At 37.0% G+C, this 82,081-nt stretch carries 70 protein-coding genes, 1 other RNA gene and 1 riboswitch (1 of these 72 running past the window's edge); of the genes, 44 read left to right on the top strand and 27 right to left on the bottom strand.

Annotated features, from left to right (window positions below):
- Positions 1-621 precede the first annotated feature (621 nt).
- The 3 genes from QF004_RS01915 to QF004_RS01905 all read left to right on the top strand — a co-directional run bounded on the left by QF004_RS01915 (position 622) and on the right by QF004_RS01905 (position 3,196).
- Complete coding sequence (locus QF004_RS01915; RefSeq protein ID WP_133440658.1) at positions 622-1,458, top strand: 1,4-dihydroxy-2-naphthoyl-CoA synthase; 837 nt, start codon at positions 622-624, stop codon at positions 1,456-1,458.
- A 94-nt stretch (positions 1,459-1,552) separates the two neighbouring features.
- Entirely contained in the window at positions 1,553-2,485 is a 933-nt protein-coding gene (menA, locus tag QF004_RS01910; protein ID WP_133440657.1) for a 1,4-dihydroxy-2-naphthoate octaprenyltransferase, read from the top strand.
- A gap of 30 nt (positions 2,486-2,515) precedes the next feature.
- Complete coding sequence (locus tag QF004_RS01905) at positions 2,516-3,196, top strand: metal-dependent hydrolase (protein ID WP_133441124.1); 681 nt, start codon at positions 2,516-2,518, stop codon at positions 3,194-3,196.
- A 150-nt stretch (positions 3,197-3,346) separates the two neighbouring features.
- On the opposite strand, the gene ffs is transcribed toward QF004_RS01905, so the two are convergent.
- Positions 3,347-3,444, bottom strand: an RNA gene (ffs, locus tag QF004_RS01900) — signal recognition particle sRNA small type.
- 72 nt (positions 3,445-3,516) lie between these two features.
- Between ffs and QF004_RS01895 the strand changes: the two genes are divergently transcribed.
- From QF004_RS01895 to QF004_RS01850, 10 genes are all read left to right on the top strand, one after another.
- Complete coding sequence (locus QF004_RS01895) at positions 3,517-4,095, top strand: DUF4199 domain-containing protein (protein WP_307422159.1); 579 nt, start codon at positions 3,517-3,519, stop codon at positions 4,093-4,095.
- Positions 4,096-4,168: 73 nt separating this feature from the next.
- Positions 4,169-5,119 carry a glycosyltransferase family 2 protein gene (locus QF004_RS01890; RefSeq protein WP_307422157.1) on the top strand — a complete coding sequence of 317 codons (951 nt, stop codon included), beginning with the start codon at positions 4,169-4,171 and terminating at the stop codon, positions 5,117-5,119.
- Between the two features lie 60 nt (positions 5,120-5,179).
- Positions 5,180-5,881: a GIN domain-containing protein gene (locus QF004_RS01885; protein ID WP_307422155.1), complete on the top strand. Its 702-nt coding sequence runs from the start codon at positions 5,180-5,182 to the stop codon at positions 5,879-5,881.
- Positions 5,882-5,919: 38 nt separating this feature from the next.
- On the top strand, positions 5,920-7,632 hold the full coding sequence (locus QF004_RS01880) for a phospho-sugar mutase (protein ID WP_307422153.1): 1,713 nt from the start codon (positions 5,920-5,922) through the stop codon (positions 7,630-7,632).
- Between the two features lie 154 nt (positions 7,633-7,786).
- Positions 7,787-9,040, top strand: coding sequence for a pyridoxal phosphate-dependent aminotransferase (locus tag QF004_RS01875; RefSeq protein WP_307422151.1), 1,254 nt, complete (start codon positions 7,787-7,789; stop codon positions 9,038-9,040).
- A gap of 73 nt (positions 9,041-9,113) precedes the next feature.
- Complete coding sequence (locus QF004_RS01870) at positions 9,114-9,581, top strand: antitoxin Xre-like helix-turn-helix domain-containing protein (protein ID WP_307422149.1); 468 nt, start codon at positions 9,114-9,116, stop codon at positions 9,579-9,581.
- A gap of 9 nt (positions 9,582-9,590) precedes the next feature.
- Positions 9,591-10,052 carry an RES family NAD+ phosphorylase gene (locus QF004_RS01865; RefSeq protein WP_307422148.1) on the top strand — a complete coding sequence of 154 codons (462 nt, stop codon included), beginning with the start codon at positions 9,591-9,593 and terminating at the stop codon, positions 10,050-10,052.
- Between the two features lies 1 nt (position 10,053).
- Positions 10,054-10,794 carry a 3-deoxy-manno-octulosonate cytidylyltransferase gene (kdsB, locus tag QF004_RS01860; protein ID WP_307422146.1) on the top strand — a complete coding sequence of 247 codons (741 nt, stop codon included), beginning with the start codon at positions 10,054-10,056 and terminating at the stop codon, positions 10,792-10,794.
- Positions 10,795-10,974: 180 nt separating this feature from the next.
- Positions 10,975-11,637 (top strand): histidine kinase, encoded by a 663-nt coding sequence (locus QF004_RS01855; protein ID WP_307422145.1) that lies wholly within the window; start codon positions 10,975-10,977, stop codon positions 11,635-11,637.
- A gap of 106 nt (positions 11,638-11,743) precedes the next feature.
- Positions 11,744-12,220: a glutathione peroxidase gene (locus QF004_RS01850; protein WP_373456859.1), complete on the top strand. Its 477-nt coding sequence runs from the start codon at positions 11,744-11,746 to the stop codon at positions 12,218-12,220.
- 197 nt (positions 12,221-12,417) lie between these two features.
- Here QF004_RS01850 and QF004_RS01845 read toward each other — a convergent pair whose 3' ends face one another.
- The 3 genes from QF004_RS01845 to QF004_RS01835 all read right to left on the bottom strand — a co-directional run bounded on the left by QF004_RS01845 (position 12,418) and on the right by QF004_RS01835 (position 17,092).
- Positions 12,418-13,872: an LptF/LptG family permease gene (locus QF004_RS01845; protein WP_307422142.1), complete on the bottom strand. Its 1,455-nt coding sequence runs from the start codon at positions 13,870-13,872 to the stop codon at positions 12,418-12,420.
- Between the two features lie 72 nt (positions 13,873-13,944).
- Positions 13,945-14,592, bottom strand: a complete 648-nt coding sequence (locus tag QF004_RS01840) for an outer membrane lipoprotein carrier protein LolA (protein ID WP_133440645.1) — start codon at positions 14,590-14,592, stop codon at positions 13,945-13,947.
- A 61-nt stretch (positions 14,593-14,653) separates the two neighbouring features.
- Entirely contained in the window at positions 14,654-17,092 is a 2,439-nt protein-coding gene (locus tag QF004_RS01835; protein WP_307422140.1) for a DNA translocase FtsK, read from the bottom strand.
- A 237-nt stretch (positions 17,093-17,329) separates the two neighbouring features.
- On the opposite strand from QF004_RS01835, the gene QF004_RS01830 reads away from it, so the two are divergent.
- Positions 17,330-17,563, top strand: coding sequence for a hypothetical protein (locus QF004_RS01830; RefSeq protein WP_133440643.1), 234 nt, complete (start codon positions 17,330-17,332; stop codon positions 17,561-17,563).
- Between the two features lie 34 nt (positions 17,564-17,597).
- Here the strand turns inward: QF004_RS01830 and QF004_RS01825 are convergent, their stop codons facing one another.
- Positions 17,598-18,008 (bottom strand): acyl-CoA thioesterase, encoded by a 411-nt coding sequence (locus tag QF004_RS01825; RefSeq protein WP_133440642.1) that lies wholly within the window; start codon positions 18,006-18,008, stop codon positions 17,598-17,600.
- Positions 18,009-18,093: 85 nt separating this feature from the next.
- Positions 18,094-18,226: riboswitch (cobalamin riboswitch) on the bottom strand.
- An 88-nt stretch (positions 18,227-18,314) separates the two neighbouring features.
- On the opposite strand from QF004_RS01825, the gene QF004_RS01820 reads away from it, so the two are divergent.
- From QF004_RS01820 to QF004_RS01805, 4 genes are all read left to right on the top strand, one after another.
- The gene (locus tag QF004_RS01820; protein ID WP_307422138.1) at positions 18,315-18,608 is read left to right on the top strand and encodes a hypothetical protein; all 294 of its coding nucleotides are present in this window, start codon (positions 18,315-18,317) and stop codon (positions 18,606-18,608) included.
- A 166-nt stretch (positions 18,609-18,774) separates the two neighbouring features.
- Positions 18,775-20,760, top strand: a complete 1,986-nt coding sequence (locus QF004_RS01815) for a urocanate hydratase (protein ID WP_307422136.1) — start codon at positions 18,775-18,777, stop codon at positions 20,758-20,760.
- Between the two features lie 281 nt (positions 20,761-21,041).
- A complete protein-coding gene (locus QF004_RS01810; RefSeq protein WP_133440639.1) occupies positions 21,042-21,992 on the top strand; it encodes a fasciclin domain-containing protein in 951 nt (316 codons plus the stop codon).
- 465 nt (positions 21,993-22,457) lie between these two features.
- Positions 22,458-23,480: a 3-oxoacyl-ACP synthase III family protein gene (locus QF004_RS01805; RefSeq protein ID WP_307422134.1), complete on the top strand. Its 1,023-nt coding sequence runs from the start codon at positions 22,458-22,460 to the stop codon at positions 23,478-23,480.
- A gap of 180 nt (positions 23,481-23,660) precedes the next feature.
- Here QF004_RS01805 and QF004_RS01800 read toward each other — a convergent pair whose 3' ends face one another.
- Both QF004_RS01800 and QF004_RS01795 read right to left on the bottom strand, forming a co-directional pair.
- Positions 23,661-24,503, bottom strand: coding sequence for an isoaspartyl peptidase/L-asparaginase (locus QF004_RS01800; protein WP_307422132.1), 843 nt, complete (start codon positions 24,501-24,503; stop codon positions 23,661-23,663).
- 23 nt (positions 24,504-24,526) lie between these two features.
- The gene (locus QF004_RS01795) at positions 24,527-25,411 is read right to left on the bottom strand and encodes a cyanophycinase (protein WP_133440636.1); all 885 of its coding nucleotides are present in this window, start codon (positions 25,409-25,411) and stop codon (positions 24,527-24,529) included.
- Between the two features lie 198 nt (positions 25,412-25,609).
- Between QF004_RS01795 and cphA the strand changes: the two genes are divergently transcribed.
- The 6 genes from cphA (at position 25,610) to QF004_RS01765 (ending at position 32,733) form a co-directional block, all read left to right on the top strand.
- Complete coding sequence (gene cphA / locus QF004_RS01790; RefSeq protein ID WP_307422130.1) at positions 25,610-28,240, top strand: cyanophycin synthetase; 2,631 nt, start codon at positions 25,610-25,612, stop codon at positions 28,238-28,240.
- A 162-nt stretch (positions 28,241-28,402) separates the two neighbouring features.
- The gene (dnaX, locus tag QF004_RS01785; protein ID WP_307422128.1) at positions 28,403-29,488 is read left to right on the top strand and encodes a DNA polymerase III subunit gamma/tau; all 1,086 of its coding nucleotides are present in this window, start codon (positions 28,403-28,405) and stop codon (positions 29,486-29,488) included.
- Positions 29,489-29,517: 29 nt separating this feature from the next.
- Positions 29,518-30,081: a hypothetical protein gene (locus tag QF004_RS01780; RefSeq protein ID WP_307422127.1), complete on the top strand. Its 564-nt coding sequence runs from the start codon at positions 29,518-29,520 to the stop codon at positions 30,079-30,081.
- A 23-nt stretch (positions 30,082-30,104) separates the two neighbouring features.
- Entirely contained in the window at positions 30,105-31,172 is a 1,068-nt protein-coding gene (locus QF004_RS01775; protein WP_307422125.1) for a chorismate mutase, read from the top strand.
- Positions 31,173-31,210: 38 nt separating this feature from the next.
- On the top strand, positions 31,211-32,137 hold the full coding sequence (gene rsgA, locus QF004_RS01770; RefSeq protein WP_133440632.1) for a ribosome small subunit-dependent GTPase A: 927 nt from the start codon (positions 31,211-31,213) through the stop codon (positions 32,135-32,137).
- A gap of 176 nt (positions 32,138-32,313) precedes the next feature.
- Positions 32,314-32,733, top strand: coding sequence for a nucleoside-diphosphate kinase (locus QF004_RS01765; RefSeq protein WP_133440631.1), 420 nt, complete (start codon positions 32,314-32,316; stop codon positions 32,731-32,733).
- Positions 32,734-32,842: 109 nt separating this feature from the next.
- On the opposite strand, the gene rpe is transcribed toward QF004_RS01765, so the two are convergent.
- Positions 32,843-33,493, bottom strand: a complete 651-nt coding sequence (rpe, locus tag QF004_RS01760) for a ribulose-phosphate 3-epimerase (RefSeq protein WP_307422122.1) — start codon at positions 33,491-33,493, stop codon at positions 32,843-32,845.
- Positions 33,494-33,541: 48 nt separating this feature from the next.
- On the bottom strand, positions 33,542-34,618 hold the full coding sequence (locus QF004_RS01755; RefSeq protein WP_307422120.1) for a M42 family metallopeptidase: 1,077 nt from the start codon (positions 34,616-34,618) through the stop codon (positions 33,542-33,544).
- A gap of 55 nt (positions 34,619-34,673) precedes the next feature.
- Here QF004_RS01755 and QF004_RS01750 point away from each other — a divergent pair, with 55 nt between their 5' ends.
- Positions 34,674-35,378: a DUF4294 domain-containing protein gene (locus QF004_RS01750; RefSeq protein WP_307422118.1), complete on the top strand. Its 705-nt coding sequence runs from the start codon at positions 34,674-34,676 to the stop codon at positions 35,376-35,378.
- Between the two features lies 1 nt (position 35,379).
- Positions 35,380-36,171, top strand: a complete 792-nt coding sequence (locus tag QF004_RS01745) for a S1/P1 nuclease (RefSeq protein WP_307422116.1) — start codon at positions 35,380-35,382, stop codon at positions 36,169-36,171.
- On the opposite strand, the gene QF004_RS01740 is transcribed toward QF004_RS01745, so the two are convergent.
- Positions 36,166-36,582, bottom strand: a complete 417-nt coding sequence (locus tag QF004_RS01740; protein WP_133440626.1) for an NUDIX domain-containing protein — start codon at positions 36,580-36,582, stop codon at positions 36,166-36,168. The genes QF004_RS01745 and QF004_RS01740 overlap by 6 nt on opposite strands.
- Before the next feature lie 56 nt (positions 36,583-36,638).
- The gene (gene mnmD / locus QF004_RS01735) at positions 36,639-37,313 is read right to left on the bottom strand and encodes a tRNA (5-methylaminomethyl-2-thiouridine)(34)-methyltransferase MnmD (protein WP_307422114.1); all 675 of its coding nucleotides are present in this window, start codon (positions 37,311-37,313) and stop codon (positions 36,639-36,641) included.
- 83 nt (positions 37,314-37,396) lie between these two features.
- On the opposite strand from mnmD, the gene QF004_RS01730 reads away from it, so the two are divergent.
- From QF004_RS01730 to QF004_RS01720, 3 genes are all read left to right on the top strand, one after another.
- On the top strand, positions 37,397-38,458 hold the full coding sequence (locus QF004_RS01730; protein WP_307422112.1) for a branched-chain amino acid aminotransferase: 1,062 nt from the start codon (positions 37,397-37,399) through the stop codon (positions 38,456-38,458).
- A 109-nt stretch (positions 38,459-38,567) separates the two neighbouring features.
- A complete protein-coding gene (locus tag QF004_RS01725; RefSeq protein WP_307422110.1) occupies positions 38,568-39,077 on the top strand; it encodes a hypothetical protein in 510 nt (169 codons plus the stop codon).
- 85 nt (positions 39,078-39,162) lie between these two features.
- Positions 39,163-40,215 (top strand): peptidylprolyl isomerase, encoded by a 1,053-nt coding sequence (locus QF004_RS01720; RefSeq protein WP_246012364.1) that lies wholly within the window; start codon positions 39,163-39,165, stop codon positions 40,213-40,215.
- Between the two features lie 653 nt (positions 40,216-40,868).
- Here the strand turns inward: QF004_RS01720 and QF004_RS01715 are convergent.
- Positions 40,869-41,696: an ion transporter gene (locus QF004_RS01715; RefSeq protein ID WP_307422108.1), complete on the bottom strand. Its 828-nt coding sequence runs from the start codon at positions 41,694-41,696 to the stop codon at positions 40,869-40,871.
- 57 nt (positions 41,697-41,753) lie between these two features.
- Between QF004_RS01715 and QF004_RS01710 the strand changes: the two genes are divergently transcribed.
- Complete coding sequence (locus QF004_RS01710) at positions 41,754-42,851, top strand: Nif3-like dinuclear metal center hexameric protein (RefSeq protein WP_307422106.1); 1,098 nt, start codon at positions 41,754-41,756, stop codon at positions 42,849-42,851.
- A 3-nt stretch (positions 42,852-42,854) separates the two neighbouring features.
- Complete coding sequence (locus QF004_RS01705) at positions 42,855-43,634, top strand: zinc ribbon domain-containing protein (protein ID WP_133440620.1); 780 nt, start codon at positions 42,855-42,857, stop codon at positions 43,632-43,634.
- A 66-nt stretch (positions 43,635-43,700) separates the two neighbouring features.
- On the opposite strand, the gene QF004_RS01700 is transcribed toward QF004_RS01705, so the two are convergent.
- On the bottom strand, positions 43,701-44,900 hold the full coding sequence (locus QF004_RS01700) for a pyridoxal phosphate-dependent aminotransferase (RefSeq protein WP_133440619.1): 1,200 nt from the start codon (positions 44,898-44,900) through the stop codon (positions 43,701-43,703).
- 100 nt (positions 44,901-45,000) lie between these two features.
- Here QF004_RS01700 and rsmG point away from each other — a divergent pair, with 100 nt between their 5' ends.
- Complete coding sequence (rsmG, locus tag QF004_RS01695) at positions 45,001-45,636, top strand: 16S rRNA (guanine(527)-N(7))-methyltransferase RsmG (RefSeq protein ID WP_133440618.1); 636 nt, start codon at positions 45,001-45,003, stop codon at positions 45,634-45,636.
- Positions 45,637-45,767: 131 nt separating this feature from the next.
- Here the strand turns inward: rsmG and QF004_RS01690 are convergent, their stop codons facing one another.
- From QF004_RS01690 to QF004_RS01675, 4 genes are all read right to left on the bottom strand, one after another.
- On the bottom strand, positions 45,768-47,291 hold the full coding sequence (locus QF004_RS01690) for a carbon-nitrogen hydrolase family protein (RefSeq protein ID WP_133440617.1): 1,524 nt from the start codon (positions 47,289-47,291) through the stop codon (positions 45,768-45,770).
- A gap of 12 nt (positions 47,292-47,303) precedes the next feature.
- Positions 47,304-48,359 carry an anhydro-N-acetylmuramic acid kinase gene (locus QF004_RS01685; protein WP_307422102.1) on the bottom strand — a complete coding sequence of 352 codons (1,056 nt, stop codon included), beginning with the start codon at positions 48,357-48,359 and terminating at the stop codon, positions 47,304-47,306.
- A gap of 74 nt (positions 48,360-48,433) precedes the next feature.
- Positions 48,434-49,024, bottom strand: coding sequence for an LPS export ABC transporter periplasmic protein LptC (gene lptC, locus QF004_RS01680; protein WP_133440615.1), 591 nt, complete (start codon positions 49,022-49,024; stop codon positions 48,434-48,436).
- Between the two features lie 3 nt (positions 49,025-49,027).
- On the bottom strand, positions 49,028-50,302 hold the full coding sequence (locus QF004_RS01675; RefSeq protein WP_307422100.1) for a hypothetical protein: 1,275 nt from the start codon (positions 50,300-50,302) through the stop codon (positions 49,028-49,030).
- A gap of 289 nt (positions 50,303-50,591) precedes the next feature.
- Here QF004_RS01675 and QF004_RS01670 point away from each other — a divergent pair, with 289 nt between their 5' ends.
- Entirely contained in the window at positions 50,592-51,710 is a 1,119-nt protein-coding gene (locus QF004_RS01670) for an ATP-binding protein (protein ID WP_133440613.1), read from the top strand.
- 26 nt (positions 51,711-51,736) lie between these two features.
- On the opposite strand, the gene QF004_RS01665 is transcribed toward QF004_RS01670, so the two are convergent.
- A complete protein-coding gene (locus QF004_RS01665) occupies positions 51,737-51,946 on the bottom strand; it encodes a hypothetical protein (RefSeq protein ID WP_133440612.1) in 210 nt (69 codons plus the stop codon).
- Between the two features lie 207 nt (positions 51,947-52,153).
- Between QF004_RS01665 and QF004_RS01660 the strand changes: the two genes are divergently transcribed.
- From QF004_RS01660 to QF004_RS01645, 4 genes are all read left to right on the top strand, one after another.
- Entirely contained in the window at positions 52,154-52,771 is a 618-nt protein-coding gene (locus QF004_RS01660) for a TetR/AcrR family transcriptional regulator (protein WP_133440611.1), read from the top strand.
- A complete protein-coding gene (locus tag QF004_RS01655; RefSeq protein WP_307422096.1) occupies positions 52,755-54,074 on the top strand; it encodes a TolC family protein in 1,320 nt (439 codons plus the stop codon). Before QF004_RS01660 ends, QF004_RS01655 begins: the two co-directional genes overlap by 17 nt.
- 42 nt (positions 54,075-54,116) lie before the next feature.
- Positions 54,117-55,229 (top strand): HlyD family secretion protein, encoded by a 1,113-nt coding sequence (locus QF004_RS01650; protein WP_307422095.1) that lies wholly within the window; start codon positions 54,117-54,119, stop codon positions 55,227-55,229.
- 72 nt (positions 55,230-55,301) lie between these two features.
- Positions 55,302-56,879: a DHA2 family efflux MFS transporter permease subunit gene (locus tag QF004_RS01645; protein ID WP_133440608.1), complete on the top strand. Its 1,578-nt coding sequence runs from the start codon at positions 55,302-55,304 to the stop codon at positions 56,877-56,879.
- Positions 56,880-56,967: 88 nt separating this feature from the next.
- Here the strand turns inward: QF004_RS01645 and ligA are convergent, their stop codons facing one another.
- Entirely contained in the window at positions 56,968-58,968 is a 2,001-nt protein-coding gene (ligA, locus tag QF004_RS01640) for an NAD-dependent DNA ligase LigA (RefSeq protein WP_307422171.1), read from the bottom strand.
- 312 nt (positions 58,969-59,280) lie between these two features.
- Here ligA and cax point away from each other — a divergent pair, with 312 nt between their 5' ends.
- Positions 59,281-60,339, top strand: coding sequence for a calcium/proton exchanger (gene cax, locus QF004_RS01635; protein WP_307422092.1), 1,059 nt, complete (start codon positions 59,281-59,283; stop codon positions 60,337-60,339).
- Positions 60,340-60,578: 239 nt separating this feature from the next.
- Here the strand turns inward: cax and QF004_RS01630 are convergent, their stop codons facing one another.
- Positions 60,579-62,651, bottom strand: coding sequence for a thiamine pyrophosphate-dependent enzyme (locus QF004_RS01630; RefSeq protein WP_307422090.1), 2,073 nt, complete (start codon positions 62,649-62,651; stop codon positions 60,579-60,581).
- A 272-nt stretch (positions 62,652-62,923) separates the two neighbouring features.
- On the opposite strand from QF004_RS01630, the gene dnaE reads away from it, so the two are divergent.
- Positions 62,924-67,576, top strand: coding sequence for a DNA polymerase III subunit alpha (dnaE, locus tag QF004_RS01625; protein WP_307422089.1), 4,653 nt, complete (start codon positions 62,924-62,926; stop codon positions 67,574-67,576).
- A gap of 240 nt (positions 67,577-67,816) precedes the next feature.
- Complete coding sequence (locus QF004_RS01620; protein WP_133440604.1) at positions 67,817-68,476, top strand: response regulator transcription factor; 660 nt, start codon at positions 67,817-67,819, stop codon at positions 68,474-68,476.
- A gap of 91 nt (positions 68,477-68,567) precedes the next feature.
- On the opposite strand, the gene QF004_RS01615 is transcribed toward QF004_RS01620, so the two are convergent.
- The 6 genes from QF004_RS01615 to QF004_RS01590 all read right to left on the bottom strand — a co-directional run bounded on the left by QF004_RS01615 (position 68,568) and on the right by QF004_RS01590 (position 73,967).
- Positions 68,568-70,079: a carboxypeptidase-like regulatory domain-containing protein gene (locus QF004_RS01615; RefSeq protein ID WP_307422087.1), complete on the bottom strand. Its 1,512-nt coding sequence runs from the start codon at positions 70,077-70,079 to the stop codon at positions 68,568-68,570.
- 4 nt (positions 70,080-70,083) lie between these two features.
- Positions 70,084-71,475 (bottom strand): CsgG/HfaB family protein, encoded by a 1,392-nt coding sequence (locus tag QF004_RS01610; RefSeq protein ID WP_307422085.1) that lies wholly within the window; start codon positions 71,473-71,475, stop codon positions 70,084-70,086.
- A gap of 11 nt (positions 71,476-71,486) precedes the next feature.
- A complete protein-coding gene (locus tag QF004_RS01605) occupies positions 71,487-71,882 on the bottom strand; it encodes a curli production assembly/transport component CsgF (protein ID WP_133440601.1) in 396 nt (131 codons plus the stop codon).
- Between the two features lie 17 nt (positions 71,883-71,899).
- Entirely contained in the window at positions 71,900-72,637 is a 738-nt protein-coding gene (locus QF004_RS01600; RefSeq protein ID WP_133440600.1) for a CsgE family curli-type amyloid fiber assembly protein, read from the bottom strand.
- A 16-nt stretch (positions 72,638-72,653) separates the two neighbouring features.
- The gene (locus QF004_RS01595; protein ID WP_307422080.1) at positions 72,654-73,055 is read right to left on the bottom strand and encodes a hypothetical protein; all 402 of its coding nucleotides are present in this window, start codon (positions 73,053-73,055) and stop codon (positions 72,654-72,656) included.
- Positions 73,056-73,136: 81 nt separating this feature from the next.
- A complete protein-coding gene (locus tag QF004_RS01590) occupies positions 73,137-73,967 on the bottom strand; it encodes a curlin (protein ID WP_133440598.1) in 831 nt (276 codons plus the stop codon).
- 314 nt (positions 73,968-74,281) lie between these two features.
- Between QF004_RS01590 and QF004_RS01585 the strand changes: the two genes are divergently transcribed.
- The 4 genes from QF004_RS01585 to QF004_RS01570 are packed head-to-tail and all read left to right on the top strand — an operon-like array spanning position 74,282 to position 81,077.
- Positions 74,282-74,881: a TetR/AcrR family transcriptional regulator gene (locus QF004_RS01585; protein WP_307422077.1), complete on the top strand. Its 600-nt coding sequence runs from the start codon at positions 74,282-74,284 to the stop codon at positions 74,879-74,881.
- 1 nt (position 74,882) lies between these two features.
- Positions 74,883-76,211, top strand: a complete 1,329-nt coding sequence (locus QF004_RS01580) for a TolC family protein (protein ID WP_133440596.1) — start codon at positions 74,883-74,885, stop codon at positions 76,209-76,211.
- A gap of 28 nt (positions 76,212-76,239) precedes the next feature.
- The gene (locus QF004_RS01575; protein WP_133440595.1) at positions 76,240-77,493 is read left to right on the top strand and encodes an efflux RND transporter periplasmic adaptor subunit; all 1,254 of its coding nucleotides are present in this window, start codon (positions 76,240-76,242) and stop codon (positions 77,491-77,493) included.
- Positions 77,494-77,528: 35 nt separating this feature from the next.
- Complete coding sequence (locus tag QF004_RS01570) at positions 77,529-81,077, top strand: efflux RND transporter permease subunit (RefSeq protein WP_307422074.1); 3,549 nt, start codon at positions 77,529-77,531, stop codon at positions 81,075-81,077.
- A gap of 457 nt (positions 81,078-81,534) precedes the next feature.
- Here the strand turns inward: QF004_RS01570 and QF004_RS01565 are convergent, their stop codons facing one another.
- Positions 81,535-82,081, bottom strand: partial view of an MATE family efflux transporter gene (locus tag QF004_RS01565; protein WP_307422072.1) — the 3' end only. The gene runs 818 nt beyond the window's last position; the window shows 547 of its 1,365 coding nt (coding positions 819-1,365); its start codon lies beyond the right edge, outside the window — the gene reads right to left on this strand; the stop codon is at positions 81,535-81,537.

Here is an 82,081-nt window from a genome sequence, read left to right as displayed (position 1 = left end):
CTTCACTTAATTTCTTAATGTTGAAAATTTTTCAACCACAAAAGGGACAAAAGTTTTTGTAAAATGAAGTTATTCAAAAGAGCAAAAAAGGCATGCGTGTTTCACTTTTCGAATGAAATCTTACTTCACTTAATTTCTTAATGTTGAAAATTTTTCAACCACAAAAGGGACAAAAGTTTTTGTAAAATGAAGTTATTCAAAAGAGCAAAAAAGGCATGAGTGTTTCACTGGAAAGTAGCTGTTTCGGGTGCCAAAACGGAAGATCTCGGAAGGTTTCAGAACGGTCGTAGTTACAAAATAATCTATATTTGTTCCTGCAGTAAAAATCGAATAATTCAGCCTGACCAAATCTTTTTTGGAGGATTGTAAGAGAGATTGCCACTATTGCCAAATTATTACGTCTTTAAGATTTGTGAAGAAAATCTGCTTGAATTAGGAAAGGTCAGAGAAAGTAAGCATTGGTCTCTCGCGTGGGGAATTACAGCGGAAAGCAACTGTAGGTTCCTGAAAAAAAAATAATAGCGTTGCTCCTAATCACAGCGAAATGCTACCAATATAAACCTATTTTCGTTTTGACCCGGCTTTTTATTTTCCTTACCTTTACGCAAAATTTTACGCAAAATGACAGACTGGAAAACCGTCAGAGAATACGAAGATATTACCTACCAAAAAAAAGGAGGAGTCGCAAGAATAGCCTTTAACAGACCGGAAGTACGCAATGCGTTTCGTCCGAAAACAACCTCAGAATTATATGATGCCTTTTACCACGTTTCCGAAGATGCTTCGGTAGGAGTGGTATTACTCACTGGCGAAGGACCAAGTCCGAAAGATGGAGGCCATGCTTTTTGCAGTGGCGGTGATCAGAAAGCACGTGGAGAACAGGGTTACGTAGGTGAAGACGGAAGACACCGTCTGAATATTTTAGAAGTTCAGCGATTGATCCGTTTCATGCCAAAGGTCGTGATTGCAGTGGTTAATGGTTGGGCTGTAGGTGGCGGGCATTCGCTGCACGTCGTTTGTGATTTGACTTTAGCGAGTAAAGAACATGCGATTTTTAAACAGACCGACGCCGATGTTACCAGTTTTGATGGCGGATACGGATCTGCATATTTAGCCAAAATGGTGGGACAGAAAAAAGCCAGAGAAATTTTCTTTTTAGGAAGAAATTATTCTGCTCAGGAAGCTGCCGATATGGGAATGGTGAATGCTGTAATTCCCCATGCAGAACTGGAAGATACCGCTTACGAATGGGCGGAAGAGATTTTGGGGAAATCGCCAATGTCCATCAGAATGCTGAAATTTGCGATGAATTTAACCGACGACGGAATGGTGGGGCAGCAGGTTTTTGCCGGCGAAGCTACCCGTTTGGCATACATGACCGAAGAAGCAAAAGAAGGACGAAATGCCTTCCTCGAAAAAAGAAAACCCGATTTCGGCGATAATAAATGGATCTCTTAAATGAGATAGGAGACTGTAAGACAGGAGATAATGGATATTCAAAAAAATAGACTGGTCTCTTAATTCAAATCTCTAAATCTCAAATCTCTAAACTATGACAGATTGGATAAAAGCAGCGCGTCTGCGAACATTACCACTTTCGATGAGTGGAATAATTTTGGGTTCTTTTATTGCAAAATGGAGAATTCATGAAAGTGGCGGAACATGGGACTGGACAATTTTTGCAATGGCAATGCTGGTCACGTTACTCTATCAGATTCTCTCGAATTTTGCCAATGATTATGGCGACGGAATCAAAGGAACCGATCAGTTAAGAGCCAATGAAGCAGAGCAAAGAGCCGTAGCTTCTGGAAGAATCACCGCAACTCAAATGCGAAATGCTGTAATCCTGTTTTCTGTTTTATCTCTGGTTGCCACAGTTGCGCTTTTGTACTTGGCATTCTTTAGAGAAAACCTAATGAATGAATTTTACACTTTTGTGGGATTGGGAGTTGCCTGTATTTTAGCTGCGATTGGGTATACGATCGGTAAAAAACCTTACGGTTACTTAGGTCTGGGCGATATCATGGTTTTTATCTTTTTCGGCTTGGTTTCGGTGGGTGGAAGTTATTTCCTTTTTACCAAACATTTCGACTGGGATGTGCTGTTACCGGCTACAGCAGTAGGTTTATTGAGTGCCGCAGTTTTGAATCTGAATAATATGCGGGATATCGAAAGTGATGCCTTGAGCGGAAAGAAAACTTTAGCATTACGTTTAGGTTTTAAAGGAGCAATGGTGTATGAAATAATCCTGTTGCAATTGCCTTTGCTTTTAATATTGGTTTTTATGATGATGAACGGTTTGCATACCGAAGGAAAATATTATGCATTTATCTTTTTTATCCTGATGCTTCCGATGACGGCGCTTCGAAGAAAAATTATGCAGGTAAAAGAACCGAAAGAACTCGATCCGTTTTTAAAGCAGGTAGGGATTTTAACTTTGACAATGGCTGTTTTGGTTGCAGCAGGACTCAATTATTTTAATTAAAATTTAAAAATCGAGATGATGGATTCTACAATGAAAATACAATTTCTCGGACAAAACTGCTTTTTGTTCACCTATAAAGGAAAAAATATATTATCTGATCCTTTTTATAATTATCAGAAAGAGAAATCCGGTTTTGATATCAAAGTACAGAAGATCGATTATGTGTTGATTACCCATGCTCACGGCGATCATATTGCTGATGTAAAAGAAGTGCTGCAACATCATCCGGATGCAACTGTAATCGGTCAACCGGAAATTTGCGGCTATTTTGGTCATCAGAATTCGGTTGATATTAATTTCGGGGGTTCTGCAAAGATTGAAGATTTGAAAATATCAATGGTGCCGGCAAGCCATACCAGTTCTTTCCCTGATGGAACGTACGGTGGCGAACCTGCAGGATATGTTTTCAGATTTCCCGGTAAAAATATTTATTTGGCAGGCGATACCGGGGTAATGGCAGATATGGAAATGTTTCCAAAACTGTTTGGCAACATCGATGTGGCAATTCTTCCCGTTGGTTCGCATTATACCATGTGTGCCCGCAAAGCAAGTTTTGCAGCAGCAGAATTATTAAAAACTAAAAGAGTAATAGGTTGTCATTTCGATACGTTCCCGCCGATTAAAATCAATCACGAGGATGCTTATCAGCTCTTTTCAGAAAGAAATATCGAATTCACTTTACCGAAATTAGGTGAAGATTTTGAAATTTAAAAAGAAGAATTGAGTAAAAGAAAAACGTTTCGGGAATTCACAAAATAATTTAAAGTTTCAGATATGCAGATTAATTATCTTAAAACCAAAGAGAATTGGACGGACGAAAAAACTTTAAGTGAAATAAAAAATGAGACTATAAGGCACAAAAAATGGCAAGCTACCTAAATCACACCGCTACAACCGATTACCTTTGCTGCGTTCCCACCCTGGAGGAGTCTCAGGAGCTGGTTGTTTAGGACTTGCCGTTGCAAATATACGCCTTTAATTCAAATTTCAAAATTCAAAACAAAAAAATAATAAAATTTAGTACTTTAAATATGATAAAAAATGTCTATACCATTGGTTTCATGCTGTTTATTGCCACAATGGTCGTTTTCTTTGGAATGTATTTTTTCGGAATGAATACCGATTATTTCGATAATACGATGCTTATGAATTCCTTTGTGATGCCGGTTATTTATTTGGCGGGTGCCTATATCTCCGTAAATTCGCTGAGAAAAGCAGGAATCAGGATGGGGTTTCGGGAAGGTTTTGGCCGCGCTTTTAAACCCATGTTCTTTGGCGGGTTTTTATCAGTCCTCACCATGTTTCTGTTTTTAAACTTTGTAGATCCGGCTGCCAAAGATTTATTGAATTTTCAATACCTTGAAAGACAGAAAATTGAAATGGATAACGAGTACAATAAAGCGAAACCCATCCTAAAAACTGAGGAGCAGAAAGCGGAACTGGAAACCGAATACCAACAGAACAAGCTGCGTATTTCCCACGAAATGACCAAGGATAAAGATTTTTTCAGCTTTCGCCAGTTCACTTATTATTTCGCCGCAATTCTTGTTTTCTACGTGATTTTATCTACGTTTTTTGCCAGTTTTTTCCGCAGCAGATCAGAACTTTGATTTTAATCATTTGCACAATTGCTGATTAAAAAAAATAAACCCCTAATTTTGTCTCAATAATCTATTATTATCAATGAATTTATCCATCATCATACCACTTCTCAACGAAGAAGAATCTCTCGACGAACTTTTTTCAAGAATCGACAAAGTTTGTAATTCCCATAACCTTTCCTACGAAATCTGGTTTGTAGATGATGGAAGCACCGATCTTTCATGGAATATTATCGAAAATTTAAAAGTGCAGTATCCGCAAATTCACGGAATTAAATTTTCCAGAAATTACGGTAAATCTCAAGCTTTGCACGCCGCTTTTGCAAGAGCAAACGGAGAGGTTGTTATCACGATGGATGCCGATCTACAGGACTTTCCCGAAGAAATTCCTGAATTATATGACATGATTAAAACGGAAGGTTACGACATTGTTTCGGGCTGGAAAAAGAAACGTTTTGATAATGTAATGACCAAAAATATTCCGTCTAAAATCTTTAATGCTGCTGCAAGAAGTATTTCTGGAGTTTCCCTTCATGATTTTAATTGTGGCTTGAAAGCGTATAAAAAACAGGTGGTAAAATCCATCGATGTGTATGGAGATATGCACCGATATATTCCCGTTTTGGCTGCCAATGCCGGTTTCAGGAAGATTACTGAAAAACCGGTGCAGCATCAGGCAAGACCGTATGGAAGTTCTAAATTTGGAACGGAGCGTTTTGTCCGCGGCTTTTTAGATTTAATTACCCTTTGGTTTGTAAGCCGGTTTGGCGGGCGACCGATGCATTTTTTCGGAGCAGCAGGAACATTGATGTTTATCGCAGGATTTTTATCTGCCTTCTGGCTGGGAATTTCAAAATTAATAGATGTTTCCCGTGGAATTTATGGTCATCTTTTAACCAATAATGCCTGGTTTTTTATTGCTTTAACCATGATGGTTTTGGGAACGCTGCTTTTCATCGCAGGATTTCTGGGAGAAATGATCATCAGAACCAACAGACAGCACGAGAATTATCACGTGGAGGAAGTAATATAAAGGCTTTAGAAAATCGGTAAAGATATTGATCCGGAAAAATTGGTTTTAGAAAATTTAATAATGAAGAATTTAATTTATACACTGCTCATATTCAGTTTGGTCTCCTGCGGAAAAGTTTCGCCAAAAGGAGATATTGTAAGCCATGATATCAAGGTGGAGGATTTTGTCAATCTTAATCTCAACGGTAAATTCCGGGCTTTTTATATTAAAAGTGACAGCAGTTTTGTGAATGTTGAAACTTATAAAAATGTAGGCGGTAATTTAAAAATCAAAGTAAAAGATAAAACGTTAACCATTTCGGAAAACCGCGAAACAGAGGGAGTCGATTTCTACAATATCACCATTTATTCGAGATATAATCTGGAAAAAGTATCCATGTCTGATTCTGCTGAATTAAATATTTCCAGCGAAATAAAGACGGATAATTTTAAACTTACTTTAAAAAATAACGCTAAATTTATTGGGTCGGTCAATTCCAGAAAAGCAGAAGTTGAAATGACTGAAAAAAGCCGCGCTAATTTTTTGGGCAAAACAAAAAACGCGGTTTTGAAAATCTCTGATACCGCAAGCATTATCGCTCCTTACTGGATGATTGACCATTTAAAGATTGAATCAAAAAATGGAAATTATGCGGAAGTAAATGTGAAAGATTCTTTAAAAGGAAGCATTAAAAATACGGCGAAACTCACGTATTATAACGAGCCGATCAGCGCCTTGAAAATAGAACAGACAGCAACGGTTCAACATAAAGAATTGGACTAAGCGGTTCTGAAAAATTTTAAATAAAAAAATAATAAGATATGACCACCTTAGAAAAAGCAAAACTCTGGTTAACAGATACTTTCGATGAAGAAACACAAAAAACTATTCAAAACTGGATCGATACGAATTCGGATGAATTAGAAGATTCTTTTTACCGGGAATTAGAATTCGGAACAGGCGGAATGCGTGGAATCATGGGTGTTGGAACCAACCGTTTGAATAAATATACGCTTGGTCAAGCAACTCAAGGTTTAGCAAATTATCTTCATCAGCAGTTTCCGAATCAGCAAATTAAAGTTGCGATTGCTTATGATGTTCGGAATAATTCAAAAGAATTCGGGAAAATGTGTGCCGATGTTTTAACGGCCAACGGAATCAAAGTTTTGTTATTCAAAGAACACCGTCCAACGCCGGAACTTTCTTTCACGGTGAGAGATAAGAAATGCAACGCCGGAATCGTATTGACCGCTTCTCACAATCCACCTGAATATAACGGTTACAAAGTATATTGGAACGATGGCGCGCAGATTGTTCCGCCAGATGATGAGAATATTATTAAAGAAGTTTATTCGGTAAAATTCAATGAAATTAAATTCAGCGGAAACGACGATTTGATCGAATGGATCGGTCCGGAACAGGATGATGTGTATATCGATGCCTGTATGGAAAACTCTCTTTACCAGAATGTTGGCAGAGATAATCTGAATATTGTTTTCAGTTCAATCCATGGAACTACATATGCAACTGTTCCTCAGGCGCTGAAAAAAGCAGGCTTCAAAAAAGTTGATTTGGTGAGAGAACAGATGATTCCGAGTGGGAATTTCCCCACCGTTGATTCGCCCAATCCGGAAGAACCGGCAGCGTTGGAAATGGCGATGGATTTAGCCAGGATTACCAATGGCGATATCGTTCTGGGAACGGATCCAGACGGAGACCGACTGGGAATTGCGGTCAGAAATTTAGAAGGTGAAATGCAACTTTTGAACGGAAATCAAACCAATACGATTTTAACCTATTACATTTTAGACCAATGGAAAAAAGCCGGAAAAATCACCGGAAAAGAATTCATCGGTTCTACGATTGTAACTTCTGATATTTTCTATGATATTGCTGAAAAATTCGGCGTTGACTGCAAAGTTGGATTAACCGGTTTTAAATGGATCGGGAAAATGATCCGTGATTTCGAAGGCAAAGAAAAATTCATTTGTGGGGGTGAAGAAAGTTTCGGTTTTATGACCGGAGATTTCGTTCGCGATAAAGATTCCTGTGGTTCAATTTTGCTCGCCTGCGAAATTGCAGCTTGGTGTAAAGCCAACGGCAGTTCGGTTTTCGAATACATGATCGATATTTACAAAGACCTCGGAATGTATTATGAAGGATTGGTAAACGTGGTGAGAAAGGGGAGAACCGGTGCCGAAGAAATTCAGCAGATGATGAAAGATTTCCGTGAAAATCCGCCAAAAGAAATTGCAGGTTCCAAAGTGGCCGTCGTAAAAGATTTCCAGGAACAAACTTCTTTGAATCTTCTGGACAATAAAAAATCGGTGATGAATGACATTCCAAAGTCGAATGTCTTGATTTATTATACGGAAGATGGCACGAAAGTTTGTGTTCGCCCATCCGGAACAGAACCAAAAATTAAATTCTACGTTTCTGTGAAAGATGCGATAAATTCTGCACAGGAATTTAAAGAAAAACTGCTGGTTCTGGAAGAAAAAATCAAAATTGTAAAACAGGATTTGAATTTGTAAAAATCTGTTTATTAATAATTGGTAAAAGTGGATGAAATTTTTACCAATTTTTTTTAGCCGTTCTTGCTTTAAATGATATCTGCAGCAATTAAAATTTGTATTTTTGAATGAGATTATCAATGAAGTTCAAAATAATTCGTTTAATTAAAAAATAATGAAAATATCAAAATTGGCCGCCAATCTCATTGGCTCAGAAATTATCAAAATAGGAAGTCAAGTCAATGATTTGAAAGCACAGGGCGCAGAAATTGCGAATCTTACGATTGGTGATCTCAATTCCAATATTTATCCTATTCCGGATTTATTAAAAGAGGAAATTCAGAAAGCTTATCAAAATAATTTAACCAATTATCCGCCTGCGAACGGCCTTTTGTCTTTGCGAAAAGCGATTTCAAAAGACATTAAAAACCGTTGGAATCTGGATTATTCTGAAAATGATATTTTGGTTGCCGGCGGTTCCAGACCGTTGATTTACGCGGCATTTAAAACAATTGTAGATCCAGATGACAAAGTCATTTATCCGGTGCCATCATGGAATAACAATCACTATTCTTATTTGACGGAAGCACAGAAAGTAGAAGTGGAAACTACAGCGGAAAATAATTTCTTACCGACTGCTGCTGACTTAAAACCTCATTTAAAAGGAGCGGTTTTAATTGCGCTTTGTTCGCCTTTGAATCCTACTGGAACGATGTTTACGAAACAGCAGCTCGCTGAAATTTGTGAACTGATTCTGGAGGAAAATAAAAATCGCAGCGACGGAGAAAAGCCTTTGTATTTGATGTACGATCAAATTTACGCGATGCTGACTTTTGGCGGCAAGCATTTCGATCCTGTTTCTTTGTATCCTGAATTAAAAGATTATACAATTTATATTGATGGCGCTTCCAAATGCTTTGCTGCTACCGGAATCCGTGTAGGCTGGAGTTTTGGACCGTCTTTAATTATCGATAAAATGAAAGCTTTGCTGGGACACATTGGAGCCTGGGCGCCAAAACCTGAACAGGAAGCCGTGGCAGTTTTACTGAATCATCCGGAAAAAGTGGATGAATTCGTGAATCATTTTAAAGGAGAAATCGCGGAAAGTTTAACTGTTCTCCACAACGGAATTCAGAATCTTAAACATAAAGGCTTTTCTGTGGAAAGTATTCAGCCGATGGGCGCGCTTTATTTAACAGTGGAACTAGATTATATCGGAAAAACGAAACCTGATGGAAATGTAATTGCAGATTCTTCTGATCTTGTTTTCTATTTGATTGAAGAAGCGGGAATTGCTTTGGTTCCGTTTTCGGCTTTCGGAAACTCTCGCAACATGCCGTGGTTCCGTGCTTCGGCAGGAGGAGTTTCTTTAGATGAAATCAAAAATATGTTGCCGAGATTGGAAAATGCTTTGACCAAATTGGTTTAGTTTTTTAAATCATGTTGAAAAAATTCGTTTTTGCAATAGAAAAATTTCTACCTTTGTGGTAGGGAAAAAGAAGATGAAAACAAAATCACATAAAAAAGAGAGTGAAAAAAGCTTGGTTTCTGAGCAGGCAGTTGCTTACGGAAATACTTCCTACAGAAATTTTGTTTTTCAAAATGATTATTCTCTGGTAAAAAAAGCAAAAGCAGGAATCCAAACCGATGTTTTTTACACCTTTGCGGAGTCTATAAAAATGCCCGAAAAAATGTTGGCTTCAGTTCTTAATCTTTCCCCCAGAACCATTAGTAATTATCGGGAACTGAATAAATCTTTAGAACCCAATCACAGCGAACATCTTTTAAAGTTGATTGCTTTATTTGAAAAAGGAAAAGAATTTCTGGGAAATATCGATGAATTTAATAATTGGCTGGAAAAACCCTTTTGGAATTCTGAAGAAAAACCCTCCGATTTTTTAAATACTTCAGGTGGAGTAGATTTATTGATTGTCCGTCTTGAAAGGATGGCACAAGGTTATCCCATATAATTTTTTTGAATGCTGGTTTTTAGAATTGTCCATAAAAAATATGCCGAAAACCTTTCTGTAAGTGAGCTTTCCGGTAGGTGGAACAGCAATGGGAAATTAGTTCTTTATACTTCGGAAAATATTTCGCTGGCTTTATTAGAGAATATGGTTTACCGCTGTGGAACCGGTTTTAATCGTGATTATAAAATCATGATTATTGAGATTTCCGGTGAAAGTATGGAACAGATAGATGCCAAAAAGTTGCCTAAAAACTGGCGGGGTCTTGAGGCTTATTCAGAACTTCAGAACCGAGGTGATTTCTGGTATGACCGGCGGGCAACTTTAATGTTAAAAGTTCCTTCTGTTCTTCCTGAAAATCACAAAATCATTATAAATACGACTCATCCTGATTTCAAAAATGTAAAACTTATTGATGTTTTAGACTATGAACCCGATGAGCGTTTGGAGAAAATATTAAATAAACACAAGTAATTTGAAGACTATCGCTGTTATTCCCGCCCGTTACGAAGCCAGCAGGTTTCCCGGAAAACTCATGCAGATTTTGGGTGAAAAAACGGTCATTGCAACCACGTATCAAAATGTAGTAGAAACGGAATTGTTTGACGAAGTATTCGTTGCAACCGATTCCGAAATTATTTTTAATGAAATCCAAAGTTCAGGTGGCAACGTTGTGATGACCGGTAAACACGAGACCGGCAGCGACCGAATCGCAGAAGCTGTAGCAAATATCGATTGCGACATTGTGGTGAATGTGCAGGGCGATGAACCTTTTCTGAAGACAGAACCATTGAAAAAACTGATCTCTGTTTTTAATGATGATTTGGACGGGCAAATTTCGTTGGCTTCCTTAAAAATAAAACTGACGGAAATCGAGGAAATCGAAAATCCAAATAACGTGAAAGTGATTACTGATAATCAGGGATTGGCACTCTATTTCAGCCGTTCGGTAATTCCATATCCGCGGGAAACATCTGTTACAGCAGAATATTTTAAACATATTGGCGTTTATGCTTTTAGAAAAAGCGCTTTGCTGAATTTTGCAAAATTGAAAATGCGTCCTCTGGAAATCGCAGAAAAAATTGAGTGTATCCGCTATCTGGAGTACGGCATGAAGATCAAAATGATTGAAACCGATTTCGTGGGGGTCGGGATTGATGTGCCGGAAGATTTAGAAAAAGCTCGGAGGATTCTGAAAAATAATAGCAATTCTTAAGAGATTCTTCAAAATATATTAGGATAAACATACTTAAAATTGGTTAAATAAGCATTACCCATAATTAAAATCATTATCATTTCATTTCAAAAAGTATATATTTGAAAATTGGTCAGGCAAAACAGGATTTTGTAAACAGTTAATTTTGTAAAAAACGCCTTCGGAGCGTAATTTTATTATATGAAAAAATTATTTTTAGTTTTATTAATGGCAATAGGTTCTATAGTTTCAGCGCAAACAGCCAAAGAAATTATCGACAAAAATATAGAATTAACGGGTGGATTAACCAATTGGAAATTATTAAATTCCGTCTTATTACAGGGCAGAGTGACTTTAGGAATCAATGATGAATATCCGATTAAGATTTATCAGCAAAGACCAAATCTTACCAAAACCACTATTACCATTGGTAAAAAAGAAACTGCAGTAGAAGGTTACGATGGAACAAAAGGATATGCAATGAATTATGCAGCCAACAAAATCCAGGAATATCCGAATTATGTGCCTGAGAGTTTCGATAACGATTTTATCGACTGGGAAAATAAAGGTTTTGATGCGAAATACCTTGGTAAAGAAAAAGTGGGCGATATTTATTGCCATAAAGTAGAACTGACTAAAAATGTAAATAAAACACTCTACTTTTTCGATTCTAAAACGTATATGCTGGTGAAGGAAATTAAGAAAGATGAAACATTATTATATTCTGATTATAAAATGGTAGGATCTGTGATGATGCCTTACCGGATCGAATCTTCATCTCCGAAAAAAGACAGTGATTTTGTAATGATTTTAAATAAAATAGAAACCAACAAGGTATTCCCGGCGAATACTTTTAAATTTTAAAGTAATGAAAAAGCTATTTATAATTCTGTTATCTTCAGGCGTTTTTTTACAAAGCTGCAAAAATCAGAAGAACGATGTTTCACAGATTAAAACCACCAACAATACGATGGAAAATACAATTTATGATTACAAAGTAGAAAGTTTAGATGGGAAAGAAATCAACTTTGCCGATTTTAAAGGCAAGAAGATTTTAGTTGTAAATACCGCGTCTGAATGTGGATTTACTCCTCAGTACGCTGATTTGGAAAAACTGTCGAAAGATTATCCCGATAAATTAGTGGTGATCGGTTTCCCTGCCAATAATTTCGGTGGCCAGGAGCCGGGCAGCAATCAGGAAATCGGGGCTTTCTGTGAGAAAAACTTCGGCGTTACTTTTCCCATGGCGGCAAAAGTTTCTGTAAAAGGAGAAGATATTGCACCCATTTTCAAATACCTTACAGATAAGGATTTAAACGGTGTTAAAAATACGACCATTCTGTGGAATTTCACCAAGTTCCTGATCGACGAAAACGGTCATTTAATTGATTCATTTATCAGCACAACGAAACCGACAAGTGATTCTATTACGAAATATTTGAAGTAAATTGAAGTTGATCATTTAAGAAATTGATTGATTAAAAATTAAAGTTTATTGATTCTCTTCAATAAACTTTTTTTGTGCTTTTCGGAGAGGTGTTTTTTTAACCAGTTTTTATTCCTGAAAAAGGCTGATCAGATTAATTTTCAGTCAACAGAAAAAGGATGGCGAACCATCCTTTATAAATATGAATACTATATTTTTTAGCGGTACCGCTGATGTTCCTTATTTTTTGAAAACCTGTTGATAAGCGGTTTAAACATCGATTTGTATTTTTCAGCATCGAAGAGTTGGGAATCTGTTAATGCTTTATAAGTTAACCAAACGCCAAACGGAAGCAGTACAAGGTTAGGCAACCAGGCTGCCAGATAAGGATCTATTCCCCCAGACCACGCAATATTTTCTGCAGAAAGATTGAGAACATAAAAAAGGATAAATATTACAATAGCAATAACTACCGGCAATCCTAGACCTCCTTTTCGGATAATCGAACCTAAACTTGCCCCGATTAAAAAGAAAATAAGACAGGTAACGGAATAAGAAACAATTCTTTGCTGATGCATGACGACGCGTGCAAAATAGGCGTGCATATCTTTAATCTGTCCCTCTTTACCCAACGTCGACTGCTTGATGTTTTCTAATTTGTTATACGCAGAATAGAGCATTTCCTCCTTTTTTTTACTGTTGACTGTATCTGTTTTAGCAGGAGCTGTGACAGGAATTTTTGCCTTCGATTTATCTACATAACTTACGTAACTGTTGGCCTGGCTGACCAGTTCGTAAGTCATGTTATTCATAATATCATCGTTGCTTTTCTTGGTTTTTTTAATAGTAGTATTCAGTTCAACAACATTCTGAAAAGAGTAGTCATCGGTGATTTTTTCTGCTTCAATCGCTTTGTCAATGATTTCAGAAATATTAAAATGCGAAACTAAAGTATCAAATTTTATCGCCTGATCGGGTTGTTTTAACCGGGCATTATAATCGATTCCATTCAAATGATCTTCGTAAATATGGCCATTAAATAAAACCAATTTTAAATAATTAGGATTATCTGCAGGAACGAATTTTCCTTTTTCTGCGACAATGGATTGCTGGTCTTCAAAAGAAGTCGCCATTTTATGAATAAAAATTCCTGTTAAATTTTCACCATTTTCACCCGTTATTTTATCAAATTTCACACTATAACCCGGAAGTTGCTGAAGGAATTGTCCCGGTGTAAAGTTCAGCGCAGGTTTGGTTGCGGCAATATTATACAGCATATTCTTCGCCTTCCGCTGAAAATCGGGTACCACATTATTGGAGAAGAAAAACAGGAAAGCAGAAAAGAATAGGGTAGTGACAAACAATGGCAACATAATCCTGGTGAGCGAAATACCGGCTGCTTTCATGGCCGCCAACTCGTAACGTTCGCCAAAATCACCAAAAGTCATTATGGAAGAGAGCAGAATTGTCAGGGGCAATACCAGTTGTACTACGATTGCGGAAAGATAAGAAAGTAATTTCAAAATCTCCCAGTAACTCAAACCTTTACCGGTAAACTGCGCCAATCGGATCCAGATGATGTTGACCACAAAAATGAAAAACAGCACACTGAATATGAAAAGAAACGGGCCGAAAAAAGTTTTGATGACGTAGCCGTCGAGTTTTTTTATCATAAGTCAAATTTACCAAAAAAGCCACAAAAGAAATGTTCCCTTTGTGACTTTTTTATCGTGATTTAATGTGTTCTAAAGTTCGGTGACAAAATAATTTTTATATTGGTCTTTATTGAAGGTAAACATAGTGCTGCTCAACTTCTGATTTTCTTTATAATTATTAATGGCAATTACTGAAACAGCGTTGTCATTTGAGAACTGTTCCACTTTTACAATTTGCTTTTTTGCCGAATTTACAAAAAGGTTGACCTCTTTAATTCCATTATTTTTAACCGGGGTTAATTTAATATAATCGCAGCTTACTCCGTTTACCGTTACTTTTCCGGCATATTTTACGTTGTATCCTTTTTTGTATTGTTCAATATAAGTAAGTGGGGAGAACATTTGCTCGCTTCCGGTTGGTTTTGCCACGGTAATTTCTTTGTCTTCGTCAGAAATGCTGTAGATTTTATTTCCATCAAAAATCTGCTCAGTACCCATGATTTTTAATTTATAAAGGTCTTTGGCAGAATAAAATATTCCGGGTTCGGTTTTGGTTACTTTTTTACCGGTTCCCGTTCCATAAACAAATTTAAAATAGACGTTGTCTTTGCTTTTATAACTGGTGGCAATGGCATCTAAAATGGTTTTTGCTTTCGCATCGATTTTCTGGGCAGAAAAACTTGCAGTGGTAGCGGCAACCATCATTACAATTGAGATTTTTTTCAATATCGTTTTCATTCTTTTTTATTTTTGGTTGAATTATCAGCCTTAAAGTTAAACTGTTGTTTAAGGTTAAAATTTACTTTCGCAATTCTTCCAAAAACTGTTCCAAAGAATTTAAGTCGCTGATTAGCACCTCTCTCGCTTTTGCTCCATTGAAGCCTCCTACAACGCCACTGGCTTCTAACTGATCCATAATTCTTCCGGCCCGGTTATAACCTAATTTCAGTTGTCTTTGCAGCATTGAGGTAGAACCCTGTTGGGTAGAAACCAATATTCTCGCAGCATCTTCGAAAAGAGCGTCTTTTTCGTTGGGATCAAAGGCGTTCACTGTAGAAGTAGATTCGTCAGAAGAATATTCCGGAAGCATAAATGCACTTGCATATCCTTTCTGTTCACCGATAAATTCGGCAATTTTTTCAACTTCCGGTGTATCTACAAAAGCACACTGCAAACGCATAATTTCATTTCCATTAAAGTAAAGCATGTCACCTTTCCCGATTAACTGATCTGCTCCGGGAGAATCTAAAATCGTGCGGGAATCTACACTTGAAATCACACGGAAAGCCGCTCTTGCAGGGAAATTCGCTTTAATCATCCCCGTGATTACGTTTACCGAAGGTCTTTGGGTTGCAACGATTAAGTGAATTCCTACCGCTCTCGCCAACTGTGCTAATCTGGCGATCGGAAGCTCAACTTCTTTTCCGGCGGTCATAATTAAATCTGCAAATTCATCGACTACCAAAACGATATAAGGTAAATAGCGGTGTCCGTTTTCTGGATTCAGTTTTCGCTCAGAGAATTTCTTATTGTATTCTTTTATATTTTTACAGAAAGCGTTTTTCAGCAAATCATAACGCTGATCCATTTCGATACACAGGGAATTCAATGTATTGATCACTTTGTGTGTATCGGTAATAATCGCATCTTCGCCATCAGGAAGTTTTGCCAGATAATGTCTTTCAATTTTTGAATAAAGCGAAAGTTCTACTTTTTTAGGATCCACCATTACAAACTTCAATTCACTCGGATGTTTCTTATAAAGGAGAGAAGTTAAGATTGCATTAATCCCGACAGATTTTCCCTGTCCGGTAGCACCTGCCATCAGTAAGTGTGGCATTTTTGCTAAATCGGCCATAAAGATTTCATTGGAAATTGTTTTTCCAAAAACAACCGGCAAATCCATATCTGAATTTTGAAATTTCTGGGAAGCAATAACACTTCGCATGGAAACCATAGAGGGGTTTTTTCTTGGAACTTCAATTCCGATCGTTCCTTTTCCAGGCATCGGGGCGATAATTCTAATTCCTAAGGCCGATAGATTCAAAGCAATATCGTCCTGAAGTTTTTTAATCGATGCTACACGAATTCCAGCTTCCGGAACGATTTCGTAAAGCGTAACAGTGGGTCCTATCGTCGCTTTAATTTCAGAAATTCCGACATTAAAGTTTTTCAATAAACCGACGATTTTATTTTTGTTCTCTTCTAATTCTTCTTTATTAACGGAGATTTCCTCATTGCCATAATCTCTTAATAAATCGATCGTTGGCATCTGGAATTTAGCGAGTTCCAGTCGATGGTCATAATAACCGTGTTTATCAACTAATTCCTGAGATTTGCGGTCACTTTCATCAATGATGTCAATAGTTTTTGCCACTTCAACTTTAAAATCAATATCATCATTTTTAGGAACATTCGGTTTTTCCGCTGTAGAAGCAGCTGGACTTAAAGTAACCGTTGTTTTTTCTTCAACCTCTTCAAACGAGGTTTGATTGGGAGTTTTAATGGTTTCAATTTCTTTATGAAGAACTTCCTGCTGCGGATTCACTTCGGTCACCGTAACATTCGGCGCATCCTGCTGAGCCTGTTCTTCCAATTCTTCATCAGCTTCAAAATTTTCTTCTGAACGCGGCATCATTCCTTTGACACGACCGATGGTGCTGTCATTTAAATTGCTCAGTTTTGCTTTAATACTGCTCGGACGAAGATTAAATTCCAGAATAAAATACAAACCCATACTTACTAAAATCACCATCCATAATCCTGCAGATCCGATAACAGCATTTAAAAAATCCATGATTTGGAATCCGTAAACGCCGCTCAAAACGCCGTCGCCTTTGGTGAGTGCGCCCATAAAAATAGGAAGCCAACAGATGAAAAACAAGGAATGACCAATGGTTTTCCACGGTTTGAAATAATTTTTTTTCAGAATCATCATTCCAAAAACGAAAAAGAGAAAAGCAACCAGAAATGCTGCAATACCGATGCTTTCAAAAATAAAAATATTGCCGAGCCAATCACCGATTTTTCCAAAGATGTTCGACGATTTGATGGTTTTATCCAACATGGTTCCAGCTTGGCTTTGATCCGCTTTCCAGTTCATTAAATAAGAAATGAACGACAGGGCAGCGACTACCGAAAACACGAGAAATAAAATACCGAAAAATATGCGCGGTTTAGAAAGGGTTTTGTTTTGGTCTGCCAGTTTTGGGGTGGTTTTTTTTTTGTCTTTTTCCATAATATCAATCAGGGCAAATTTAATAATAAAAATTAAGAATTATTTGGGAATGATAAAGATTTTTTTTACCGTTTTCTAATGATGCGGAAGAAAAAATTCCATTTAATAAAAAAGATGTTTCACTTTAAAACTCGGTACTGATATTCTTCATTCCTTACATTTTATTGCAGAAGATACAGTTTCATTTCGGAATACTATTTGTTTAAGAATGTCCAATCCCATTATAAACCTTCTATCATGAAAAACAAAGATAAAGATACCGACAAAAAAGACAGCAGAATCATCAAAATTCCTGGTATTGACGATCGGGTGATTCGAAACGAAAGCGACAAAAAAGACGAAATAATTATCAATGACCGTCCTCTGCAAGCGGAAAACGCAGTTCCTCCCAAAGCCTGGAAAAATCAGGAAAAAGCATACGGTGATGCTTGGGAAAAAAATAAAAATCAAATGCTTGATGACGATTTATAACATCAAAAAATCCACTTCATCGTGGATTTTTTATTTATAATTGGTTCGTCGTTTCTTCTCTTTCAAAGATTTTCACAGGTTTTTTGTCAGGACCGATAGCGACCAAAGTAAAATCGCCGGAAACCGCTTTTTCCCTTATTTCATCGTACATCTGTTCCACATAAACCTCGATATTCACTTTTAAACTGGAGTTTCCCACATATTTTACCCGGCCGATAAGTTCTACCAAAGTATCTGCGGGAATAGGTTTTTTGAAATCGATTCGGTCGCAACTTACCGTTACAAAAGATTTTCTGGCAAATCGGGTAGCGGTCATAAAAGCGACTTCATCCATCATTTCCATCACCGTTCCGCCAAACATGGTATTATGATGATTCGTAATATTGGGAAAAACGACTTTGAAAACTTTTGTTTCGGAATTTTGGATTTTTTCTTCGTAGTTCATTGTTATTGAATTAAAACATTAATAATTGAAATGAACAGAAAAAGCTGAACGAATGGTCCGTTGAATTTTCTGCTTCAAATCGCGAAAGCATTTGTAATTTCAAAGTAGGGATCTGACTTTCCGACAGCGGATTACAGTTGCGCGACAGTTCGTGATTTGCACACGATTCACCTGTTTCATTGAAATATCAAGCGCAAATATAGATTTTTTTCAATTATTAAAAGGATTACGTTTTTTTGAAGCTGTCTTTTTTCAAAGAAATTGGAATCATTTTTGTCGCAGTATAATTACACCAAATCTTATATTATGAAACCGCAGAATAACACGCATGAACAAAAAGAAAAGCTGGAGCAGATGAACTACGATCCTGAAAATGATATTTTCAATCAGGAAGAACATATTTCGCTGGACGGAAACGGAAATCCAATTAGCGCCGAATCAACCGAAGAAAGTGATTTAGACGAAAATTTGGATGTCCCCGGTGCAAGCGCCGATGATGAGATGGAAGAAATTGGCTCTGAAGATGAAGAAAATAATTATTACAGTCGAAGCGATAATGAAGATGATCACGAAGAAGAAAATGAAGATCTTTTGTCGTAATTAATACAGCCTTACTACAAAAAGTAAGGTTTTTTTAATTTTTAAATTGAAATAAAAGTTCCTCTTTTTACAGACCGGAACTTTTTTCATATTTCTTTGCTTTGTATTTTCTAATTTGAATATCTTTAAAACTTCGAATAATCAACTTACAACTTTGAATATTAAAATGACTTTTAAAGAACAGATTCAACAGGGGATTCCCAGCGAACTTCCACAACCAAAACCCTACGAAACCGAAATCAACCACGCGCCAAAACGGAAAGAAATTCTTTCTGACGAAGAAAAAAAACTCGCTCTGAAAAACGCTTTGCGTTATTTCGAACCCAAATTTCATGCAGAATTGTTGCCCGAATTTAAAGAGGAATTAGAAAAATACGGCAGGATTTATATGTATCGTTTCCGTCCGGATTATGAAATGAAAGCGAGAAATATTGCAGAATATCCGGGAAAATCGGAGCAGGCAAAATCGATTATGTTAATGATTCAGAACAATTTGGATTACGCAGTTGCCCAACATCCTCACGAACTTATTACTTATGGTGGAAATGGAGCGGTTTTCCAAAACTGGGCGCAATATCTTTTGACAATGAAATATCTGTCAGAAATGACCGATGAACAGACTTTAACGATGTATTCCGGTCATCCGATGGGACTGTTTCCTTCACACAAAGATGCTCCGAGAGTGGTCGTAACCAATGGAATGGTGATTCCGAATTATTCAAAACCGGATGATTGGGAGAAAATGAATGCCTTAGGCGTTTCGCAATATGGACAAATGACCGCCGGAAGTTATATGTATATCGGTCCACAGGGAATTGTGCACGGAACGACAATTACGGTTTTGAATGCTTTTAGAAAAATTAAAAAAGAACCGAAAGGCGGATTGTTTATTACGTCAGGTTTGGGCGGAATGAGCGGTGCACAACCGAAAGCGGGAAATATTGCCGGCTGTATTACGGTGTGCGCAGAAGTCAATCCGAAAATCACCAAGATCCGTCATGAGCAAAAGTGGATTGATGAAATTCATGAAAACCTGAATGAATTGGTGGAAAGAGTAAAAAAAGCACAAGAAAACAAAGAGACCGTTTCTCTGGCCTATCTTGGAAATGTCGTTGAAGTATGGGAGAAATTTGACCGTGAAAATTTAAAAATAGATATCGGCTCTGACCAGACTTCTCTGCATAATCCCTGGGCTGGAGGATATTATCCGGTCGGAATTTCCTTTGAAGAATCCAATAAAATGATGGCGGAAAATCCTGGTTTATTCAAAGAAAAAGTGCAGGAAAGTTTACGGAGACATGCTGCTGCAATCAATAAACATACAGAAAAAGGGACCTATTTCTTCGATTATGGAAATGCTTTTTTACTGGAAGCAAGCAGAGCGGGTGCTGATGTAATGTCTGATCATCCAACTTTGGGAAGAGAGTTTAAATATCCAAGTTATGTTCAGGATATTATGGGACCGATGTGTTTCGATTACGGTTTTGGCCCGTTCCGCTGGGTTTGCGCAAGTGGTAAACCGGAAGATCTGCAAAAGACCGATGAAATTGCCTGCACAGTTTTAGAAGAAATCATGAAAAATTCCCCAGCAGAAATTCAACAGCAGATGCAGGATAATATAAAGTGGATCAAGGGAGCTCAGGAAAATAAACTCGTCGTTGGATCGCAGGCAAGAATTCTTTATGCCGATGCTGAAGGTCGGATGAAAATTGCCGAAGCCTTTAATAAAGCCATTAGAAATAATGAAATTGGACCGGTCGTTTTAGGCAGGGATCATCATGATGTTTCAGGAACGGATTCTCCATACCGTGAAACTTCCAATATCTATGATGGGTCCCGATTCACGGCAGATATGGCGATTCAGAATGTGATTGGCGACAGTTTCCGCGGTGCAACTTGGGTGAGTATTCACAATGGCGGCGGCGTTGGTTGGGGTGAAGTGATCAACGGTGGTTTCGGGATGTTGCTTGACGGAAGCGAAGATGCAGACCGCAGATTAAAATCAATGCTTTTCTGGGACGTGAACAACGGAATTTCCCGAAGAAGCTGGGCAAGAAATGAAGGTGCCATTTTCGCCATTAAAAGAGCGATGGAAATTGAACCCAACCTGAAAGTAACATTGCCAAATCAAGTTGATGAGAATCTACTTTAAAATTAAAATCAGTTTCGCATGAATTAAAAAAAAGCGATTATTTTCAAAGGAACGTTTCTTTTTTTTAATGAAATCATTGAAGATAAAGTGTTTTAAAAAGATCATACATTTTTAATACAAAAAATTTCCATACGATGAACCCTGCAACATTTGCGGGGTTTATTTTTAGATCGGTTGTATTCGATAGATTTTGTAAATAAAACCAATTAGTATTATATCTTGCTATTTTTAATTTAATAGTAAAATATTTTCCTAGATTTGAATAATAAAAATTTACAATTATGAAAAATATATTTAAAATCCTTTCGGCACTTTTCCTTATTGGAATAACGTCGATCGCCTGTAAGGAAAACGAGGATGAACCGGTAATGAGTCAAACAGTTTACGCCATCGCATCACGCGATTCTGATTTATCATCATTGAAGGCTGCCATTGACAAAGCAGGTCTGGCTACCACGCTGGATGGGACAGGAACGTTCACGGTTTTTGCGCCTTCCAACGCAGCGTTTTCTACCTTTCTGTCAGCCAACGGTTTTGCAAGTTTAAATGATGTGCCGGTGGCGGCTTTAAAAGAAATTTTATTGAACCACGTTCTTGCTGCCAAAGTACCATCTGGCGCGATTACGACCGGTTATGTTTCTACTTTAGCAAAAGGCGGAGCTTCTTCTGCGAGAAATATCAGTATGTTTATTAATAATGCTTCAGGAGTAAAAATCAATGGAATCTCTAATGTCACGAAAGCGGATATCATGGCTTCCAACGGTGTTATTCATAAAGTAGATGCCGTAATCGGTTTGCCGACCATTGTTACCCATGCGCTGGCTAATCCTAATTTCACTTCCCTGGTTGCAGCGCTGACCAGAACTGATATGCCGAATTTTGTGGGAATATTAAGCGGAACAGCAAGTTCACCATTTACCGTATTTGCGCCGACCAATACAGCTTTTACCTCTCTGTTAACAGAATTAAGTTTTTCAAATTTGGCGGCAATACCAAAGGGAACTTTAGAAAATGTTTTAAAATACCATGTGGTTGCGGGAGCCAATGTAGCTTCTACAGATTTAACCAATAATATGACGGTTACCACTTTTCAAGGGGGTACGTTTAAAATTACGACAACAGGAGGTGTAAAAATTACAGATACCAATAACCGGGTTTCGAATATTATTTTGACCGATGTTCAGTGCAGTAACGGAATTATTCATGCAATAGATAAAGTCTTATTACCATAGTAGTTTTTTAGTTTTTACCATGATAAGCGTCTCAATATTGAGGCGCTTATTTAATTCAGCCTTTTTTTATAAAGTTTAATCTTTTCTTTCTACGGTCTCTCTTATAATTTCTCCACAGGATGCAAAGTTTGAATGAGAAAGTTTAAAATGGATCAGTAAAAAAATAATTTCGGCAAAAAATTAAAATTAAAAAACTTGATGGGGATTTTCAGGGAATTGTAAATCCTAATTTTTCCGAATTTCCACCATAAATTATAATTGAACCATTGGAGAAAATAGAAAAGGTCGACTTAACCCTGATTTTCAAAGGATCACTTCGGGATTTTGATTATAACGTCCCTGTAGGAAGATTTAGAATCTATTCTTTTTATCATGAATTTTTGCCAAAAATTGTAAACTATGGGATCTGCCAGAAAACTTCCGGGGTGTCAAAATATATTTTACCTTTGTTTAAATTTCAAATTTATGCTTAAAAGTTGTATTAAAGGTGTGGGACATTATGTTCCGGAAAATATAGTAACCAACGATGATTTATCTAAACTGATGACCACTAATGATGAGTGGATTACAGAAAGAACCGGTATCAAAGAACGTCATCACCGGAAAAACAGAAATGATTCCGAAGAAACCACCGCTTATCTGGGATTCAAAGCCTCAGAAGCCGCATTGAAAATGGCTGGAATGACCGGAAAAGATATCGATTATATTATTTTTGCAACCCTTTCGCCGGATTATTTTTTCCCGGGTTGCGGTGTGCTTTTGCAGGAAATGCTCGGCTGTGAAACCATCGGTGCTTTAGATGTCAGAAACCAGTGTTCAGGATTTGTTTATGCGATGAGTGTTGCCAACGCTTTTATTAAATCAGGGCAGTATAAAAATATTTTAGTTGTGGGTGCCGAAATTCACTCTTTTGGGTTGGATTTTTCCGATGATGGACGTGGAGTCTCTGTCATCTTCGGAGATGGGGCAGGAGCCATCATTTTATCAGCTACTGAAGACGAAAGTGCCGGTGATATTTTGGCCACCAATATGCATTCCGAAGGAAAATATGCCGATGAATTATGCACCAAATTCCCCGGTTCTAAATTTGGCTGGAGCGATCGGATGAGGCTGGAACCGGAAAATGTGACCGATGCAGAAATCTACCCTGTCATGAATGGCAATTTCGTTTTCAAACATGCAGTTACCAGATTTCCAGAAACCATGATGGAAGCTTTAAATAAAGCCGGAAAAAAACCGGAAGACTTAGACATGTTTATTCCGCATCAGGCCAATTTACGGATTGCTCAGTTTGTACAGCAGCGTTTCGGATTGCCGGATGAAAAAGTGTACAACAACATCCAGCGTTTTGGAAATACCACCGCCGCTTCAATCCCGTTAGCTTTAAGTGAAGCTGTTGAAAAAGGAAAAATTAAAAGAGGTGATCTGGTTCTGCTCTCCGCTTTCGGCAGTGGATTTACCTGGGGATCGGTTTTATTCAATTATTAAAATTTTAAATGCGTTGACCAACGCATTTTTTTTATCCCAATATGAAATGAATTAAAATCTCAATCTTGTTATTTTACCTATATTTCGAGCTGCATTCCTACCTATAATCAAATGATTGAGAAAACTGCTCCAATTAGGGCAGTTTTCTCCATATTCAATACAAAAATCGGATTAATTCATCTAATCGAAAATTTCAAAATGCTCTCCGTCAAAACTTGCAAAAACCATCGTTGGATAAGAATCCTGATGGGCGATATTTCCATTTTTGTCAATGGCGATTGCTCCCGCAAAACCGTTGATTTCTTTCAGTTCTACAAAGGTTTTTTCTACGGCATTTTTTAATGGAAAACCGTCTGTAACCCGTGTCACAATTTTTGCTGCGGTGGCGTTGCTTACAATATCTTCACCAACTCCTGTGCAACTTACGGCGCAATATTCATTAGCAAAATTTCCCGCAACGGTTGCAGAATCAGAAATCCTTCCAACCAATTCAAAACCTTTTCCGCCAGTGGAAGTTGCTGCTGCTAATCTTCCTTTTTGGTCTAAGGCGACACAACCTACCGTTCCTTTTCCGCCGTTTTTTAATTTCTCCTCGTATTCTTTTCTACGTTGCGGAATTTCGGTCGAAAAATCCGCGAAACCGTTTTCTGCAGCATATTGTTTTGCGCCGTTTCCGCCGAGAACCCGATCGTCTTCTTTCATTAAAAGCTGTGCTACTTCGATTGGATTTTTTACATTTTCAATATTGATGACACCAGAAAACTTTTGGGTTTCTCCGTTCATCAGAGAAGCACTCATTCTGATTTTTCCATCGCTTTGAATTTGGGAACCCATTCCGGCATTATAGAGTAAATCATCCTCCAACAATTTTACGGCATGTACCACCGTTTCTTCTGCGGAATGTGTTTTTAGAAATTCAAAAGAATCTTGGGCAATCTGTTTTAAGGAATTTTGCTTGGCAACTTTCACATCATGGCTTTGGTCGCTTTCAGAGAAAAATCCACCGTGGATGATTATTTTCATTTTTAATAATAAAATTTATTTTATTAATCCTGCGGAATCGGATTATACTGAGAATTTACAATGGTAAGATCTTTCAATTTTAAATCGTAAAAATCATTTTGAGATAAAACATGAACGATGAGATTATCAATCGAAATAGGTTGACCAAGCTTTACATTGGTTAAGTTGGTGTCTTTAATAAAACGGCCGTCTACCAAAATAACAAGCCCGGATCCAATGGCTGTCATGGTATCGTTTTCAATATACAGTCCGGTATCTTCACCTAAACCTATTCCTAAAGTTCGGGGATTGTTGACCACTGCCTGAAATAATCTTCCGATTCTCCCGCGTTGCACAAAATGCGTATCTACAATTACGTTATCGATGAATCCTAAACCCTGTGCGATTTTAATTTCCCCTTTAAGTAAAGCCTCACTGCTGGATCCCTGATAAATCATATTTTCCGAAGCCGCCGCTGCTCCCGCTGAAGTTCCCGCATAAATGAAATTTTCTTCCTGATATTTTTGTAGAAGAACGTCATGAAATCTCGTTCCGCCCAGAATTGAAGTCAACCGAAGTTGGTCACCACCTGTAAACATGACTACATCAGCGGCGCTGGCACGGGCAGTAATTCCATCACTGTTGGCTTGTTCGCGGTTGGTAATATCCAGGATATTTACATTTTTTGCGCCCAGAAATTCAAATGCTTTTTTATATTCCGGACCTACAATTTGTGGGATTTGGGATGCAGTCGTAATAATTTCGATCACCGAATTTTCTTTTAAGCGGGATTCATCGATAATTTTTCTTAAAATTCCACGCTCGAAAAAATTCAGATTTTTTTCTACATTCTGATCATAATCGGTTTCGGAGAAACTGCCTTTGTTAACGGCGCCGCCAATAATCATTAATTTTCCAACTGCTTTCATAGATTGCAAATTTAAAAAATTATTCCTTGCTACTTCAATAATTACCTTATCATTTTAATTAAAGGCTGATGGCTTAATTGGGATGTGCGTGAAAAAATGCTTCCAATTTTAAATATTTTTTTTAGAATTATTAAGGTTTTCGATTATCTTTGAAATTCAAATAAAAATTCAAAGAATATAAAAAGAGACCAATCACCTATGAAAATTGATAGAATACAAGTTTTACGCGGACCCAATATTTGGAGTATCAGAAGAAAGAAACTCATTCAGATGCGTTTGGATCTCGAAGAAATGGAGCATTTGCCCACCAATAAAATTGATGGTTTCCGTGACAGATTACAGCTATTGATGCCCACACTTATTACCCACCGGTGTTCGGAAGGGACAGAAGGCGGTTTTTTCTTACGGGTTGAAATGGGAACCTGGATGGGCCACGTTATCGAACATATCGCTTTGGAGATTCAGACTTTAGCAGGAATGGATACAGGTTTCGGACGTACCAGAGAAACCAAAACTCCCGGCGTTTATAATGTTGTATTCAGTTATCTGGAAGAGAATTCCGGTATTTATGCGGCTGAACAGTCTGTTGAAATTGCAAGATGCTTAATTGAGGCCCGTGATTATAATCTAGAAGAATGCATTAGGAATTTAAAAGAAATCCGCGAGCGCGAAAGGTTAGGACCATCAACAGGAAGTATTGTAGAGGAAGCGGTTGCCAGAAATATTCCCTGGATAAGATTGGGCAGAAATTCTCTGGTCCAGTTGGGATATGGAGTTAATCAGACAAGATTTCAGGCGACCATTACAGGAAATACAAGTTCGATTGCGGTAGATATTGCCTGTAATAAAGAACTCACAAAAAAGATGCTCGATGAAGCGGCGATTCCCGTTCCGGTTGGTGACTTGGTGTCCGATGAAGAAGGATTAGAGAAAACGATTCAGAAAATTGGGTATCCGCTTGTAATAAAACCTTTAGACGGCAATCATGGTAAAGGTTCTTCCATCAATATTAATGATTTTGAAACTGCAAAAGTCGGCTTGGCTCATGCACAGAATTATTCCAAGAAAGTGATTGTAGAAAGATATATCACCGGATATGATTTCCGCATATTGGTTATAAATCATAAAATGATTGCAGCTGCCCGCCGGGTTCCTGCACATATCATCGGAGATGGCGCGCTGAATATTCAACAACTCATTGATAAAGAAAATTTAGATCCGAGAAGAGGCTACGGACATGAAAATGTTTTAACAGAAATTCTCGTCGATAAAGATACCAATGAACTTTTAGAGAAATTAAATTTCACTCTGGAAAGCATTCCGAAAAACGGCGAAATCGTTTATCTGAAATCAACCGCAAATCTTTCTACCGGTGGCACCTCGATCGATGTCACCGATATGGTTCATCCCGAAAATATAGTCATGGCGGAAAGAGTTTCAAGAATTATCGGTCTGGATGTCGCCGGAATTGATATCATGGCAGAAAATCTCACCCAACCTTTAAGGGAAAGTGGAGGAGCTATTTTAGAAGTGAATGCGGCACCGGGATTTAGAATGCACCTTGCTCCAAGTGAAGGTTTGCCAAGAAACGTAGCGGCTCCAGTGGTCGATATGCTTTATCCTCACGGAAAACCGGCAAAAATTCCGATTATTGCGGTAACCGGAACTAACGGTAAAACAACGACCACAAGACTGATTTCCCACATCGTAAAAAATAACGGCTATAGAGTAGGATTTACCACTTCGGACGGAATTTATATTCAGAACACGATGCTCACCAAAGGAGATACTACGGGACCGGTTTCCGCGGAATTCATATTAAAGGATCCTACCGTAGAATTTGCCGTTTTAGAAACAGCGAGAGGCGGAATCCTTCGATCCGGTTTAGGTTTCAGTTCATGCGATATCGGGGTTTTAACCAATATCAAAGAAGACCATCTCGGAATGAACGATATTCACAATTTGAAGGATCTGACAAAAGTGAAGCGGGTCGTACTGGATTCTGTGAAAAAAGATGGCTGGAGTGTTTTAAATGCCGACGACGAATACTCAATGCGATTGCTTCCTGACTTAGATTCTAAAGTAGCCATTTTCAGTCTGGATGAAAATAATCCCCACATTCTGAAATTCGCCAAAGAAGGAAAAGTAACCTGCGTGTATGAAGAAGGTTTTGTTACCATTAAAAAAGGAGATTGGAAAATCCGTATTGCGAAGGCACACAGCATTCCAATTACCATGGAAGCCAAAGCCAAGTTTATGATTTCTAATGTTTTGGCAGCCAGTTTAGCGGCTTATCTGTATGGTTTTGAAATTGAAGATATTGCCAATTCTCTCCGTACTTTTATACCAAGTCCGGTCTTGATGCCTGGTCGGTTGAATATTTTTAAGTTTAAAAAATTCCAGGTATTAATAGACTTTGCACATAATCCTGCGGGATATGAAGCCATTGAGGATTATTTAAAAAACGTAGAAGCCACCAAAAAAATTGGAATTATTTCCGGAGTGGGAGACCGACGGGACAAAGACATTAAAGAATGTGGTAAAATTGCAGGACGGATGTTTGATTATATCATCATCAGAAACGAAAAACATCTGCGCGGAAGAACCGAAGAGGAAATCAACGAGCTGCTTATTTCCGGAATTCAAGAAGCGGGCAGAAATGTGACTTACGAAAGTATTCCCAAAGAGATTGAAGCCCTTAAACACGCAATGAGCATGGCAGAGGAAGGAACATTTATTACCGCTTTAAGCGATGTAGTAACGAATGCTATCGATCTTGTTCAGGAATACCAGAACCGTGAAATTCTCGAAAAAGGAAATGTAAATTAATTCTATACATCAATTTTAAAAACTCTCAAATGTAAAAGTTTGAGAGTTTTTTGTTTTTAAAAAAGCCCGGTTCCAAAACCTGTTTAATTGAGATTACAATTTCTGCCTTATTAATTTTCGGCTTCTATTTCATTTTCTCATTTATTTGCTTATTTTTGGCCAATGGAAAATTTCGTGGTTTCTGCAAGAAAATACCGTCCGCAAGAGTTTGATACTGTTGTGGGGCAAGGTCATATTACAGAAACTCTAGACCACGCCATCGGGGAAAATCAGTTGGCGCAAGCTTTACTTTTTTGTGGACCGAGAGGTGTTGGAAAAACAACCTGTGCAAGGATTCTTGCGCGGAAAATCAATGAGAGAGACGGTTCTACCTCAGAAGACTGTTTTGCCTATAATATTTTCGAACTCGATGCGGCTTCTAATAACTCTGTTAATGATATTCGCGAACTGACCGATCAGGTGCGGTTTGCACCACAAGTTGGAAAGTATAAAATTTATATTATTGATGAGGTTCACATGTTGTCTCAGGCGGCTTTTAATGCCTTTCTGAAAACGTTGGAAGAACCACCGGCGCACGCTATTTTTATTTTGGCGACGACCGAGAAACATAAGATCATACCTACCATTTTATCGCGTTGTCAGATTTATGATTTCAAGAGAATCACCATTGAAGATATTCAGCTTCATTTACAGAAAATCGCCGATAAGGAAGGTATTCAATATGAAGACGATGCACTTTATTTAATTGCTCAAAAAGCAGATGGAGCGCTTCGTGACGCACTTTCGATCTTCGACAGGCTTTCTACTTTTTCTCAGAAAAATATTACTTTGGCCAAAGCAGCCGAGGTTTTAAATGTTCTTGATTACGAACAATATCTTTCTATTGTTGATCTGGCGCATGAAAATAAAATCTCTGACACTTTATTTGCTTTAAATGAAATTATTAAAAAAGGATTTGATCCGCATATTTTTATTGCAGGTTTAGGCAGTCATTTCCGGGATTTAATGATGGCTCAGAATCCTCAGACCTTAAGTTTGATTGAGGTAGGAGAAAAAACAAAAATCAAGTTTTTAGAACAGAGTAAAAAATGGAACGCTCAACAATTGGTGGATGCGATTGAAATTTGTAATCATGCAGACATTAATTATAAAAATTCTAAAAATCCCCGGTTAACAGTCGAGATTGCGTTGATGCAACTTTCTTCCTTATCTGTAAACGCGGCAGACTCTAAAAAAAAAAATATCTGATTTTAGCACCGTTTCTTAGTTCTAAAGTTATGGTAACTCCCGCAGTTGCTAAAGAAAAACCAAAAGAAGTCGCTAAAGAAATCCCGGGTGAAATAAAAAAAGTGGTTTTGAAAACAACAGAACCCATTGGTTTACCCAAAAGACCGTCTGCATTCAGCATCAGTGCGGCTTTAGAAAAATCAGAGGAAGAACCGGAAAAAATAACCGACTCGAAAAAAGAAAATTTGCCCAGTCAACACTTTAGTGAAACTGATTTAAAAGGCGAATGGCAAAAATTCTTACAGGAACTTCAGCAAAAAGATATTATTATTTTTAATGCAATCGGTTCTTTTAAACTTCAGAAAAAAGACGAAAATATTGTAGAAGTTACGTATCCTTCAGAATCAGCGAGGGCAGAATTTGAGAAAGTACGTGCAGATTTCTTCAATCATTTTATGCATAAAGTAAACAATCACAACATCTCGATCGAATATCGCGCCGATTTATCAATGAAAAAAGAAATCATTACTAAACGAAAGATTTTTGATAAATTTGCCGAGATAAACCCAGTCTTAAAAGAATTAGATGATTTTTTTAAATTGGATTTTAATTAATAGTATACTCTTCAATCTTTAATATGAATTTACAGACCTTAGAAAATAATTGGATCAAAGAATTTTCCAAACCATTGATTATTGCCGGACCGTGCAGTGCAGAAAGTGAAGCACAAATGCTGGAAACCGCAAAAAGAATCAAAGAATCAAATGCCGACGTTCCTGTTTTCCGTGCCGGGATTTGGAAGCCGAGAACAAAGCCGAACGGTTTCGAAGGAGTAGGAGTAATCGGCCTGAACTGGTTGAAAAAAGTTAAACAGGAATACGGATTTAAAACAGCCACAGAAGTTGCAAATGCGCATCACGTCGCTGCCGCTTTAGAAGCAGATGTCGATATCTTATGGATTGGAGCCCGCTCAACTGTGAACCCATTTACCGTGCAGGAAATTGCTGAGGCTTTAAAAGGAACGGATAAAACGATCCTGGTGAAAAATCCTGTGAATCCAGATTTGGCTTTGTGGATCGGAGCTTTAGAAAGACTTTTAGGTCAGGATGTTAAAAACCTGGGTGTTCTTCACCGCGGTTTTTCCACTTACCAGAAAACAAAATATAGAAATATTCCCAATTGGCAGATTGCTCTGGATTTTAAAAATCAGTTTCCTAATATCCCCATGTTGGTAGATCCGTCGCATATTTGCGGTAACAGAACCGGATTGGCAGGCATTGCTCAGGAAGCATTGAATGTCGGTTATGAAGGAATGATGATAGAAACCCACTGCAATCCCGATGAAGCCTGGAGTGATGCTGCACAGCAAATCACACCGGAAACTTTGTCAGAATTACTGAAAAATTTAAAAGTCAGAAATTCTGATATTTCCGCTTTTGATGGAGAAATGGGACGTCACAGAACTTTAATTTCTGATTTAGATTTTCAGTTGATCGAATTATTATCTCAAAGGATGAAAATTTCTGAGAAAATCGGTAACTTGAAGAAAGACAATAATATCGCCATTTTCCAGCCGGAAAGATGGAAAGTAATTACCGAATATGCAATTCAGAAAGCCGATGAATCGGGAATGTCGGCAGAATTTATTGAAAAAGTTTTCAAAGCCATTCACGAAGAATCGATTGAAGTGCAAAACAATATTTAATTCTTATTTTTAAAATTAATTTTCCTCAATAATCATTCGTGAAAGGACTCATTACAAAATCCACCGGAAGTTGGTATCAGGTTTTAGAATATGAAACCGGAAAATTTTTCGAGGCGAGAATTCGGGGAAAATTTAAACTGATAAAAACCCGGTTGACCAATCCGCTTGCGGTAGGAGATTTGGTGGAGTTTTCCTTGGAACAGGACGATGTCGCGTGGATTACTAAGATTGAACCAAGGAAAAATTATCTGATCAGAAAAGCGGTAAATCTTTCAAAAGAAGCTCATATCATCGCCTCGAATATTGATATCGCCTGTTTTATTTTCACCCTTAAACATCCGGAAACTTCTTATGGTTTTCTCGATCGCTTTTTGTCGTGTTGTGAAGCATACAACATCAAGCCGTTGATTTTATTTAATAAAATGGATGTGCTTTCAGAAGAAGAAAAGGAATTGACGAAAGAAATAGAAGGCCTTTATCAAAATATCGGTTATGAAACTTTAGAAATTTCTTCTTATTCAAATTTGAATTTAGAGGTTTTGAAAAGTATTATTAAGGACAAGGTTTCTGTATTTTTTGGCCATTCAGGAAGCGGGAAATCTACTTTGGTGAATGCGATGCAGCCTGGAGTCAATATTAAAACCTCGGCCATTTCCGAAACTCATTTGAAAGGAAAACATACGACTACTTTTGCACAAATGCATTTTTGGAAATTTGGTGGAAGCGTGATCGATACACCGGGAGTTCGCGAATTCGCAATGATCGATGTGGAAAAAGAAGAAATTCAACACTACTTTCCCGAGATTTTCAAAACAGGCAGGAAATGTAAATTTCATAACTGTATGCATATCAATGAGCCAAAATGCGCTGTTCTGGAAGCTGTAGAATCGGGCGAAATAGAGGAAACACGGTACATCACTTATTTGAAAATAATGGAAGAGGCCGAAGAGAATTCTGCCCAATAAAAAACCCAGCCGAAGCTGGGTAAAAACTAATAACCATGAAAACTCAAATTAAACATGAGAATCGGAAATAAATTTACAATTTCCGTGCCAAATAAATTCAGCAATTCTCTGTAAGAATTTTCATTACAAATATATAAAAGTTTTTTGTATTTTCGCACCACAATAAAACAAGATTTATGTCAGGTAAAATTACATTCACCATGATCAAACCGGATGCTGTTGCAGACGGACATATCGGTGCTATTTTAGGAAAAATTTCTGAAGCTGGTTACAAAGTGAAAGCTTTAAAATTGACTCAACTTACCGTTGCTGATGCCAAGAAATTCTATGAAGTTCACGCAGAAAGACCTTTTTACGGAGAATTGGTTGACTTTATGAGTTCAGGACCTATCGTTGCAGCAGTTTTGGAAAAAGACAATGCTGTTGAAGATTTCAGAACTTTAATCGGTGCGACAAATCCTGCAGATGCTGCAGAAGGAACCATCAGAAAAATGTTTGCAAGAAGCGTAGGAGAGAATGCGGTACATGGTTCAGATTCAGATGAAAATGCTTTAATTGAAGCAGCTTTCCACTTCTCAGGAAGAGAAATTTTCTAAAAAAACCATAAATATCTGAATCAATTTTTTGATGAAAGATTTTAAAAGTAAATCCCATTTAGTTTTTTAGCTAAATGGGATTTTTATTGATAAGAATATTTTAAAAGTTTTACAACTTCAAAAGTTCAATCGTTGCCAAAGGATTGTCTGATGAGAATACGGCATTCCCGGCGACCAGTACATCTGCGCCAGCTTCAAATAGTTTAGCCGCATTGTCTAAATTGACGCCGCCATCAATTTGAATTAATGCCGTAGAATTGTTTGATAAAATTAAATCTTTGGTTTCTGCAATTTTTTTATAGGTATTTTCAATGAACTTTTGTCCGCCAAATCCCGGATTTACACTCATTAATAATACCAAATCTACGTCGGCAATTATGTCTTCCAGCATTAAAACCGGTGTCGCCGGATTTAAAACCACTCCGGCTTTTGCTCCTTTTTCCTGAATGAGATTAACCGTTCTGTTCAGATGCACACAGGCTTCGTAATGCACAGATATCAAATCTGCACCGTATTTAATAAATTCTTCAACATATTTTTCCGGTTCTACAATCATCAAATGCACATCAACAAATTTCTCTGCATATTGCTGTACCGTTTTCATGATCGGGAAGCCAAACGAAATATTGGGAACGAATCTTCCGTCCATTACATCTACGTGAAACCAATCTGCTTGCGACTGATTTAGCATTTCAATGTCCCGCTGCAAATTTCCGAAATCCGCAGAAAGGAGTGATGGTGAGATTAATTTTGTTTTCATTTTTACTTTTTTACAATTTATTTTTACTTTTTCTTTTGACCTTTGAAATTAATGATATTTTAAATTCATTGTTGGCTCAATCTTTAATAAGGTTTCATAGATTAACTGAATCACACTGGCCACGTCTTCCTGTGAAACCATTTCAACTGTGGTATGCATATAACGCAGTGGAAGTGAAATTAATGCAGACGGAACTCCGCCGTTGGAATGGGCAAATGCATCGGTATCAGTTCCGGTTGCTCGGCTTGCCGCCGCTCTTTGAAAAGGAATTTTATTTGTTTTCGCCGTTTCTACAATGAGCTGTCGGATATTGTGATGAACGCTCGGTGCAAAGTAAATGACAGGACCGTCTCCGCATTTCAAATCTCCTTCTTTTTTCTTTTCAATCATCGGCGTAGAAGTATCGTGTGTGACGTCTGTTACGATTGCGATGTTTGGTTTAATGGTATCTGCAATCATATTCGCACCATATAAACCGACTTCTTCCTGAACAGAATTGGTAATGTATAATCCGAAGGGAAGTTGCTTTTTGTTCTTTTTTAATAATCTTGCGACTTCAGCAATCATAAATCCTCCAACACGGTTATCCAAAGCGCGTGAAACGAAATATTTATTATTTAGTTCAAAAAATTCATCAGGATAAGTAATCATGGTTCCTACAAAAATCCCCAGTTCCTCTATTTCTTTTTTGGTAGAAGCGCCGCAGTCGATGAAAATATTATCCAGCTTAGGAACCGGTTCATCTGAATTGATGCCTCTTGTATGAATGGCCGGCCAACCGAAAACTCCTTTAACCACGCCTTTTTCGCCATGAAGATGAACGACTTTTGAAGGAGCGATCATTTGGTCAGAACCACCGTTTCTAATCACATAAATCAGACCGTCATCGGTAATATAATTCACATACCACGAAATTTCGTCGGCGTGCGCTTCGATAACTACTTTGAATTCTGCTTCAGGATTGATAATTCCGTAGCATGTGCCATAATGATCGACTTCTATTTTGTCCACATATGGTTTTAAATAGTCCATCCAAATTTTCTGCCCGTTATGTTCGTAACCAGTTGGAGATGCGGTATTTAGATATTTTTTTAAAAATTCTAATGATTTATTTTCAAATTTCATGAGAAAGGAATGAATTTTGTTAAGTTAAATTTTGATTTTATAGAAGGTAAAAATAATGAATTTTAATAAATTGATCTTATTATTTCTTCTGTTTTTCGGACTTCATGCAAATGCACAACAGGAATTAACAACGCTAAAACCGATAAGTCAATACCCGCCTGAACTTCTTAAAACAGATGAATTTGGAATTAAATACTACTACGACGCAAAGCAGAGGGCGAGAATTTACGAAATAAACGGGGAAAACGTCGTTGTTATGGATGAACTTATCTTAACAGGTAAGCCCCGGTTTAACAATCAACTTGACCAAAATTATTACTATTTTCTTAATAAAAAACTGAGCCGGGTTTATCCCCTTTTTTTAACTGCCTTAGAACAGTATGAAGATATTCAGGCGGAAATGCAGGGTCTTGACAAAAATTCCCAACGAAAATATGTGAATGACAGACAAAGAAAATTGGCTGATCAATATGAACTGCAACTGCGGGATTTAACAACGACTGAAGGACGCATATTTGCCAAGTTGATGAATCGCGCCACAGGCAAGACCGTTTTTGAAATCGTGAAAGAACTTCGCGGCGGTTGGAGCGCCTTTTGGTGGAACGTAAAAGGGAATATCGCTGATGTCAGTTTGAAAGATCCTTACGACCCACATGCAGATAGAACTGATGAATTTTTAGAATCATTGCTGCAAAGTAATTGGAATAGCGGATATTTGCAACCTTATCCTGGGTATCTTACCTTTAAAATTAAAAAATAATATGAACAGAATTTTACAAAACTCAGTATTACTACTGGCTTTATTGAGTTTTAATTTCGGTTATTCATGGGGAACAACCGGTCACAGAGTAATTGCAGAAATCGCAGAAAATCATCTTTCGGGGAAAGCAAAAAGAAGTTTAAAGAAAATCATCGGTACAGAAAAATTAGCCTATTGGGCAAATTGGCCAGACGATATTAAATCTGACACTACCGGAGTTTGGAAGCCTGCAGAGCAATGGCATTATGTAAATGTCGCACCTCAATCGAACTTACAACAATTTACAGAAGCTTTAAAAGAACAGAAAGGACCGAATATTTATACGCAAATCAAAATTCTTTCGGAGCAGATCAAAGACAGAAAAACATCCGCTAAAGACCGGGAAATTGCATTAAGGTTTCTTGTTCATTTAGTTGGTGATGCTGCTCAGCCACTTCATGTTGGCCGCTTAGAAGATTTGGGAGGAAATAAAATCAAAGTCAATTACTTTGGAGCTCCAACAAATTTACATTCTCTGTGGGATTCTAAAATGGTTGATTTTCAAAAATACAGTTATACAGAATTTGCAAGAGTATTGGATGTGAAAACCAAAGAAGAAGTCAAGTCTATTCAATTGGGAACTTTAGAAGATTGGTTCTTTGACAGTCATCGGGAAGCAAACAGGATTTACGCCAATTCCAAACCGGATGCTAATTATGCCTACGATTATAATTATAAATTTGAACCTCTGGTGGAGCGTCAATTATTATATGGTGGTTTGCGCTTAGCGAAAATTTTGAACGAAATTTTATAGAAGTTTCTTCTTCAAAACATCAAAAACAATTTTATCTATTGGTAAAAGAAATGGGTTTTCTTCAGCATTGAGGGAAACCCATTCTGTTTTTTCGATACACGGATCCATAATAAGCAATTCATTTTCATCAACCATTTCTGCAAGATAATAAATGCTCAGCAGCTGTTCATTGCTTCGGAATTTAGACACCAGAAAATCTTCCTGGGTATATAAATGTTCGATATTTTTTACTGTGATATTCAGTTCCTCTTCGAGTTCTCTTTCCAGACATTCCAAAACACTTTCGCCAAATTCCAGTCCGCCGCCGGGGAATTTCATCAGTTGCTCGCCAACGTATTCTTCGTGCAGCGCAAGGACTTTTCCATCCTTCACAATAGTTGCGTACACTCGCACATTTACTTTATCAATCATATTGGTATTTAGTTTTTTTTTGGACTAACATCAAAGTTAGCAATTTTTCAATATCCTTAATTCTTAACAGCGTTGATCATTTCCCGTTTTCCGGGAGGTCCGGCTTTTTTTTCTACATTAAAACCGAGTTCCTCCAAAATACGGCGGACACTGCCTTTAGAAGAATAGGTGGTAAGTAGTGCGCCCGGTGTCATCGTATTTGCAACCATTTCAAACAGCGGTTTTTCCCATAAATCGGGTTGAACTCTTGCTCCAAAGCAATCAAAATAAACAAGATCTATTTCAGGAAGGTTCAGATTTTTAATTTCAAAAAAATCACAATGATATTTGGTTAAGAAAAATTGAGGAAGGATTTCAGTGGTTTCGTTCCAATTAATGGCGTGTATTTTTTGGTAAATTTCCGGCATTTCTGTTTTATGAAAAATAGATCCATAATCCAATTCGTTAACTTCCCGTTCATTTATGGGATATTTTTCAAGGGTAAAATAATGAATAATATGACTTTTGTCAGTTTTCAAAAACTCATCAATTGTAACTAAAACATTAAGACCTGTACCAAAACCGAGTTCTAAAATATTAATATTACAATTTTTAATTAAATTTAATCCATTATCGATAAACACATGTTGGGCTTCCTGCAGCGCACCATGGTGTGAATGGTAATTTTCGTTTAAGTCGTTGATATATAATGTTTTGCTTCCATCTGAAGTCGTTTTTATTTCTCGTTCCATGAATTTTTTTTCAAAATTAATTTAAAATTTTGATATTTAAAAAATTATATTAAATTTGTAGAACATCAACAAAAAATTAAAATATGATAATTCAAAAATCTACTGCTCCGAGAATATCCGAATTTGATCCAGAGAATTTTTCTTTTGGAAACATGTTTACCGATCACATGGTTATCTGTGAATATGAAGACGGAAAATGGGGAGAAGTGAAATTGATGCCTTACGGACCGCTTCCTTTTACTCCTGCAATGATGGGGGTTAATTATGGGCAGGCATGTTTTGAAGGAATGAAAGCTTATAAGGATAAAGACGGCCAGGTTTTTATTTTCAGACCGGAAAAGAATTTTTCCAGAATCAATAAATCTGCAAGTCGTCTTGCGATGCCGGAAATCCCGGCAGAGGTTTTTTTAGAAGGATTAAAAGCATTGGTTGATTTAGATCGGGACTGGATTCCTTATGGTGAAGGAAATTCTCTGTATATCCGTCCCCTTATTTTCGCTACAGAGGAAGCTTTAAAAGCCAGAATATCTAATAAATATATGTTTGCAATTGTAGCTACTCCTGCAAAAAGTTATTATTCAGCACCTGTTTCAGTGAAAATTTCCGATTATTATTCAAGAGCTGCAAACGGTGGAGTAGGCTTTGCCAAAGCTGCCGGTAATTACGCCGCATCTTTTTACCCAACGCAGTTAGCCAATGAAGAAGGATATGAGCAAATCATTTGGACGGATGATTCTACCCACGAATACTTTGAGGAAAGTGGAACGATGAACGTTTTCGTTAGAATTAATGAAACGATTTATACGCCACCAACTTCCGAGAAAATCTTGGATGGTGTTACCAGAGACAGTTTTATTCAATTGGCAAATAAAAGAGGTATTGAATTAAAAGTAGAACCTATTTCTGTAAAATCTGTAATAGAAGCGCACAAAAATGGCACTTTAAAAGAAATTTGGGGAGTCGGTACCGCTGTTGTAACCACTGTTTTCAAAGCGATTGGATACCAGGGTGAAAAATTAGAATTGCCACAATTACCTTTAGAAGAAAGTTTTGCCTTAACGCTGCAAAAAGATTTAGTTGATCTTCAAACAAATGTTGCCGAAGATCCTTTTGGATGGAGAGTTTTAGTCGAAAAAAGCATCTAAAAATTTTTAGTGTTTTATTAAAAACAGCAATTAAAGACCGGGAATATTTTTTTCCCGGTTTTTTCATTTTTTAGTCTAATTCGAAATGCTTATTTTCGCAAAAGTTTTTATGAAAAAAATAATCGTACTTTGTTCTTTGATCTTAATCGGTTGTGTAAAGCATGCACCTGCACATCCTCCTGTTGGTGGAATTTTAAGTCAGAAAGATTTAGATATTTCTAAAAACAGGACCAAAAATCTGAATCTGATAGAAAGAACTCAAATTGAGGATTGGATTAAAAATCAAGATGAAGTGTTTTATCCGATGACCATGAACTATTGGGTGAATGATAAAAATCTCGCGCATCAGAAGCGAAAAGAGAATGGCGAAATGATTTCTTATCAATATGATATTTACGATTTCGATTTGGTGAAATTATATGAAACTCCTGTTCAAAATAAAAATAAAATTTTTGGTCATTTTGAAGAATTAAAACCAGTGGAAGATGCATTGAGATACATGGAAAAAAATCAGGAAGTTACCCTTTTGATCCCTTCGGCCCTAGGTTTTGGGACCTATGGCGATAATGACAAGATTTCAAATGATATGCCTTTAATCATTAAATTAAAAGTACTCTAACATATTGCTATTTATGATAAAAAAGAATTTATTAATCGCGATAGCAGCGATTTCGTTAACAAGTTGCACCCCAATTTATAAAAAAATGAACGTAGACAAAGAAACTTACGCAGGTCTGAAAGAAGGACTTTATGCCAATTTCCAAACTTCAAAAGGAAATATGATCGTGAAACTGGAAGATAAAAAAGCACCGGTTACCGTTGCGAATTTTGTTGGATTAGCTGAAGGAAAAATCGATAATACTGCAAAAGCGAAAGGAGTTCCTTTCTATGACGGAACTATTTTCCACAGAGTAATCAAAGATTTTATGATTCAGGGAGGTGATCCGAAAGGAACAGGAATGGGCGATCCGGGTTATAAATTCGATGACGAAAAAAATGACCTTCAGCACACCGGAAAAGGAATTCTTTCCATGGCCAATTCAGGACCAAATACCAATGGTTCCCAGTTTTTCATCACAGAAATTGCTACCCCTTGGTTAGACGGAAAGCATACGGTTTTTGGTGAAGTTGTGAATGGTATTGAAGTTATTGACACGATTGCCAATGTGGAAAAAGGCCCGCAGGATAAACCTAAAACTGATGTGGTTTTAGAAAAAGTTGCGATTTTCTCTAAAGGGGATGAGTACAAAAATTATGATGCTGCCAAAATATTTTCTGAAGGAAAAGCAAAAATCAAAGAGAATAATAAAGCCATCCTTGAAAAAATAGAAGCTGACAAAAAAAAGAAAGCCGAAGAGTTTGCAGCCAATCAGCAAAAATTAGTTGATGATTTAAAAGCAACGATGCAGGCAACCCCTTCCGGATTGTACTATAAAATAACGCAAACAACTGAAGGCAAAAAAGCTAATGTTGGTGATGTTGTTTCTGTGCATTATGCCGGTAAATTAGTTGATGGAAAAGAATTCGACTCTTCATTTAAAAGAAATGAGCCGATTGAAATTACAATTGGTATCGGTCAGGTAATCAAAGGTTGGGACGAAGGAATTCTTTTATTGAAAGAAGGAGAATCTGCAACCCTGCTTATTCCATCAGAACTTGGGTATGGAGCGAATGGCGCGGGAGGTGTTATCCCACCAAATGCATGGTTAATCTTTGATGTACAGTTGGTTAAAGTGAACACCACTTTAACAAAATAACTGAAACAAACAGGTTGAATTTTATTTCAATGGATTTTAATCCAACAAAGCACTTCAAGAAATTGAGGTGCTTTTTTTATACCGCAGTTGTGAGGGGCCAGATAAAATTATACAACAATAAGATGATTATTATGGTATATCAATGAGGAGTAATCACCAATGAACTTTGTGAAATTTCTAAGTGAAATATCTTTAACAAATTAAAAAAGAATGAAAAATAGGGCGTTTGTAAACGGAATCTTTACGAACCTTAGATTGAATATTTGCATGATGATTATAAAAGGATGTTTATATAATCATTAGAGTTTAACTAGATTATATTATAAAAAAAGGGTGTTTTAACTTAGTATATGGGAAATACATTGCCTTATATTTGTACAAGAAAAATAAGAAACATTAGACAAAAATTTATTATCTCATTATTTTAACGCACCGTAAATAGCGGAAAAGTAGTCAACAATAAATTTACTTTAATGTGAAGATTTTTTTAAAGGTTTAATAATACTTAGTCTTTAAAAACAGGGTAAAAACTACTAACTATCCGCAAACACAAATGATGATTTTTGTTTTCCTCCCGAAAATAAAAAGATGAGTTAAAAAAAACCAAATGAATGAAAAAAAGAGAAGGTGCATTGTTACAATGCACCTTTTTGTTATACGACTTTCTCGCCGCAAATTTTACAAAATCTTGCATCATCATCGATGTCATTATTTCCGCAACGACTACAGTTTCTGCCAAGTTCCTGACGCTTATTCCGCATTTCTGCAGTAACAATTCCGGTGGGAACAGCAATAATGGAATAACCGGCTAGCATCAATAATACCGACAGAAATTTTCCCAGTGGAGTGCCTGGCGAGACATCTCCATAGCCCACCGTAGTCACCGTTACAACCGCCCAGTAAACGCTTTGCGGGATACTTTCAAAACCTTCTCTGTGGCCTTCAACCATGAACATCATAGAACCTACGATTACAGAAAAAATCATTAGAAATAAAAGAAATATGTAGATCTTTCTGGAACTGTTTTTTAAGGCCGTAACAATGAAATAACCATCGTTCATAAAATCCATTAAATTCAAAATTCTAAAAATCCTAAGCATTCTCAGCATTCTAATAATCAGAAAATATTTGGTAATCGGAATAAATAAACTAAGATAAAAAGGTAAAATCGCCAGAAAATCAATAATCCCAAAAAAACTGAAAATGTAATCTTTCTTGTTTTTAATGGTAATTATTCTCAATGCATATTCCACAGTGAAAAAAATGGTAATAATAACTTCTACGATTACAAATACTTTGTGGAGTTTTGCATCATAAATCCGGACGCTTTCCATCATAACAATGAAAGTGCTGAGAAGGATTAAGACCAATAAAAAAATATCAAAAAGTTTACCCAGCTTAGTGTCAGCTTTGAAAATAATCCGGAACAGTTTACGTTTCCAGCGGATTCGCTCGGGCATATAATTATGTTCTCTTTCCATTGCTATTGGCGGTATTATTACAGATTTAATTCTTAAATTCGTTGCAAACATAAGAAAATGACAGTAAATGAATTGGTTTGCGACCTAAAAAAAATAATTCCCTTATCCCAGGCGGAAGATTACGACAATGTGGGCTTGCTTTGTGGAAATCCTGACAGAGAGGTTTCAGGAATTTTAGTGTGTCATGATGCGCTGGAAATTGTTGTCGATGAAGCCATTGCTAAGAATATCAACTTCATCGTTGCCTTTCATCCGATTATTTTTTCAGGTTTAAAATCAGTCACCGGCAAAAATTATGTTGAAAAAGCAGTGCTGAAAGCTCTCGAAAATAAAATCGCCATTTATGCAATTCATACCGCCTTTGATAATGATTACTTTGGCGTGAATTACAGAATTTGTGAAGAACTAGGTCTTAAAAATCAAAAAGTATTAATGCCGAAAAAGCAAGGTCTTCATCAGCTGAATGTTTTTGTACCTCAAGATTTTTCAGAAAAAATTAAAAATGCCTTATTTGGCGCAGGTGCTGGAAATATCGGCTTTTACGATGAATGCAGTTTTGCAGTTTCTGGCAGCGGAACTTTCAGGCCAATAGAAGGGGCAGACCCATTCTCCGGAAAAATTGGGATTCGCGAAAATGCGGATGAAGTGATGATTTCGGTAATTTATGAAAGTTATAAAAAAAATCAAATTATTAATGCGATGAAATCTGCGCATCCTTACGAAGAGGTGGCTTATCAAATTATTCAGTTAGAAAATGAAAACCAGTTTTTGGGTTTAGGGAGATTTGGTGAGTTTGAAGAAGCGATGGACGAAGAACAATTCCTGACTTTTGTTAAAGATAAATTTAATTTAAAAGCAATTCGCCATTCTGATTTCATCAACAAAAAAATCAAGAGAGTCGGCGTTTTAGGCGGTAGCGGCGCGAGCGGAATCGGTGCGGCAATTTCCCAAAAATGTGACGCCTATTTAACGGGCGACCTAAAATATCATGATTATTTCCAGGGAGACGGGAAAATGTTGACCTGCGACATCGGTCATTTTGAATCCGAACAATTTGTTACTGAGCATTTGGTTGATATATTATCACAAAAATTCACTATCTTTGCAGTCTCAAAATCTACCGAGAAAACCAACCCTGTAAACTATTTTTTATAAAATATGGCTAAAAAAACAGTAGAAATCGCCGTTGAAGACAAACTAAGAGCACTTTACGACCTACAAATCATCGATTCAAGATTAGACGAAATCCGTAGCACAAGAGGCGAATTGCCAATTGAAGTGGAAGATTTAGAAATTGAAATCGAAGGTTTAGAAAAAAGAGCTGAGAAATTTCAAAGTGAGATTAAACTTCAAAACGATGAAATCAATACAAAGAATGAAGTGATCAGTCACGCAAAAACTTTGATTGATAAATATAAATCTCAGCAAGATAACGTAAGAAATAACAAAGAATTCGAATCTTTGGATAAAGAAATTGAATTTCAGGAATTGGAAATTCAACTTTCAGAAAAAAGAATCAATGAATTTAGTGTAAAAATAAGCCATAAGAATGAAACTTTAGACGAGTTAAATTCGAAAATAGCTGATTTGAAAAATCACTTGAAATTCAAAAAAGAAGAACTCGAGAATTTAGTTTCTGAAACTCAGAAAGAAGAAGATTTCCTGATTGAAAAATCAAACGAATTCGCTAAAAATATTGATGAAAGATTATTGGCTTCTTACCACAGGATCCGTACGAATTCACCAACCGGTTTAGCAGTAGTAGGTTTAGAAAGAGGTGCGCCGAAAGGATCATTCTTCACATTGCCTCCACAAAAGCAAATGGAAATTGCTCAACGTAAAAAAATCATTATCGACGAGCATTCAGGAAAAATCCTGGTGGACGACGATTTGGTCAACGAAGAAAACGAGAAAATGAAAGATATTATTAAATTTTAATTCTTTCTCACAATAAAGAAAACCGGTTTGAAATTTTCAAACCGGTTTTTTTATGGGATATCTTTTTTAGCTAATTTCAACCTTTTCTAAAAACTCGTGAATTCGCCTCATCGCTTCTGTGAGTTCTTTTTCAGACGCAGCGTAGGAAAAACGGATACAGTTAGGATTACCAAAAGAAACTCCGCCGACCGTTCCCACATGGGCATTTTCTAATAGGAACATCGCGAAATCATCGGCATCTTTAATCAGAGTTCCATTTAAAGTTTTCCCGATGTAAAAAGAAATATCAGGGAAAAAGTAAAATGCTGCTTTCGGATAATTTACTTTGAAACCGGGAATATTTTTTATTAATGAAAAAACCAAGTCCCGTCGTTTTTTAAATTCTTCAATCATAAAACGATATTCAGCCGGATCGGTTTGTAATGCTGTGATGGACGCTTTTTGAGCCATGGTATTGGCGCCGCTTGTCATTTGTCCCTGAATTTTCTCACACGCTTTTGCCAACCAGGTCGGACAGGCAGAATAGCCAATTCGCCAACCCGTCATCGCAAATGCTTTCGACATCCCGTTGATTACGGCTGTTTGCTCATAAACCTGCTGAAATTCTGCAATCGAAGTATGCTTTCCTTCATAATTGATAAACTCATAAATCTCATCAGAGATAATCGTTATTTGAGGGTATTTTGCAATAACATTTGCAATACTTTCAAGTTCTTCATACGTATAATAACTTCCCGATGGATTGCACGGAGAACTGTAAAGCAGGGCTTTTGTGTTTGGTGTAATTGCTTTTTCGAGTTGTTCCGCGGTCATTTTAAACTCGGTGTCGATCGACGTTTCCACGAAAACAGATTTCCCGCCCATCATTTTCACCATTTCATCGTAACTTACCCAGTACGGTGCGGGCAGAATAACTTCGTCGCCATCGTTGATAATGGAAGCAAGTACGTTTATAATCGCTTGTTTGGCCCCATTTGACACACAAATCTGCGAAGCGTTGTATTCTAAATTATTATCTCTTTTTAACTTTGCGCAAATGGCCTCCCTTAAATCCAGAAATCCCGGAACAGGCGAGTAGTGGCTGAAATTATTATTAATCGCCGCAAAAGCAGCTTCTTTAATATTTTTTGGTACATCGAAATCGGGTTCGCCAAGCGTTAGACTGATCACATCGATTCCTTCTGCTTTCATTTGCCGCACTTTGTTGCTCATTACAAAGGTCTGTGAGAAACTCATTCGGTTCAGCCGGTTTGAGAATTTTTCCATATTTAATTTTAAAAGAATCAAAGATAATTTTTTAGTTTGAAAGCGCAAACCAAATTATTGTGAAATCCTTTCTTTACTTTTGTAAAAAAAATACTGAAAAATGTCTGTAGAATTAATAGAAAAATATTTTCCTGATCTTTCCGAAAATCAAAAAACACAATTCGCTGATCTTGAACGGTTATACCGGGAATGGAATGAAAAAATCAACGTCATTTCCAGGAAAGATATGGATTCACTATACGAAAAACATATTCTGCATTCTTTGGGAATTGCTAAAATAATGGAGTTTGCACCGAATACAAAAGTTCTGGATATCGGTACCGGCGGTGGTTTTCCTGGAATTCCGCTGGCGATTTTATTTCCAGAAGCTCAGTTTACTTTGGTGGATTCTATTGGTAAAAAGATTACCGTTGTGAAGGAAGTTTCGGAAGGAATTGGGTTGAAAAATATAACCGCAATCCACGGAAGGGCTGAAGAGGTGAAAGATCAGTTTCATTTTGTAGTCAGTAGAGCGGTTACTCAAATGCCGGTTTTTCTGCGTTGGTTAAAAGGTAAATTTTTAAAAGAGCAGTTTAATCCAAAACATAATGGTGTTCTTTATCTCAAAGGTGGCGATTTAGGAGAAGAACTTGCAGGGTTAAAAGCAGAATTATTTCAACTCAAAGATCATTTTGAAGGTGAATTTTTTGAAACTAAAAAAGTGGTATATTTATCTAAAGGAAATTTTAATTCCTGATCAAAAACATTATTTCACTTAGAACCTGTCAATATTTTGATGATTTTGTAAGTGCATTAGTTTGTAAAGAGAATTGACTTCTATTTTAAAAAAACTAAAATCCCGAAACTAAAAAGGTTCGGGATTTTTATTTATTCCGCTTCCGAATCGGTATTATAGGAAATAGTGTCGTATAAATCTTTCCGGCGGTCGGTCATCGTTCGTACCGCGCCGTAATGATGCAGTTCTTTCAGCAAATTCAGATCAACATCTACGATTAAGGTCATTTCGGTATTCGGTGTCGCTTCTCCTTTAATCGCGTTGGAGGGAAAGGCAAAATCAGACGGCGTAAAAACAGCGGCCTGCCCATACTGAATATCCATATTGTTTACTCCCGGTAAATTTCCGACACATCCTGCGATCGCAACATAACATTCGTTTTCGATCGCCCTCGCAGACGCACAGTTACGCACGCGCATATAAGCATTTTGAGTATCGGTAAGGTAAGGAACAAACAGAATTTTCATTCCCTGATCGGCCAGAATTCTTGGTAATTCAGGAAATTCAACATCATAACAAATGACCAGACCTACTTTTCCACAATCGGTATCGATGACTTTTATTTCATTTCCACCTTTCATTCCGTAGAATTTTTTCTCGTTGGGCGTGATATGCACTTTTCGGTGTTCATCAATTTTCCCGTCACGGTGAAGCAAATAACTGATATTGTATAACTCCTCATTTTCTACAAGCGGCATACTTCCCCCAATGATATTGATGTTGTAACCGATTGCTAATTGTGACAGTTTATTTTTTATTTCTTCCGTAAGTTCAGCCAGTTTAAACATGCTGTCTCTTTCGCTCAAATCATTGAAAGGAGCGAGTAGAGGCGTATTGAAAAACTCCGGGAACATGATGAAATCAGATTTATAATCCGCCATTACATTCACGAAAAATTCAACCTGTTCAAAAAACGCATCGATGTCTTTGAAATGCCTCATCTGCCATTGAACCAAGCCCAACCGAATTACAGAATCCTGCATCGTATTCGGTTTCTTGCTGTAATAAATATTATTCCACTGTAGCAAAACTGCATTTTCAGCGGATTGAATATCCTCCGGTAAATAATTTTTCAAAACGCGAACCGGCAGGAAATTATTGGCCAACTGAAAACTTAAAACCGGATCGTAAATTTCTTTTTTCCGAACCTGCTGGATATATTGTCTCGGAGAAAGTTCTGAACTGTACAAATGATAATTCGGAATTCTGCCGCCCACGATAATTGATTTCAAATTCAGTTTTTCACAAAGTTCTTTTCTCGCATCGTATAATCTTCGCGCCAGCCGTAGTTCTCTGAATTCCGGATCTACAAAAATTTCGATACCGTATAAAACATTTCCGGTATCAGAATGGGTGTTGAAGGTATAATTTCCGGTAATTTCTTTATAAGTATGATCATCACCATACAATTCGTACTGTACAATTAAGGAGAGACAGACCGCTGCAATCTTGTTGTCAACAGTAATACAGATCTGTCCGTCGGGGAAGATTTTGATTAACTTTTTAATACTCGTCTTTGACCAAATACTTTCGGACATCGCAGGATATGCTTTTTGCATCGTCTCTCTGAGTTCGTCGTAATCTTCAATTTTTAAAGGTCTAATATCTACTTGCATCTATCTTTTATTTTAATGGTTAACGAGAAGTCCGGAACAGTGGTTTCGCGAACTTCCGGTGGCTGAAGAAAGAATGTTATCTTCATTAGTTATTCTTAAAACTCCCATGAACGCGAAAATAAGGGCTTCTTTGAAATCGATGATTTCCTTATCGGGAATACAAATTTTGGTATTGGTTTTACTTAAAATTCTTTCAATTAAAAAGGAATTATACGTTCCGCCGCCAGTAAATAACACTTTGTCGAGTTGAAACCGATTGAATATTTCAGCAATCTGAATGGCGGCGTGCTCTGTAAAAGTCGCTAAAACTACTGAAGGATCTTCATCTTTAAATTCCGGTAAAATATACTGAGAAACCCATTCCATTCCCAATGATTTCGGTGGACTTTGCTGATAATATTTTATGGAATTCAGAGACTGCAAAAGTTCCGGATTTATTTTTCCGTTTCTTGCATAATCGCCATTTTCATCATAGTCTTTTCCTAATTTTTTAGAGAAATGATTCAGCACAATATTGACCGGACAAATATCAAAAGCAATTCTTTTTCCATTTTCTTTAAATGAAATATTCGAAAAGCCACCGAGATTCAGACACGCGCTGTATTCCGGAAAAAGCAGTTCATCGCCGATGGGAACTAACGGTGCGCCGTTTCCGCCCATCAAAACATCCTGACTGCGAAAATCGTAAATCACCGGAATATTGGTCAGGAATTTTATAGCACGGCCATCTCCGATCTGAACTGTGAATTTTTTCTCTGGCTGATGAAAAACGGTATGTCCGTGCGAAGCGATGAAATCTATATTTTTTATTGCGTATTGAGTAATGAATTCATTCACCTTTTCACCCAAATAAAATCCGTACTCAGAATTGAGTGAGAAGATTTCTTCTGCGGATAAATGAATGGCATTTCTAAGCCGTTTTTCCCAAGTTTCAGAATAGGGAAAAGTGACGGCGCGCAGAATCTGAAAATTCCATTTGCCGAGTTCATCTTTTTGAAAAGAGGCGTAACAAACATCCAGTCCATCGAGACTGGTGCCAGACATTAAACCCAAAGCATGGAAATTCATAGAATCAAAATTTATTTAAATGTATGAATTTTTGTTGAAAAAATCCATCTTAAGATACAACGCAATCAATCTGCTTATCTTGATTTCTCAGGAATTTTTTGAGCGTTGATGTCGCCGGAGTTATTGTAAAAAGTATATTCAGAGAAATCATCTTTTGCTTTCATTCCATTGGCGCCGACCAAAGTAGAACCATCTTTATCGGTGACATACACCGTGTCTGTTGTATAAATAATCTTTTTTACCTGATCCCAATAAACCGATTGCATGGCAAACATTTGATTTTCATTGCTGATGATTTTTACATTTCCTTTGGCTTCGTAAAACTTCTTTTTTTCATTGAACTTTGCATATTTTGCCGAGATTTTCCCAGGAACATCCGGTTTCTTTTTATCATAAAAAAGAATATTAATCCCCTTTCTGGCAACAATATATGGCGAGTCGATATATTCGAATTTTTCAATGAGTGGAGCAGTGGCGCGCAGTTTTATCATCCCAGAATCCCGCTGGACAATATTGGCATTATTGATAATCTGAGACGGGAAATTATTATTTCTGTTTTTGTTGATCTTGGTAAGGTCTTCGTCACAGGATATTAAAGCAAAAAATATAGCACAACTCAGTAAGCCGGCTATATTTTTATAAAGTATTTCTTTAATGAAATTCATTTTTTAATCATAAAGTCGTTTGTTAAACCACTTATCAGCAAAATTAATTCCGATTTTCAAGTTAACAAAATTCTGACGGATCAAATTATTATCAAGCGTTCCTCTTTTCCCTAATTCAAGTCCTAAATCGATACCGCTCATTCTGCTCGCACTTCTATTTTCGAAAGGCAAAGTCATTCCACCGGTAATCGCAAACTGATTGATATTGGTTCCGTTAATCGCTAAATTTCCTTTTTCGTAATACGCTCCATATCGGTAGGTAACACGGGAGAAATAATTTCTGAAGTTATTGTAGTTGGGCAAATACCAACCTCCGGCAGAAATTTTATAAGAATTTTCGTTCATAAAAGGTTTGCCCAAAAACTGAATGGTCTCTCCGTTTTTATAATCCAACTGAGTTCCGACAAACCATTTGGCATCTCTGCCATAACCGGCTCCAAACGAGAATTCCATAGGAATCAGGTTTTTGTCTTCGCTGAATTTCTCCTCAATAATGCTTTCATTATTTTTGATTTTTCCCGGCGTGTAAAAATAGGTACTGTTGACATATCGGGTTTCCATCTGACCGGTATTTCCGAAAGTGTAAGTTGCTCCTAAGGTCAACTTTCTATCAGTCTGAAATTTTTTCTGATAAGCGGTTCCCAAAGTAAAATTAAAGCTCTTAACTTTATTTTTTGTTTCGTAACCGTTGATCAGTTCAGCATCAGAAGTAGTCAACTCATTAATATCATACAGGTTACCAAAGAAGAAATTAGATCGAAGACCCATTGCAAACTCCGGTGTAATCTGATAAGACATAGCTGCCTGTACCGTACTGAGCGTTCCCTCACCATGGTAAAGACTCATCTGGCTATTTCCGGAATCCAAAACTTCTTTAGTTAAAATAGTGTATTCTTTTGAACTGTAAGGTTGATAACCCAATCCAAATTTAACTTTATTAGAAATTGGGAAGGCAATCGTTAAATTAGATAGATAAGATGAATGCTTGGTTGCACTCATGTTATTGTAATTGGATTTGAAGAAGTTATTTTGATTACTTGCTTCAATTTTCAAAGTGGTTAATTCTAAATTTTTATTGGCTGCCGGGTTGCTGAAATTAAAATTGTTGTTAAAATCCCAAATATATGCAGTAGAAATGCCACCCATTGAACTGATATCAGTCGTGTTATCGTATTTTACATCACCGATTCCAAAGGCAGCGTATGGAGAATTACCAATCGTTTGTGCGTTAAGTAAAAAACCTGCCGCAATCAATGGTAATACAAAAAATCTTTTCATTCTCTATTTTTAAAAATAATGCGCAAATATCTTAAATAATACTGAACTGTGAAAGTAAGTTTGGTTAAAGTTTGTTAAGCTTATCAGATGGCTATTCAATTTAAACATTTCTGAAAATCACTTTACAGAACTATTCTTCTCAACGAATCATGTCAAAATTAACTGTTTGAATATTGCTAAACAGGTTTTACATTATTTAACATTTATAAGGCCGCTTGTGTTAAAATATCTAAAGATCCTCATCACCATCTCATTCTGATTATCCAGCAAAAATATTTATCTTTGAAGCATGAATTGGGAACAAATTGTAGGTCATCAGGAATTGAAAAACCTTCTGAAAGATAGTATCAGCAACAATCGGGTAAGCCACGCACAATTATTTGTAGGCAAAGACGGATATGGAACGCTGCCCTTGGCAATGGCATTTGCAAAAGAAATTCTAAGAAAGGAAAACGAGCATTCTTCTCCAAAAGTCGATCATCTCAATCACCTCGATCTGCATTTTAGCTTTCCCGTTTTTAAAGCGAATAAAAGCGGATTGACGGCTCAGTTTTTTGATGAATTCCGGGAGATGATGCTGGAAAATCCCTATTCAAATAACGAAGATTGGAGCACAATTTTAGAATCAGAAAATAAACAACTTAGTATTTACGTCGAAGAAATTGATGAAATCAATAAAAAATTCGCCCTGAAAAGTTTTGAAGGCGGCAGTAAAATTCTCATTGTCTGGCAAGCTGACAAAATGAATACGGATGCTGCCAATAAATTTCTGAAGTTTCTCGAAGAGCCACCGAAAAACACTTACATCATACTGACGGCTTCCAACACCGATTTCATGCTTCCGACAATTATTTCGAGAACGCAGATTGTGGAAATCCCGAGTATTAAAGAGGATGATCTCGACCAGTTTTTACAGAACAACAAGGAGATCAGTACAGACAGAAGACGCGAAATAGTTTTTCAGGCACAGGGAAACTGGAATACCGCGCAGAAATTACTGCAGTCTGAAAACACAGATTCCGAATTTGAAGATCAGTTTATCATGTGGGTTCGTGAAGCTTTCCAGGTAAAAAAGAAGCCAGAGTTTTTAAAAAACATTGTTCTTTGGGGAAGAAGAATTTCACTGTGGAACAAAGAAAAACAAATGAATTTTTTAGAATACTGCGCAGAAATGTTCCGGCTGGCGTTACTTCAAAATTACGGCAATGAAAGTCTGGTCTATAAAAAAATAGAGGCGGGCGGTTTCAAATGGGAGAGTTTCTCAAAATTCATCCACGGAGCCAATATTGAAGCTATTTTAGAAGAAATCTCTACGGCAAATTATCATTTAGAAAGAAACGGAAACACCAAAATAATATGGACTGATCTGGGGATTAAACTTTCCCGTTACCTTCACAAAAAACCATAAAAAAACCACCAATAGGTGGTTTCGTTTTAGGCTGCTTTCTTCTTTTCCTCCTTTTTCATGTCACAAGTGCCTTTGCAGTCTTTGTGATCTTTCATAGTACATGCTTTATTGTCTTTCTTGTCACCCATTTTGCATTCTTTTTTGTCCTTTCCGGAACAACAGGCTTTCTTCGGAGCTTCCTGAGCAAATCCCAAAGTGAAAATGGTGATGGCTAACACTGAAATTACTTTTTTCATAAAATTTGGTTTTAATCGTTATTGATATAACGAAGTTAAAATTAATTTTTGGATCGCTCAATCAATTTTATTTAAATTTCTTTTCACAAAAAATCTCACGGTATATTATAGACGATTTCTATATTTATTTACAGAAAAAAAATCAATCAATCGTTTGATTGTTTTCTGTTTTTATTTAAATTTGCACCCTCAAAAAAATGATCTGTCATGATTTCCAAAGAAGAACATATTTTATTACACGCCGAAAAACTCTTTGCTGAAAAGGGTTTTGAAGGAAGTTCTACCCGGGAGATTTCGAAAAAAGCGAAGGTAAATGTTTCGATGATTTCCTATTATTTCGGCTCCAAAGAAAAGCTTTTCGTCAAAATATTCGAAGTGAGAATGAACGAAAGTTTGACATTTAGCAAAGATATTTTAGCCAACGACAATTTGAATGAGTGGGAAAAACTGGTCACTGTTATTAACCGTTATGCGGACCGCGTAAAAACTTTAAAAACTTTTTACCGCATTTTACAAAGAGAGCAGCTGAGCAATAAAAATCCCCATATCGCAGAATTTTTAAAAGAATCAAAAAAAGGATTTCTGGCTATTTACAGCGAACTCATCGAAAAAGGATTAGAAAAGAAAATCTTTACTAAAAGACCACGAATAGAATTTCTGCATTCTACGGTTTCAGGAACCATTTTTACCGCACTCAATACACTTCCTGTTTACAAGGAATTTTTTGAGGGTGATGAAAATTACGAAAATCAGTATTTCGATGAAATTAAAATACATGTCCAAAATATATTAAAACACCTTTTAGGTTATGAAGAAAACATATAGTCCCCTGATTGCGCTGGTTTTTTCGGCCATCGGAATCACGGTTCATGCACAGGAAAAGAAAATGCTGACCCTTGATGAAGCGGTAAATCTGGGAATTCAGAATTCTAAAAATCTTAAAATCGATCAGGCAAAAATCGATCAGGCGACCGCCAATTATCTCGAAGCCAAAAATAACAGACTGCCGAGTTTGAAAGTTTCTGCAAGCGCTCTGGCTTTAGCCAACGCCAATGTTGATCTCAAGGTTTTGCCACCTTCTACAAATGGAGGAAGTACTGCACCAAAAGCAAATTCTGCTTTCTATGGAAACGCTACTGCTTCATTGCCGATTTATGCAGGTGGCCGAATTAAATATGGAATTCAGTCGGCGGAATATTTAGTTGAAGCTTCAAAACTCAGTACAGAGAATGACAAACTGGCGATTGCTTACAACGTTTCGCAGGCGTACAATAATTTGTTTAAAGCCAATCAGCAAATTAAAGTTCTGGAAGATCATCTTACGGCTTCACAAAAAAGAGACGAGTCTTTTCAGAAATTAGAGAACAACGGAATCATCGCCCGAAACGATAAGTTGAAAGCGAATCTGCAGACTTCAGATATTGAACTTCAGCTTTTAGATGCGAACAATAACTTCAATATTGCCAACATCAATATGGATTTACTTTTAGGATTACCTGACGGTACGGAAATCGAAATCGATCCCAATTATATTTCAGAACTCACGGAAAGTCAACCTGTTTCATATTATTTAAACCAGGCCGTTTCTCAGCGGAAAGATGTGCAGGCCTTAGATTATCAAAGAAAAGCAGCAGAATTGGGAACAAAAGCGGCCAAAGCGGAGAGTTTACCCACCATCGCTTTAACTGGCGGATATATCGCGGCGGAAATCCCGAAAATTCTGACCATTACCAATGCGGCAAATATTGGAGTGGGAATTCAGTATAATATGGATAACCTCTGGAAAAAGAATTCTTCTTTAATGAAATCTGAGGCTACAGAAAAACAAATTTCTGCAACCAATGAATTACTGAATGATCAGATTAAATTAGAAGTTAACAGAGATTACCAGAACTCGGAGTTTGCGAAAAAGAAAATCGCCGTTTACGAAAAAGCAGCGGCTCAGGCGAACGAAAATTACAGAGTCACCAAAAATAAATTCGATAACGGTTTAGCGACCATCACTGAACTTCTGGATGCTGACACGGCGCAGATTTCTGCCAACGTAAATGTAGTAAATGCAAAAGCTGATGACGCTTTGGCCTATCGAAAACTTTTGCAGACCACCGGAATTTTGACTTTGCACTAATCCAACTCAGACTTAAATTAAACTTAAAATATTTTTTAAATAATGGAAGATAATAATACACAACCAGAATTTTTTCCTGAAATCAAAAAGAAAAGATCACTTACTTTTCCGATTATCCTGGCGATCGTTTTAGTCGTCGGCGGAATCATCGGGTACCGAACTTATTCTTATGGTTTAAGCCACGAAGAAACCGATGATGCACAGATTGCATCGAATATGAGTCCGGTAATTTCTAAAATTTCGGGATATGTTTCCGAAGTAAAAGTGCGCGATAATCAGTTTGTGAAAAAAGGAGATACCCTTATTGTTATCGATGACCGCGACCAAAAAATGGCGCTTGCGCAGGCAACCGCAGCATTGGGAACGGCGAGAAGCAATGTACAAACCGCAATTGCTTCTACCCATGCCGCTTCTCAAAACATCAATTCTGCCAATGCTGCAATTGCCACAGCCAATGCACAGATTGAAGCCGCAAAAGTTAATGTCTGGAAAACCACCCAGGATTTAAAAAGATATGCCAATCTGGTAAAAGATCACACCATCACACAACAGCAATATGAAACTGTTTTGGCAGCAAAACAATCTGCTGACCGGCAGTTACAGGTTTTAGTGGATCAAAAAAATCAGGTGTTGCAACAACCCGGAATTGTAACCTCGCAAACCGCTGCAAGTTCAGAGCAGATCGGTGTAGCCAATTCAATGGTAAGACAAAGAGAAGTAGATGTTGAAAATGCCAAACTCAATCTTTCTTACACTGTAATTCTTGCATCTGAAGATGGTTTTGTTTCTAAAGTTCCTATTCAAAAAGGACAGTTTGTCCAGGCTGGCTCACAGTTATTCAGTCTGGTTAGAGATAATGACAAATGGGTCATTGCCAACTTTAAAGAAACGCAGCTTTCTAAAATGGTGGAAGGTCAAACTGTAGATATTGAAATCGATGCTTTTCCTAAAGAAAAATTCGAAGGTAAAGTGACTTCATTTTCTCCGGCAACAGGTTCTTCATTCTCAATTCTTCCTCCGGATAACGCAAGTGGAAACTTTGTAAAAGTCGTTCAGAGACTTCCGGTAAGAATAGATTTTGTAAAATTAAAACCGGAAACCGCAAAAAAACTTCGTGCGGGAATGAATGTGAAAACAACCGTGAATTTAAAATAATATTGGATTAAAGATTGGGTATTTTTCAAAACTCATCCCAATCCATCCGATATCAAATATCCAGCAATAAAAATGCAAGAGGATTTATTAGTAGAATACGGCGCAAGACGTGTCATCATAACCCTTACGGCCATTCTTTGTGCACTTCTGGAAATTGTAGATTCTACAATTGTGAATGTGGCTTTGAATGACATGAAAGGGAATCTGGGAGCCACACTTTCTGAAGTTGGCTGGGTCATCACGGCTTACGCCATTGGGAATGTAATTATTGTCCCGATGACAAGTTGGCTGTCCCAACAGTTCGGAAGACGGAATTATTTTGCCGCTTCCATCGTTATTTTTACCATATTTTCATTTCTCTGCGGAAACGCAAGCAGCATTTGGGAACTGGTTTTCTTCAGATTAATGCAGGGAATCGGTGGTGGAGCATTATTGGTGACGTCGCAAACGATTATAACCGAATCTTACCCGCTTGCAAAACGGAGTATGGCGCAGGCGATTTATGGTTTGGGAGTGATTATCGGGCCCACTTTAGGACCGCCTTTAGGAGGTTATATCGTAGATAATTTCAGCTGGCCATATATTTTTTATATTAATATTCCCATCGGGATTGCAGCAACATTACTGACTTTACAGTTCATCCGAAGTCCTAAATTTTCTGAAAAAAGAAAAGCGAAAGATGTCGACTGGCTGGGAATCGGTTTGCTTGCCGCATTTGTCGGCTCGCTGCAATACATTCTTGAAAAAGGACATGAGGACGACTGGTTTGACAGTAAAGTAATTATTGTTCTTACCGTAGTTGCGGTCATTGGATTTATACTTTTCCTTTGGCGGGAACTTACGTTCAGATATCCTATTGTAGAATTAAGAGTTCTGAAAAACGGAAATTTAAGAATAGGTACCGTTATGTCATTTATCCTTGGATTCGGTTTATATGGATCCACCTTTATTGTGCCGCTTTATACCCAAAGTATCATGGGCTGGACGGCGCTGGAATCCGGCGCATTGATGATACCTGCGGCCTTAACTACTGCCGTCATGATGCCGATTATCGGGAGATTACTCACCAGAGGCGTCAAACAGCAGATTTTGGTTTCGCTCGGATTGCTGCTTTTCTTTGTCTACAGTTTCTGGGGCTATAATATTATCACGCCGGATACCGGAAAATCTGATTTTTTCTGGATGCTGATCGTAAGAGGAGCTGGTCTTGGTTTACTGTTTATTCCGATTACCTCATTGGCTTTAAGTACTTTGAAAGGTCAGGAAATTGGTCAGGGAGCATCGTTCACCGGAATGATGCGTCAGTTGGGAGGTTCATTCGGAATTGCGGCGATTACTACTTTTATCTCTAATCAAACTTCAATTCACAAGGCAGCTTTATCAAGTCATTTAGATGCAAACAGTTTAGATGTACAACAGAGAATCGCCGGACTGAAAGCGATGTTTCAGGCCAAAGGATTCACACCCGATGTTGCCTTGCAGTCTGCCTATAAAATTCTGGATTTATCAGTATTGAAACAGGCAACAGTTTTATCTTACATGGATGTTTTTCTCTACCTGGGAATCTTGTTTTTGATCTGTATTCCGTTTGTTTTATTTGTAAAAGAACGAAAAGGAAAAGCAAATATTGATTTAGGAGATATGCATTAATAAAATAAAAATCAGGAAGCACCCTTTATTTTTCAAAAATAAAGGGAGCTTCCAATTTAAACCGTTTTGTTTTTTACGCTTTAAAATATTACTTGATCAGGTCCAGGAATTCCTGTTCATCCAGAATCTCGATTGTTCCGATGTCCTGAGCTTTTTTCAGTTTACTTCCGGCCTTTTCGCCAACAACCAGATAATTCAGATTTTTAGAAACCGCCGAGATATTTTTGCCGCCGTGTTTTTCGACCATTTCTTCGGCAGCTTCGCGCGTAAATAAAGAAAGTTTTCCGGTGAAAAGGAAGGTTTTGTTTTCCAGAACAGTGCTTAAAACTTCATTGGAGCTTTCTCCTTTTTCCAATTGAACGCCGTAAGATTTCAGCCGTTCAATCATTAAAATATTTTCAGGATCATTAAAGAAATTCACAATACTTTCCGCAATTTTTCCGCCGATATCTTCTACCTGCATCAGTTCTTCTACGGTCGCATTTTTCAAGGCATCGATGGAGTCGAAATTTTTTGCCAGTTTCTTGGCAACTGTTTCTCCGACATGTTTAATTCCGATTCCGAACAGTACTTTTTCAAATGGAATTTCTTTTGATTTTTCAATTCCGTCAATAATATTCTGCGCTGATTTTTCGGCCATTCTTTCCAACGGAAGAATTTGTTCTTTTGTTAAAACATAGAAGTCTGCGGGATTTTCAACGAGTTTTGCGCGGTACAGCTGTTCGATGGTTTCTGCTCCTAAATTATCAATATTTAAAGCTTTTCGGGAAACGTAATGAATCATTCTCCCGATAACCTGTGGCGGACAGTGCAAATCATTCGGACAGAAATGAATCGCCTGATCTTCAATTCTCACCAATTCCGTTCCGCATTCGGGACAGTGCGTGATGTATTGGATTTCTTTGTTTTCGGGATTTCTTTTTTCTAAATTAATTCCTACAATTTTTGGAATAATTTCACCGCCTTTTTCAACATAAACAAAATCATGTTCATGCAAACCGAGTTTTTTTATAATATCTTCATTGTGTAAACTGGCTCTTTTGACGATGGTTCCAGCCAATAACACAGGTTTCAGATTCGCAACAGGCGTGATAGCACCGGTTCTTCCAACCTGATAAGTCACAGACCGTAATTCGGTTTCCACCTTTTCAGCTTTGAATTTGTAAGCCATAGCCCAACGCGGCGATTTGGCGGTGAAACCCAATTTTGACTGCTGCTGAATTGAATTTACTTTTAAAACAATTCCATCAATTTCAAAAGGAAGTTCATGCCGGTGCTGATCCCAATAATTAATGAAGTCTTTGATTTCATCTAAATTCTTACATAATCTTGCCTGCTCAGAAACGTTGAAACCCCATTTTCTAGCATTTTGCAAGAGTTCCCAATGTGTTGCTGCCGGAATTTCAGAAGAGATAAACTGATAAAGAACGGCTGAAAGTTTACGCTTGCTCACTTCTGCCGAATCCTGCATTTTCAAACTGCCGGACGCCGTATTTCTTGGATTCATAAATAAGTCCAAACCTTCTTCTTCGCGGCGGAGATTTATTTTATCAAAGTTTTTTCGGGTCAGATAAATTTCACCACGCATAAAAAACTGACGGGGAAAGTCGCCTTTCAGTGTTAAAGGAATATCTGAAATCGTTTTCACATTTGCTGTGATTTCGTCGCCCTGAAAACCATCGCCACGGGTGACCGCCTGTTTCAGTTTTCCATTTTCGTATAAAATAGAAATTGAAGCGCCGTCATATTTCAGTTCAGCTACAAATTCTACGGGTTCATCAATGGTTTTGATGATGCGTTTTTCCCAGTCTTCCAAATCATCGAAATCATAAGAATTATCCAAAGAATACATTCTGAATTGATGTTGAATCGTTGGGAAATTTTTAGTGATTTCGCCGCCAACACGCAAGGTAGGAGAGTTGGGATCGTAAAATTCTGGATGTGCTTTTTCCAACTCCTGAAGTTCTTTCAGCTTCAAATCAAATTCGAAATCTGAAATGGTAGCTTCATCTAAAATGTAGTAATTATAATTATGCTGATGAAGTTCCGCACGCAGTTCTTCTATTTTTTGCTGAATGTTTTCGGGCATCTTTTCAAAGGGTTTGTACAAAAATACTAAAACCTTTAAAACTTCTAATTGAATATTTATAATTTCATAATCATCTCCCAAATCAGTTGAAATAATTAACACTCAATTTCTTGATATTAAAAATATCTTCTTTACCATAACTAATTATACATCAGACAAAAATGAAAATTTTATTTTTTGGAAATGAAAAAAATGGAAAAAGATTGAAATGAATAGCGGAAAAACCAGAGATACGATGAAGTGAATATGCAGCAAAAAAATAAAGAAATTGCATCGATATTTTCCTTAATTTTATTTATCTAATATTTAACGATGCAGAAAAAAGATATTTTATTAATGAGTGGTGCTTTTTTGGTTGCTGCTGCGACGGGTTTTGGGACTCACGTGGGATTTAATGCTGTGCTGTTATTTGTATTGTCAGCAGTATCGTTGGTTCTGGTAGCGATGATTGTTGGAAAAGCTACGGAACAGCTTGGAAGCCGAATGGGACCTGCTGCGACGGGAGTTTTGCAATCTGCTTTAGGAAATTTACCAGAACTTTTTGTGTGTATTTTTGCTTTACGCGCAGGATTGGTTACGGTTGTGAAAGCAGCATTAATCGGCTCAATTCTGGGAAATTCGGTATTGGTATTCGGACTGGCGATTTTGTTTGGAGGTTTGAAAAATGGGCGGCAATATTTTCATTCAGAACCTCCAAAAATGAATGCTATTCTCATGATTTTGGCGTTTGCTGCGATGGCGGTTCCTACATTAACTTTCTATTTTCATACGCCGGCCGAAAGTCATATCAACATGCTGGATATCATTGTCTCGGTAGTTTTGCTGATTGTTTTTGGGGCTTTTTTGAGTTTTTCTATAAAAGGTGACACATCTGTAATTCCCAATGATGACACGGAAAAGCACGAAGCAAACTGGTCGATGCCCGTTACTTTAATTGTTTTGGCTGCTGCCGGAATTGGTGCTGCATTTGTATCGGATTGGTTTGTGGAGGCGCTGAAACCAGCGATGGATTCTTTAGGAATCAATGATGTTTTTGCTGGTTTAATCGTGGTTGCCATCGCCGGAAATGCCATTGAAAATTTGGTGGGAATTCAATTGGCTTTAAAAAATAAAGCAGATTACGCGGTGAGTGTGATTATGAATTCTTCGCTTCAAATTGCGCTGGTTGTTTATCCGCTGCTGATTTTAATTTCTTTCTTTTTGGGAGGCGCAATTCTGTCGTTCGTCCTGAGCCCGCTTTTGTTGGCTGCTTTAGCGCTTTCCGTTTTGGTAAGTGCGTTCATCGTATTTGATGGTGAAAGTATTTGGTTGGAAGGCGTTGCCTTAATTGGCCTTTATATTATTATTGCAGCGGCTTTCTGGTGGGGATAATTTCTATAAAAACAGTTGCCACAAAGTTACTTTTCTGACCTTCAAATCTTAATTTTCCTGAATAACTTAATGTTAAAAAAAAGTGCTTTTTTTTAAGACTTTTAAACATAAAAGGTTTACTGTTACTTTAGCGTAAAAAAACATTAAGTCCTTAAAACCAAAAACTTAATGGTGAAAATATCAGCATTAAGTTTTTGGTTTTAAAATGAAATCTGAAAGAGCAAAAACTAAAATTTATTTTAATAATTCAGTATTTCTCCAATTTTGTTAGCCAGTTTCTCCGCATTTGGAAGCATTTCTTTTTCCAAAACCAAATTAATAGGAACAGCCGGTAAATTCAAAGACCCCATCGCTTCAACCGGAGCATCTAAATATCGGAAACATTCCTTTGAAATTCGGTGTGCAAATGCTTCTGCAAAAGAATTATTGAGTTGTTCTTCCGTTAAAACCAGACATTTTCCGTGCAGTTTTGTGCGTTCAAAAACCAGTTTTTCATCCAAAGGAATTAAAGTTCGTAAGTCGATAATTTCGACTTTTCCTGCAAAAGTCTTTGCGGCTTCTTTTGCCCAATAAACGCCCATTCCGTAGGTGACGATGAGCATGGTTCTTCCTTTTTCAGTTTCATTTTTATCAGCTTCTAAAATAACATTTCCTTTTCCGAGAGGTAAAATATAATCTTCCGCAGGCTCGATTGTTTTCGCCTCTTCGGTTCCGGGAACTTTACTCCAGTACAACCCTTTGTGTTCCAGCATTACGACAGGATTTGGATCATAGAACGCCGCTTTTAACAATCCTTTGAAATCGGCTGCGTTGCTCGGATAAGCCACTTTAATTCCCTTAATATTGCATAAAATACTTTCGACGCTTCCGCTATGATAAGGTCCGCCACCACCGTAAGCACCGATCGGAACGCGAATGATATTGCTCACGGGGAATTTCCCGTTGCTTAAATAACACGATTTCGAAACTTCGGTAATCAACTGATTGATTCCTGGATAAATATAATCAGCGAACTGAACTTCCACAATCGGTTTCAAACCAACCGCGCTCATTCCGACCGTAGAACCTATAATATAAGCTTCCTGAATCGGGGTATTGAACACTCTTTTGTTTCCGAATTTTTTACCTAAAGTCACTGTTTCGCGGAATACGCCGCCAATTCTTTCACCAACATCCTGTCCATATAATAAAGCCTCGGGATGTTTCCACATGATTTCCTGAATGGCGTGAATGGCAGCATCGACCATTACAATTTTCTCCTGACCTTTCGGTTCTCTTTCGCCCACTTCCTCGGTGATTGGGGTAGGAGCGAAGACGTGATTGGTAACGGTTTCAGGTTTTGGATCTTCCGCTTCGATTGCTTTTTGAAAAGCCTGCTCGACTTCTAATCTGGCTTTCTTTTCTATCTGTTTTAAAAGATCTTCATCGCTTCCTTCTTCCAATAAACGTTTTCTTAAAAGATTTCCCGGATCTTTTGCGCGGTGTTTTTCTAAATCTTCTTCGTCACGGTAAAATTCCCGGCGAACGCCGGAAGTGTGATGACCGATGAGAACCGTACTCGCGCAAACCAACATCGGTTTTCTTTCTGTTCTCACAAAATCGACGGCTTTTTTCATGGCTTCGAAACTCGCTTCGAAATCGGTTCCGTCGACTTTCATTCTATTTAAACCTACAAATCCTGCTGCGAAATCATACGCATCGGAAGTTCGGGCTTCTTCTTTGGTTACCGAAATTCCCCATTCATTATCCTGAACCAGGAAAATAATCGGCAATTGATGAAGTGCGGCAAACTGAAAAGCTTCTGAAACTTCGCCTTCTGTGATTGAGTTGTCACCAAAACTGCAAACTACAACAGGATTTTGTTCGTATGTCTTTAAATTAAATTCCTGAATATATTTGATTCCCTGCGCAACTCCTGTGGTAGGAATTGCCTGCATTCCTGTTGCGGAACTTTGATGAATGATTTTCGGAAGGTTTTCTTCCCGACTCGATGGATGCGAATAATAAGAGCGTCCGCCAGAAAATGGATCGTCGGATTTTGCCAATAACTGCAACATCAATTGATAAGGTTCAAAACCTATTCCTAAAAGCAAACTTTCGTCGCGATAATAGGGCGAAACCCAGTCTTCTTTGGTGAGTTGATAAGCAGTAGCAAGCTGAATGGCCTCGTGACCGCGGGAAGTAGAGTGTACATATTTGCAAATATTCCTGTTTTCTTCGTAAACATCTGCAGTTGCTTTGGCAATCATCATGTGCCTGAATGCTTTCAGTAAAATCTCTTGAGAAACTTTTTGTTTTGTATCAATTTCCATAGTTAACAAAGATAAAAATTTTAATGGAAGGTGAAAAATATTAAATTTTAAAGCATCACTTTATGCCAGATTTATTTTCATTTAAATTAAAAATAATGTAAAATGAGAAGTTTATTTCAACTGTTTCTATCAGATTTTACACTTATTATAAATGATCGGTTTTTATTCTATAAATGTCTACGTTAAAAATAAAGAAATAAGTTCTATTTTCGAAAATTGCAACTTTTTTTTAAAGAAATTTTAGCCTAATTTTACCAAAATTCTTCTTCTACATGTTTTTAATCTTCGATACTGAAACGACCGGTTTACCTAAAAATTTCAACGCTCCGATTACCGATTCCGACAACTGGCCGAGAATGGTACAGATTGCATGGCAACTTCACGACAAGGAAGGTAATTTGATTGAAAATCAAGATTATATCATTAAACCTGAAGGGTACGATATTCCGTTTTCTTCTCAGAGAATCCATGGAATTTCCACTAAAATGGCCACTGAAGAAGGCCGTGATCTGAATGAAGTTTTACTGGAATTTAAAGAAGCTTTAAAGAAAGCACAAGTTGTTGTCGGGCACAATATCATTTTCGATTATAATATTGTAGGTGCTGAGTTTTTCAGGAAAGAAGTTGACAATAATTTGCAGGAAATTCCGTCCGCTGACACCATGAAATTGGGAACTGATTTTTGTCAACTTGGAGGTGGAAAAAGCGGAAGATACAAATCTCCGAAACTAACTGAACTTTACGAAAAGTTATACGACGAGAAATTTGATGAAGCGCATAATGCCGCAGCAGACGTAAACGCAACCGCGCAGGTCTTTTTCGAGATGATGCGGATTGGGATCATTCCGGCAGAAGCTTTGAAACTGGAAAGTTCAGAACTTCAGCATTACATCAACAGTCATCCGGTTGCCATCCGGCCATTTCCGATTGTTATCAGAAGACAGGTTGCTGATTCTAAGAAAAAGAAAAAAACCTCCTTTAACAATACGGATGAGATTGAAATCGGAAGTTATTTTAATTTCCACAATCACAGTATTTATTCATCCCTTCAGGCGTCATCGCATATTCATGAATTGATAAAAAGAGCGCTGGATAATAATTTTCCCGCTGTAGGCATCGTTGATTTAGGGAATATGATGGGCGCGTTTAAATTTATTTCTGAAGTTGAAAAAGCCAACGGTAACATTAAAAGAATATATCAAGAATATTTAGATAAAAAACAAAAAGCAGAAGAAGATGGCGTTGCATTTACAGATGCTGAACCCCGGAAAGAACCTTTAATCCCTATTATCGGTTGTGAGTTTTACCTGTCTGATCGTCCGGATCAAAAGCAGTTTACCAAAGATGATCCCGACCGCAGAACGAATATTGTGCTGTTGGCGAAAAATTTCAATGGCTATAAAAATCTGGCAAAACTATCGAGTTTAGGATATATCAACGGTTTTTATTTTGGTGTTCCGAGGATTTCTAAAAAGATGATTGCGGAACTGAAAGAAGATTTAATTGCCGTAACCGCAGGAACGATGGGAGATATTCCCAATGCAGTTTTAGAATTTGGAGAACAGAAAGGAGAGGAGATTTTTCAATGGTGGAAAAATACCTTTGGGGATGATTTTTATGTACAGCTTCAAAACCATGAAATTGAAGAAGAACATTATTTAAATGATGTGTTACTGAGCTTCGCGGAGAAATATGAAGTCAAAATTTTAGCTCAAAACGAAACCTTTTACACCGAAAAATCAGAGGCACATATTCAGGATATTTTATACTGTATTAAAGATGGCGAGAAATTGTCTTCACCGGTCGGAAAGGGTTTTGGTAAGAGAAGAGGTTTGCCTTCACACGAATATTACATTAAAAACACCGAGGAAATCAAACAGAGTTTCCGTGAATTCCCAGATGCTTTCGAAGCTTATGACGAGTTGGTGAGCAAATTTGAACCTTATACTCTAAAGCGAGATGTATTGCTACCGGAATTTGATATTCCTGAAATATTTCTAAGTGACGAAGATAAGGTTGACGGCGGCAAAAGAGGAGAAAATGCCTATTTAAGACATTTAACCTACGAAGGTGCCGAGAAAAGATATGACGAAATCACCGATGAAATAAGAGAAAGGCTGGATTTTGAATTAGAAGTTATTGCGAAAACCGGTTATCCGGGATATTTTTTGATTGTACAGGATTTCTGTAATGAAGCCCGGAAAATGGGCGTTTGGGTGGGTCCCGGTCGTGGTTCTGCGGCAGGTTCTGCGGTTGCATATTGTACCGGAATCACCAATGTTGATCCTATAAAATATGATTTGCTATTTGAGCGTTTTCTTAATCCTGAAAGGGTTTCGATGCCCGATATTGATATTGATTTTGATGATGAAGGACGTGATAAAATCATCAAATGGGTGGTTGATAAATATGGTAAAAGTAATGTTGCACAAATTATCACTTATTCGGTTTTGGGTGGGAAATCTGCGATAAAAGATGCTGGGAGGGTTTTAGATCTTCCGATTTTCGAGACCAATAATATTGCGAAATTAATCCCGCCATCACCGGGAATGAATATTGCAAAGGCATTTGCCAAATTTGAAAACCTCGCTCCTGAAGATAAAGTTTTGGCGCAGGAAATGAAAGATATTTTGGCCAATCCAAAAGATGAACGCTATGAAGTTCTTTCTGCCGCTCAGAAAATGGAAGGCTGTATTCGAAATACCGGAATCCATGCCTGTGGAGTGATTATTACGCCGGAAGATATTACGAATTTGGTGCCGATTACGATTGCGGCAAAAGATGCAGATATTTTGGTTTCGCAGTTCGATAACTCGGTGGCGGAAAGTGCCGGTTTGCTGAAAATGGACTTTTTGGGTCTGCGGACTTTAACTATCATTAAACACGCCATTAAACTCATTAAAGAAAAACACGGGATTGATATTGATCCGGATGCCATTCCTTTGGACGATGCGAAAACGTATCAGTTATTTAAAGAGGGAAGAACGGTTGGGATTTTCCAGTATGAAAGTCCGGGAATGCAAAAATATATGCGGGAACTGAAACCGACGGAATTTGCGGATTTAATTGCCATGAATGCTTTGTATCGGCCAGGTCCAATTAAATATATCCCAACATTTATTAATAGGAAAAATGGCGTAGAAGAAACCGTTTACGATTTAGAAGAAACCAAAGAATATCTGGAAGAAACCTACGGAATTACGGTTTATCAGGAACAGGTAATGTTGCTTTCTCAGAAACTGGCCAATTTTACCAAAGGTGAAGCCGATACTTTGCGTAAAGCGATGGGTAAAAAACAAAGAGATGTTCTGGATAAAATGTACCCGAAATTTCTGGAAGGTGGAAAAGTCAATAACCTTGATGAAACCAAACTCAATAAAATCTGGAAAGACTGGGAAGCCTTTGCAGAATATGCGTTCAACAAATCCCACTCTACCTGTTATGCTTTAATTGCCTACCAAACCGCTTATTTGAAAGCCAATTATCCGGCAGAATATATGGCAAGTGTGATGTCGAATAATATTAATAATACCAAACAAATTACTTTATTTATGGAGGATTGTAAAAGTATTGGTGTTGATGTTTTGGGTCCTGATGTAAATGAATCTCAATACGCTTTTGCGGTGAATGAAAAAGGCCAGATCCGGTTTGGACTGGGAGCTATTAAGGGAATTGGCGAAGGCCCGAGTGAAGCAATTGTTGCAGCGAGAAAAGAGGAACGGTATAAGAATATCTATGATTTCTTTGAAAAAATCCCTTCTTCACAAATGAATAAAAGAGTCGCGGAAAGTTTGGTAATTGCAGGTGCTTTTGATGAAGTCGACCGCTATCACCGTGCACAGTATTTCGACATCGATACTTCTGGGAAAACCAATATAGAAAGGTTATTACGGTACGGTTACAGTTTTCAGGACAGTAAAAATGAGATCGAGAATTCCCTGTTTGCCGACTTTGCCGATGAAGTAAAAATCGAGCAGCCCAAAATAAATCCTGCACCGGAATGGCAAAATATGCATAAACTTAACAAAGAAAAAGAAATTATCGGATTCTATCTTTCTGCGCACCCTCTGGATGAATACAAATATCAGTTTCAATTTTTGCAGGGAGCTTTGAGTAAGAAAGAAATTTTAGAAGGTAAAAAAGATGAAACGTTGGAACTCGAAAAAGTAATCTTACCGGTTGAAGTTTCGGAGATTGATGATTCAGACGACGATTTGGTAGATCTTTCTGCTGAAATATTAGATGGTGAAGAGGACGCTTTAATCGAAGAACCTACCAAAATAGTAGAGCCGCGGGGGAATTTTAATTTTTTAAATTTAGATGAAATTGAAAATTTTAAGAACACCGTTTTTGCCAATCAGCCGGATTTATTTAATAATGATAAATTAAACTGGAAGGAAAAACAAGCCCTGAAAAACAATACACCCGAGTATATGGTTGCCGGTTTGATAACCGAATACAGTATTCGGGATGGGAGAAATAGTGGTGAAAAAGTTGCTTTTCTTTTGCTGGAAGATTACAGCGGAAGTTATTCTTTCCGTTTAGGAGACAGGGATTACATGAAATTCAGAGACAAAATCGATGTCCAGAGGTTTATTATTTTTAAAATTAAATTTTCACAGGCCAATGACGGGCGGGTTTTCGTGAATGTCTCAGAGGTTATTGACCTTAAAGAAGCATTTGAAAAGTTTGCAAAGAAAATGACCGTTGTAGTTGATGTCAATGATTTACGGAAAGAAGATATCGAATTTTTCAGAAATCAGTTTGATGAACATAAAGGTGAGCAAAAACTTAATTTTTTTATTAAAAATCCGGAGGACGAAAGTCAAATTGAACTTATGAGTATGCAAACCATGATTCAGGTTAATGGAGAATTACTCGAAGTATTTAATGAAACTCAGAAATATCAGATTTTTCTCAATTAGATATATTTTCACCTATTTAACTGAAGAATATTATTAACTAAAATGAAGCAGAAACAGAAGCTCTGTTATAATGATCCTGTTTTTCACGATAATTTTGAAATTAATATTTGATGGCATATTAGGCTTTTGTATGTTTTTTTTCAAATCATAACAGTATTAGATTATTGATAACAATCTATTATGCTGCAATTATTTGGTTTTAATTAAAATTAGTGTTAATTTCGTGTAAACACAAATACCATGAAAAATAAAATAATTGTATACGATCTGCAAAGATTGTATTTAGAACGTACCCGTTGTTTTCTAGACGAATACGGTATCACAAAAAAATATAATTTTGAAGGAGTAATGGATTTCGATCATCTCGAGGATCAAATCCTTGAAAAAGACAGCATTTTAATTATCAATACTTTAGGATTAAGCCTTACAGATGTTAATGAAAGTATCGAGAACTTTCTTCATTTAAATCCATCGCTTAAAATAATAATTCATTCTGCCAGTGCCGAAGTTCGATCTATTAAAAAGTTTTTTGACAAAGGGATAAAATGTTATTTTGGTCGCGATACAAGCAGTACCGAATTTCTGGAAGGAATTACTCAGGTGATTGACGGAAAAATTTTCGTGAGTGATGATGCAAAAAGCGCGCTCCTAAATTTTATCTGCAATATTGATGAAGAAGACGAAAAAAAACACAACTTAGCCGAAGAACTTACTGCCAGAGAAAAAGATGTTCTGATCTTAATCTGTGAAGGGCTGCGCTCTAAAGAAATTGCAGAAAAACTATTCATCAGCGCCCATACCGTAGAGTCCCACCGAAGAAATATGATGCTCAAGTTCAACCTCAACAGTTCTTCTAAATTAATGAAATTTGCCTTAGAAAATAAATTGGTTGTCTTTTAACTTCAAATATTAGAATAGAAAAAGCAGATCATATTGATCTGCTTTTTACTTTAAAAAATTAAGGATGAGTACATGAATTCCTTTTAAAATCTTATTCCCAATCAGGCATTTCTGCAGCGCTGAATAATAATGTTCGGGACGATGTATTATTCAGTGTATTGAGTGGTATTTTGTAGATGCTTTTCTCAGAAATCCCATCATTGGAAGTGTTCATAAAAATAATTTCAGCATCATTAGGTGAAAATCTAGGGTCTAAATCATTTGAGCCAAGAGGTTTTTCACTTAAAAGAGAAATGTCCGTAGAAACATTTGTGGTTAGATTATAAAGGAAAATATGTGAATCCAATTGTCTGTGATTTAGATTTTCGTATCCAGAGATATCTCTTGTAAAAATAAGTTTATCACCGGCAATAGAAAAATTTAATCCCCCAGCAGCACCTGTCTGTCCGGTTAGAATGGTCTGCAGAATATTTCCCAAAGGATCGATAATGAAAATTTTGGCATTGTAGCCATTAACATCATTTGTCTTTAAAGCTATTTTTGATCCGTCATTGCTCCAGTCGCATTCGGTAATAAAATTTCCGTCGGTTGTGGTGTAAACTAAAGTTAATCCACTTCCGTCTTTATTTATTTTATACAGTTTATTAAAACTAGGGTACAACAGTTCGCTCCCATTCGTACTCCAACTGAAATCTAAATCTTCGTAATTATATCCTAATACCGGTTGAGTGGTAGTTACCTGTTTCAAATTAGAACCATCTTTTTTGGCGGTAAAAATTTGAGTGGTTCCTGCAACAGTTCGCAGGAATGCAACTAAGCCCGCATCATTATTCAACTTAGGCCTCCAGCTGTTCACAGAATTTGGCGTAAACTGAAAATTCTGACCAGCTTCATTGCTGGAAACTATATAATAATTAGAACCTGCTTTTTTGACGTAATGAAATCTGTTGTTCGGAGTATCTGAAACTTTAAATTGCTGAATTGCACTATAAACAGGAGTATTCACTGTATCATCCGCTACGACTTGCCAGAAATAAGTGACTCCAAAAATTAAATTATCTAGAACATAATTTTTAGTTTTAATATTATCTTTCTCGAAGACAATATTGTTTAAACTGTTTTTTACGATAATTTTAAATTTTAATTTTAAGGAATCTCCAGCATCAGGATCAGTGCTGCTCCAGGTAAGGTTTACCGAAGTAGGTTGATCCACTGACTGATCCACTGGAGTTAATAAAATTGGGACTGAAGGGGGTGAGTTTAAAGAATTATCATCTGACATTTCAAAAACAACACTTATCCCATCTTGTGTTTTCACATTCACTCCTTGAAATGTAGATAAATAACCGGTGAGTTCTGCTTTTAAAGAATAATCTCCTAGCGGGACATTGTCTAATATAAATGTGCCGTCTGTTTTAGTAAAAACAGTTTGAGTAGTCGGAGACGTATATATTTTCACATTAGACAGCGGAGCATTGCTTCCTTTTTTAACGACCTTTCCCGTAATCGTGCCTGTTGTTACTTTCCCTACCAATTCTTCTCTACACGAAATGCAGAAAAGAAACAGTAAAGATCCTAATAAAGAATATAATAGCGTTTTCATGGTTTTATTTTTTTGGATTGAGTTTTTTGGCCTGGTCAAAATAATAGTTAATTCCAATACCAATATGAAAGGTCTGATCTTTTCGTTTACCATTGACAAAATCATCCCAGGTATCATCAAATCCCATATCATACTGAGCATTGAGTCTAAAAGCGAGATTGTTTCCCAGCAAGTACTCCAGGCCGCCCCCAAATTGATATTTAAAGAAATTTTTGCCATGATACATCGATCCAAGACCGGCGTAAGCGTAAGGAGAAAAGCTAAACTTTGGCAGCAAAAGATATTCGAGATTGAGATCGGTGTACATAAAGTTATGTTTAACGATTCCTGTATTTTCTAATTTTTCATAACCGACACTCACTTCAGCGTTCACATGATCGTTAAAAAAATATTTGAATCCTGCTTTTCCGCCGATATTCATTTTAGCATCGGTATAATCACCTTTGATATAATCCCCGTTAGCCATTACCAATATAGATGCCCGAGTCCGTTCTTTATCAGAAAACTTATTTCCCACCAACTGATTGGTATTTTGTTCTTTTTCTGCATGATATTTTTGAAGAAGATCTTTTAATTCTTTTTCATGAACTTTTTCTATTCGAAACGTTCCATCTTCAACACTTTCTAAAATTAATGTATAGACGGCTTTTTCTATCGCCTGAGTAACAGCTAAACTTACAGGCTCGTTTTGCGTGAAGCCCATTTCAGCCTCCAGGATCCGGTCAGTGTCGATATACCGGAAAAAGCTTCCGTTGATGGTAGTTGAGAGAATGTTTTTGGAAGTATAAATGGTCTTAAGTATTTCGCCCGTCATGCTCGAGACCACGCGCAGATAAACTGTCACGCGATCTTGCCGGTACTGAGTTCCGCCACCGACTCCAAAATAACGCGCACCTATTCCGCCCGTCATTACATTGGAATCATAGGAAACTATTCCTCCTTCTAAAAGGATTCCGGCGTAGAGTAGAGGTGGAAGCTGGTCGCTGATAATCGTTTTTCCGTCGGTTGCAACTTCATATTCTTTTCTGGTAGATCTGATAATTTGTCGTTCATTTAAAAGATTTCCAATATTTTCTCTTTCAATGGGACGGAACCATTTAGAATCCTCTAAAGCCTTCAGTAAAATAGAGGTGGTTCCTTGTGGGATAGCAGTGCTCCAATTGCTGCCATTTTCTGCCATTTTGTACTGACCGGTTTGGTCTTTGAATTTATAGACTCCAATGACAATTTTTTCTTCCGGTGCAGGTAATTCTTTGAGCTGTTTGGTATAGGGAGTCATTTCTCCCAATGTAGATTTATCTCCCTCGGCGGGCAGATTCATCATTGTACCACAGCTGTTCATTACCCCTAGCAAGAAGAGCAGGAGTAAAATTTTGATTGTTAATAAAGTTTTCATGATATTAATTCTTAGTTCGGGATTATGATCTCTGACTGCTCACCTGTTGATGTATTTAAAATTCTTACTATTAATCCTTTGTCAGACTGTGTAACTTGTACGTACATTGAACCGAAAGTGTAATTTCCCGGTTTTAAATTTCCATCTCCGAATTGATTTCCGAAGAGTTTTTGAGACAGTTGACTCAATAACTGCCGATTGAGACTTTCAGTGAAACTATCCAGCGAGCTCAGTGAATTAAAAGCTGAAGTGTTACCTTTGAATTGATTTTGGGAAGCAGCTGAACTTAAAAGCCATTGGTAATTAAAAGTATCACCACCAAAAGCTGGATTTACTGGCTTGTACACAAACTGCTGTGCACTTACTAAACCTGTTCCCAGGAGTAAATATAAAATAAGTGTTTTCATAGGAAATATTTTTTATGTTAATAAATAAAACCTTTATCATTTACCTGACGGTCGTGATCATATGCTATCAGACCTGCAACAGTCTGTTGTACGGCATCATCTAAATAATCATCTTCTGGCCGGGCCATAAAGGAGAGAATGTTTTCATCATTTGCGAAAATCTGAAGCATCATATTTGTTCCTGTTGAAGGAAGTTCTGCAATACGTACTCTGAATCCAAATTTGATATCATTCAACATTAATACAGAAAATAGCTTTCGGTAAAACTCATCACCAATTCTGGTTTTAGAATCATTAATAACCAAACTGGTCATCATCATATTTTCTTCGTTTGTTGTTTTCTCATAAGAGACTGCATTTTTGAAATTTTTCGAATTCATTTCCAAACTGTCTTTCGCAATAACTTTTGCAGTTTTTTCATCTTTAATAAAAAGATAAACTTTCAGTGCGTCATCTTTATTAGCATTAATAGAAATTTCCGAAAGAACTTTTGTTTCTTTCGGAAGAAGGGTAAATTTATTTTCTTGTTTTGAAGAAGACATGTTTTTTCCTTTGTCTTTTTTAACTGCAAGAAAGATATAATTCAGTGAGCGGAAAACTTCACTTTGATTTTGAACCACTGCTTTTAAATTGAATGCACCTTCAACGTCGTGAGTTTCAATTTTTGCAATTACTTTATTGAGATCCTGCGCATGAGATTTAATTCCACAAAAAATGAGGAACATAAGACTGATGCTTTTACAAATATTTTTCATCCTTTTATTTTTAAAATTAATAGTGTCGCACAAAAATCATTTTATCGTTCGTTTTTAGATTAATCTGCATTTCCTTTGAATTACTATTGTTACCGGTGACATCAATATAATTATTGTTGCCTTCTATATTTACTTTCTGTTTATTATCTAAATTAGGATTCGTATTCGTCATTAGTGTGGTGTTAAAGTCACCAGTTTGCCGAATCATTAAGTCGCTTCTTTTACTTTTGTCATAAACCATTGCGGTGTTATTATTTCCTAATTGAGTCACTGAACTTCTTGAAATGAGGGAAATATCCTTTGCCGGTGCACTAATTATACTTAATGCATTTAAACTGTTGATTTCACTAAAATCGATTTTTTGTGCATTAATTAAAAAACAGAAAAGAATCGCAATGATTAGGAATATATTTTTCATGATATTATTTTTGGATAAAAGGGAGAAACTATTCAATAGTTTCTCCCACAGGATGAATTAATATCAGATGGTTAAGAGTTATTAACAACCATGACCTCCTGAGTTTGTTGGGCATTTTACTGGTGGCATATGTGGATTTAATACTACACCTCCGCCAGGATTACTATCTTGTAAAACAGTAATTTTGTTGTCGCATCCTATTTGAGAATCAAGTGAATAGTGGCTGTTTCCTATTTGAGTTTGGCTGATGGTATTTCTATCACCAATCTGGGAAGCAATTGCTTTGTTGTAATTACCGGTTTGACTTTGGGTAATTTTATTATCATAACCTAGCTGTGTTGCATAAGCGTCATTATCATATCCATTTTGGTTTTGGGAAATATTATTGTTAGCCCCTCTTTGCGATGCATCAGCATCATTTTTATTCCCTTTTTGTGTTTGAGTAACTTTGTTATCATTACCTTCCTGGTTGGAATTTGCATCGTTATCATCTCCTGTTTGGGTTTGAGTCGCCTCGTTACGTTTACCAACTTGCATTGCATAAGCAGAGTTATCATCACCTTTTTGGTTTTGATTCACTTTGTTAAATTCACCGTACTGTTTTGTAGTTGCCTCGTTACTATCACCTAATTGTGAAGCTATATTGCTGTTGTAATTGCCACTTTGGTAAACGGTTTCGTGATTTTTGTCACCAATACTGGATGTTGCATTTTTGTTCTCTTTACCGTACTGGGTAACTTTAGCATCATTTTTATCTCCCCACTGAAGGATTCCATTAGCGTTTTTGTATCCATGTTGACCAACGTTTGCGGTATTGAAGTCTCCCCATTGCGTTGTTACATCGGTGTTTTGTTGTGCATTCATAAATGCCACTGCCATAAGTGCGAAAGCACTTGCTAGTAATTTTTTCATGATTAAAAATTTTTGGTTAGTTTGTAATACAAATGTATATCGATTCTGAAGCGAAAAAACCACCGATAAAAATGAAATTTCCTAATTGGATGAAAAGTATGAGGAACATAGTTAATACACCTATAAAAAAATGGGGTATTTACGCAAATCGGTTTTAGAAAGCCCGGAAATGAAAAAAGTTAAAATTTCTTAAATAGGATTGCAGATGACTTGCCAGCGTCACATTCAAGATTAAATAATGAGGGCGTAGCAAATTAAAAACCAGGAAACTAATTTTGTTTTCTAGTTTTCTTTCTTATATTTGCAAACTTATTATGGAAGAGAATACAATTTTTTTAACAAAAGTTTCGCAGCTGTTCATAGAAAACGGTGCAAAAACTTTGACAATGGATGATATTGCGAAAGCTTTCGGAATCTCCAAAAAGACTTTATATGTTAAATATAAAAACAAGGAAGAACTCATTGAAGAGGTGCTTCATTTTAAACTTGAAGAAATTATTGCCCGGTTAAAATATCTGGATCAAACAATTGAAAATGCAATTGAAAGGATGTTTTGCAGGGATGAGGAAATGGATAATGTTGCCGATTCCAACAATACGATCCTTATTAAACAACTGATTAAATACTACCCTGCAATCTTCAATAAACACATGATTGAATTTTCAGATAAATTCGCCGAAGTTCTGGTTCACAATATCGAAAAAGGAAGAGAACAGGGATTATACCGAACTAATTTTGATGCAGAAGTGTACTCTAAATTATTTTTTCAATTGATCATGTCTATGGAAAACCCTCTTTATGTAGATCCAAGTACAATCAATAAAGTTTATTATAAACATGAGATTATGAGTATGTACATGAACGCCATTACCAACGAAAAAGGAAAACAGATCTTAAAAAATTTAAATTATTAATATGAAGAAAATACTTCAGTTCTTCGCTATCACAACATTTTCATCGATGGCTTTTGCGCAACAAAGTTTCTCACTTGATGAGTCTTGGCAATACGCAATTGATCATAATGTAAATGTAAAGAAAGCAAAAATAGACAAGACCATTGCAGGACAGAAAGTGAAAGAAACAATCGGGATTGGTTTGCCACAACTGGACGGTCAGGCAAAATATAATTATTTTCTTAATGTTCCAGTGCAGTTACTTCCTGCAGAACTTGCCGGTGGCGACCCCGGAACTTATATTCCGGTGAAATTTGGTCAGAAACAAAGTATGACCGGCGGCTTAACACTGAGCCAGCTTTTATTCAGTGGGTCTTATATTGTAGGATTACAAGCTTCCAAAGCGTATAAAGAAACAGCTGCTTTGGCAGAAGAGAAAACAGAAATTTCTGTGAAGGAAGGAATTATGATGGCATACGCTGCCGTTTTGGTCACTGATGAAAACATCAAAACTTTAGAAGAAAACCGCAAGGTAGTTGAGAAATCTCTTTACGACACTAAAGAAACCTACAAAGTGGGCTTAATTGAATACCAGAATGTAGAACAGCTGGAATACAGTTATAAAAGCTTGTTAGCTAATCAGCAGAATCTGAACAGAAGTCGTGAAAAAGTACTGATGGCACTTAAATATTTAATGGGATATCCGTTGGAAGATAAATTGACATTGACTTCAACATTAGACCAACTCATTAAAAAAAATGAAACGTTAGTGGATATGACTAATTTCATTAATAATGAAAATCATATCGACATTCGATTGAAAGAAAATGCCCTTACCCTTTCAGAGCTGGAATTTAAACTGGAAAAATCGAAATCTTTGCCGACTCTTTCAGCTGCTGTCGCTTCTAATTATAATGGTTACAGTGATCAGTTTAATTTTTTGAAATCTTCGCAACAATGGTTTAATACATCGGTTGTGGCTGTTCAGTTAGATATTCCAATTTTTAGTGGTTTTCAAAGACATTGGAGAACCCAGCAGGCTAAATTAAATTTAGAAAAAGCCAAACTGGATGTAGAAGATATCAAACGGGATCTGAGTAACAAAGCATTTGCTGCTACGATTGATTACAATAACGCTTACAATTCTTACAAAAATTCTGAAGAATTAATCACACTTTCATCCAGCATTTACAATAAAGAAAGAATCAAATTCAATGAAGGTTTAGGAACAAGTTTCGACCTTCAACAAAGTGAAACACAGTTGTACGATTCACAGGCAAAATATTATCAGGCGGCCATCGAGCTGATTCAAGCGAAAACAAAACTCGACGAAGCTTTAGGAACCCTTTAATTAAAAACTAATACTCTAAAATAATTCAATGAAAAAGATATTAATACCAATTGTTATTTTAACCGGACTTTCTTCCTGCAAGAAAGAGAATAACGCAAAAGACGAAAAACTTGAAATTCTAATCAAGAATAAAGACATCAAAGGAATTGAAGCTTATAAAGAGCGTCAGAAATTCAAAATCGACAGTCTTAATCAGGTCATGCTGAACATCGATGAGAACTTAGTTTCTATGGGAGTTGTTCCGGATGCCAGCGGAGTAGTTTCTACCCAGAAATTAGAAATTTCGAATTTCGTGCACAATGTGGAAATCCAGGGAAATGTAACCACTGACCAGGATGTAAAAGTTCAACCTCAGTTCTCAGGAACATTGTCTTTATTTGTTAAAAAAGGGCAGAATGTAAAAAGTGGACAGGTGATCGGCAGAGTGGCAGATGGTGGTTTACGCGATCAATATCTACAGGCACAAAATGGAGTAACTGCAATGAAAGCGCAAATTGCTGCTGCACAATCCAATACCAATTTATCGAAAATTGCTTATGAAAAACAGGCCGCACTTTGGAAACAGAAAATTGGTTCAGAGTTTCAGTTCCTTCAGGCAAAAGCAAATTATGAAGCTGCACAAAAATCCGTTTCCGCACTTAACAGTCAAGCTGCCGGATTAGAAAGAGCTGCGGATGCTGTAAAAGCAAATTTAGCAAAAACCGCAATTGTCGCACCTTTCAGTGGTGTTATCGATGAGGTGATTACCCAAAATGGACAAATTGTTTCTCCGGGAACAGATATCGTAAAATTAATCTCATTGGGAACGATGCGTGTGGAAGCAGATGTTCCGGAATCATATTTAGCGAAAGTACGACAGGGAACTTCTGCGAAAATATTCTTGCCAACTTTAAACCAAACCATCAGTTCTTCGGTAAGATTGGTTGGGAACTACATCAATCCAACAAACAGAACCTTTAAAATTGAAATCCCGATTTCTAATAATGGTGGTGTTATTAAACCAAATTTATTAGCTCAGGTGAAGATTGAGGATTATGTAAATCCTAATGCCATTCAGGTGGGACAACAGTATATTTACGAAGATGCCTCGAAAAGATCTTATGTTTTTGTCGCATCTAATATTAAAGGAAAAGATGCTGTTGCTAAAAAAGTATTTGTAAACCCTGGCGAAAAATCTGAGAATTCCGTAGAAATTACAACAGGATTAAAAGCGGGAGATATCATTATTACCGATGGTTCTAAAAACCTAAGCGACGGGCAGAAAGTGAAGTTGGCTCAATAAAAAATTTCAGATTAATTCGATTTTAATTAAAAAATATGAACGAAAATAAACACCACCAAAAAGAATCTTTCTTCTCGAGTTGGGCAGTTGATAATAGAACGACGGTTTATGTACTGACTTTCATCATTGTACTTCTGGGGATTTATTCATTCTTTTCGATGCCCAGGGAAAGTTTCCCGGAGGTGGTTCAAAACAATATTTACATTTCCTCTGTGTATCCCGGAAACTCTGCCGAGGATGTCGAAAAAATAATTACAAAGGAACTTGAAGATAAATTCAAGAATATTTCCGGAGTGAGTAAAGTAACATCCAACTCTTTTCAGGATTATGGTTTGATCGTAGTTGAGTTTGATGCGAAAGTAAAAGTCGCAGAAGCGAAGCAGCGCATTAAAGATAAAGTAGATGAAGCAAAAGGAGGCCAGGATTGGCCAAGTTTAGATTCCGGTTCGAAAGTAGAGCCCAGCGTTTTCGATCTCAATATTTCGGAAGAACTTCCAATTCTTAATATCAACTTGAAAGGGAATTATCCGAAATTCACTTTAAAACAATATGCAGAAGATTTAAAAGATGACTTAGAAGATATTTCGGAAGTGAAAGAAGCCGTGATCTTAGGAGTTGATGATAATGAAGTGGAGGTTGCTCTGGATTTATTTAAAATGAATGCAGCGGGCGTAAGTTTCGACCAGGTAATCAGTGCCGTTAAAAATGAAAACATAACAATATCCGGAGGTAATTTAGTTACAGACGGTAATCGGGAAAACGTCCGTATTAAAGGACAGATTTCTTCGCCATCAGATCTGAAGAACTTCGTGGTAAAACCAGGAATAAAGATCCAGGATATCGGCAGCGTAAATTTTCAGGAAAAAGAAAAAACCACTTTCGCGAGAGAATCGGGGAGAGATGTGGTCATGATTAACTTGAAAAAAAGAGCAGGAACCAATATGATTTCCGCGATCGATCAGGCTAAAGAGAAAATCGAAGCAGCCAGGAATAGCTATTTGCCAAAAGATTTGGAGGTAACTTTAACTTCTGACCAGTCTTCGGCCGTAGAACATCAGGTGAACGAACTGGCAAACCATATCTTAATAGGAATCCTTTTAGTAATGGCCGTTTTAAGTTTCTCTATGGGAATGAAAAATGCACTGTTTGTAGGAACCGCAATTCCATTATCAATGTTGATCGCTTTTGCGGTTCTTCAAATGGCAGGAATTACATTGAACACAATGGTTCTTTTTGCAATGGTAATGGGTCTGGGGATGTTGGTAGATGACGGGATTGTGGTCGTAGACAATGTTTACGCCAATATGGAAAAGGGCTTACCAAGGAGACTGGCTTCTAAATATGGTATTGGCGAAATTGCCTTCCCGGTAATTACTTCAACTTTAACTACTGTTTTCGCTTTCCTTCCAATGTTGCTTTGGCCGGGAATCATGGGTGAATTTATGAAGTATTTCCCAATTACGATTTCGGTTACTTTGATGGCTTCGCTTTTTGTGGCATTGATCATTAATGCTTCGATGACGGGTGGTGCAATGACTTTAGAAAATAAAAATATTTCAAAAAATCAGGCAAAAAAATACACCCTTATTTTTGGAACTCTGATGGTTGTTTTTGGAATTTTACGATTAGTGACCGGGGTTACTTATTTCTTCGGAGTGGTAACTTTCTCGGCATTGGCAATTATTGCAATCTGGCTTTACAAAGGGTTCTTCCATGACAGAATTGAACATTTCCAGCATACATTTTTCCCAAGTTTGGCAGAGAAATATCAGGATTTTATCAGCAATTTATTAAATGGTAAAAAACCAAGAAATGCCTTTTTAGGAGTGATTGGAATTTTGATTTTCTCATTTATCCTTTACGGAGCGATGATGGGAATCGGTCGTTCAAAAGTATTGTTCTTCCCAGAAAACATTCCTAAGCAAACCATTGTTTATATGGAATATCCGCAAGGAACAGATATTGGCAAAACCAACATCGCAACCAAACAGGTCGAAGGGAAAATTCTACAGGTTCTTCAAAAATATAAAAATCCGGACGGTTCAAATTTTCTGGTAGAATCAATGGTAACTTCCGTTGGGAAAGGCGCAACCAATCCACAGGTTGATGCCGGTTCACAAGCTGATACTCCGTTTAAATCAAAAATTACGGTAACCTATGTAGAGTTTGCAAAAAGAAAAGGAATCAATACGGCCGACGTCATGGAGGAAATTCGGAAAGCGATTCCGGATATTCCGGGATTTGCGTACACGGTGGAAAAAGATGCGAACGGCCCGCCAGTTGGTTATCCTATTTCAATTGAGTTGAAAGGTGATGACTACGACCAGTTACTTAATGAAGCCAATAAAATGATTACGTTTATCAATGGACAAAACATTTCAGGAATTGAGAAACTTCAGTCTGATATCAACAAAGACAGTCCGGAATTAATCATCGATATTAACCGGGAAACTGCAGGTAATCTGGGAGTAACAACCGCATACACTGGGATTACTTTGCGTAGAGCTTTGTTTGGACAAGATATTTCTACGTATAAAGATGTGAAACATGATTATGATATTGCAGTAAGACTGAAACAGGATCAACGTAGAAATACGAGCATCTTATTCAACCAGCCAATTACATTGCAAGGTCCAAACGGAACGATTCAAGTTCCGATGTCCACTTTTGCTACAATGAAAGAGGATAATACCTTTAATAAAATTAAAAGAAAAGACAACAGCCGTACGATCATGGTTTATTCCGGAGTATTGAAAGGAGCTAACTCGAATGAAATCGTGCAGAAAATCCGGATGTCATTAAAGAACTATAAAACACCAGATGGTGTCACCTATACTTTTGGTGGTGAGCAGGAAGAACAGGGCAAAAACATGAATTTCCTTTTGTTTGCTCTTTTCCTGGCAATGTCACTGGTAACTTCAATTATCGTTTTCCAGTTTAACTCACTATCGAAAACGCTGATCATTATGACGACTATTTTACTGAGTTTCTCTGGAGTATTCTTAGGTTTAGCAATCTTTGGAATGGACTTCGTGATCTTAATGACCATGATGGGAATTATTTCACTCGCAGGAGTTGTAGTGAAAAACGGAATTGTTTTAATGGACTTCTTCGTGCTCAAGCTCGATGAAAAAGTACAGGAAAAAGGAGTTGAAACCCATGATGATCTGGAACTGGAAGAGGTAAAAGAAATCATCGTACAATCTGGAAAAGAACGTTTACGTCCGGTATTATTAACGGCTACCACGGCGATTTTAGGATTGATTCCTTTGGCAATCGGATTAAACTTTGACGTAGCTTCGTTCTTAACAACCTTGAATCCGCATTTCTCTTTAGGTGGAGATAACGTCTCTTTCTGGGGACCACTAGCGTGGACAATTATTTTCGGACTTTCATTTGCGACCTTCTTAACCCTGATTATTGTTCCGGTAATGTTCTACATTATCTCAAAACGAAAAATCAATAACAGAAGAAAGTATTTGAAAAAGCACGAGCATGATGCAGAAGATGAAGCAGCAGAAATCGAAAGATTAAGAAAACTTTATCCAGAAGACAGTCATCTGCAAAATTTAAATCCAGAATAAATACCGGTTTTAAATATAAATCCCTGAAGATTATTTTCTTCAGGGATTTTTTTTACTTTTCATCATTGGTGTGAAAATAAAGTTTCGAGTTTAATCTATTTTTGTTTAAAACAAAGGCAAATTTCTTTTCTCATTCCGCTTTAAGACGCAATTTCTGTTTCGTTGATTCATGCTTAAAAAAAATGGTTTCACGGAATGTCGTGTTGTTGGTGAAAAAATCAGTATCATTTGTCTTTTGATAAAACGCAAAGATTAATAACTGATCTGTAAAATAAAGCCAGCAGATATGAATAAATTAAGCTGAAGCAGCGAAACAGTGTAAGAAAATTACTTTTCGAGTGCTCTCGGTTTCACTTAAAATAAATTTATCGTACAGATCAATTTTTTTTCACTTTGCGACAAACTGAGAAATACAAATTTGCAGTTCCACAGTTTTTCACGGAACACCGATTTTTTTTTACTGAGCCGCCGCAGCATCAATTTTCCTCTGCGACAGCGTCAAAAATCTTCTTATTAATAAAAATGCAGAAATCGTCAATCCAACACCCAAAGCAACCCACATTCCATAGGCGCCCATTTCTCTGGTTACACAAAGGTAATATCCTAATGGGAGTGTGATGATCCAATAGGCAACAAATGTAAGGATACTCGGGATTTTCACGTCCTGCATGCCGCGTAAAACTCCCAGAGACAGAATCTGTAAACCATCTGAAAGCTGAAAAAGTGCTGCTATTATTAATAATTTTGAGGCCAGTACAATGACATCAACATCTTCTTTTTTGGTAAAAAAGGTAGGTAAAATATTTCTTCCCGCAATGAATATAATTCCACACAATACCATGAAAATGAACACTATTTTCAGATTATTTATCCCGACATTTCTTAATTCTTTATAATTCCTTTCTCCAAATCTATTTCCCGCCATAATGGTCGTCGCAATACTGAAACCGATGCAAAGATTAAAAGTAAATGAAGCCATCGATAAGGCTATCTGATGCGCTGCA

Origin of the sequence: Chryseobacterium sp. MDT2-18, assembly GCF_030815285.1 — a bacterium.
GTDB classification, from domain to species: domain Bacteria; phylum Bacteroidota; class Bacteroidia; order Flavobacteriales; family Weeksellaceae; genus Kaistella; species Kaistella salivictor.
Note: the sequence above shows the minus strand (reverse complement) of the source record. Positions and strands in the feature narration are given on the sequence as shown.

Bases quoted from the DNA above. Each gene is read 5' to 3' on its own strand.
- QF004_RS01730 (WP_307422112.1), top strand. From the start codon at position 37,397: ATGATAATTCAAAAATCTACTGCTCCGAGAATATCCGAATTTGATCCA.
- QF004_RS01600 (WP_133440600.1), bottom strand. From the start codon at position 72,637: ATGAAAAATATTTGTAAAAGCATCAGTCTTATGTTCCTCATTTTTTGT.
- QF004_RS01865 (WP_307422148.1), top strand. From the start codon at position 9,591: ATGCTGGTTTTTAGAATTGTCCATAAAAAATATGCCGAAAACCTTTCT.
- QF004_RS01805 (WP_307422134.1), top strand. From the start codon at position 22,458: ATGCTTAAAAGTTGTATTAAAGGTGTGGGACATTATGTTCCGGAAAAT.
- QF004_RS01615 (WP_307422087.1), bottom strand. From the start codon at position 70,079: ATGAAAACGCTATTATATTCTTTATTAGGATCTTTACTGTTTCTTTTC.
- QF004_RS01845 (WP_307422142.1), bottom strand. From the start codon at position 13,872: ATGATAAAAAAACTCGACGGCTACGTCATCAAAACTTTTTTCGGCCCG.
- QF004_RS01705 (WP_133440620.1), top strand. From the start codon at position 42,855: ATGGCTAAAAAAACAGTAGAAATCGCCGTTGAAGACAAACTAAGAGCA.
- QF004_RS01800 (WP_307422132.1), bottom strand. From the start codon at position 24,503: ATGAAAATAATCATCCACGGTGGATTTTTCTCTGAAAGCGACCAAAGC.
- QF004_RS01915 (WP_133440658.1), top strand. From the start codon at position 622: ATGACAGACTGGAAAACCGTCAGAGAATACGAAGATATTACCTACCAA.
- QF004_RS01840 (WP_133440645.1), bottom strand. From the start codon at position 14,592: ATGAAAACGATATTGAAAAAAATCTCAATTGTAATGATGGTTGCCGCT.
- QF004_RS01675 (WP_307422100.1), bottom strand. From the start codon at position 50,302: ATGAAAAGATTTTTTGTATTACCATTGATTGCGGCAGGTTTTTTACTT.
- QF004_RS01610 (WP_307422085.1), bottom strand. From the start codon at position 71,475: ATGAAAACTTTATTAACAATCAAAATTTTACTCCTGCTCTTCTTGCTA.
- QF004_RS01645 (WP_133440608.1), top strand. From the start codon at position 55,302: ATGCAAGAGGATTTATTAGTAGAATACGGCGCAAGACGTGTCATCATA.
- QF004_RS01870 (WP_307422149.1), top strand. From the start codon at position 9,114: ATGAAAACAAAATCACATAAAAAAGAGAGTGAAAAAAGCTTGGTTTCT.
- QF004_RS01875 (WP_307422151.1), top strand. From the start codon at position 7,787: ATGAAAATATCAAAATTGGCCGCCAATCTCATTGGCTCAGAAATTATC.
- QF004_RS01830 (WP_133440643.1), top strand. From the start codon at position 17,330: ATGAAAAACAAAGATAAAGATACCGACAAAAAAGACAGCAGAATCATC.
- QF004_RS01710 (WP_307422106.1), top strand. From the start codon at position 41,754: ATGACAGTAAATGAATTGGTTTGCGACCTAAAAAAAATAATTCCCTTA.
- QF004_RS01825 (WP_133440642.1), bottom strand. From the start codon at position 18,008: ATGAACTACGAAGAAAAAATCCAAAATTCCGAAACAAAAGTTTTCAAA.
- QF004_RS01810 (WP_133440639.1), top strand. From the start codon at position 21,042: ATGAAAAATATATTTAAAATCCTTTCGGCACTTTTCCTTATTGGAATA.
- QF004_RS01685 (WP_307422102.1), bottom strand. From the start codon at position 48,359: ATGAATTTCCATGCTTTGGGTTTAATGTCTGGCACCAGTCTCGATGGA.
- QF004_RS01660 (WP_133440611.1), top strand. From the start codon at position 52,154: ATGATTTCCAAAGAAGAACATATTTTATTACACGCCGAAAAACTCTTT.
- QF004_RS01850 (WP_373456859.1), top strand. From the start codon at position 11,744: ATGGAAAATACAATTTATGATTACAAAGTAGAAAGTTTAGATGGGAAA.
- QF004_RS01795 (WP_133440636.1), bottom strand. From the start codon at position 25,411: ATGAAAGCAGTTGGAAAATTAATGATTATTGGCGGCGCCGTTAACAAA.
- QF004_RS01580 (WP_133440596.1), top strand. From the start codon at position 74,883: ATGAAGAAAATACTTCAGTTCTTCGCTATCACAACATTTTCATCGATG.
- QF004_RS01855 (WP_307422145.1), top strand. From the start codon at position 10,975: ATGAAAAAATTATTTTTAGTTTTATTAATGGCAATAGGTTCTATAGTT.
- ligA (WP_307422171.1), bottom strand. From the start codon at position 58,968: ATGCCCGAAAACATTCAGCAAAAAATAGAAGAACTGCGTGCGGAACTT.
- dnaE (WP_307422089.1), top strand. From the start codon at position 62,924: ATGTTTTTAATCTTCGATACTGAAACGACCGGTTTACCTAAAAATTTC.
- QF004_RS01905 (WP_133441124.1), top strand. From the start codon at position 2,516: ATGAAAATACAATTTCTCGGACAAAACTGCTTTTTGTTCACCTATAAA.
- cax (WP_307422092.1), top strand. From the start codon at position 59,281: ATGCAGAAAAAAGATATTTTATTAATGAGTGGTGCTTTTTTGGTTGCT.
- lptC (WP_133440615.1), bottom strand. From the start codon at position 49,024: ATGAATTTCATTAAAGAAATACTTTATAAAAATATAGCCGGCTTACTG.
- QF004_RS01715 (WP_307422108.1), bottom strand. From the start codon at position 41,696: ATGGAAAGAGAACATAATTATATGCCCGAGCGAATCCGCTGGAAACGT.
- QF004_RS01745 (WP_307422116.1), top strand. From the start codon at position 35,380: ATGAACAGAATTTTACAAAACTCAGTATTACTACTGGCTTTATTGAGT.
- QF004_RS01890 (WP_307422157.1), top strand. From the start codon at position 4,169: ATGAATTTATCCATCATCATACCACTTCTCAACGAAGAAGAATCTCTC.
- rpe (WP_307422122.1), bottom strand. From the start codon at position 33,493: ATGAAAACAAAATTAATCTCACCATCACTCCTTTCTGCGGATTTCGGA.
- QF004_RS01740 (WP_133440626.1), bottom strand. From the start codon at position 36,582: ATGATTGATAAAGTAAATGTGCGAGTGTACGCAACTATTGTGAAGGAT.
- QF004_RS01765 (WP_133440631.1), top strand. From the start codon at position 32,314: ATGTCAGGTAAAATTACATTCACCATGATCAAACCGGATGCTGTTGCA.
- menA (WP_133440657.1), top strand. From the start codon at position 1,553: ATGACAGATTGGATAAAAGCAGCGCGTCTGCGAACATTACCACTTTCG.
- QF004_RS01720 (WP_246012364.1), top strand. From the start codon at position 39,163: ATGAACGTAGACAAAGAAACTTACGCAGGTCTGAAAGAAGGACTTTAT.
- QF004_RS01815 (WP_307422136.1), top strand. From the start codon at position 18,775: ATGACTTTTAAAGAACAGATTCAACAGGGGATTCCCAGCGAACTTCCA.
- rsmG (WP_133440618.1), top strand. From the start codon at position 45,001: ATGTCTGTAGAATTAATAGAAAAATATTTTCCTGATCTTTCCGAAAAT.
- QF004_RS01895 (WP_307422159.1), top strand. From the start codon at position 3,517: ATGATAAAAAATGTCTATACCATTGGTTTCATGCTGTTTATTGCCACA.
- QF004_RS01630 (WP_307422090.1), bottom strand. From the start codon at position 62,651: ATGGAAATTGATACAAAACAAAAAGTTTCTCAAGAGATTTTACTGAAA.
- QF004_RS01885 (WP_307422155.1), top strand. From the start codon at position 5,180: ATGAAGAATTTAATTTATACACTGCTCATATTCAGTTTGGTCTCCTGC.
- QF004_RS01585 (WP_307422077.1), top strand. From the start codon at position 74,282: ATGGAAGAGAATACAATTTTTTTAACAAAAGTTTCGCAGCTGTTCATA.
- QF004_RS01650 (WP_307422095.1), top strand. From the start codon at position 54,117: ATGGAAGATAATAATACACAACCAGAATTTTTTCCTGAAATCAAAAAG.
- QF004_RS01755 (WP_307422120.1), bottom strand. From the start codon at position 34,618: ATGAAATTTGAAAATAAATCATTAGAATTTTTAAAAAAATATCTAAAT.
- QF004_RS01670 (WP_133440613.1), top strand. From the start codon at position 50,592: ATGAATTGGGAACAAATTGTAGGTCATCAGGAATTGAAAAACCTTCTG.
- QF004_RS01725 (WP_307422110.1), top strand. From the start codon at position 38,568: ATGAAAAAAATAATCGTACTTTGTTCTTTGATCTTAATCGGTTGTGTA.
- QF004_RS01575 (WP_133440595.1), top strand. From the start codon at position 76,240: ATGAAAAAGATATTAATACCAATTGTTATTTTAACCGGACTTTCTTCC.
- QF004_RS01820 (WP_307422138.1), top strand. From the start codon at position 18,315: ATGAAACCGCAGAATAACACGCATGAACAAAAAGAAAAGCTGGAGCAG.
- QF004_RS01700 (WP_133440619.1), bottom strand. From the start codon at position 44,900: ATGGAAAAATTCTCAAACCGGCTGAACCGAATGAGTTTCTCACAGACC.
- QF004_RS01880 (WP_307422153.1), top strand. From the start codon at position 5,920: ATGACCACCTTAGAAAAAGCAAAACTCTGGTTAACAGATACTTTCGAT.
- QF004_RS01595 (WP_307422080.1), bottom strand. From the start codon at position 73,055: ATGAAAAATATATTCCTAATCATTGCGATTCTTTTCTGTTTTTTAATT.
- QF004_RS01775 (WP_307422125.1), top strand. From the start codon at position 30,105: ATGAATTTACAGACCTTAGAAAATAATTGGATCAAAGAATTTTCCAAA.
- QF004_RS01780 (WP_307422127.1), top strand. From the start codon at position 29,518: ATGGTAACTCCCGCAGTTGCTAAAGAAAAACCAAAAGAAGTCGCTAAA.
- QF004_RS01605 (WP_133440601.1), bottom strand. From the start codon at position 71,882: ATGAAAACACTTATTTTATATTTACTCCTGGGAACAGGTTTAGTAAGT.
- QF004_RS01750 (WP_307422118.1), top strand. From the start codon at position 34,674: ATGAATTTTAATAAATTGATCTTATTATTTCTTCTGTTTTTCGGACTT.
- QF004_RS01620 (WP_133440604.1), top strand. From the start codon at position 67,817: ATGAAAAATAAAATAATTGTATACGATCTGCAAAGATTGTATTTAGAA.
- QF004_RS01570 (WP_307422074.1), top strand. From the start codon at position 77,529: ATGAACGAAAATAAACACCACCAAAAAGAATCTTTCTTCTCGAGTTGG.
- QF004_RS01665 (WP_133440612.1), bottom strand. From the start codon at position 51,946: ATGAAAAAAGTAATTTCAGTGTTAGCCATCACCATTTTCACTTTGGGA.
- QF004_RS01690 (WP_133440617.1), bottom strand. From the start codon at position 47,291: ATGCAAGTAGATATTAGACCTTTAAAAATTGAAGATTACGACGAACTC.
- QF004_RS01835 (WP_307422140.1), bottom strand. From the start codon at position 17,092: ATGGAAAAAGACAAAAAAAAAACCACCCCAAAACTGGCAGACCAAAAC.
- mnmD (WP_307422114.1), bottom strand. From the start codon at position 37,313: ATGGAACGAGAAATAAAAACGACTTCAGATGGAAGCAAAACATTATAT.
- QF004_RS01655 (WP_307422096.1), top strand. From the start codon at position 52,755: ATGAAGAAAACATATAGTCCCCTGATTGCGCTGGTTTTTTCGGCCATC.
- cphA (WP_307422130.1), top strand. From the start codon at position 25,610: ATGAAAATTGATAGAATACAAGTTTTACGCGGACCCAATATTTGGAGT.
- QF004_RS01590 (WP_133440598.1), bottom strand. From the start codon at position 73,967: ATGAAAAAATTACTAGCAAGTGCTTTCGCACTTATGGCAGTGGCATTT.
- dnaX (WP_307422128.1), top strand. From the start codon at position 28,403: ATGGAAAATTTCGTGGTTTCTGCAAGAAAATACCGTCCGCAAGAGTTT.